Raw genomic sequence first — 115,343 nt, forward strand, 5'->3', positions numbered from 1 at the left:
AGCGAGCGCCGTCTCCCCGGCGTCAACAAGATAGTCGATCTGCGGCGTCTTCCTTGCAAAAAAGACCTTCGAGACAGGCGAGGAGAGCTCTGCCATGTGCTCGCTGAGCAGAAGATCAACGGCAACAGGGAACACGACGACACGTCGCTCGCGACGCTCGCGCCTCGCGAGCCCCCTGTCAACAAGCTCGGTTATGGCCTCACTCGCGCGGCTTGCCGAAATCCCAAGCGCACGACAAAGGTCATAGGGACGATATGACTCCTGGGCTGCTCCCCAGATTGCGGCAGCCTGCGCGTTGGGTGACATCTTGGTCGCGTGGTTGCGAAACCGGGCACCACCCCTCTCCGTGCAGGCTGTTCCCATAAATGGAAGAAAAGCCTGTCTGCCGGGGCAAACAAACGGAATCCCTTGTGCGACCAATGCTTTGCGCTGACGTGCATCGGCATCAGGAAACGAAACGACAACAGGAGTCTCCGCACGCAAGGCTAGCTGACTATAGACCCTCTTAGCCTCGGGAAGCCCGACGCCAGTAGGCAAACTTGCAAGCAAAAACGAAAAACCGTTTGCGTCAACAGCGCGGACGTCAATCGCCCGCAGATACAGCGGCAAGCGTGCGGATCCAGGCCAAGTTCTGGCCTTGGCGGAGAGGCCTAGTGCTTCTTGTAAGTAGATTAGCGCTTCGTTCATTTCCATTGTTTCGTTCGATTCCAGTTTATATTGGAATTATACATAATTTTCGGAATTAACGAGATTCCGTTCGCGCCTAAACCCATATTTGAGTTTTCAAAATGTCCCGAATCGACTGGGCGATTCGGGATACAATGTCAGTAGGAATCGACGCATCCCGCGTAAGTGTTCGAAAGCGCGGGCGGCCTAGTTTTCTGGTTTTGTTAAATGCCCGGGCCTCTAACCCCGGGCATTCTTATTTGCGCTTGTTGCGGCGCAAATGCCTTCTACCGTCCGCACCGCGCGTGCGCCTACGGACCTTAATCCGAACCTCATACGAGTCAAGAAACGCGATGACGAACGTACCCGCATCGGACGGTGGAGGCTGGCTGCGTTGTCCCAAAAGAACGGGGCAGACTCCAGCGCGGAGTCTGCCCCGAAAAGAGAATGGCAAAGCAAGAACGTGGATGAACGAGAAAAGTGTCCGCAAGTCTCATGGCCATCACATCCCACCTGCCAAAGGGATGGATGAGCGAGCGTTACTCCTGTTCGGACTCCTCGGCCTGCTTACGGCTGCGGATGAGGTGCGCCACGCCAATGACGAGCACCGCGCCACCAGCGATCCAAGTGAAGGTCACGCCGTTAAGGCCGGTCAGCGGGAGGCCGGAGCCCTTCTTGTTCTTGATGGTGACGGGGATTTTGGTCGTGGTCACATTTTCATCAGTCGTAGGAGCGGCCATGCTGGAATTGGACGTCACATTGAGCTTTTTAAGCGTGCCGTCTGTATTGTATTCAGGCGCCACCGTGATTTCGAAGTCGGCAATGGTGTTGTAGCCCGCAGGTGTCTTGCTCTCAGAAATCAGATATGTGCCTGCAACAAGTCCGGGAATAGAGACCTTGTTGCCAGCCTCCGTAGTTTCAAACGTGTAAGCGCCATTTACGTCATTACTGAAGCTGCCGTCTTTCTTCAACCATTTTTCAACGCTTTTATCGGACCCTTCCTTAATCATTTTGACCGTAAAGCCAGCATCGAGTTTCGCAGACGAGTTATCCGGGTCGATCTTAGTGACATCGAAGCCGAAGACGTAATCAGCGACCTTCTTCGATTCGGAAGTGCCGGTGCCGTTAGACATGGGATCGTTGGAGTAGACAAGCTTGACCTCGTTGGTGTTACCGGCGGCAGTGTATTCAGCCTTATCGGTCAGTTTTGCTTTATAGGTCACAACGACCTTAGAGTCGCCCCTAAGCGTCACGCCTGCAGCTGCTGCAGCATCCTTAAGATTGGAGAAGGAAATCGTCAGGTCTTGACCGCCAGTAAGGTTCCCAGAAGCGTTCTTAGTGTCCACAAGGTCTACCGTGTAGCCATTTGCAGGCTGGATAACTTGACCGTTAATTGTCACCGTAACGGAGCTCTTGATAGCCTCCAGTCCAACAGAAAGATGATCCTGGAACGTATATTCGTACTTGGTGAAGGTGTCGATGTTGCTCGCAACGGAACCAGTCAGTTTATATTCGACCTCCTCGCCAATATACGAGTCACTCACCTTTCCCCATGTCGCACCCTCACGAACTTCCTTGTTGACCGTAGGAATGCTGGTCTTCTCGGTAACCTCTACATCGCCGGCGCCCACGACGGCATAAATCGGCGAAGTGGCAGTATTCTTGCTGCCGGTCGTCGACTTATCCGAAGCCAAAGTGTCCGCGTCAGTCAGAAACAGGTAATAACCAGATTTATCGAAAGAAACCTTGGTACCCGCCCCAAACGAAGTCTCTCCAACGCCCGTCGGGTTAGTCGGATTGACATTCTTCGCAACCAGTCCAGCAAGCGTATTGAGCAAATCGGTGTCTTTGAGAACCGTCGTGTTTGTGGTCCCGGTAATGTTGGCAGTCAGCCAATTGGCAACATCCTGCGGGCTGGCATCGGTTGTCAGATCGTCTGCTTTATCTTTATTATAGTCGTTGATGGCCTTAATAATGGCTTTTTGCGTCGTGTCATTAACGCCAGTTGCCCACTTAACATTCGAAACGACCTTGTCAGTCTTGCCAGTCTTGCCGCTCTCATCCACGACATCGGCCTCGAAAATCTGGTAGGCCTTGTACTTCACATCACCATTGTTTTCATTCTTATTGATGGTGATGGTATTGGCCGTTGCAGCCGTACCCTCAGCTGCAAACGCCATGGTCACCGGTGCCATTACGCCGCCGAAGCTCAGCGCTGCTGTGAGGCCGGCGGTTACTGCCAGGCGTGCGATGTTCTTGGTTGCTTTCATGTTGGGACCTCTTTCTTGGAGGTTGCTTTAATTCTTGTCATCATCAAAAGCCAGCAGGCGTATTTCCCTGCGCGCCACTCGCTACGGAGGCAGTACGCCATTGAGCAGGGGGGGGGGACAATTATTTATCATGGCGACCTCCTCCCCGCTTGATGACGAGCGCGACGACAATAGCCACTACTCCGATGACGGCCAAAGCCGTTACCAACACCAACGTTCTATCTCCCGTCGAGGGCATAAAGCCTCGACCTATTTCCTTAGTTGGGGCGTTGAGCAACGACAACTCAACCAAACCCTTCCCGGCATCGGCGGCATCAACCCGCAGAGGGCTTTCGGCCGATACGGTCACCTTCGGCTTCGCAGCCGCCACCTGATTGACGTTCAGGCCCTCGGCCTTGACCGTCACGCAGCGCGTGCCCTCAAAGGCGGTGTAGCCCTTGGGCGCCTTGAGCTCACGGACCTCCAGCTTGCCCGAGTCCACGCCCGAGACGGTCACGCGGCCGTCCTCGCCCGTGATGACGGTGGCCTTGCCTTCCGCATCCCACGTGCCATCGGCCGCCAGCGTGCGGCCGCGGTCGTCGGCGATGCTCAGGACCGCCCCGGGCAGTGGCTTGTCGCCGTCGCTGCCGCGCTTGGTGAGTGCGAGGTCCCAGGTGTAGGCGGTCGCGTCGTCGCTCGGCGTGCGGGTGAAACCGGCGTCGCCGGACTGGTCGGCGAGGGGAGAGCGCGGGTAGCGCAGGTAGACCTCGTTGGGGTTGCCCTTGGTGGCGCCTCGATTGCAGTTGGCCCCCAACGGCGCATTGTAGACAGCAACCACGCGGGCGCCCGCGGTGAAGGCGTCGGCCCCGCCGAGCGAGGCGATCAGGTCGCCGGTGCGCACGGTGAAGGTCTTACCGTCGACCGAGACCCTGCACTGGGCCGTGATGTCGGTCCAGCCCTTCGCGGGCTCGGTGCCGACACGGTCGTCCTTACCGGCCGAGACGGCGTCGAAGCCGCCGTCCGTGCCCGCCGCCGCGTACACGCGCATGCTCGCGGCCACCTTGGAGGGGTCGAGCCCCGCGCCCATGGTGTCGACGAACTGCACCGTGTAGGTGTCGTAGGCGGTGAGCCCCGCCGGGACCGTGGCCGAGAGGCGCCAGTACAGGTCGTCGCCGACCGTGGCGTCGGCGGCCTTGCCCCAGGCGGCGGTGCTGTCCTCCAGCACGTGCTTTTGGACCTTGGGGGTCGCCGCCTTGGGCTTGACGGTGACGGCGTTGCCGCCGACCAGGGCTATGATCGGCGCGGTGCCGGCCTCGCCTTGGGCGATGGCGTCGTTCTTAGCGACGATGAGCCAGTAGCCGCAGGGCAGCTCGGCCGTCGTTCCCGCGTTAAGGGCCACGAGCTCGGCGCCAGAGCTCTGGAGGGAACGAGCGAGCTGTGCGCTCAGCGCGCTCGTAAGGTGGGAATCGGCGTTGAGCCACTCGGCAGCTTCCTGCGCTGTGGTCTGGGATTTGGGCATGCCGGCACTGTGCAGCACAGGCAGTGCGGCGTCGTGGACGTCGTCGCTTGCCCAGGCGAGGTCGGTGGCGATCTTAGCGTCGTTGTCGCCGTCGACGACGTTGGCGCTAAAGATTTGGTAGGCATCGTAGCTGCTCGCCACGGTGCCGCTCACCGTGATGGAACCGGTCGAGGTCGGCTCGGCCTGCGCGGATGCGGGGAACACAACCGCGCAGGTACCGATCAAGAAGGCAAGCAGCGCAAACAAGATCGGGAAGGAGCTAACTTTCTTATTCACGACGCTCACCTCCCTTCGCATTCGCCTTGCGACGAATGTGCATCCAGGCCGCAGCAGCGCAAAGCACCGCCGCGCCGGCAAGGTACGTCAGAGTGACGCCCGACATACCAGAAAGGGGCAAAGAGGTGGAGTAGGTGTTTATGAAGGTGGGGGTGGAGGTGTCCGTGAGGTCGTAGGTCGTGCCGTTGGTCACTAGATTGCCGTCACGATCCTGAATCTGCTTGTAGGTAGCAGTGACGTCTATATGGTGGTTAGAGTCGTCAGTCGCGTTAACCGTAATCTGATAGACCGACCGGTCGTACTTATAGTTCGTAAACGGCGTGGTTGACTGCTGTTCGCGAACGAAGTACGTGAAGGTCTTGGAAGCACCACGGCCAGTGGGGTCAGTCTCGAGTTTGTTAAGTTGATCGAGCTTGTACTCAATCGGGTTGAAGCTCAGGAGCTGAGAGTTTTTGTCGTTGGCTTTGGTCTTAACCGCCTCGGCCTTATCGAACTTGTCGTTATCCGCAAACTCGAGCGTAAACTCCTTCATCTCGCCACCCTCAACGACCTTGGTCGCCATAGGCGTCCAGGAGCCCTTCGAGTCGTACGGAGTGAACTTATTAGTGAAAGTTGCACCACTGGTAAGCGCAACGATAACAGCGTTTTCGCCTTCAGCTTCTGTGACGGCTGCTGGTTCTGTTTCTGGCGTTCTTGCGCCAGCGCCGTCATTTTTTACCTTTGTTACCGAAACGCTCTTGACTTTGTAATACGTGTATTTAATGTCAAGCACGTTGTGCGACTTGCCCTCATCCTTCACAACCTCAGGATCAATTTTGTAGATCGTTTTGTCGTAAGTCACGCCCTTGTCCTTGTCCGTGCCCGGAACCTCTACCAAGTAGTAAACAAGATCGTCATCGGCATAAACTTCACCCAGATCAAAGGTGAGATTTCCGTTCTCATCGTTTTTCACCGTATCGACCACCGAGCAGCGATTGAGCTGAAGATCACCATTGGAGTCAAAGCTCGGAATCGTATATGAGATCTCGCCTAGTTCGTTAATAATCTTGTTCTGCCTGAGAAGCTGGAAATCGAAATCATTTCCTTTAAGCTTGCCGCCCTCAAGCACCTTGGTGCCGTTGAGCTTCATCTTGGGGTAAACCTTGACCTCTCGAGTGGAACCGGCGACAACGTCTCCGTTGGTCATGATTCCGCCACCGTGGATATTGGAGCTGTTGCCCGTGATATATAACGTAGCCAGCCCTATAGCAGCATTTTGATCTTCAGCGGACGGTTTGGACTTTAGGCCAATCATGTACTTGGCTTGGGCTCCGTCATACTTACCGATGGTCGCAAGCTGACCGTCAATCGTGCCCGACCAATTTGCAGCACCACCGCCGAGCATCTGGCCCGTTACGGCTGCGATATAGTCAGCGTTATCCGACTTGCGGATAAGGAAGAGGTCCTCATGGCCACGCCTCTTGAAGTCATCAGTAATCTCACCGCCATCAACACTTGAAGGCTGGTCTTCATTCTTACCATTGGTGCCGCCTGATAGATTCTCACCGTTTGCATCGGTGTTTCCGAAAATCGCAATACCATTGGCATCTGTAATCGCCGTCTTGCCGCTCGGGCAGGCCGCGAAGCCACCACCATAGCCCTTGGCCGAGTTTTTGGTAATCAGGGCGTTGGATATCTTGAGACACGCCGAATTAACGCCTTCGGCACTGTTGCCTCCCTGGACAAACACGCCGCCGCCGCCCCAGTCATTGGGGGTATTAGTCGTATTGTTAGTTATGTAGGCTTTCTCGCCGATCACATTAAATTCGCCAACTGTAGGCGCAGCGATACGGATGCCGCCGCCCTCAGAGTTTTGCGCCACATTGCTGGCGATGCTTCCACCAGAGAACGAAAACAAGGAGAGGGCCTGATTCCAAGCGCCAGCATAAATACCGCCACCGGCCTCGGCAGAATAGTTACCGGTGATGTAGCCACCGTTAATTGTGAGACTGCCGTTATTGAAGGCAGCAATACCACCACCGCCGTGACATCCGTTGCCGATATGCTTCGTAGAGCCTTCATTGTCGTTGTAGAACTGATAGTTGTTGTTGGTAATGTAACCACCTGAAATGACTACTGTTGAACCAACGGCACAAACACCGGCGCCGTAGCCTGATCGATCTTTGAACGTACCGTTACCGGAAATCGTGCCGCCGGTCATATTAATTGTGGATCCGTTAGCGTACACGCCGCCGCCATTGGAGGCATAGTTGCCTGCAATTACGCCACCGGTCAAATTGAGGGTCGAAGCGCCGCCATTCGCGTTGGACACCATAATGCCCGCGCCCGCGCCCGCGCCCGAGCTAGAAGCGCCACACACATAGCCGCCGCTCATGTTGACGGTAGAGCCGTTTTCGGCATAGATGAGGTTGCCGACGTTGCAATTTTTCTTTTGGGTAAGTACGCCGCTATCGAGATTAAACGTACCGCCCGCATAAACGTTGATGAGCTTCATCGTGGAGCCAGCAGCGGTACCCACGATGGCACCCTTGATGCTGACCTCGTGCCTATAGAGAGTCTCGGTTGTCCCTGTACCGTTCGGCGTCGATTCGGTCACGTAATACGTCAGCTTAGTCGGAATGCCAGAACTGTCGCATCCCATCAAGGCAACTCGCCCGTTATTGTCGCCATCCGAATCCTGCTTTTGATCAGACCCTTGTTTAGAATTTTTGAGGGTAAGCGCAGCGTTATTGGCGATATTGAAGAGCGGCTTGTTTGAATTGTCGCCTGAATGCGTGATTTTGAAGCCGTTTAGGTCCAGCGTTATCATGCTGCCGTTCTCGTTAAGTGTGATTTCGCCAGCATAGTCAATATCAGCCGAAAGCTTAAAGCTGGCGGCTTTATTTTCCCCAACGCCTAGAAGCTTTCTCTGCAAATCATCGGCATTATTGATGTCCGTGGCTGTCTCTTCGCTCGCCACAGCCTCCTCGGCTGACGAACCAGCACCATCGTCGATCGCTTCATTATCTTCTGCCTGTGACTCGTCCTTGGACTGCTCCTCCGACTGAACATCGTCGTCGGCCACGGCACCATCACTATCCTGGTTTACGGCATCCTCGTTAGCAGTGTTGTCTACACCAGCAGACTCACTTGAGGAACCCCCCATCACAGTTTCCTCGGTAGAAACCGCCTCGGCATCGTTGGCAATGGCCTGCGAGATCGGAGGCATGACGAGCGACAGTACCAGGCTCAACACGGAGGCTCCGCACAAAACGCCTGCCAGTACACGGCGCGTCGCTTTATTACTCTGCTTAGATTTGTCCGAATTCGCTTTCATCGATGTCTCCTCCCCAAGAGACCGCGATCTTGCTCTTTCACTATCAAACGTATCTGCGCAATCTGTAATTGCGCTCGTTTAGTAATGCAATTATAACGATTGTTTAAACATCTGAGCAACAAAACCGACATTTTTGTAGCGAGTTCTCAATTCTCTTGACATTTGCTCAGATTTACCTTCGTTTATTCGCTATCTATTTTTTGTTTCTGCTGGTAATTTAGTTGCGTATTATTTTTTAATGGCATTAGTTTTATTTGCACAACATTTTGCTCAAGAGCGAGCATCCTGTGAACGGTCGAAAATCGACCGTGAGTGGTAGGTCATTAACCGGGATGAATATCCTACCAAATTGATGAGAATATCTAAAAACCCATCGGTGGTTAGAAGCATGATGTTCTGACGACCATATTTGAATTTGCGCGCAGATTTTAGGTATCAATTCGCCCAAATCGCCTGAGGCCACCGCAAAGGCGCCTGCCCCCTTTGTGGTAGTTCTCCCCCCGCTACAGCAGATGTTCCTCAATAAAGATCGCGATGCCGTCTTTGTCGTTGCTGGCGGTTACAAAATCGGCGGCGGCGCGGGTGGCGTCGCTGCCGTTTGCCATAGCCACGCCCACGCCGGCGTCAGCCACCATGCAGGTGTCGTTATCGGCATCGCCAAACACGCAGATGTCCTGGAGATCCATGTCGTTGAGCTCTGCCACGCGCACAAGGCCGCGCGTCTTGGACACGCGCGGATCCATGAACTCGTAGAGCCGCTGCGTGGTTTGCAGAGCCGCCGCCTTAACAGTGTTATCGGCAAACGTCGACGCCCGCTCAATCACCCGCGGCATTACCTCGGGCGCCATGGTAAACATCACCTTGGGCTGCGGCTCGCGCAAAAACTCGGCAAAATCGACCACCTGGTAGGGCACGCCGTCGACGCGTGACAGGTGCTCGACGCACGCGTTGCTCTCGGGCACGTAGAACACGCCGTCTCGGGGGCAGACGGGCGTTGCCGGAAGGTCCGCCATGTGCTTGCAGATGCGCGCGATGGTCTCGCCCGGCAGCGGATAGCTCAGTTCGTTGATGTCGTGCGCCCGGTCGATGACCTCGGCGCCACCGCAGCCCACCAGCACGTCTACCAGGCCTTCGATGCCCCAGAGCTCGTACATGGCCTCGGTCGCGTGGGCGTCGCGCCCGGTGCACAGGCCAAAGAGCACGCCGCGCTCGCGCAGGGCGCGGATCGCCGCCACGGTGCGCGGGGACACCGTGTGTTGGCTCGTGAGCAGCGTGCCGTCGATATCGCAGAACACGGCTTTGATGTGGCTGAAGGTGGTGTCCATGGGGGCCTTTCTGGGTTGTGCGGCGGTGTGGGGTGCATTCGCAAACGGCGTACATGGTATACCAAGGCGCAGGCGCGGCCCGTTAAAGCAAAAACCACCACAAAGGTGCCTGACTCCTTTGTGGTGGCAGGACTCGCAGGGTGGCCGGATCCGCAGGATGGCCTGACCCGGGGCGCAAACCATCACAACATTCGACGTTTTTCGGCAAAATCGCGGTTTTTATCGAATGTTGTGATGGTTTCTTACCGCTTTACGGCACGATCCAGATGCCGGCGTCCAAACAGCAGCAACGCCGCGGGAACTGCCGTCACGACCATGCCCGCCCCTACGAGTGTCCGTTGTACGCCAAATGTCGCCGCCAGCCACGGGGCAATCGCCAGCGGCGCCACGCCGGCGAACATATTGCCAAAGCCCATGACCGAATTGACGCGGCCGAGCTGCTCAAGCGGGGCCGTCGTTTGCACGATAGTGTTGTGGAGCGGGTTGACGACACCCCAAGCAATGCCCAGGGCGATCTGGCCGACGAGGGCCACGCCCACGTACGGCGTCCCCACATAGAGCAGGCTTCCCAGGCCCACGGACATAAGCGCCACGAGCAGGGTTTTAAGGTTGACCAGGTGCGGCGGCAAGCGGAGCGCGAGCACGGCACCCAGCACCGCGCCCACACCCGAGGCCGACGAGAGCCAGCCCATCCACTCAACGCCGACATGCAGGACATCGCGGTAGAAGAACGACTCCAGCGGATCGAAGGCTCCGTAGCCAAAGTTCGAAAGAAAAATGATGCAGAACAGCAGGGCGAGGACGCTGTTGGTGAAGACTGTTTTGATGCTGGTCGCGAAGGTGACACGGGCGGACGTGCTGGGGTTGGAGCTTTGTCCCGCACGCTCCCCTTCCTCTGCCGAATCGGCATCCGCATGCCCGACGACATGGCTGGTCTGCGACCTAAAGCCCCAGCCGGCAACGAGCGCCAGCACGGTAAAGAGCATCATGAGCACGAACACCGCGCGTGACGATGCAGCAGCCGCGACAAAGCCGCCCAGAGTGGGGCCAACGATGATACTCACGTTTGAAACCATGGCGATGGCGGAGTTGATGTCTTTGAGCTCGACAGGATCGTCGGTGAGGTAGGCCGGATAGGATGTGGCAATGGGCTGGGCGAGCCCCATCGTAAAGCCCAGAAACACCGCGCCGAGCAGGACGATGCCGGTCGCGCTGCCAAAGGCGATGATTGCCGTGCCAGTTGCGAGAGCGCCGACGATGCTCAGCAAGAAATGGCGGCGCGGACCCCAAGCGTCGAGCGCCGCGCCGCCCGCAAAGGATCCCAGGATCACGAAAACGTTCATAAACAGAACGGCCAGCGATGTCGCGACAACCGAGGCATCGTCTGCATAGGTGAGCGTTCCGATGACGCCGATAAAGTAGCTGGTCTGAAAACCGGTGTAGATGAGAAAGCGCATCGCCACCAGGCGCTTGGCCTGCACGGAAAGCGATGATTGAGGCTTTGAGAAAAGAGAGACGAGCATGGAGACTCCTTGTTTCATACGAATGTGGACGGCGGGCATTCGCCACCGTCTGTCAAATCAATCTATCCGCATGAAACATTAAGGACGCATCAAGCCCCTTTTCTCCGTTTTTCGCCCGTCATGAACTACTTGGTAGATTGTAAGGCATGTCCCACACATCTACCAAAGCAAAATCCACCACAAAGGTGCCTGGCCCCTTTGTGGTGGTTGCGACGTTTACGCTGGTTGAGACTTGGCTAGGCCAGGTCGGCGCCGTTGGTGGCGATGACCTTCTTGTACCAGAAGAAGCTGTCCTTGCGGCTGCGGGCGAGCGTGCCGTTGCCGTCGTTGTCCTTGTCGACGTAGATGAAGCCGTAGCGCTTCTTCATCTCGCCGGTCGAGGCGCTCACCAAATCGATGCAGCCCCACATGGTGTAGCCCATCAGGTCCACGCCGTCCTCGATGGCAATCTCCATCTGCTTGATATGCTCGCGCAGGTAATCGATGCGGTAGCCGTCGTGAATCGCACCGTCCGCCTCGACCTCGTCCACCGCGCCCAGGCCGTTCTCGACGATCATCAGCGGCACCTGGTAGCGGTCGTAGACCTCCTCCAGGTAGTAACGCAGGCCCTCGGGGTCGATCGCCCAACCCCAATCGCTCTTCTTGAGGTACTCGTTGCCGGCGCCACCAAAGATGTTGCCCTGCTCCAGCAGCACCGGGTCAGCCGTGGCCGTGGCGCTCATGTAGTAGCTAAAGCTGTAGAAGTCGACCTTGCCGGCGGCCAGCGTGGCGGCGTCCTCGGGCGAAACCTCCACGTGCACGCCTTCGCGGCGCCACACGCTGGGCGCCCACGAGGGATACGCACCGCGCACCTGCACGTCGCCGCAGTAGAAGTTCATCTCGCGCTGCTGCTTTTGTGCGGCCAGAACGTCTGCCGGATTGCACGTGTGCGGGTAGCAGGCGTTGCCGGCGATCATGCAGCCGATCTTGTTCTGGGGATCGATCTGATGGCCCATGGTGACGCACTTGGCGCTCGCCAGGAACTGATGGTGCAGGGCATCGAAGCGCGCCTGTGGGTCGTCCCAGTCGCAGTCGCCAAAGGCCATGGGCGTGTCGGTTGCCTCGGGCACCATGCCGCCGCCCATCACGCCGCCAAAGCCGCCCATGAGCAGGCAATTGATTTCGTTAAAGGTGAGCCAGTAGCGCACCAGGCCCTTGTACTCGGTCATGACGGTGCGGGCGTAGTTGAGGTAGAAATCGATGAGCTTGGGGTTCTTCCAGCCTCCGTAGTTTTTGGACAGACCATAAGGCAGCTCATAGTGGCTAAGGGTGACCATGGGCTCGATGCCCTGCTCCTGACAGGCTTGGAACACACGGCGGTAGAACTCGATGCCGGCCTGGTTGGGCTCGGCCTCGTCGCCGTTGGGGAAGATACGGCTCCAGTTGATGGACATGCGGTAGCACTTAAAGCCCATCTCGCCAAAAAGCTTGATGTCGTCGAGATAGTGATGGTACATGTCCACGGCCTCGTGGCTGGGATAGTGGTACTGGGGCAGAATGCCGTCGGTAATGTGGCGCGGCTCGGAGACCGTGCCGCCGGTCATGATGTCGGGAACGCCGAGGCCCTTGCCGTCCTCGTTGTATCCGCCTTCGCACTGATTGGCGGCAGTGGCACCGCCCCACAGAAATCCATCGGGAAAAGCCATGTTGGCTCCTTTCGTACGTGTTGGGATGTTGCGTGGACGCCGAAGCGGCGTCCACGAGGTAATTTGCGTCCCGATCGGAGTTCGCGTTGAGTCGGCCGCCACGAAACCGGCCCATCTACTACGTTTAGTCGTGAACCCCCGACCACGCCGCAATTGTCAAAAATAAAACCGCAGGTAGACGGCTTGGCGGTTTTCGAAAAACCACCGTGTGGTTGGCCCCTACCACTTAAACGTAGTAGATAGGCCGGTTTCGTGGCGAGGCATGTTGCGGGACGCGCGCGGACCGACCCATCGAAACTATGCCGGCTTAAGATATGCGGACGGAGCTGACGGAGACGACGTTTGCCCAGATAAAACCGACCAAAATAAACCTGTCCCTTATTGGCAGGTTCAAAACCATGCCGGTTTACGGGGCAGAACCAGTGCCCCTTGAGCATGCCAGAAACGGCAAGGACAAAACCGCAGGTAGGAGGCTTGTCAGTTTACGGAAAAACGGGGTATGGTCAGCACTCACCGTTTCAGCCCCGTAATCCGGCATGGTTTTGATTTTGGGCAGTCGCTCGGACGAGCGCATGGCATCTAGCCCCTTTGAAAAAAACCGGCGGGGCGCTCCCCCCGCCGGCTTGGTACCGAGTCTTTGTCGTTTGGGCTACTTGGCAGCCTCGGGCTTGTAGGTGGCAAACTCGATCGCAAAGCCCACGGCGGCACCCACGAAAGAGGCAACGATAGCCCAGATCATGTGGTTGATGCCGTTAACACCGGAGGGGTCGATGAAGGACAGCCAGTTGAAGACGCCCAGACCACCGGACATGTACACCACGGCGCCGGAGAGACCAATGATGAGGCCGCCCACAGCAGAACCGATGCTGGCGTTGATGAAGGCCTTCTTATCGGGCAGGGCGACACCGTAGATAGCGGGCTCGGTGACACCAAAGAAGAAGGCGGAGATCATGGCCGGCAGCGCGATACCGCGGAACTTCTCGTCCTTGTTCTTGAGATACATGGCGAAGAGCACGGCGCCCAGCGAGAAGGAGTGGGCGATAACGGAGCCCAGGATGTAGTCGTGGCCCAGAGTGGACAGGTTGACCAGCGCGATGGGCACGAGCGACCAGTGGAAGCCAAAGATGACCAGGCACATCCAGAAGGCACCGACGAGGGTGCAGCCCAGGAGGGAGCCGATCATGGGCAGGCCAAACAGCAGCGCGAAGAACTCACCAAGCAGGTTGGTGATGAGCGTGGCGATGGGGCCAATGACCAGATAGCCAAGGGTGACGGTAACGGTGACGACGATCAGCGGGGTGAAGAACATCTTCATAGAAGCGGGCATCCACTTCTTAACCCAGTGCTCGAGGGTGGAGCCAAACCAGACCATGAGCAGGATGGGGATAACGGAGCTGGTGTAACCCGAGGCAGGCATGATGAGCGGCAGGCCCAGGAACGTGGTGTACCAAGAGAAGGTGCCAGCAAAGCCGAGCTCGACGGAGCCGACAACCTCGCCCGAGGTCAGGGCAACCATGGTGGGATACACCAGGGCAAAGGCGATGGCCATGCCGTTGAACTCGCTCATCTTGAACTTCTTGGCCGCGGTAAAGCCAAGCACCACGGGCAGGAAGTAGAACATGCCGTCAGCGACGGTGCAGAGCAGCGTGTAGGCGCCGTCGTTGGCAAAGCTCGGGACCAGGAAGGTAGCGAGCGCCAGCAGGCCCTTCATGATACCGGCAGCGGCGAAGGTGCCGAGCATGGGGGCGAAGATGCCCGAGATGAGGTCGATGATCACATCGGTAACGCCCTTGGGAGCGGCATCGTCGTCATCGGCGTCGACGGCGCCGCCGTCGCTAAAACCGCCGGCCTTGAGAACGGCGTCGTAGACGTCCTCGACGATGTTGCCCACAACAACCTGGTACTGGCCGTTGGCGTGCATGACCTTGATGACGTTGGGCAGCTCGGAGATTGCCTCGTCATTGGCCTTCGACTCGTCCTTGAGCTTAAAACGAACACGGGTAATGCAGTGTGCGACGCATTTGACGTTGGACTTGCCGCCAACCAGCTCTACGATCTGGGCAGCAAGATCGTCGTATTTACCTGCCATGATCTGTCCTCTCTTTTCCAAATTTCGACAAAAATATCCCCTACCGCGAGCCGGTACCTTGCCCGCAGTTAGAAACCAAAAAGAATTGTTGCGATTGCCGCCGGGCTGGCGGCTTTACTCACTCGGTCTGCGAAGCCGATCGCAGACGGTTGATATGCATCATCAGATACAAGAGCTCCTCGTCCGAGCAGCTCTGCTTGAACTCTTTCTCGAACACGCGGTTGATGGCGTACGCACACTGGTAGGCCTCGGGAAAATCGCGGGCGGCCTGCATAAACAGTGAGGAGTTCTCGGTCTGCGTGCAGCTGCCCTTAACAAGGCGGCGAACCAAAAAGCGCAGGTGCGCAAGAAAGCGAATGTAGCAGTACGACGCCGTGTCGAGCGAGCAGCCGAGCTGCTTTTCCACGGAATGGGTTACCTCGTCAAGCACGCGGGTGCTCTTCATGATGAAGTCCATGTCCTTGGCGCGGCCCATGCCGTCGACCTCGGCGTTAACGATGTGGAGCGCGATGCTCGTGGCCTCGTTCTGACCCAGCTTGGCGCCGGTGTGCTTTTGCACGATGGCGAGCGCGGCCTGACCGATTTCGAGCTCACGCGGGTAGATGAAAGCCACCTCATGCTCGAGCGGGTTGGGAGCGCTGATCTGGTCGTCGTCGCGCTGAACGGCAAACTGCAGGTGATCTGCCAGGATAAAGGGCAGGCCACCGGACAGCTTGCAACCAAGCTGCTGGGATGCGAAGCAGGCAATGTCGCTTGCCGCGAGCAGAACGTCGTCGGGAAGTGTGCCGACCATATCCTGCAGGCTCTCGGGAACGTTATAGAATTTGCGCTGGATGAGCGACTCATCGGCAAGCTCGTAGGGCATCTCGTGAAAACCGATGCCCTTGCCAAAGACAACAACCTCTCGGCCGTCATCGCTGGCGGCGAGAGCAACGTTATTGTTGATCTTCTTTAAAATGAGCATGAAAAAACTCCTCGGACATCGGCGCTAGACGACGGGGCGATATTCCTCGTCTTCTATTATGCGCAAGTGATGCCTCCCGAGGAGTAACAAACTTGTGAGCACGTGGGCGATTGTAGGATGAAACTTGCATGCAGCGTAAGCCCCATTGGTGCGAAAGTCCGCTGAACGGTAGGAAATCGCCTGTAAACGGCAAAACCACCACAAAGGTGCCTGGCCCCTTTGTGGTGGTTTTGGCTGATGCCCTGATGTTACTCGCGCGGGGTGCCGTAGGGGTTGTACAAATCTGCAAGAGCAAATGTGCCGGTAGTAGCATCAAAGTCGAGTTCGAGCACACAGCAGTTGCCAATGCGGTGCTTCATCTTGAGCGGCTCCACGCCCACGCCGCGCATGACCTGAGCCGCTGCGGCGCCATGGCTCACGCACAACACGCTCTCATGTCCAGGGCGCTGCATGAACTCGGTGATGGTCGCCATCATACGCTCGCGAAACTCGACTTCGCCCTCGCCGTCATACTGCTTGTAAAAATCGCCGTACGGCAGGCGCGGATTCAAATCCTCGCTCGCGCCCTCAAATTTGCCAAAGTTCCACTCCTTAAGGCCCTTGACGCGCTCGTAAGGCTGACCGGGGAACGCAAGCTCAAGCGTGTCGCACGCACGCTCGGACGTCGAACTGTACGCATGGTCAAACGTAAGGCCACGCCCTCGCAGGGTCGCACCGACAGTTTGAGCCTGCTCGATTCCCAGCTCGGTGAGCGGCGAGTCACACCAGCCCTGCTTGCGACGAAGCAAGTTAAAGAGCGTTTGACCGTGACGCATAAAGTACAGTTTTGACATGAGGCCTCCGTGATCGCAATCGTTTGTCAGCGATTATGACACCTTGAGCTAACTTTAAGTCAAAGCTTTTTTGCAAAAACCACCACAAAGATGCCTGTCCCTTTTTGGCAGGTTATGGCAGCGCAGCGAGCCGGTTCCAAGTGCCCCAGGTCGCCCCGAAAGAGGAGCGACGCGTACTTTGGTACGCGAGCGACGGCTTGAGGGGCGAGATGGGGTGCTTGGGGCCGGCGCAGCGTCGAGCCTTAAAGGTGATCTTGGATCAGATCGCAGATGGCTCGGGCGTCGTTGATGTTGATGGCTCGGGTCGCAAAGCCGGCGTCGAAGGCCTGACGCGCCAGGGCCTCGTTGCAGGCAAGGGCCAGCGTGTGGCCATCGACCAGGTCGAGCGAGCTCTTGCCGCGCAGACGGTCGACACCGGAGCGCGCGACGACAATGTTGTCGAAGCCCTCAGTCTTGTAGCCCTCGATGATCACCACGTCGACATCGTTGTAGCGTGACAGTAGCTCGCGCGCGGGCATCTCGTCCTCCTCGCGCGTGTCGGCGTACTCCGCCCAGCGCGTGGCGCAGATGAGGCCCACGTGCTTGGATCCGGCTTGGTGATGGCGCCAGGTGTCCTTAGCGGGTACATCGATATCAAAGCCGTGATGCCCATGATGCTTGAGCGAACCCACGCGCAGGCCGCGGCGGGTGAGCTCGGCGATAACCTTCTCGACGAGCGTGGTCTTGCCCGAGTTTTGGTAGCCGATAAACGCGATCGCGGGGACGGCCGGTGCCGGAGCTGCAGGCGCAACGGCGACGGGTGCGCTCGCGGGCGCGGCACCGTCAGCGGCCACGGCCTCAACGGCAGCGGCCTGACGCTCTGCGCGGTCCCACACACCCGAGCGGCCACCCTCCTTGTGCAGCAGGCGCACATCGACGATCTCCATGCCGCGATCGACAGCCTTGCACATGTCGTAGATCGTTAGGCACGCAGCACTCGCGCCGGTCAGGGCCTCCATCTCGATACCCGTCTTGCCCGTCACGCCGGCCGTAACCAGTACGTGAAAGCCAACCTGCCCGTCCACGCGCGCCGGCGCCCAGCCCTCGGGCATGTCCTCGGCCGGCGTCCCCGCCGGAGCGATGGGCGCAATGTCGCACTTGCTCTTGGTAATGAGCAGCGGATGACACATGGGGATGATGTCGCTCGTGCGTTTGATGGCCATAATGCCCGCCACGCGCGCGCAGGCAAGCACGTCGCCCTTTTTGGCGCGGTCCTGCAGCACCATGGCCTGCGTCTCGGGGTGCATGAGGATGGTGCCCTCGGCGATGGCGATGCGATGGGTCTCGACCTTGTCGGACACGTCGACCATGCGAACCTCGCCCTTGGCGTCCACATGCGTCAGCTCGTCGCGACGGGCGTCGCGGGCGGGCTCGGTGACAGCGCTGGCAGTCGGCTGCGCGGGCACGGCGGCGTTGCCAGCATTCGCTGCAGCCGTGACTTTGTGGGCAGACATCGCGGCCCTGCGAGCGGCCTTGGTGGCATCGGCGTACCTGCTCTTGGCCATATGATCATCCTCCGATTTGGGACATAAATCGTTGCGTGCCCTCAATTATCGCGTGTTCCTGCGGTTTGTGGGCCACGGCATCGCGCCAAATCGAAAGTACCTGCATATCATCACCACGGCGCAGCGCTTCACGCACCGAATACTCAGCATCGCTGAACAGGCACGGACGCACGTTGCCATCGGCCGTCAGGCGCAGACGGTTGCAATTCGCGCAAAAATGGTTGGACATGGCGCTAATGAAGCCGACCGTTCCCGCCGCACCCGGAAAGTGCCAGTAGCGCGCAGGGCCCGCGCCGGCAGGAGCGTCGTTGATGTCGAGCGGCTCGAGCTCGGCCAGCCCCGTCGCGGCGACCCCGGTATTGATGCGCGCCCGCAGTTCGTCGCTCGGCACGGTATCGCTCGCGTCCCACAGCTCGGGATTGAGCGCGGGCGCATGCGGGTCCACAGCGCAATGCGAGCTCGTACGCTCGTCGCCGATGGGCATGTACTCGATAAAGCGCAGGTGGATGGGGCGGTCGACGGTCAGCCGCGTAAGAGCCGCCACATCCTGGTTGAGCCGACGCACCACAACGCAGTTGACCTTAACGGGCTCAAAGCCCCAAGCCAGCGCCGCGTCGATGCCGGCCATGGTCTGTTCGAGCCGGCCCAGGTGCGTGATCTTTCCAAAGAGCGTAGGGTCGAGCGTGTCGAGCGAGATGTTGACGCGATTAAGCCCCGCGTCTTTGAGCTGCGGCGCCAGCTTGGGCAGCAGGGCGCCGTTGGTGGTAAGCGAGATGTCCTCGATCTGCGGAATCGCGCGGATGTCGCGAATGAGCGGGATAATACGGCGGCTGACCAGCGGCTCGCCACCCGTCAGGCGTACGCGGCGAATTCCCTCCCCCGCCACCAGGCGCACAAAGCGGGCGATTTCCTCGGCACTGAGTAGCTCATCGTGCGCGCGGGGCGTCACGCCGTCTGCCGGCATGCAGTAAATGCAGCGGAAATTGCACTTGTCGGTAACGGCAATGCGCAGGTAGTTGATATCGCGACCAAAGCCGTCATGTTGCACGTGCCCGTCCACGCAGCCTCCCCTCACGCGGCGTTTTATTCTTCGGGGAATATAGTACCGCACGGGAAGAATGGGTCGACATGCGTACGACACGAAAGACCTTTGCGAGCAAGACCGGCTTCCCAAGCCCATCCTCAACACAGACCATCACAACATTCGATGCTTTTCCCGATTTTGGCAAAAAACGTCGAATGTTGTGATGGTTTGCCTGCCCACGGCACCCCGCAGAAGGGCCAAAGCGCCCCTAAAGGCCGCCGTCCCAGTGCCGAATCACGAATTCTCGCAGGTCGTTCTGCCGCTTTTGGAACGCTTCGCCTCGGTCGCACTTAAGGCCTATCGCAAGCGCGATGGCGTTCATCGCCCGGTGCAATTGCAGCTGATGGGCAAACTGAGTCCCGGTGAGGACGATCATCCTAAAGCCCAGCGCGCTCAGTACGGTCATACGCTCCGCATCCGACGCGCTGCGCTGTTTATCAAGATGGTCCGAGCCGTTGTATTCAATCCCCGTACCGCTCGCAGGCGCATATACGTCAATCTCGAAATACCCGGCCTTTGCGAGACACTTGAACTCGTTGGGAACATCGACCCTATGGTTGAGCTCGAGTTTGGCGTATCCCAGCCCGCCCTGGAAACGTTTTGCTACGACCATGATTGCGGTGGCCGTCTCCATGGGCGACCGCGCGCCATCGTGCACGCGCTTGAGCACGGCGGCCGCGCGTATGGCCCCCCGACGAGATCGGTTCTCATTGCAATAGGCAATCAAGTCGGCAACGGTATACCTCTGCCCCATCTCGATATAATCGCCTGTCGACAGATGATTCAAATGGTATCGGGCGCAGATTTCGTAGCCATATTCCAACTGCTCGGGCTCACTCATCCACGAACCCGCCTGGACAAAGCACATGGCCTCATCAACCACCAGAAGGCCCTCTGCCACCTCGATAAGATGGCCTGGAGGTACCGGTGCTCCAAACACATGGCACCTAAATCCAGCCGGCGTCGAGCGCTCAAAATCGAAGTTGACGAGCGTGTCGATATGATCGAGCTCTTCTCGTGGAATACCAAGCGAAACCAGATAGTCGGTAACGATCCCAACTGCCGTTGAAGCCCTCAGCCCCTTGGCATCGAGCCCCAATTTGGGCAGGCTCGCGGTCGGCTCCGCCTCGCCAGCAAGCGAGTCCTCATCGTATAGGCTGCTTGCTCGCGAGAGCGGCTCGAACGGGCGCGCCACGTTGTGGTACAGCCAGGCAGTCTTATGGGACAGGACGATCGGCAGGTCCATGAGCCCTCCAATGGAGTCGGATAACCAACCTTATTCCCCTGCCCACGGGTCCGCACACCTTCGTGCACAAGAAAGCGATTCCACCCGATCGAGTGGCAGAAAAACCATCACAACATTCGATGCTTTTCCCGTTTTTGGCAAAAAACGTCGAATGTTGTGATGGTTTGAGGCGAGGTGAGAGGCACGGAGGGGTCAAAGCATCGTGCTCGAACAGGTTAATCCAACTCTTTTAAGCCATGCGCCAGCTGCCAGTACTCGCCGTGCTGGGCGAGCAGCTCTTCGTGCGTGCCGCGCTCGATGATGCGGCCGTGTTCGAGGACCATGATGGCGTCGGCGTCGCGGACGGTAGACAGGCGGTGCGCGATCATAAACGTGGTGCGTCCGCGCATGATGCGGTCCATACCGCGCTCGATGAGCTTTTCGGTACGCGTGTCGATGCTCGAAGTGGCCTCGTCCAGGATCAGCACCGGCGGGTCGGCGACGGCCACGCGCGCGATGGCGAGCAGCTGGCGCTGACCCTGCGACAGGTTGGTGCCATCGGCCGTGACCGGCGTATCGTAGCCTCTAGGCAGGCGGCGGATAAACGAATCGGCGCAGGCAGCCTCGGCAGCGGCGCGCACTTCCTCGTCGGTCGCATCGAGCTTGCCAAAGCGGATGTTCTGCGCAATGGTGCCGCTAAACAGGTGCGTGTCCTGCAGCACAATGCCGAGCGACCCGCGCAGGCTGGCCTTGGCAATGTGCTTGACGTCGATGCCGTCGTACGTGATCTCGCCGTCATCGACCTCGTAAAAGCGGTTGATGAGGTTGGTGATGGTCGTCTTTCCGGCGCCCGTCGAGCCCACAAACGCGATCTTTTGCCCCGGCTTGGCAAACAGGTTGAGGTCCGTGAGCACACGGGTGCCCGGCACGTAGGAAAAGTCCACGGCATGGAAGCGCACGTCGCCGGCGAGCGGGACCAAGCCGCACGTGAGCTCGGTGCCGTCGGCAGCCACCGCACGGCCCGACTCATCAACGGCAGCCACATCATGCAGGTGCCCGTACGCGCCCACGCCCTGGCCCTCGGGAATCTTCCATGCCCACGCGGCGTCGCCCGTCTGCACCAGCTCCACGCAGCCCTCGTCCACCTCGGGCTCAAGATCCATGGCGGCAAACAGGCGCTCGGCGCCGGCCAGCGCGTTGAGCAAGAAGTTGCCCAGCTGCGTAAACTGATTGATGGGCATGGCGGCCTGACGCACAAAGACCAGGTAGCTTGCGAGCGCACCTACATCGGCCAGACCGTTGATGCAGAGCATGCCGCCTGCCACCGCAACGATGGCGTAGTTGGCATAGCCGATCACCACGGTCATGGGCACCATCGAGTTGGCGTAGGCCTGCGCGGCACCACCGGTGCGGCGCAGCTCTTGGTTGCGCGCGTCAAAACCAGCCACGTTGGCCTGTTCGTGATTAAAGACCTTGATGACCTTTTGGCCCGAGACCATCTCTTCGATATATCCGTCCAAATCGCCCAGCGACGCCTGTTGGGCGGCAAAAAAGCGCTTGGAACGCATGCCCGAGTAGCGCGCGTACAGCACAATGGCCACATCGCACACGAGCGTGATAATCGTGAGCTGCCAGTTGAGGATGATGAGCATGGCCGTGGTGCCGACCACCTGGATGCTCGCCTGAATCACGTTGGCAAAGCTGTTGTTGAGCGCCTCGGAGACGGTGTCGACGTCGTTGGTAAAGAAGCTCATGATGTCACCCGAGCGCGTGCTGTCGAAGTAGCTCAGCGGCAGCATCTGGATGTGCGCAAACAGGTCGCGGCGGATATCGGAGACCACGCGCTGGGCCGCGCGCACCATAATCTGCGAGTAGCCCAGAGCCGAGAGCACGCCCGCGGCGTAGATGGCAGCGGTAAAGATAACCTGCCTGGCGAGCAGTTCCTCGCCGCCCGTTGCCAAACCGTTGACGATGGGGCGCACCATGTAGGTACCGGCAAGGCTTGCGATGGCGGCCACAAAGGCAAGCACACCCACTGCGAGCAGCGAGAACTTGGCATGCCCCATGTAGGAGAGCAGGCGGCGAAGCGTCTGCGCCAGATTGGCGGGACGGGCCTGAGCGGATGTCTTAGGCACGATGCTCATCTCCTTTCGCAGCCTGAAGCGATCCACTGGGGCCAGAGGAAGACAGGGCATTTGCGCCATCCACGACGCCCGCATCCCCCGCAAACTCCATCTGCGAGGCATAAATCTCCTGATAAATGGCGTCGCCCGCCAGCAGCTCCTCGTGCGTGCCCACACCGTGGACACAGCCGTCGTCCAACACCACGATGCGGTCGGCATCCATAACGCTCGCAATGCGCTGCGCAATGACAATCACCGTCGTATTGGGAATCTGAGCGATATGCTCGCGGATCTTGGCGTCGGTCGCCATATCGACCGCGCTGGTGGAGTCATCAAAAATGAGCACGCGCGGATGCTTGAGCAGCGTGCGCGCGATGCACAGGCGTTGCTTCTGGCCACCCGAGACACCGGCGCCGCCTTGGCCCAGCTCTCCGTCCAGCCCGCCGATGCGATCAAGGAACTCGTCCACGCACGCCGCGCGGCAAGCCGCGAGGAGCTCATCGTCCGACGCCTGCGGATTGCCCCACTGCAGGTTCTCGCGCACGGTGCCCGTGAACAGCACATTCTTTTGCAGCACAATGCCCACGGCGTCGCGTAGGGCCGCAAGGTCGTAGTCGCGCACGTCGTGTCCGCCCACAAGCACGGTGCCCTCAGTGGCGTCGTACAGGCGCGCAATCAGCTGTACAAGCGAGCTCTTGCCCGAGCCCGTGCCGCCGAGGATGCCCACCGTTGAGCCGCTCTCGATGCGAAGGTCGATATGCTCGAGCACATCCTCGGCAGCATCCGCGCGGTACTTAAACGACACGTCGCGAAACTCGATGCTTCCGTCGGCCACCCCGTGCACGGCAGTGGCAACGTCGGGCGCCTGGATAAGCGAACGCTCGTCGAGCACCCGCGAGATGCGCTCCACGCTGGCAAGTGCGCGCGTGATCAGCAAAAACACGTTGGAAATCATCATGAGCGAGTTCATGATGAGCAGCACATAGCTCATAAAGCCCGTGAGCGAGCCCACGCCGAGCTCGCCGGCAAGAATCATGCGCCCGCCGATCCACAGAATGGAAAGCGCCGCCACGTACATCGACAGCTGAAACACCGGCAGGTTGAGCACGGCGTTGCCAAAGGTCTTCGTCGCCGTATGCGCAAGCTCGGTATTGACGGCATCGAACTTGGCCTCCTCGTGCTCGGCACGCACGTACGCCTTGACGGCGCGCACGGCGGTGAGGTCCTCCTGCACCACACCGTTGAGATGGTCCATCGAGGTCTGCAGCTGGCGGTAGAGCGGGCTGACGCGATAGGTGATAACGCCCAGTACAATCGCCAGCACTGGCAGAATAATCGCGAATACCGTAGCGAGCGGGCGCGACAGCACCAGCGCATAGACCAAGCCGACGATGAGCGTCACGGGGCCGCGCACCATGGGGCGAAAGCCGTTGCCGATGGCGTTTTGAATCACGGTGATGTCGGTGGTCATGCGAGTGACGAGCGAGCTGGCGTCGTAGTTGTCCAGATTGCCAAAGGCGAGCGTCTGGATCTTGCGATACTCGGCCTCGCGCAGGTTAGCGCCCAGCCCCGAGGCGACGCGAGCAGACGTGCGCGCATAGCCCAAGCCAAGTACCAGCGAACATGCGGCGCATACCAACATATACGTGCCCTGCAACAGCATGTAGTTGATGTCGCCCGCGGGAACGCCCACGTCGATGATATTTGCCATGATGACCGGGATAAACAGCTCGAGCGCCGTCTCGGCCGTCACAAAGAGCACGCCGAGCATGGCATCGCGGCGGTATGCCCCCAGATAGGAAAACAGAATCTTGAGATTGCGCACGCAGGTTCATCCCCCATCAAACGTTGTTCGCAAACCCACGTATTATGGCGCGCCGTGCGGCGGTGTCAAGTGTTCCGAAATCGATTTCTGCAAGGCTAGTGCAGGCACCAAGCTCGCAGGACGCGCCCCTGTATTCAATTAGAAATGAACGCGAGCGTGACTTTTTCGCCCCACTGCCAACATAAACCTTGACTCTATAATCGTTGTAGGGTTTTCACTACACTGGTACGTAAACAGACCAAGCCAGAAAGCCCCGCCCATGGAACACGACCTCACACGCGGCAATGTCCTTAAGACCATCGCGGTCTTTGCCCTGCCTTATATGCTCTCGTACTTTTTGCAGATGCTCTACGGCATGGCCGACCTGTACATGATGGGGCAGTTTAGCGGCGCCGCCGGCATCACCGCCGTGGGCAACGGCGCGCAGACGCTCTATATCATTACCGTGACGCTCGTGGGCCTGGCCATGGGAACGACGGTCATCGTCGGCCACGCTGTGGGCTCGCGCCGCTTCGACCGCGCCGAGGTTGCCATCGGCAACACCATCACGCTCTTTATGGGTGTCTCGGTGGTGCTGGCCGCCATCTTGTTTGCACTGTGCCCGCAGATCGTGGCGCTCATTGGCACGCCGGCCGAGGCAGTTGAAGGCACCGCTGCTTACCTGCGCATCTGCTTTGTCGGCATTCCCTTTATCGCCGCCTACAACATCCTCTCGGCTATCTTTCGCGGCCTAGGCGATTCGCGCTCGCCCATGTACGTGATCGGCGTGGCGTGCATCATTAACATCGCGCTCGACTTTTTGTTTATCGGCCACATGGGACTCGGCCCCGTGGGCGCGGCGCTCGGTACGGTAACCGCCCAGACGGCAAGCGTGGCCCTCGCACTCGTGTGGCTCAAGAGCCGCCGCACGCATATCCACCTCAAGCGCAGCGACCTGCGCCCCCAGCCCGAAGTGCTCGGTAGCATCCTTAAGATCGGTGTGCCCGTGGCCGTGCAGGACGGCTGCATCCAGGTGGCGTTTATGTTTATCACCGTCATCGCCAACCACCGAGGGCTCGTCGACGCCGCCGCCGTGGGCCTGGTCGAAAAGATGATCAGCTTTTTGTTCATTGTGCCGAGCTCCATGGGCGCCACCGTCAGCGCACTCACGGCGCAAAACGCCGGCGCGGGCAAGGGTGACCGCGCACGTCAGGTGCTCAAGGATGCCATGACCATCTCGGTAGTATACGGCTGCCTGATCACGGTGCTGATGTGGCTGGTGGCACCGGCGTTTATCGGCTTTTTTGCCAAGGACGCCGCGGTGGTCGCGGCCGGCACCGGCTATATGCGCAGCTACATTTTCGATGCAATCTTTGCCGGCATCCACATTTGCTTTAGCGGCTTTTTCGCTGCGTATGGCAAGAGCTACATCGGCTTTGCGCACAACGTGCTGGCCGTGGTACTCATTCGTGTGCCCGGTGCATGGTTGCTGTCGAACGCCTATTCCGACACGCTGTTCCCCATGGGCATCGCCTCGCCGTGCGGGTCGATTCTATCGGCGGTCATTTGTGTTGTCGCGTTTACCGTGCTCAACCGCCGCGGGGTTTTTGACAAGCTGGCGGCGTAGCGGGGCGACGCAAAATCGCCCTGATCGACGACATCATCAGCGACGGCCCAGCAACCTACGTGACGCAAGTCACGGTGCCGGTCTCTCTAGGCTAGACCGAGCCTCGCCTCTAACTCGGTCAACGCCTCAAAGGCATCGCGAGATGCACCCGCCGCGCGCTCGCGCTCGGCAACGCAAATTCGCATCATTAAGCGCTCTTTTGCCTGCACTTGGGAATGCCTCGCGCGCCCTTCCACCTGCGAGCAATTGCGATTCTCGATATCCATTACGCCTCCGGCACCTCACCAGTAGCTAAGATCCGCTCGAGTGCGTCCTCGTCCAGCACGGGTACGCCCAGCTGCTCGGCCTTGGTGAGCTTGGAGCCCGCTTTGGGGCCGGCGACCAGATAGCTCGTCTTCTTTGAAACACTGCCCGAGACCTTGGCGCCGAGCACCTTGAGCGCCGCGCCCGCCTCGTCGCGTGTGCGGTTGACGAGCGTGCCCGTGAGCACAAAGGTCAGACCCGCGAGCGGTTGAGCGTCGGCGAGCTCGCCGGCCACGCCTGCATCGGCCGCGGCTTGCGCGTGTGCGGCGCCCAAGTCAACCTCGAGCGACAGGCCCGCCTGGCGTAGGCGCTCCAGCACGGCAAGGTTCTCGGGCACAGCCAGGAACTGCTTGACGCTCGCCGCAATCTTGGGGCCGATGCCCTCGCACTCGGCGATGTCCTCTTCGCTCGCCAAGATGAGCTTGTCAATCGACAGGAATCGCTCGGCGATGACCTCGCCCACGCTTTTGCCCACGTGGCGGATGCCCAGGGCAAACAGCACGCGACCGAGTGGCTGGCTCTTGGACTTGTTGAGCTCGGTGATGATTTTCTCGGCCGTCTTGAGGCCCACCGGGATGGGATCGCCCTTCTTGACGCCCTTTTTGCTGTTGGAGCTGGCATAGGTGCGGCCCGTGTCCAGGCCTGCGATGTCGTCGACCGTGAGCTGGTAGAAGTCCGCGACATCGTGGATCAGGCCGGCAGCGATCATCTTGTCGACGATCTCGTCGCCCAGGCCATCGACGTCCATGCAGCCGCGGCTCACCCAGTGGAGCAAACGCTCCTTGAGCTGTGCGGGGCAGTCGATGGACACGCAGCGGTAGGCAACCTCGCCATCCTCGTGAACCACGGGGCTACCGCACACGGGGCAGACCTCGGGCATGTGCCAGTCGACCGAATCGGCCGGGCGCTTGTCGAGCACCGGGCCCACGACCTCGGGAATCACGTCGCCCGCCTTGTGCACGATGATGGTATCGCCCTCGCGCACGTTTTTGCGGCGGATCTCGTCGATGTTGTGCAGCGTGGCGCGCGCGATGGTGGAGCCGGCGACCGTCACCGGGTCGAACTCGGCGACCGGCGTGAGCACACCAGTGCGGCCCACCTGGATGCGAATCTCGCGCAGGATGGTCTGCTTTTCCTCGGGCGGGAACTTAAAGGCAATGGCCCAGCGCGGTGCGCGGGCGGTAAAGCCCAGGTCGAGCTGCTGCTGGAAGCTGTCGACCTTTACGACCACGCCGTCGATGTCGTAGTCCAAGTCGCCGCGATGCTCGAGGGCCTGGGCACAGAACTCGTGAACCTCAGCCGGCGTGGCGCAGCGGGCCACGTTGGGGTTGACGCTGAAGCCGGCGCTGCGCAGCCAGTCGAGAAATTCGCGCTGGCTGTGGACGTGCAGCGGATCGGTATCGGCAATGGCGTAGATAAAGGTGGCCAGGTCGCGGCGTGCCGTGACCTTGGGATCCTTCTGGCGCAACGATCCGGCAGCGGCGTTGCGCGGGTTGGCGAAGGGGTCGCGACCCTCGGCATCGGCCTCTTCATTCAGACGCACAAAGCTGCCCTTGGGCATATAGACCTCGCCACGTACTTCGATGGCACGCTCGCGGTCGGCGCCCATGTGGGCGAGCGCCGGCTCGGACAGGTGCATGGGCACATCCTTGATGGTACGCACGTTGAGCGACACGTCCTCGCCCGTGGTGCCGTCGCCGCGTGTGGCCGCGCGCACAAAGGTGCCGTTTTGGTAGGCAAGCGCCACGCCCAGACCGTCGATCTTAAGCTCGCAGGTATAGGTGACGCTACCGGCTCCGAGCGCATCCTCGGTGCGCTGGAGCCACGCGTCGAGCTCGTCCAGATCCATGGCATCGTCCATGGAATACATGCGTGCCATGTGCGTGACCGGCGTAAACTGCTCGCTCACGTAGCCGCCCACGCGCTGGGTATAGCTGTCGGGCGTCACCAGGTCGGGGTAGGTGGCCTCGATCTGCTGGAGCTCAACGAGCATTTTGTCGAAGGCGGCATCCGTGATCTCGGGCGCATCGAGCATGTAGTAGCGGTAGGCGTGGTAATCGAGCTCGTGGCGCAGCTCGGCCGCACGCGCCGCCGCCTGGGCACGGGCATCGGCCGGTGCAGCGGTATCCTCGCTCGCGGGCGTTTCGGTATCGATGTCCACACCGTCACCAAACAGGCTCGATTGCTCCATAGCGGCACTCCTTCGCTCGATTTCAAACGGATACAAGAGTACCACCGGTCACCATGGCGCCGAATAACCCTTTCGAACCGCACCGAATCGGCAGCCGCCAGACCGGAGTGGATCGCGCGATCAACTCATGCCCTTGCCATTTCTAAATGATCCGTTTCCCCGTCCCCAACGGATCAATAAGAAAAGAGGGGACTGTCCCGCGTCGGCGGGACAGTCCCCTCTGGCTTCGATATGTGCAATACGGTTCGTTAGAAACCCTGACCGTTGCCCTGACCCTGACCCTGCTGGCCAAGCAGCTCCTCCAGATACTGGCGCAGCTGCTCGTCGGTAATACCGCCGTTGCCGGTATCGGTCGCGCTGTCGTTCTGCTGCTGGTTCTGCAGCTCCTCGTCGGAGCCCAGCTCAACCGTGACCTTCTTCTCTTCCTTGCCGCGCATGAGCGTGATCTCGACCTTCTCGCCCACCTCGTGGCTGCGCAGCGCGATGATCAGGCCGTCGGCGCTCGAAATCTCATCGTCGCCCAGCTTGGTGATGACGTCGCCCTCCTGAATGCCGGCCTTGGCGGCAGGACCATCCTCAACGACGCTCGCCACATACGCGCCGCTATCGGTGCTCAACTTGTTGGTGCGGGCGTTAAGCGCATTGACGCTCGAAAGCGTAGCGCCCATGTACGGATGCACCGGCGTCTTACCGTCGATGATCTGGTCGGCAATGTTCTTGGCGTAGTTAACCGGAATGGCAAAACCCACGCCCGAGCTGGAGCCCGAGTAGCTCTCGATAAGCGAGTTGATACCCACAAGCTCGCCATTGTCGTTGACGAGCGCGCCGCCGGAGTTGCCCGGATTGATGGCGGCATCGGTCTGGATCATGTTGGCATAGATGGTGTTGCCGCCGGTAGAGCTCATGGCCGTGGAGCGATACAGCGCCGAGACGATACCGGTGGAGACAGACTGTTCGTTGCCGAAGGGCGAGCCGATCGCCATGACCCACTCGCCCACGTTGAGCTTGGAGGAATCACCGATCTCAATCGGCGTGAGCTTGGAGGCGTCGGCGTCCTTGAGCTTGATGACGGCCAGGTCGCTCGAAGCGTCGTTGCCCACGAACTCGGCCTCGTAGGTGGTGCCGTCGTCCATGGTCACCACGTACTGGTCATAGCCATCGACCACGTGGTTGTTGGTGAGGATATGGCCCTCGGTATCGAGCACCACGCCCGAACCGACGCTGCCCGAGTTGTCCGACTCGTCGGCAGACTGCGAAAGCGAGCCATTCTGGCTGCCGCTCGACGTGGCGGTGATGGAAACGACGGAGGGCAGGGCCTTGGCAGAAACGGCCTCGGCCAGCGTAGTGTCCTCGGAATCGATGGTGATCTTTTGCGTCGATGAACCCGAAGCACCCGCCGTCACGGCATTCTTGCCACCGCCAATGTTGAGCGTACCGCTCATAATGAGCGCAATGACCAGCAGGGCGCCACAGGCGCAGCCGGCGAGCGCCGTAATAAAGATCGGCAGCTTTTTGGTCTTGGTCTTGACCACCGTGTGCTTGTTTACAACCTGCTGGCTGCCCAGCGGCTTTCCGGTCTGCGTGTCGTAGGCCTGCACGTAGGGAATGTTGTTGCCGTCGGCAGGCGTCGACTCCACCTGCACGCGCGGCTGCTGCTGAGTCTCGCCGGCATTGCCAACATCCTGGGGACGCTGGGAATCGTTCTCGCTCATGGCTGCGATCCTTTCGTCAAATAACCAATGGCCCGCCAAACACGTGGCGGGCCATCATTGTTCACGTTGAGTTGTACCCCAATATGCGGGCGTACGTGTACGAGAACGCAATCTTTTAGGAAGGCTTAAGTTCTGCTGCAAACTCGAAGGGAACCCGCACCTGCGGCAAAACCACCACAAAGGTGCCTGTCCCCTTTGTGGTGGAAATCTAGTCCTTAAACAGATATCCCACGCCGCGGACGGTGGTGATGTGCGCCGCGATCTGCGGGCCCACCTTGGAGCGGATGCGTCGGATGTGCACGTCGACGGTGCGCGTGCCGCCGCAGTACTCAAAGCCCCATACGCGGTGCAGCAGCACCTCGCGACTGTAGGCGCGGTTGGGGTGCGTCGCCAAAAAGCTCAGCAGCGAGTACTCCATCAGCGTCAGGTCGATGGGCTCGTTATCGAGTGTCACCTGGTAGGTAGCCAGATTAATCTCGAGGTTATCGATGTTGAGCACATCATCGGCGGTGACGGTCTCCTCCTCGCCCATCAGGCGCTGCGCGCGAGCCTTGAGCTCGTTGGGCGTCGCCGTGGGGCACACAAAGTCGGCATGCGCGTGATTCGGCAGGCGCAGGGTACCGAGCGCCTCGTCGTCAACGATCACCAACATGGGGACGCCACCACGATCGTCAAGCCACTTGGCAATCTGATCGATGCGGTCGCTGCGGATGCCATCTGAATCGAGAATCAGCAGGTCAAAGTCGTGCGCCGCAGTCGGCGAATCGGGGGTTGCCAGGCTCACCTCGACACCCAGGGTGGTCGTCAGGCTGCGGGCAAACTCGTGGAAGCGCGTCGTGCGCGCCATGAACAGGGCACTCTTTTCGGACATATCGGCCTCCAAAGAAATGAGCTCAATCGTACTGGAACAAGCCAGCGCGATTAGGAGTTCGCCAGATAGTGCTTGATCTCCCACTCGGTGATCGTAGACTCAAACTTATGCCACTCGTCGCGCTTCTTTTTGAGGAAGAAGCTGTGGATGTGCTCGCCGAGGGCATCCTTCATAAACTGCGAGTCCTCAAACACGTCGAGCGCCTCTTTGAGCGAGCGCGGCAGCGGCGTGTAGCCGGCCTCGACCATCTGACGGTCGGTAAGCTTGAGCGTCTCGGCCGTGGCCTCGGGCGGGAGCTCCAGCTTGCGCTCGATGCCGTCCAGACCAGCCGCCAGCGTGACGGCGTTGACCAGGTACGGGTTGGCCATGGGGTCGGGGCTGCGCAACTCGATACGCGTGGACAGCTGCTTGCCGGGCTTGTAGACCGGGATGCGGACCATACTCGCGCGGTTGCGCAGGCCCCACGTGGCGTACTGCGGCACGGAGTCGCCGCCCGTGGTGATGCGCTTGTACGAGTTGACCGTGGGGTTGGTGATGGCGCTGATCTCGCGCGCGTGCGCCAAGATGCCGGCCATGTAGTGCTTGGCGATTTCGGAGAGGTGGTACTTCTCGTCGTCCTCGCCCCAAAAGACGTTGTTGCCGTCGTGGTCGAACAGCGACTGATGCAAAAACATGGCGCTGCCGTCCTCGCCCGCCAACGGCTTGGGCATAAAGGAAGCGTGGCAACCGCTCTCGTAGGCCTGCTGCTTAATGATGAGCTTGGCCGTGGTGACGGCGTCGGACATGCTCAGGGCCTCGGCGTGACGCAGGCTCATGCCGTGCTGCGAGCGGCCGGCGGCGTGGAAGGTGTACTCCACGGGCACGGACATCTTCTCGAGCGTGAGGACCGTGTTGCGACGCAGGTCGCGGGCGGCATCGCTCACCGAAAGATCGAAGTAGCCCACGTTGTCAAGCGGCTCGGGGGTATGCTCGTCGGGGAAGTAGTAATACTCCAGCTCGGCGCCCACGTTGAGCAGATAGCCGGCCTTCTCGGCCTTGCGGAACATGCGACGCAGGGCATCGCGCGGGTCGCCGGCAAACGGCTTGCGATCGGGAGTGCACACGTCGCAGAACACGCGGGCGACGCCATTGTGGCTCGGGCGCCACGGCAAAATCTGGAAGGTCGAAGCATCGGGAAACGCCAGCATGTCGGCTTCCTCGGGCGTGGCAAAACCCTCGATGGCGGAGCCGTCAAAGCCAATACCCTCCTCAAAAGCGACCTCGAGGTCCTCGGGGCTAATGGCAAAGTTCTTGAGGCGGCCGAGAATGTCGACAAACCACAGACGCACAAAGCGGATGTCACGCTGCTCTACGGAGCGGAGTACGTAATCGATGTTCTGCTGGTTCATGTCGCTCCCCTTTCTTTCGGGCGGGTTTCGACTGGTCTATATCGCAGATACTATCGCAGAAAAATGTTTCCGCAGGGTTAAAGCGTATCAAGCGCCCAAAAAACGTGTGCGAACAGGCCGTGAGGCCAAGAGACTAGCGCGAGGTCGAAGCGCGGTGTTCGATGTGGCCGGGGATCTCGATGCGCTTGGGGGCGAGCTTTGCGGCGTCGCCCACCGTAGTGGTAACGACGTCGATGCGCTCGGACAGGCGCTCGACTACGCGCTCGGCGATGGCGAGGGTGTCTTGCGCGGCCGTGGTCACACCGCCAAAGAGCACGTGGTTCCAGGGGTAATCGTCAAACGTCGCGATCTTGAGGCCAGCCGGCAGCGAGGGACCCAACTGTGCCAGCGCCTCGGTCAGGCGCAGGAAGACCAGACCGTTGACGGCAATGAGGCCGAGCTTTTTACCCGCATAGCCGCGGATGGTCTCGTCCAGGCGACTGACACCCGTGGCGCCACCATCGGCCAGGGTGACGACCTCACCCGCAAGGCCGCGTCGCGAAAGCTCGTCGGCAAAGGCCTCGGCACGCTCGCGACGCACAGGGCTGTCGTCGCTTGCCTCGGTGAGCAGGCACAGGCGCTCGCTGCCCGCAGAGGCCAAGGCGTCTACCAGGCCGGCGACCAGCTCACGGTTGTTGGAGGTCACCAGATCGACGCCGCCATTGGCAACATCGCGGTCGAGCAGCACGACGGGCAGGCGTCCCGCAGCCTCGGCGATCGCCTTGTCGTTGCCTCCGCAGGTATTGACGACCAGGCCGTCCACGCCGGCATCGATAAGTCTGGTGAGCGACTCTGCCTCCTTGGCGGGGTCGTTGCCGCTAATGGCCGTCATGAGCGAGCAGCCGCGCGCGGCGGCGCTGGCGGAAAGCCCTTCGAGCATGGCGCTGGAGAACGGGTTAGCAATGTCGGCCAGAATCACGCCGATGAGGTTGGTGCGTGAGCTGCGCAGATTGCGCGCGGCGGCGCGAGGGCGATAGCCGGTGCGCTCGATAACCGCCGCGATGCGAGCACGGGTTTCCTCGGTCATTTGCCCGGGGCGGTTGTTGAGATAGCGCGAGACCGTGGCCGGGCTCACGCCCGCCTCGGCAGCAATGTCCTTAATCCTCATCTGCGCCATAGCGCACCCCGTTTCCTAATTGTCGGCAGTCTGGGCCATTTTAGGCATTTATGCGAACTGCCTACGCCACCAGACCCGCAGAGCGATCTTAATTTCACCGCAGCTAATAAAGGGCGCGAGTTAGATAGCCGAGTCTTTGGGCAGCTCGAAATAGTCGGGATGCAAGGCGATAACCGGGCCCTGCTCCTCGGGCATCAGATGCAAGTGCGTCTCTGCCAAATAGCTCGCCGTGTCGGTGTCGCCCTTCTTAATGGCCTCGAGAATCCGGCGATGCTGCCGACGAATCGGTTCCCAATCCAGATCCTGCGACACCATACGCAACCAGTTGTATCGCTCAAAATGCGTGTTGACGCTCTTCATCCAATCCCACAACATATGGCGGCCGGCAATCTCAAAACACGTCTCATGAAACAGGTTATCCAAGTCGAAAAAGCGACGCGTTTCGCGATGGTCGAGCGATTCGGACTCGGCAAGAATCTGCTCAAGCCGCTGCTTTTGCTCGGGCGTGGCGGCCGAACAGCATTTAATAAGCACGCTTCTCTCGAGTTTCTCGCGCAAGAAGCAGGCGTTCTCGGCGTGCTCCATGCTGATTTTTGAGACATAGGTGCCGCTTTTGGGACGCGTTTCCACCAGCTCCTGCTCGCGCAGGCGCACAAAAGACTCGCGAATGGGCGTGCGCCCGATTCCTGTCTCCTTTTCCAGACCAATCGCCGAAAGGCGCGTGCCGGGTTTGAGCTCAGCATAGATAATCTTGGAGCGCAATGCGTTATATGCCTGATCTTGCAGGCTCTGATAATGCTGGTGTTGTTCCATAAAGCCCTCGTATGAAGCTCACGGTTTGTCGAATTCCACCACGTAATACTATCGCATCGACACGCCCCAGCTCCCAATCAGTCTTTTTGGGACGGGGCTCTTTTAGCTACCCTGGCCCGCAGATCGGCCCCCTTGCCACAAAAGTGGCCCATCTACTACGTTAACACGGATAGCCTCGGCCATACCGAAAACCGTGAAAACAAAACCGCAGGTAGACAGCTTGTCGATTTTCGTAAAAGCCAACTATGGTTGGCCCCTGCGGCTTAAACGTAGTAGATAGGCCCTTTTCGTGACGCAGCACTACCGCACCCCAAATTGGCACCCCGAGCCTGTTATAAGTTGCTGTGAAATACGGACGGTTGATAATCAAGGGTTGATAATCAAGGCGCGCTATACGGCTTGCCATATTTCACTATACTTTGCTGTACGTCGCTATACTTTGCTATAACTTGACAATAATCGGCCCGTTACCATCCGGGATATAACGGACCCCAAGCCAACGCTGGCTTGGGGTCCGTCTTGTACCATGGCTCTTTTGGACTATGAGCGCTCGTATTTCGTGGCCCGCCCGGTTCCCTGCCTTACGATTGCATTCCGTTCAAGCAGAGATTCGAGTGCCGCCAACGTCCGCATGCGGCTCAGCCCCGTCTGTTTTTCAATCTCGCTTCGCGACATAATTCGCCCGCCCGACAAGGCATTGAGAACCCGAATCTCTTCCTCGGACCCTTCAAAGGCATCGGTAGCGGGCAATGTGACGGCCACCATGCCGCCGCGAACATCAAAAATTGGTTGATTGATCGAATCGCGATAGGCACGTCTAATGCGCGCGATTCCCGTGCCAAATTTCTCGATGTAATCCAGCTTTAAAAAGACCTCGGCGACAATTGGGTTTCTGAGCACGGATATCTGCCCATACAGGTATTGTTCCGTCGTCAAACCGGCAGGCAGTGATCCGGGCGAAGTCACAACAACACGATCGTCGTACAAGGCAATTTGAACATTCGCTCGAACGTCCCACGTCCGATGCACCAAAGCGTTTGCAACAGCTTCGCGGAATGCCTCAAGAGAAATTCGATCGGTTTGGACGCGCTCCATCCCTTCGATACGCTCAAAACGGTAGTAGCGTGCAAACATAGCCACCGCCCTGTCCACCTGCTCAATTGCGGATACATTTGTCGCCGTCTCACGGTCCAAGATCACATCCTCGGTTTCGCCAAAACGGACGCAGTCGATGCCCGGAAAATCATTCTTATCCGCCAAAATCGCCGCAGCGTTGGTATAGCCATCTTTGCCGAGCAAGCGAAGCGTGCGCATAATATCCGGCGTTAGCTCGGAAATGCCGAGATGTTCAACACACTTATGCTCGAGCGTGTGAAAACTCAAGTCCTGGCGAGCCGACGTGAGCGCGTCGAACGTTACGTTGCTGCCTTCGAGCGTCAGCCTGCCATACTCAAACCGGTCGACCTCCACCGTTGCCGAATCGTTTCGCCTGTAGGCCTTTCCCTTGCTTCGATAGGGTTTGTCCTGGCCCTCATAAACCGTAAGGATTACGGTCCCGTGTTTCTCATCGCGCTCGAGCGTGTAACGGGGAGCGGGATCCAAGCTGTCATTAATCATGTTCTCGATGCGGAGACACTCTGCGACCGGATCTGCAAGGCCGACAGCCACGCCCTCGTCATCAACGCCAAACTCAATCTTGCCCGTCCCGTAGTTTGCATAGGCGCTCACCGTTTTAAGAAACGTCGGCGTAACGCTTTCCTTGTATTCGACTGTAGGGTTCTCTCTAACAACCATATGCACAACCCTCTCGTTTCGTACCATTCATAACCGTATTATAAGACGAAAACCGTTTGCGTACTGATTTATCAAAGACGCAAACGGTTTTCGTCTTTATTTGCGTACGGAATTAAGACGCATAATTTCGCTTTCGTATGGCTCAATACCGGACACAGGCTGTTTTCGTCTGTCAATACGCCTGCAATCCAAACGAAAAGAGCCCCGAGCTCGTATGAACTCGGGGCTCTTCGTGCCGCACATCTATGAGAGGAGAAATTCGATGCGTACGGGCGCTACTCCATGAAGCCGCAATGGTGCAATGGGGCCAGATTTACATGCACCAAGTTGGTGCAAAGTAACCTGCCCCCACGCAACAAGGGGTTGACTAGAGCTCGCAGGCAACCTTGTAGCCATCGCCGATGGCATCGCGGATGTTACCGCACTTGTTGGCATCGCCCAGCACGTGGGTGGCAATACCGGCAGCGGCAAGGTCGTCGGCCAACTTGGTATTGGGACGATAGCCCATGGCGAGCACCAGCGTATCGGCATCGGCGATGGTGTGGGCCTCGCCGTCCTTCTCGTAGCTGATGGTGTCCTCGGTAATCTCGGTCACCTTGGCCTCGGTCAGCACGTGAACGCCCTTGGAGAGCATGCGCGTGATGAGGACCGCGCGACCGGCACCACCCTCGTTGGCGGCGAGCGTCTTGGTCATCTCGATAACGGTGACGTCGCGGTTTGCCGGCGACAGATCGTTGACCAACGGGGCCAGGTAATCGGCCGTCTCGCAGCCGACGGTGCCGCCGCCCACGATGACAATCTTCTTGCCCGGGAAAGCCTTGCCGCCCAGCAGGTCATCAGCCGTCATGACCTGCTTAAAGCCCTGCATAAAGGCCGGGGCGATGGGTTCGGCGCCATAGGCCAGGACGACCTCGTAGCCCGCGTAGTCACGCTGAATGTCCTCGGCCGAGAGCTCGGTGCCAAAGACGCATGTGACGCCGGCCTCGGCCAGGCGACGGTACTGATACTTGATCACACGGGTGAGTTCCTGCTTTGCCGGCGGAACGGCCGCGATGCGCATCTCGCCGCCCGGCTCGTCCTGCTTATCCACGAGTACCACGTTGTGACCGCGCTTGGCGGCAATGTAGGCTGCCTCCATGCCCGCAGGACCGGCGCCCACAACCAGTACGTTCTTGGCCTCGGCGGCAAGCTCGTAGCCAGCCTCATCGCGCTCCACGTCCGGGTTGACGGTGCAGGAGATGCGCTTGCCAAACATAATGCCGTTCAGGCAGCGCAGGCAGCCGATGCAGGGACGGATCTCGTCGGCGTTGCCGGCAGCCGCTTTGTTGCAGAACTCGGCATCGCACAGATTGGCACGGCCCATCATGCAGATGTCGGCAGCACCGTCCTCGATCAGCTCCTCGGCAATCCATGCCTCGTTGATGCGGCCGACCGTGGCAACGGGAATATTCACATGCTTTTTGATCTCGCGCGAGCAGGCGGCGTGCGAGGCCTGCTGCGTACCGGCGGCGGGAATGGCGGAGCCGCGCTTGATGGTAGTGCCGCCCGACACGTGGATCATGTCGACGCCGGCCTTCTCCAAGCGGCGCGAGACGTAGATCATGTCGTTGAGGGTCAGGCCGCCATCGGTGTACTCGTCACCCGAGATACGGACGTCGATGATAAAGTCCTTGCCGCAGCGCTCGCGAATCTCGGCGATGACCTCGAGCAAGAAGCGCATGCGGGCGTCGAGCGAGCCGCCGTACTCGTCGGTACGCTTGTTGTAGAGCGGGGTCAAAAAGCCGCCGAGCATGCCATGGGCGTGCGCCGCATGAACCTCGACGCCATCGACGCCGGCCTTCTGCATACGCACGGCAGCGTCGCCGAACTGATGCGTGAGCTCGTGGATCTCGTCGATGGTGATGGGACGCGGAGCCTCGCGGGCATAGGACGGGCCCACAAAGGACGGAGCGATGAGGCGCGGGGTGCCCGGAATGTTAAAGGCCATGTAGGCGGGGTGGAAGAGCTGCGGCATGATCTTGCAGCCATACTCGTGGACGGCGGCGGCGAGCTTTTCCCAGCCAGGGATAAACGTGTCGTCGTAGCAGCACATGTCACCCGGCAGATAGGTATAGGTAGGCTCGACCGTCACGACCTCAGTGATGATCAGGCCCACGCCGCCCTTGGCGCGGGCACGGTAATGATCGACCAAGTCGTCGGTCACATAGCCGTGATCGGCCAGGTTGGTAGACACCGGCGGCATAAAGACGCGGTTCTTGACCTCGGTCGTACCGACCTTGATCGGACTAAAGAGCATCGGGTAGGCGGATGACTCCATGCAGGCTTCCTTTCGTTTGAGCCGCTCGGCGGCAAATTACTGACCTATCTATCGTAGCAGCAACCGAGCGGTGCCCGAGCGCACGTGTTCCCCCGGCTTCTGCTCGGTTCACAAAACTCCAGTATACCGCCGATACTGGCACCCCTGAACACCGAACTTGTGTGCTTTTGCCCAGGTGGGTCATGTCCCGACGTACATTTTTGGGAATATTCAGCATCGGAGTGCGCCGCGCAGCGTCCTCGACGCCCCATTTGGTGCGCATTTTGCGCCCGATCGGCATAAATAAGTGCCTCCGATGGCGAATTACGCCATCGGAGGCACTTAAAACAGCCGTTCTGCCCCTCTATCGGGACATACGTTTGCTGAATATTCCCAAAAATGTACGCCGCAAGAGGGGGCACCCTCCCTAACGACTCAAATGCGGACGGCCGGCGGCATCGAGTCCAATCGCCGCGCTCGCCCCCGAATGCACAAAGCGCCCCCGTGAACGGATGCTCGCGGGGCGCTTTGATGCCTGAGTCCTATTTGATCCCGCGGCCCAAGTCTTCGGCAATTTTGTCTACGCCCTTAAGTGCGGCGCAGGTCTTTTTGTTGGAGCAATGTCCCGTGCAAACGCCACCCTGAGCGCAATCGGCGCAGGTGCCTTTGCGGTAGATGCGCACGCACACGGCGACAAACGCAATGCCGATAACAGCCAACACAACAATATCGATAGGTGCCATAGCAAGCCTCCTCTAGTTAACCACCATTTACTTTACCCCATCTTCCACCTGCCAAAAAGGGGCAGGTTTATTTTGGTCGGTTTTATCTGCGGAAACGTCACATCTTAACTTCTGGAACAAAGCAATCTCTCCCCCATTGCACCAAAAAGCCCGAGTGTCGCTGGGACACCCGGGCTCGTGAAAAGGGGCTAATCCTTATTCGGACTTAGGCGGAAACCGTGGCAGAAGCGGTGTTGGTCTCGTCCTCGTCGGTCCATGCATGCTTGGGCATGGGACGGAAGATCTGGAAGAGCATCGCAGCCAGCAGCACGATGGCCACAACCGTCCAGATACCAAACTGCCCAAGAACAAGCAGGTTATAGAACTGGTTGATGAACAGGCCGATGACCCAAGCAAAGGCACACTCGTAGCCGATGGCAATCGCGGTCCACTTACCGGAGTTCATCTGGTTACGGATGGTGCCGATAGCGGCAAAGCACGGAGCGCACAGCAGGTTGAAGGCACCAAAGGCGACGCAAGCGCCCATGGTCGGGAACATAGCCGCAAACGCGGTCCACAGGCTCGGGTCGGTCTCGCCGGCGTCGGCAACGGACAGCAGCGAGCCGGCGGTGGCGACAACGTTCTCCTTGGCGACGAGGCCAGAGACGGTCAGTGCGGTGGCCTGCCAGGTGCTAAAGCCGAGCGGGGCGAAGATCCAAGCGACCAGGTTGCCGAACATGGCAAGCACGGAGTAATCCATGAACTCCTCGGGGATGCCCTCCATGGAAGGCAGGTAGCCAAAGGCGCCGTTGTAGCTACCAAAGTTGGAGAGGAACCAAACGACGACGGTGGACGCAAAGATGACCGTGCCGGCCTTCTTGATAAAGGCGAAGCAGCGCTCCCACACGTGCAGCGCCCAAGAGCGGATCGCCGGGAAGTGGTAGGCAGGAAGCTCCATAACAAACGGCGTCGGGCGGCCGGCGAAGAGCTTGGTCTTCTTGAGCATGAGGCCCGAGGCAATGACGGCAAAGACGCCCAGGAAGTAGAAGAGCGGGCTGATCCACGCAGCGGTGGTAGAAGAGTCGCCAATGATGGAACCCATAAGCAGGGCGATGATCGGCAGCTTGGCGCCGCAAGGGATGAACGTGGTGGTCATGACCGTCATGCGGCGGTCCTTCTCGTTCTCGATGGTCTTGGTAGCCATGACGCCGGGGACGCCGCAGCCCGAGGACACGAGCATGGGGATAAAGGACTTACCGGACAGGCCAAAGCGGCGGAACACGCGGTCCATGATGAAGGCGACGCGGGCCATGTAACCGCAGTCCTCCAAGAAAGACAGCATCACAAAGAGCAGGAACATCTGCGGGACGAAGCCCATGATGGCGCCGATGCCAGCCACGATGCCGTCGCAGACCAGCGAATCGACCAGACCACCGTCCTCGGTACCGCCCGCCACGAGAGCGTCATGCACCGCGGTGGTGATACCCGGGACATAGGGGCCGTACTGCGCCGGGTCGACCGAGTCGGCGTTGTCGCCCGCAGCCTCAACAGCTGCGTCATAGGCGTCGCGACCCTGACCGAGCACGTACCAGCCGTCGGTGCCGAAGAGCTGGTCGTTGGTGAAGTCGGTCACCGTGCCGCCCAGGGTGGAAACGGCGATGTAGTACACGCAGAACATGATGACCACAAAGATCGGCAGGCCCAGGATACGGTTGGTAACCACGCGGTCGATCTTCTCGGAGGTGCTCATCTTGGCCGGAGCCTTGGTCATGCACTCGTCGATAATGTGGGCAATCACGCCATAGCGCTCGCCGGTGATGATGGACTCGGCGTCGTCGTCGCAATCCTGCTCGCACTGGGCGACCAGCTGCTCGACGCGAGCGGCCTTCTCCTTGGTGAGGTTGATGAGCTTGCAGGCGTCCGCATCGCGCTCAAACAGCTTGACAGCGTAGTAGCGACGCTTGTTGGCGGGAACGCTCGCCGGCAGGTTGTTCTCGATATGGTCCAGAACGTCCTCGATAGAGGAATCGAACTTGTGCTCCGGCACCTGGCCCTTGGAAGCAGCGGACTTCTTGACCTGCTCAAAGAGCTCGGTAATGCCCTTGTTCTTAAGAGCCGAGATCATCATGACCGGGCAGCCGAGCTTCTTGGAAAGCTTGTCCGTGTCAATCTTGTCGCCGTTCTTCTCGACCAGGTCGGCCATGTTGAGGGCGACGACCACGGGCAGGCCGGTCTCGATGACCTGAAGTGCCAGGTACAGATTGCGCTCAAGGTTGGTCGCGTCGACCACCTGGACAACGACATCGGGCTCGCCGCTCATGAGGTAGTCGCGCGAGCACTGCTCCTCGGGGCTGTAGGGGGAAAGCGAGTAGATGCCGGGGAGGTCCGTAATCGTGACGTTCTTGTCACTCAGGAGCTTGGCTTCCTTTTTCTCAACCGTGACGCCGGGCCAGTTGCCAACGTAGCCGTTGGCGCCGGTGATCAGGTTGAAAAGCGTGGTCTTGCCGCAGTTGGGGTTACCCGCCAGCGCGACATGGATCTGAGAATCCGCCATTCAATCCTTCTTCCTTGTGTGCCCGCGCTGCTTTCTCCGCACGGGCTGGATAATGTGCTTCAACATTGCAAATTTAAGTTAGAAAAACCTAACTTTATCTGCATAAATAGTTGCCGCGGGCCCTTACTGGACCTCGACGACGGCAGCCTCCTCCTTGCGGATGGAAAGCTCGTAGCCGCGCACGTTGATCTCGACCGGATCTCCGAGCGGTGCAACCTTAACGACCTTGAACGAAGTGCCCTTGATGAGGCCCAGGTCCATAAGGTGACGGCGAAGCGCGCCCTCGCCGTGAAGCTTGACGATGGTAGAGCTCTCGCCCACCTTAACGTCACCCAACGTCTTCATATTCTTTTCCCCCTTTCAGCTTTTATGAAATGCTGCGAACTAACCGACGGTCATGATGTGCATGGCGACCTTGGTGTCGATACCAAAGCGTGCGCCCAGCACGGTGACGATGATATTGGCGCCACTCGAGCTCACCACGTGAACCTCACTGCCCTCGACAAAGCCGAGGTCCTTGAGGTGGTGCTTCATGTCCTCATTGCCCTTTACACGAGACACGTGCACGGTTTCGCCCGCTTTCACCATCGAAAGCGGCATGGCCGGCATCTGCGGTCCGCAAGACATGAGTGTGCTCCTAACGTCAGTTCGTCCTCAACATCGACGCAGCAAAAGTTAACCACGTCTATGTTCGCTACAGTAAACTAGCACGTGGTTAACTTTTTGGAAAGGGTCCCTATTCAGTTTTCGAAAAAGTTTCCCATATGAAACAGGTGTGACAAGGGGACAGCCCCTTTGTCACATTGTTGCGTTTAGAGGGAGAGGTTTCTGATCGACGTGACACACGAGGCCTCGTCTACGCCCGAAATGCGGAAGATGATGTCCTCGCCGCACTCGCCGTAGAGAGCCATGAGCCCCATTACATCGCGGCCGTCGGTATGGCGATCGCCGATGCTGACCGATACGTTGCTACGATGCTTGGCAATTATGTCATAGAGCAGCGCAACCGGGCGGGCATGCAGTCCCAACGGATCTTTAATCGTCTTTGTAAACTCGACCATGTCCCCTCCCACGGCATCGCACATTCGGCCGGCAAACCCAGCCACGTGGTAGTTATTGTAGCGTTAGATGCTTGTCGAGAGCTCCTCTGAACACCTCGTGGGCAAAAAGTGGCAAATATGAGTACTGTCACCAATTTAGTAGCAGCAAAATCGAGAGCAAATTGCCTCCTTTGAGCGATTCGAAGAGGTTGAAAGCCGTCAAACGCCCTTTAAAGGGGGTTATATAAATTGATTTTGAGCCCGTTTTTGCTCAGAACAGGCCGAATAATATGACACCTCTTTTGCAACAGTACTCATATTTGGCATTTTTTGACCACGGGGTCCAAAACCATGCCCCAAAACACAAGGGGGGCCTCGTAAGGCCCCTCCTTAGGAAAGGGAATCGATTTATTCCACAGCCGTAGATTAATCCTAGCCGCTACTCCATCATGTCGAGGACGGAGGGGCGCAGCTCGCTCTCGGCGGCCTCGGGATCGGTCTCGCGCAGGCGGTTGATATAGCGGTTGTACCACATCACGGCAAGGCCCAGGAAGACAACCACACCGCCAACGTTGTAGACCAGCGTCAGCCACAGCGGCTGATCGAGCGGGATGGTGCCGCAGACAAGCACAAAGCAGAAGACCACAAGCAGGAATGCGGCAACGACCAGACCAAAGCTGCGCGAGCCCATGCGGAAGTCACGGGGAGCGGCGTCGAAGTTCTTGCGCAGCATAAAGTAGGCAAGCAGGATCAGCAGCGGCGGGAGCAGAGCAGTGGCAGCCGTCATGTTGGTGACGATCATGAGCAGGTCGTCGAGGTTGCCGGAGCCCAGGGCCGGGATGATCAGGATGGGGACGACGATGGCGAACTGCAGCCAAGCGGCGCGGGCGGGAATGCCGTGCTCGTTGAGCTCGACGATCTTGCTACCAAAGACGCCCTTGGGGATCTCGGTGAAGAAGACCTTGATGGGAGCAGAGGTCCACATCATGAGGGAGCCCAGCGTGGCAGCGAGAAGGATCAGGCCAATGACGCGCGTGGACACTTCCATGGGAATGCCAAAGTGGGCAAAGACAGCGCCGAATACGTCGAAGATACCGGTGGAGATGGCAACACCGCCCTCGGGAATGAACAGGTTGACCAGCAGCGAAGCACCTGCGTACAGAAGGCCGATGGTCAGGCCGGCGATAACGACGGTGCGCACGAAGGCCTTGACGCCGCCCTTAAGGTCGTTAAGGAACACGCCGACAGACTCAGCGCCGCCAACGCCCTGGATGATCCAGGCAAGCGTACCGAAGAAGCCCCACATAGTTGCGAAGTTGCTCATGTCGGGAGCCATGTTAGCGGGGGTAGGAGCCGTAGCGAACTCGACGCCGCCAAAGGCAGCAGCCAGGGACAGCAAGATGAACACGGCAGTCAGGCCGAGAGCCGCGGTCGAGCCGAAGGAGGAAATGGAGCCGATCCACTTAGCGCCCTTGGTCGAAACCCACGTGGCGATAGCAAAGACGACGATCTCGATAATGGTGATCCACAGCTGCGAGAGCTCGGCATTGGCACCAAAGAACACGTAGCTCGCGTAAATGATGACGTTGGGCAGGACGGACGCAAAGTAGAACAGGTTAACGAACCAGTAGCTAAATGCCGTCAGGAACGCCCAGCGACCACCCATCGAGGTCTTAACCCATGCGTACACGCCAGACTCGGAGTCCCTGTTGAGGCCGACGAACTCAGCGGTAACCAGGGTATAGGGGACAAAGTACAAAAGCGTGGCGAAGAAGAACGACGGCGCAGCTGCCAAGCCGATGGCCGCGTTGTTGTTGATGATGTTCTTGATACCGAACACGGCGGCGACCGTCATGCCCAGCAGAGCGAACGAACCGATCGTTCCTCGTTTTTCAGAGCTCATAAGCCCTCCCAATCATCCGTTATATCTCATCTAAAACCGTCCGGACTGCAAGCGCAATCGTGGACGACGCACCTGCTAAGGGGAATGGGGAAAAGGGAGTCAACAAAGCCATCCCCCTTAACGGCGCGAAGCAAACGTCCAAACGGACGAATACTACTTGTTGGGGAAGGAATAACCTTCAACCGTCACGTGCAGTACCACGACGCGGGGATCCGCGGCATCGGCCACGACACGGTAGGCCTCGTCGATCTCGACGACGGCAACGCCGCCGGCGGGAATCGTCACGGTCTCCCCCGTACCCTCAAAGCGCTCGCGATCGTCGATATCGCTGTAGGCGCGCGTGCAGGTAAGATCCGTCTTGGAAGCCACCTCGACGGTCAGGTCGCCGTCGAGCGGGGCGAGCACGGCATGGTAGCGACGGTGACCGACCAGATCGGCGGTAGCTGCCTCGTGGGCGTTCACCCACCAGTACACCAACGAGTCGCCGATGGAGTACGCCACGTCGTGCTGCAGGTCGGCAACACCATCGAGCGCCTGGCCGGTGCGCATCCACTTCTTGACGGACTTCATCTGAGCGTCGAAATCGGCGCGCGAGTTAAAGACATGCATGACTTATGCCTCCTTAATGGGTGCCAGCGCCTGAGCCAGATCGGCAGACGTCAGCGGTCGCAGGGACACCTCAAAGCTGAAGCTCTCAAAACGGGTGCGGTAGGAATCGAGTACCTCGGAACCCCAAGAGTTCGAGCCAAGGCCGAGCAGCTGGTCGTTGATGTTGACCGTGACCGTATCGCCCTTGACAAGGTCATAGACGTGCTTGGCGTTATCGATTGCCTCGCAGCTATAGGGCCATGCCGAGAACGAGAACGGGTTGGAGGCGGCATCAGCCGGACGAGTCACCAACACGCCGTCACCGTGACTGGAGCGCAGGGCAACCCAGCGGGTACCCTCACGGTTGGCGCAGTCCTGAGGCATAACGTAGGGCGTGAACATGTCGTCGACCGTAGTGCGGTAATGACCGACCGGGTTGGCGCGCAGCGAGTCCGGATAGTTCTCGCCCGGGCCGTGGCCACACCACTCGACGGCACGATTGCAACCGGGGACCTCGAAGGAGATGCCGATGCGCGGGATGATATCCGAGTAATCGCCGTAGGGCTCGCCGGAAACCTTGAGGTCGACGCGACCGCTCGGAAGCACGGTGTAGACGAGCTCGACGCGCATGCCGAACGCGCGGACGGGAGGAGCGATACGCTGGCTCACGGTAACGACGACCGCATTGCCGTCCTGCTTCCAAGAAACCTTGCGGGTAGACGTCTGCATCACATCGATGAAGTTGTCCTTCCACAGGGAGTCATACTCCTGAGCGTGGTTGTCGACGAGCGGATGCCAAAAACCAACCTGGGGACCAGAGGCCATTACGTCGCGGCCGGATGCCTTCCACTCGCTCACGGTACCGTTGACTTTGCTGAAGGTCAGCTCACCGTTGAGGGAGTGAATGCGGATCTCTTGCTCGGTCTCCTCGACCGTAAGCTCAGGACGAGCGGGGGCGGCGATGGCCGGCGCCGGATGGTTTGCGATGGCAAACTGGCTTGCGCCCAGCTGGAACATCGGCTCGCACCAGGCGTGAGCCGCCATGGTGTAGGCGCGCACGGTCAGCAGGGTCTCGCCTACCGCGGCCTCGCGAATCACCAGTGGCAGCTGGACGGATTCGCCGGGAGCCACCGCGCCGGGCATAAGCGTCTTGCGGCACACTACATCGCCGTCTACCAGGGTCTCCGCCGACAGGCAGACATCCTCGAGGGTAGTAAACCAGCGCTTGTTCGTGACGGTCAGCTCGCCTGCCTCGGCATCGTAGGCCATGCGAACCGGGCAGATGACCTGGCCATACTCAGTGAGGCCCGGGCTCGGCTGCTGCCAAGGGAACACCATGCCATCGATGCAGAAGTTGCTGTTGTTGGGGTAATCGCCGTTGTCGCCACCATACATATCGTAAGCAACGCCGTCCTCGGTCACAGCAGCCAAACCGTGGTCGCACCATTCCCAGATAAACTGGCCTTGGATGCAATCCCAGCGATCGAAGACCTCCTGGTACTCGGACAGGCCTCCGGGGCCATTGCCCATGGAGTGGCCGTACTCGCAGTTGATGCGCGGCTTGGGGAACGGATGCTCACCAAAGTCGTTCATCTGCGACACACGGGAGTACATCGTGGAAATGACGTCGACGGTATCGGCGTTGCGGTCCTCCTCGTAATGGACCGGACGATCATCGAGCTCGTGAGCCTTGGCGTACATCGCGCGGATGTTGCAGCCATAGCCGCTCTCGTTGCCCATCGACCACATAATGATGCAGGCGTGGTTGCGCTCCTGCATCACCAGGCGCTCAATGCGGTCGACGTAGGCCGGCTCCCATGCCGGGTCGTCGGTGACCAGGGCGATATTGCCGATATTCTCGAAGCCGTGACTCTCCATATCGGTCTCGGCGACCAGCATGATGCCATACTCATCGCACAGCTCGTAGAAGCGCGGGTCATTGGCATAGTGAGAGGTGCGCACCGCGTTGATGTTGTGTCGCTTCATGAGCTCCAGGTCACGGCGCATGCGATCGAGGCCCACGGCGCGGCCCTTGTGATCGTCGTGATCGTGGCGGTTGACGCCATGCATCTTAAAGTAGGTGCCGTTGAGGTAGATATGATTGCCCTCGACCGTCACCTCGGCAAGGCCCTGGCGATGCGGAACGTACTCGCTGACCTCGTCACCGTCGTAGACCTCAAACGTAAGGTCATAGAGGAAGGGGTCCTCGGGGTTCCAGAAGTGGGCATCGGCAACGCTGCACTCGGCATGGCCGTCGACACACTCGCCCGTAGCGACCACGTTCTCGCCATCGCCGAGCGTAAACACGACGCGGGTAGCGCCCTCGGCCACCGTATCGAGTGTGATCAGAGCGGCATCGCCCTCGCGGTGCGTGCGGAACCTAAAGTCGACCAGGTGCGCGGCGGGACGCTGCATAAGGTACACATCGCGGAAGATGCCCGAAGCCCACCACATGTCCTGATCCTCGATATAGCTGCCATCGCTGTACTGCAGGACCTTGACCGCAAACAGGTTGTCGCCCTCGACGAGCGCGTCGGTCACGTCGAACTCGGCGGACAGACGCGAGCCCTTGGTCATGCCGATAAACTGGCCGTTGACGTACAGCTCGCCATAGCTCTCGATGCCGTCGAAGCGAATGATCTCGCGGGCGCCGGCAGGAACGGCGGGAAGGTTGACGATGCGCTGGTAGACGCCCGTGGGGTCGTCGGAGGGAACGAACGGCTGATCCACCGGAAACGGGAAACCCTCGTCGGTATAGGCAAGGTTGCCATAGCCGTCTACCTGCCACAGGTGCGGAACCTCCACGTGATCCCACTCGGACTTGTACGTGGAGAGCTCCTCGTTGGAGACGGCAGCAGGCCCCTCAAAGAGGCGGAACTACCACGAGCCAGACAGCTGAACAAACCCGCGCGACAGCTCGCGGCTGTACGTAGCAGCGAGATCGGCGGTCTCATAACCCATAAAGTACGCATGGGGTGCCAGGCGGTTCCTGTGGGTGAGCGCTTGGTTTTCCCAATCGTTAATGGCGTCCATGGTGATGCTCCTTCGTCATCGTAGTGATTCTTGTGCAACCGGTTGTCCTTATCTTACGGGCGATGTAAAAACCTGTGCAACCGGTTGTCCGCTGAACGGTCGATTTGGCCGGATTAACGGTGCAACCGGTTGTACAACCGCAACACTTATGTCACCCTGAATATCGAAACTCAACGCAAAACATCGTTCTTAAGCTCGTAGGCAACCGCCACGCCCGCTGATATCTCACCCACACGAGACGTATTCGATTGCGGCTTGGTTGCAAAACGACACCTGTCACCGGATATCATGAACGCTGTTCAGGTGCACTATAGTAAGCTGTATCCGCACCAGCCCGTATCAGTGACAACATCGACCGCATTTTCCAGGAGACGCCATGACCCAGCCAGTTCGCACCGCACCTACGCTTGCCGAGGTTGCCGCAGCTGCCGGCGTGTCGCGCTCCACGGCATCGCGCGCCCTCAACGATTCGCCCCGCATTAGCGAGGAAACCAAAAAGCGCGTCCGTGCGGCGGCCAAGAAAGTCAATTTTGTCCCCAACGCTCGCGGCCGAGCGCTCGCTGTCGGGCGCACGGAAATCATCGCCGTGCTCGTGACCGAGCCCCTGAGTGAGCTCTTCAGCGACCCCACCTATAGCGAATTTTTGAGCGGCATTACCGAGGAACTGTCGGAGTCGTCCTATCTGCCCGTTATCTTGCAGGCGTCTTCTACGCATGAGCGCAACCGCGCACGCGAGCACTTTGAGCGCCGCTCGTTCGACGCCGTGATCGACGTCTCCCCTTACAAGGGCAGCGAGCTGCTCGAGGTGCTGCGCGAGCTGGGCGTACCCACCGTGTTGTGCGGCCAGCTCGAGGGCCACCCCTATCGCGATGTGTTCTCGACAGTCTACTCTGACGACGAAGAGGGTGGACGCTTTGCGGCACTCGCTATGAAAGAGCGCGGGCGCAAAGATATCGTCGCCGTGTTGGGGCCGCAAGACAACCCCGCTGTTGTCGACCGCCTTCGCGGCTACCGCACCGTCCTGGGCGAAGACCTCCCAGGCGCAAACGTTATCTATACCGGCTGGAACAGCGGAGACGGCTATCAGGCCATGCACCAGATCCTCGCGCGCGAGATTGCTTTCGATGGCGTGCTCTGCGGATCGGACCGTATCGCGGCTGGCGTCATCACCGCACTCAACGAGGCAGGCCTATCCGTTCCGGCGGACGTTTCTGTCGTCGGCTTCGACGATCACGAGATTGCGGCGCGCTGCGTCCCCGCACTCACGACCGTCCGCCAGCCCCTGCGCGAAGAAGGCCACATGGCCGCCAACATTGCGCTCGACATGATCAAGGGTGCCGAGCCCACCACCTCCGTGATGCACATGCAGCTCGTTCAGAGAGACTCGCTGTAGGAAACTGGGCCGGGCTTTTCGCCAGACAGTTGTTGCGGAAAGCCTGCCCCGTTTTGAGCGCTCATTCTGGGGCACAGTTTCCGTTAGACCGCTCAAGCGGAAACTGTGTCCCATTATTTTGCCGAATTCTGGGTCGCGCTTTCCCAGAGGACCCCCTTTGGGAAAGCGCGACCCGTTCTGGACGCAGATTCCGGGACGCACTTTCCGCAACGCCCGGTCATCCCATGCCCTCACAATCTCGGCGTATAAAAAACGAGGGAAGGCACGTGTCCTTCCCTCGTTACGGGCAATATGTAGCCGCTTGCCTACATCAGGCGCAGGCTGACGTCCTTGAGCTGGGCGCCGCTAACGGCACTCGGGGCGCCCGACATGAGGTCGGAGCCGCTGGCCGTCTTGGGGAACGCCATGACGTCGCGGATGGAGTCGGAACCGGTGAGCAGCATGCACACGCGGTCCAGGCCCAGAGCGAAACCGCCCATCGGGGGCGCACCAAACTTGAGCGCCTCCATGAGAAAGCCAAACTGAGACTCGGCGCGCTCTTCGGTAAAGCCCAGGAGCTTGAGCATGGACATCTGCATCTCGGCGTTGTGGATACGCATACCGCCGCCACCGGCCTCAAAGCCGTCCATGACAAAGTCGTAGGTGCAAGAACCGGCTGCCAACGGATTGGCCTCGATCTTGGCGATGTCGGTCTCGGTCGGCAGGGTGAAGGGCTGGTGCTCGGCAGCGTAAGCCTTGCGGTCCTCGTCCCAGTGGAACAGCGGGAAGTTGACGACCCACAGGAAGTCGTGGCCCTCGCGCTTGATCTCGAGCGCGTTAGCCATGTGGGAACGCATGCCGCCCAGGATCTCGTCGGAGAGCAGGCGCGGGCCGGCGGCGAACATCACAAGGTCGCCGGGCTCGACGTCCATGCGCTCGCGCAGGGCGGCCATCTCCTCGTCCGAGAAGAACTTGACGATGGGGCTGTTGATGGAGCCGTCCTCGCGGAATGCGATCCAGGCCAGGCCCTTTGCGCCAAACGTGGAAGCCACGCCGGCAAGCTTATCGATCTTGGCGCGAGCCCAGGCACCGGCGCCCTTGGCGTTGATGGCCTTGACGACAGAGCCCTCCTCGTTCGCGGCAGTCGCAAAGACCTTGAACTTGGAGTTGGCGAAGATGTCGGTCAGGTCGACCAAGTGCATGCCATAGCGGGTATCGGGCTTGTCGGAGCCATAGGTGTCCATGGCCTCCCAGTAGTTCATGCGACGCAGCGGCGTGGGCATCTCGACACCCATGCGGCCGAAGGCATCGGCAAGAACCTCTTCGAGCGCGCTCATGACATCGTTCTGGTCCACGAAGGACATCTCGATATCGACCTGAGTGAACTCGGGCTGACGATCGGCACGCAGGTCCTCGTCGCGGAAGCACTTGGCAACCTGGTAGTAGCGCTCGACGCCACCGACCATGAGCAGCTGCTTCAGGAGCTGCGGGGACTGCGGCAGGGCGTAGAAGTTACCCGGCTGGATGCGGCTGGGGACGATGAAGTCGCGGGCACCCTCGGGCGTGGACTTGAACAGGGAGGGCGTCTCGACCTCCATGAACTCACGGTTGTGCAGCGCCTCGCGAATGGCAAAGGTAAAGTCGGAGCGCAGCTTGAGGTTGGCCATCATCTCGGGACGACGGAGGTCCAGATAGCGATAGCGCAGGCGGGTGTCCTCGCTGGTCTCGATGCCGTCCTCGATCTGGAACGGCGGGGGAACGGAAGTGTTGAGCACCTCGGCATGGTCGGTCAGGACCTCGATCTCGCCGGTCGCGAGCTTGGTGTTGGTGGTCTCCTCGCCACGAGCGCGCACGACGCCGTGGATCTTGATGGGCCACTCGGGACGCATGGTCTCGGCGATCTTAAAGGCATCGCCATCGGAGTGCTCGGGGTCGAAGGTGAGCTGCGTGATGCCCTCGCGGTCGCGAAGGTCGCAAAAAATAAGGCCGCCGTGGTCGCGGCGACGGCTCACCCAACCGGTGAGGGTGACCTCTTCGCCCACGTTCTCGCGGCGAAGCTCGCCGCAAGTACGGGTGTGCATGGAATGCTCGTCGATGGGACGGGTCTGGCTCATACCAGTGATCCTCCTTTATGGATCTGTGCCGCCCCGTGTCGTTCCGGGCGGCGTCGTACAGATTTGCCCAGCCTGCGTAAACCGCGCAGCCAGACATGGCGTTCTATCTTATCGCACCTGTGTCGATGTGCCGCGAAAAAGTAGCTCCTGCCCAAAGACTTGACGGAGACGAAACAATTGACGCACCGTGGCCGTCGCACAGGCGTGCGGCGTGCGACAATGTGCCCCAATACAACTGCACTTGGAAAGGCCCGCCATGACTGTACGCCTCATCGTTATGGATATCGACTCCACCCTCATCAACCAGGAGGTCATCGACCTGTTGGGCGAGGAGGCCGGCGCGGGCGAGCAGGTGGCACAGATCACCGAACGCGCCATGCGCGGTGAGCTTGACTTTAAGCAGGCGCTCGAGGAGCGCGTGGGGCTGCTCGCCGGCCTGGGCGAGAGCGTGTTCGAACGCACCTTTGAGCGCGTGACGTTTACCCCCGGCGCGTTGGAGCTTGTGCGCTCGGCGCACAGCAAGGGCTGGAAGGTCGGCGTGGTGAGCGGCGGCTTCCACGAGGTCGCCGATAAGATCGTGGCTGCCGCGGGTATCGACTTTTGCCTGGCCAATCGTCTGGAAGTCGTGGACGGCAAGCTCACCGGTAAGTTGGCTGCCGACATTGTGACCAAGGAGTCCAAGCTCATCCAGCTGCTGGACTGGGCAGTTGAGTGCGGCGTCGACATGGCGCACACGGTCGCTATTGGCGACGGCGCCAACGACATCCCCATGATTCAGGCCGCGGGCACGGGCATCGCGTTTTGTGCCAAGCCCAAGACGCGCGAGGCCGCCCCGTTTGCCATCGACGAGCGCAATCTGATGCTCGCCATGGACATCATCCTGCGCGACTAGCCAATCCGTCTAGCAATTGAATCAGTCTGTCCTATAGTTTCCGAACAATTCTGTCTTAGTGTTCGGAAACATACCCTTTGAGTGCTAAACTTTGCGCCGTCGAAGGGAACATATATGGATAAGCGAGATCTAGAGCAGCTGCTGAGCGATGTTGCCGGCGGAGCAGTCACCCCTGCCGACGCCCTCACGCGCATCCAGACGGCTCCGACCGCCGATTTGGGCTTTGCGCAGCTCGACCTTTCGCGCGGGGTGCGCCAGGGAGCCGGCGAAGTTGTCTACGGCGCCGGTAAAACCGCCGAGCAAATTGCCGCCATTATCAAAGCATTACTCGATGCCGGCCAGGAGAGCATCCTGGTCACGCGCCTGGACGACGAAAAGGCAGCCCGCACCTCGGAGCTCCTCGGCAACGGCATCGACCTGGGATATGTCCCGGACGCCCAGCTCGCCCTGGTGGGTGGCAAGCCCTCCCCCAACGGCAACGGACGCATCGTCGTCGCCTGCGCCGGCACGAGCGACCTGCCCGTTGCCGAGGAAGCCGCGTTGACGGCCGAGTTCTACGGCAACGAGGTCGATCGCCTCTACGACGTGGGTGTCGCCGGCCTGCACCGCCTGCTTGCGCATGCCGAGGAACTTGCCCAGGCACAGGTGGTCATCGCCATCGCCGGCATGGAGGGCGCCCTGGCGAGCGTCATCGGAGGCCTGGTGAGTTGCCCAGTCATCGCCGTCCCCACCAGCGTGGGCTATGGCGCGAACTTTGGCGGCATGGCCGCACTGCTCGCCATGCTCAACTCCTGCGCCAGCGGCGTTTCGGTCGTCAATATCGACAACGGCTTTGGTGCCGCCTACCAGGCAAGTCTTATCAATCATCTGAGCGCCGGCACGTCCTGCGCCCGCTAAGGAGCATTTCATGTCCAACCATCAGCACACGCTTATCATCGACGGCACCTCGGGCATCAGCGGCGATATGACCGTCGCGGCCCTGCTCGACCTGGGCGCCAGCGAGGAGCATCTGCGCGAGCAGCTCGCCACGCTGCCGGTCGACGGCTTTGAGATTGCCGTTACACGCGCAAACAAGCATGGCATCGACGCCTGCGACTTTGACGTTCAGCTGGCAGAGAAGCTCGAGAACCACGATCACGATATGGCCTGGCTCTACGGCAACGAAGCAGCTGCCGAGCACACGCACGAGCATGAGCACCACCATCATGATCATGGCGAGCACGAACACGAGCACTGCCACGAGCATGACCACGACCACGAGGGCCACCATCACGCCCACCACCATCACCACCGTTCTTTGGCGGACGTCACCGCCATCATCGATGGCTCGCAGCTAAGCGATGGCGCCAAGCGTCGCGCGCTCGCCATTTTTACCGCGCTCGCCGCCGCCGAGGCCAAGGCCCACGGCAAAACGCCCGAGACCGTCATGTTCCACGAGGTGGGCGCCGTCGACTCCATCATCGACGTCTGCTCTGTTGCCATCTGCCTCGATGACCTGGGTATTGAGGACATCGTGGTCGAGTCGCTCTCCGAGGGTCACGGTACCATCCGCTGTGCCCACGGCCTTATGCCCATTCCCGTCCCCGCTGTCGTCAACCTGTGCCAGGCGGGCAATATCGTCCTCACGCCCGCACCAGTCGCCGGCGAGCTTGTGACGCCCACGGGCGCCGCCATCGTCGCCGCACTGCGCACGTCCGAGCACCTGCCGGCCCGCTACCGCATCGAGGCCGTCGGCTACGGCGCCGGTAAGCGCCCCTACGAGGGCTGCTCCGGCACGCTCCGCTGTCTGCTCGTTCACGCGGACGCATAGCCATGGATGCCCGCAAGGAAAAAAGCCGCGCCGCCATCGTTGCAGCATTCTCCGAGCTCCTTCGCGAGGAGGACTACGGCAAGATCACCGTCGGCGACATCATCGCTCGCGCCCATGTGGGTCGGGCCACGTTCTACGGCCTCTTCAAGAGCAAAGATGACCTACTGTCCGAACTCGTGAGCGACATCTGCACCCACGCCCTCGACGACGATGGCACACCGCTCGATAATCCGCTCGTACAAGTCGAGCATATCCTCAACAACCTCTGGGAACGCCGCCAGGGCGTACGAGCCCTCGTAGCCGGCGCCGGCTCACGCGTCTTCGCCGGCTGCCTACGCAAGACCATCATGTCACGAGCAGCCGAAACCGTCCCCACCGACCCAAACGGCCCCGCCGCCACCATGGACCGAAGCTTCCTACTACACCACATAGCCTCAAGCTTCGTAGGAATGGTCCAATGGTGGGCCTGGCACAACTTCCAAGCCCCAAAAGAGGACGTAGCCAAAGACTACCTATCAGCCATTAAGCCCCTCTTCAACTAAGTAAGAAGCTCATCCCAAAGCATCGCCCCACCCCAAGGCGCCACGCATCCCAAAGTGTCACTCGCACCTCAAAGCGCCTAACAACAAAGTGCCCACCACATCCAAATTCAGATATATATGTTGGTTGCTTGTTCGAACGCAACTGGATTCCCGCAGGGTCCGGCATAGGTTAACTTTCCGCCGCACTCCGCAGGACGCAAGAAGCTCCCGCCGCACGAAGTGCGCAGCGAGAGCTTCTTGCATGTCCGAGGACGCGGCGGAAAGATAACCTATGCCGGACCCGGGCGTTATATCAATTGTCTTGGACTAGAACATGCCCAAGAAACCGTGCACAAACAGTGCGGCCAGAGCGGCACCGACAAACGGAGCGATGCCAGGAACAAGCAGGCCGTACTTCCAGTTGTTGTCGGCCTTGTTCTTGATCGGCAGCACCTGATAGGCCATGCGAGGACCAAGGTCACGGGCCTGGTTCATGGCGAAGCCAGTGATGCCGCCCATGCCCATGCCAACGGCCCAAACGATCAGGCCGACGCAGATTGCGAGCATCAGAACGTTCTCGCCGGCGCGGCTAGCGGCAGCAAGGATGGCGCTGATGAACACGAAGGTGCAGATAGCCTCGCAGAAGAAGTTACGAGCATAGTTCGTGCCCTCGGTGGTGGGGTTGGTCGAGAAGATGTTGCGCTGGGCAATGGGGTCGACGACGTCCTCGGAAGCCTTGAACTCATCGGCATACATAAACCAAGCGATCACGGCACCCACAAAGCCGCCGAGCATATCGGCAAGCATGAAGGGGATGCAGTTGCCCCACGGCACCAGGCCGACGATGCACTGGGCAAGCACCATGGCGGGGTTCATGCACACAGCGCCACCAAAGACAAACAGGCAGACCGAGATGCCAAAGGACCAGGTGGTGATGGCAAACATATGGCCGGAGCCCTGATACTTGGTGCCCTTGAGCACGGTATCGCAGTGAACACCCACGCCAAAGACGATCATGAGGGCCGTTGCGCCGAATTCGCAGAGGAGTTTGGTAAGCATAAAACCTTATCTTTCTTGTCGGTTATAAACGATTCGTTTAAGCCGCGCACTAGTGCTGTGCGACAACAACACCCAGGCCATCGGGGATGACGGCGACCTTGGCATCGGCACCCTTCATCTCAAAGGCGAGCTTGAGCGCTTCCTCGATAGTGTTGACCGGCGTCATGTGCATATCCTTGAGCATCTGGTGATCGCACAGGTCGGTGACCATGATCACAGGGTGATGCGCCAGGATGCGGGCAAAGATCTGGCTCGTCCACTGATCGGGCAGGGTCTCGTCCTTAGGACGATCGATGCAGGCGCGCTCAAACTCTGCCGGATCGTTGTCGGCGATGTTGTGATAGAAGCCCTCGCCGCCGTGACCGTCGGCACAACCGGCGACGTCGATGATCACGCCGCCCTCGGGAAGCGTGGCCTCGGCAGCGCACATGCCCTTCACAGCCTGATAGATGTTCTGATCGAGGGGGTAGCCGCCGTTAGTGGTAATGGCGATCTCGCACTCGACGGGCTCAACGCCGGCAAGGCTCTTCACGAACTCGCAGCCAGCCTCGTGCGCCTTGTGGATGTCGCCGGCAAAGGAGCCAATGACCTCGTGCTTGCCGTTGAGCACCACGTTGAGCACAAAGGCAAGGTGAGCCATCTCGGCGGCGGCAAACATGTCCTCGCTCACGTGGTTGTGGCACAGGTTGCCGGCACGCGAGTGGGAATCGTTCACAAACTGACCGTTGTGGTTGTACATGATGGTCTTGTAGCTGGCGATGCCAGGCAGGACGGACTTGCGGCTACCAGAGAAACCGGCAAAGAAGTGCGGCTCAATAAAGCCCTCGGCAAGCAGCAGATCGCAATCGGCCGCAATCTTGTTGATGATGCACTCGCCACCAGAAGGCAGGGTGCCGATCTTTTTCATCATGCTGTCGTCAGTCGCGACGTGCATAACGATTTCTTCGTTGGCAACGATCTCCTCGCCGTACTTGTTGACGAGCTCCTCGTGCGTCGACGGACGATGCATACCCGTAGCAACCAGAATGCGAACGCGCGCCTCAGGCGCAGCGGAGTGGATGTGATGCAGCAGAATAGGCATCGTCACACGCGAGGGAACGGGACGCGTATGATCTGAGCTAATGATGACAATATCCTTCTTGCCAGCACAAAGCTCCTCGAGCGAAGGCGAGCCGTAAGGGTTGGAAAGCGACTCCTCCACCAGCTCTTCCTGCGATTTCGTGGTCTTAAACTCGTTTTGATGACCTTCCATCACACCCGCGAAGTTCTTATCCTCGAGCTCCAGATGCAACGTCTTGTGGTCAAACGGCAGTTCACATTCAAACAATGACGAGCGCCCTCTTCCTTTCAACTGACACACTAGATAAACCGTTGGAAGGATACGCCGCTCACCGAAAAACACCACCGTCCACCGACTCATTAACACAACGTTCATATTTGACCCACAACAAAACAACCGCGATCCCAAACGGGACCGCGGCCGCCACAGTCGTAAGGCGAGAAGCGCCAAATGCGCCACCAGGATAGACCCCCTCCAAAACGCGCGAAGCGCGCCATTCTTCTCCTCAACTCTAATCCTTGAAGACCGAGGACGAAGGGACCCGATGGGTTTCCCTCTGAATGCATTCCGCAGCACGAAGCCCCCTTATCCGCAACTCCGAAGGAGCAGGATAAGGGGGCTTCAAGTGCGAGGACGCATTCAGAGGGAATCCCATCGGGTCCCGGTGAGAGCCACAGGGCTATCGATTACCCCGTGTTTTGCAAACCTGCCGAGACGCCGGTCACAGTCGAAAGAATCAGGCTCATGTACTCGGCCTTCTTCTCCTCCGCCATCTCGTCCTGGTTCATACGCACCTCGCGAAGGGCGCGAACCTGGGCGATGGATAGGGCGTCAACATAGGGGTTACGCACGCGGACGGCGCAGCCGAGCACGCGGCGACGCTGCAGCGGCCACTCGTCACCGACGATGGCAAGGACCCACTTACGGGTGAGCTGCATCTCGGTGAAGACCTTCTCGGACAGATCCTGGCGATCGCCCAGGTGCAGGTACATCTTGGCGATGCGCTGATCGGTCTTAGCGATCGACATCTCGATGTTGTCGATGAACGTGCGGAAGAACGGCCACTCCTGGTAGGCAGCCTTGAGCTGGTCAAGGTCGCCCAACTGCTCGCAGGCGGTGCCCAGGCCGTACCAAGCGGCCAGATTGATGCGTGCCTGGCTCCAGCTAAAGATCCACGGAATGGTACGCAGGTCGTCGAGCGACTTGGCGCCCAGGCCGCGCTTGGCGGGACGCGAGCCGATTGGCAGCAGACCGACCTCGGTCAACGGCGTCACGGTCGAGAACCACGGTGTAAAGTCCTCGGTGTTCAGCAGGTCCAGATAGCGCTCATGGCTTACTGCGTTGAGCTTCTCCGCCATATCCCAGAACTTCTGCGTGGTCTCGGTGTTGGTCTTCTCGACGCTCGGGGCCGACTGCAAAAGCGTTGCGGCGGCAACGGACTCAACATGGCGCTGAGCCAGCGTGCGGTTGCCGTAACGGGCAAAGATGACCTCGCCCTGCTCGGTGAGCTTAAAGAAGCAGTTGACCGAACCCTTGGGCTGCGCCAGCACGGCCTTGTTGGCCGGACCGCCGCCACGGCCCACGGCACCGCCGCGACCGTGCATGAGCACCAGGTCGATATCGTTCTTCTCGGCCCACTTGGCAATGCGCTCCTGCGCGGAGTGCAGCGCGAGCATGGCCGTGGTAGGACCGGCATCCTTGGAGGAGTCGGAATAGCCCAGCATGACCTCCATGCGGCGGTTGGTCTGGGCAAGGCGCTTTTGCACCACGGGCAGCGTAAGCATCTGGTCGAGCACGTCGACGCAGCCCTCGAGGTCCTCGAGCTGCTCGAACAGCGGGATCACGTCGAGCTCGGGGACATCCTCCTCGTGTGCAAAGGACAGGTGGGCCAGCTCAAAGACGTCGGCCACATGCTGGGCGCTCTTGGTGAACGAGATGATGTAGCGGTGCGCCATCTTCTTGCCGTAGCGCTTTTGGATGGAACCGATGGCACGGAAGGTGTCGATAACCTCGCGCGTCATGGGCTGCAGGTCGCCATGGATACCGTTCTCGTGAATATCCTTGAGGGCGCGGGCGTGCACCACGGAGTGCTGACGGAACTCCATCTCGACCATATGGAAGCCGAAGGACTCGACCTGCCAGATGATGGTCTGGACCGGGCCGTAGGCAGCACGGACGGCACCGCAGGCGGCCAGGGAGCGCTGAACGACGCGCAGGTCATCCAAGAACTCGTCTGCGCTGTGGTACATGGTGTCGGTGATGCGACGCACGGTGGCGTTCAGACGGTCGGCCATGACGAGCATGACGGCGCGATGCGGCTCGTGCTCGGAGATCAGCTCGGCGCGTGCGGTGTACTGGGTGCTCATCTCGACCTGATGGTTCCACAGGTTGATGAGCTCGGCAGACGGCTTGCTGTAGGTGGCCTCGAGCGTGAGGTTGCGGCCGATGCGGCGGCACTTGTCCTCGAGCTTGAGCACCATGTGGGTGAAGTACTTGGCGGCGACCTCACGGCTCACCTTGGCGGTGACGTTGGGGTTACCGTCGCGGTCGGAACCGATCCAGCTGCCGGGATGGAAGAACGCCGGGCACAGCGGCGGCACGGTACCCGCCTTGTCGCCCAGCACCCAGTCGTCAAAACGACGATAGATAACGGGAATGACGTCGAACAGCGTGTTATCGAAGATGTCGATGATGGTATCGGCTTCCTCGACCGGCGTGGGCTTCTTGAGCGCGATGGGGCTCGTACGCACCAGGGCGTCGATTTCCTGCAGCATATGGCGCTCGTTCTCCACTAGGTCGGAGCCGCCCAGGCGCGGACGCTCCTCCAGCAGGTTGGAAATACGGCGAATCTTGCCCTCGACGGCCTTACGACGGGCCTCGGTGGGATGTGCGGTAAAGACAGGGTGGAACTCCAGCTTGTCGAGCAGCTCGTTGGCGCCCTCGACACCCATCTCGTTTACCAACTGGTGATAGGCGACGGTGAGCTCGTTGGCGGGATCGACCTCGGTATCGGTCGATGCGCCGGCCTCGCGCTCGCGCAGCTGCGCCACGCGGTAGTTCTCCTCCGACAGGTTTGCCAGATGGAAGAAGCTCGTAAAGGCGCGGACGATAACCTGCTGCTTATCGAGCGGCAGACTGTCGATCAGATCAACGACCTCGCGAAACGCCACGGCGGTGGGCTCGTCGGCAGTGGGCACGCCCTGCTCGTCGACGGACTCGTCGGCAGCACGGGTGCCGGGGTTTCCGGCGTTGGCCACAATCTCGGCTGTCAAAATCTTGTCGAACAGGTCCGCGATCTCGGGATCATACTCGCTAAGCACACGGCGCTCCAGGCGCAAGAACAGCGCCAGATTGTCGCGCAGCTCCTCGGGGATCTCGATCTCGGCGAGACGCTCCTTGGATTCGGCATTCGAGCCGATTCGGTTAACGAGGCGGTTGACCACGGCAGCGACGCGCGCCGCGGCTTCGGGTACAGACTGGTTGCTTAGGTTCTCAGCCACGTTTCCTCCCATTCCTCCTTCTATGCACGTAACATGCGGTATTCATTATAGGCGCTTGAGAAATACTTTCGACACTGATTGCGCTTTACCACACAAAAGTATTTTCTGCATTGCAAGGGTTTTTGCCCTAAATGGTCGTATTTCTCGGTGGGCGGCATACGTAAATGGGGGCATTCCGCATAAAAGCGAAACACCCCCGTAACAATCGCTCGCAATGAGCTGGGCACCTCAGCGGCACTACAGCTCAAAAATCATGCGCTACAGGCGCTCGCGAACCGCCTCGACCACGTTGGCCAGATCGACGAGGGCCTCGTCATGGCTCTCCATGTCGCGCACCTTGACCTTGCCGGCGGCAAGCTCGTCGCCACCCAGGACCAAAATGAGCTTGGCGCCAACCTTGTCGGCCTGCTTAAACTGAGCTTTGAGCGAACGACCCTGGTAGTCGGCCTCGGTCACGATGCCAGCGGCACGAAGCTCCTGCGTGATGGCAAAGACGTTCTGGCGCAGCTCCTTGCCGGCATTGGCGACGTAGACGCACGGGGCCTCCTCGGCACCCAGGTCGCTGCCAAAGGCCTGCAGGGCCAGCAGCGCACGCTCAAAACCGACGGCGAAGCCGACGCCGGCCGTGGGCTTGCCGCCCTCGAGCTCGACCAGGCCATCGTAGCGGCCGCCGCCACCGATGGAGCCGACGCCGGCGCCAGGGGCCTCGACCTCAAAGACGGTACGGGTGTAGTAGTCCAGGCCGCGCACCAGGGTGGGATCCTCGACGTACTCGATACCGGCGACGTCCAGATAGCGCTTGACCTGCTCGTAGTGCTCGCGGCACTCATCGCACAGGTTGTCGCCCATCAGCGGGGCGTCGGCCATGATCTCGCGGCAGTGGTCGTTCTTGCAGTCGAAGGCGCGCAGCGGGTTAAGCTCGGCGCGCTCGCGGCACTCGTCGCACATCTCATCGGCGTGGTCGAGAATGAACTGCTTAACCTGCTCGCGATAGGCCGGACGGCATTGGGCATCGCCCATCGAGTTAATGAGCAGACGGAGCTTGGACAGATCGAAGCCCAGGCGCTTGTAAAACTCCATGAGCATAATGATGCACTCGGCGTCTGCCGCCGGATCGGGAGCGCCGAGCCACTCGATGCCCACCTGATGGAACTGGCGCAGGCGGCCCTTCTGGGGACGCTCGCCACGGAACATGGCCTCGGCGTAGTAAGCCTTAAACGGCGTGGAGCCCTGGGGCACCAAGTTGTTCTCCACGACGGCGCGCACCACGCCAGCCGTGCCCTCGGGACGAAGCGCCAGGCGCTGCTTGGGCTTGAGCTTGGTATCGGTGCCCTCGGTAAAGACGCGCTCCAGGTTGGCGCCGCTAAACACGCGGAACATCTCCTTGCGCACGACGTCGGTCGACTGGCCGATGCCGTGGACAAACACGTCCACCTGCTCGATGGCGGGCGTCTCGATGGGCTTAAAGCCAAACGGCTCGAACACGCCAGCAGCGATCTGCTGCATCTTTTGCCAGGCGCGCATCTCAGCGCCGATAAGGTCGCGGGTTCCCTCCGCCTTCTGTGCCTGCATGGGCAAACACCTTTCTTTTGTATCGCGTCATAGGTAGTGGTCATTATACGGCACAAACACAAACAGCGGCGGTGCATCTGACCGAACGAGGGTATGGGGACTCGTTCGGCCAGATGCACCGCCGCGGTGTGCAATCTGCAATCCTTCCGCCTCTTCGGATCACAAAATCCGTTGGACGGAAAGACTTCGGGTCATCTCTTGAGCCCGTGGCTGCATGGGAAACCGAATGACGGTACGAGCATCCATTCGGCTTCCAAGGCAGCCACGGACAAAACGGGGCAAAGAGCTACGAGCGACGTCGTCCCTACTCCCCCGCCACGCTCGCGCGCAGCTTAGCCGCGATGGGCTCAGACGCCAGCAGGAACACCAGCATTGCCACCGAGCACGCCAGGCACACGATCCATGTGCTCGTAAAGGAGCCCGTGGCATCGAACAGTATTCCCGAGACGATGGCGCCCACCGTGCCGCCAACCATCTCGAGCGAGGTGATGGTGCCCGTTACCTTGCCCAGGTCGGCCATGCCAAACTGCTTGGACGCGGCAATGGTAGGCGTGATGGTGCCCATGCACGTTCCGATTCCAAAGCTAATGGCAGCCACAATGGGGCCAAGGTCGGTTGCGGGAAAGCACAGGGCGGCGCAGGCGATGATGCACGCGACAGAACCCAGCACATTGCCAAAGCGCAGGCCAAAACGGTCGTAAATGGCGCCGAGCGAAATCTTGGCGATAACGACGGTGACCATGTAGGCCGAAAGAACCGTACCGGCCCACATGGGGTCGTGGCCACCCGTGACGATCTTGGCACCGTTGACGGTAACGCTCGTCATGTTGGTGACCTGGTTGGGCAAAATGGCGCCGTTAACGAGGCCCATAAAGAGAAAGGCGACGACGAGCAGCCAAAACGCCGGGCTCTTCTTGATGCGAGACCAGCCAACGTTAACCTCGGGCGCCGTGCGCTCGTCCTTGTCGCCAGCCGTCGAGACGGACGGATCGCCCGGGTTCTCGCCGAGCGGCTTCAGGCCAATCTCGGAAGGTTTGGTGCGGAAGGAATAGTCATGCAGTTAACGAAAATGGTGTAGCACGTGGCCATGATGACAAAGCCGGAGGCCACCACGAACCAGCCAGGGAAAAATTTACGTTGCTGGGACATGGATTACTCCTTGTGGTCCGCAATGTATCCGAGAGCGACGGCGGCATAAGCCGCGGCGCCGAGGGGAAGCTCGGCATCGTTAAAGCGCGCCTTGGGATGATGCTGGGCAAAATGCTCGTCCGTATCGGTCACGGCCGCGCCCACCGTAAAGTACGCACTTGGGATCTCGCTCGAGATAAGTGCGAAATCCTCGCTCGCCATGGCGTGGAATAGCGGCAGGAAGGCAGCCTTGGGCAGCACCGCGCCCACGTAGCCAAGCGAGGCCTGGGTCATATCGCTGTCGAGCACGAGCGGCGGAACGTCCGAAAGCGTCTCGATGGTTGCCGGCGTACGATATGTTGCGGCAACGCCGTTGACGACCTCGGCGATACGCTCCTTGAGATGAGCCATGAGCTCGACATCGAAGCCGCGCAGCGTTCCCTCGAGCACGCAGGTGTCGGGAATGACGTTGGCAGCCTGACCGCCGGCAAACTTACCAACGGTAAGTGCAACTTCCTTGGCCGCCGGCACCTCGCGGGAGATAAGCTCCTGGAGCGCTAGGTGCACATGCACGCCCGCCGTAATGGGGTCGATGCAAATCTCGGGGCTCGAGCCATGGCCACCCTTGCCCTGCAGCGTGATGCGGAAACCGTACACGCCCGAGAGCGCCGGACTCCCATAGAGCACTAGGCCGAGCGGCGACTGGCTGTTGACGTGCATGGCAAAAGTTACCTGAGGACGCGGGTTCTCGAGCAAGCCGTCGGCGATGGCAGCGCGTGCCCCCTCAAAGGTCTCCTCACCCGGCTGGAACAGCAGTTTGACGGTGGCATTGGCGTCGACAAGCTCGGCCTCGCGGGCCTTGAGCAAACGGGCCGCGCCGAGCAGCGCCGTCGCATGCATATCGTGGCCACAAGCGTGCATGCAGCCGTTGGTGGATGCAAAGGGCTCGCCCGATTCCTCGGCAACGGGCAGGGCATCCATGTCGCCGCGAAGCATGATAACCGTACCGGCTTGTTCGTCCGTGCAGACGCCATTGCCCTGGGCCGCGGCGGCACCGGCGCCGACAAGGCCCACAACGCAGGAACCATCGACGAGCGTGACAAACGGGATGTCCATCTCGGTCAAGCGCGCTTGGATATACGCAGAGGTCTGTGGGAGGCTATTACCCAGCTCGGGCATCTGGTGTAGATCGTGTCGCCATGCGGCAAGCTCACCGGCAAATGCCTGGGCTTCTTTGACTAGGCCATCGCCGATAGCGGTCTGCGCCGCTGTGGTAGCCTGCGGCGCTGGTTGCGGTTGAAGATCGGACAGAGCTGGTGCCATAGATGCCCTCCAGTAACGTTTTTGCAGCACGCACTTTGACAGCGTAAAGTGCAAGGCACAACTGTAAGGGCATGACATAAAAAACGCCGCCCTGGGAGGGCGGCGCAACAAGTTGTTTACAATTGCGGGCGAGATTTTCGGCGCAAGAAATCGAAATGCGTCTCGCTCAAGATAATCGACAAAAAGATGAGCGCAAAGCCGGCAAGCAGGCGCGAGGTGAGCGCCTCCCCCATCAACAACACCGAGAACAGCACACCCGAGGGCGACTCCATCGAAAGAAGCAACGAGCCCGTCGAGGCCGGGACGTGCGCCAGACCGACGTTTTGGACGAGCAGTGCCACGCACGTGCAGCCCACCGAGAGGAAGACCATCACGCCGATAAAACTCGGCGTCCACACGGACAGAGGCGCCTGAGTCTCGAATAGTAGCGACGTGATTAAGCTCAAAACGCCATTGCCCACAAACATCCAAAACGTGATGACGTTGATATCCATCTTGCGGCCATACTTGGCGGTCACCGCCATCTGGATAGCAAAGAAGACCGCGCCGCCCAGCGTGATGGCATCTCCAGCATTGAACTCGACGCTATCGAGTGCCACCAGGCCAATGCCCGCCAGGCACAGCAATGCAGCGCCCAAGTTGTAACGGGTAAGCCTTTCTCCGCTCAGGACATAGCTCGCAAACGGCACGAGGATGCAATAGGTACCCGTCAAAAACGCGCTCTTGCCCGCCGTGGTCTGTGCCAGGCCAATCGTCTGCAAACCGTACGCGCCCCACATAAGTGCGCCCATACCAAGCCCGACGATAAGGTTGCGAACATTAAAGTGTGCGATGATGCGTTTGCGGAAGATGGCGAACATAACCAGCGAAGCCGGGAGAAAGCGAACGTAGACCAGCTCGAACACCGGAATGGTGTCGAGTGCGTCCTTCATAGTGGTAAAGGAGTAGCCCCAGATAATCGCCACCGAAAGCAGTAGAACTTTCCAGAACAACGGCGAGCGTGCGCCGGCACCCCGGGGAATACCACCCGCGCCCAAATCCTCACGGGCTACAGGGCTATCGGGCATGTTTTCGATTTCGTTGGCAGCGTATTGGGCCATGGAACATCCTCGCACTCAATCTGGGCGTGGTGTCCGCACGCGTATGGCTGCGTGCCGCCTCATGGTCAAATAAAAACGGGACGCGCCGGACCCCCGGCACGCCCCGCTACTGTAGCAACAACCAAGCAGCTCATGCAATTCACTCAACTAAAGCGTCGAGCCGGAAGGCCTCGATGTTCCGTCAACGCCACATTGTCGCGCTAAATCAATTTGGTCGACTCCAGCTTTTCGATAATCCAGTCGTTGGCTTTGATGACCGGGCGGCGGAAGACGACGCCCAGTGCCAGCGACGGAATCAGATAGCTCGCCAGAATGCCAAGTTCAACCCAGTACTCCATATGGTAGGCGCCAGCCATGGCGGCATGCATGGCGTTGATGCCGTGAGTGAACGGCAGGAACGGATAGATCGCCTGGAACACAGGGCCGGTCATCTCGATGGGGAACGTGCCGCCCGAACCGCCGACCTGCATGACCAACAGCACGACAGCGAGCGCCTTGCCGATATCGCCAAACGAAACCGTAAGCGTGTAGACGATATTGGAGAACACGAGACTCGCGACCCAGCCCGCCAGCACAAACTGCAGCGGGTTGTCGCACTGAATGCCAAAGAACAGAATGTCGCCCGCGCACACGAGCGTTGCCTGCAGCAGGGCCAAACCGCCAAAGAACAGGTAACGGCCCAGATAGATCTCGTGCAGGCGTACGGGGATGAGCTCGTTGATGAGCTCGTCGTCGACCGAGACCTTCATCATGGCCGCCAGTACGATCGAGCCGACCCAGAGCGACAGAATCGTATAGAACGGCGCCATGGCCGAACCGTAGTTGCGGATCGGATAGACCGGCTTGCGGTCGAGCGCAACGGGGCCGGAAAGCGACACGGCCAGGCCCTCGGGGTCGTTGCCGATCATCGTCTTGATCGTCGCCAGGTCACCCGACATCAGGGCGCCGTCGAGCTCGTCCTTGAACGCGCTGATCTTGTCCGACGCCTCGCCCAGCTGATCGGAAGCCTTGTTGACCAGCTTTGCGGCCTTGGAGAGACCCTTTGCCAGCGAACCGGATGCGTCGGTCAGGCCGGCAACAGCGCTATCCAGGTCGCCCGAGATGCCGTCGAGCGAATCCAGAACGCCCGAAATAGTTTTCTTGAGCTCCTTGGCCTTGACCGAGAACGTGGAATCGTAGTCGGACTTAGCGCCCGAGATGCCCGCCTTGGCATCGGCGATGGCCTGGTCGACCTCGGCACGCGTGCTGTTGACCTCTGCCATGCTGTCGGAAAGGGACTTTGCGGTTGCCCTCAGGTCGTTGGCATTGTTACGATACTCCGTCGCGATCCTGCCCAGCGATGTAGCCACAGACTTGAGGCTGTCCTGGAGCTTTTCGTCACTCACCTGATCGGCAAAGCTGCGGAGCTGGTCGGCCGTGTCGTCGATTTCCTTGGCGCGCGATTCGAGTGCCGACGCGGCTTCGTTGAGCTGGGTCACCGTAACGTTGACATGCTGGTTTGCGGCGTCGAAAGCCTTCGCGAGCTCGGCGGACACGTTGTCAAACGAGCCCGCACTTCCGTCAATCGCGGCGTTGATGGCGTCGTTGGCGGCCTTGAGTGCTTCCTTGGAATCACTAATGCCGCTCTCGGCGTGCTCCATCAACTGCTTGGTAGATTCATCGACCTTACCCGTCTGCTGGAGCATACCGCTCGCCGACGTCAACGAATCGGAGGTCGAGCTCAAAATGCCCGCCAGCGAAGTCGCGTTGGCTTGAACGTCCTGCAGGTCCTCGACCGAATCGCCCAGTGTCGAGGACAGGTTGGCGATAAAGCTGCTGACCTGATCGGTGCTCATGTAATCGAGCAGGCTGGACACGGTCTTAAGGCCGATGGTCGTGATGGTCTTGGTAAAGGTCTCATTCACCTGGCTCTGGACGGCGCTCGAACCCTTTTCGGTCACGATCTGGGCGATGGCGTTAGCCTTCTGGTTTTCGTAGAACTCGATGTCGGCGTGCTTCACGTTGGTCGAGAAAAGCGTCATCATGTCGGCGCTAAACGTCTTGGGGATAACGACGGCGGCATAGTATGTGCCCGACTTAACGCCCTCAATCGCCTTATCGCGGTCGTTGAGCACAACCCAGTCAAAGTTCTCGTTACCGCGCAGGGTCGCCGTCACGTTTTCGCCCACGTTGATCTCGACGGGAATCAGGTCGCTCTCGTAGCCCTCATCGGTGTTGACCACGGCAATCTTAAGATTACCGGTGTTGCCGTACGGGTCCCAGCTGCCGGCGATGTTAAACCACGCGTACAGGCACGGCACGATGATGAGGCCCATCACGACGATCATGCCGATCACGGAGCGAGACACGTTTTGGACATCGCGCTTAAACAGATGCAGGATATTCTTCATTTATGCCTCACCTCCTTTGGAGTGCTTACCGAGCGGGGCGGCATCTCCGTCATTTGCAGCCGTGTTGTCAGCGCCCTGAGTTTTTTGGTGCGAATCCGTATGCGGTAAGCGACCCGTGGGTTGGTCGCCGTCCTTAGCGCCGCGCTCGTTGGCGTTGAGACCAAACATGCGGCGGGCGGCAGGAATAGCAGCCGTGTGTTCGCGCATCTCGCGGCGCAGGTCCTCATCCGAGAGCGCCGAGATGCGCATCTGGGTATTGAGGCTCGCGCGGATATATTCGATATTGATAAGCCAGCCGCAGATGGCAATAACCGAGATGATCCAAATGACCAGCAGGATGATCTTGCCGTTATTGTCGATATCGAGAACCGTCGACAGGACAAAGAGCAGGACCTGAACGCCCACCACGGCGGCAAAACCGCCCTTGATGTAGTACGGGTAGCGATGCTCAAAGGCGACCGCATGATCGAGCAGTTCGCGACGGTACGAATCGGAATCGAGCATGACACGCATGGCCGTGCGCAGCGAGTAGCGCTGGCGCGGCAGGTCATTGGACTCGCAGATCATCAGACCCGTCGTGGAAAGCTGCTTATCAAAGAGCAGATTGAGGTTGAGCAGCAGCGGACGCAGCTGCAGACCGATAAAGAGCGCCACGATCAAGAACACGCCCAGAATGCACAGGTTAAACAGATAGTTGAACGAGTACATGCCGCCGACCGTCTCGCGCAGCAGATTGATGCCGTAGGTAAAGGGCAGCAGCGGGTGCAGCCACTGGAAGAAGCCGGGCATCATCTCGATGGGATACATGCCCGACGAACCCGGAATCTGCACGATGACGAGAATGACACCGATTGCCTTACCGATATGCTTAAACGTGGTGGACAGCGCATAGATGATATTGACGTAGGTGAACGAGATGGCGATGCCGCCCAACACGAACAGCAGCGGGTTAACACACTGTACGCCAATGACCAGATCACCCACCGTAACGATGATGGCCTGCAACGCACCCAGGATCACCAGGAGCAACCAGCGGCCAAAGTAGCCTTGGCGCGCCGTAAAGCTGCCAACGCCCTCACGGTCGACCTCGAGCTTGTAGATGGCGATGAGCACATAGCCGCCCACCCACAGCGCCAGGTTGGTGTAGAAAGGAGCAATGCCCGAGCCGAAGCTCTTGACCGGATAGATCGACTTGGACTTGAGCTCAACCGGAGATGCCATGAAATCTGCGACGTCATTGACGTCGACGCCCACCAGATCAGCCAGCTCGCCCATGGACTCGGAAGTCTGCAGGGCCGCGATGTCGTTGGCGGCGGTTGCGAGCTTGTCCTGGACCTTGGCAAGCGAGGAATCGGTCTGGGACAGCGTGGTCTTGGCCTGGCCGAGTGTAGCGTTAAGCTGCGAAAGCGTACCGCGCGCGCTTGCAATCGTGGGCGTAAGGCCAGATACGATTCCCGTCAGATCACCCGAGACGGCGGAAAATGAATCAAGCGCGCTCGAGGCCTTCGGCAGCGCGTTTTGACCCAGATTCGTCTGGGCCTGGCCAAGGTTGGTCGCACCGGTCTGAATTGCGTTATTGATAGCATCGCTGGCACCCGAGATAGCCGCGGCGTCATTCGCCATGGCGCTCGACTGCGCAGACAGACCGTCCTTGATGCTCTGAAGCTTTTGGTTCTGTTCACGAAGCGCATTAATGGTCGACGCGATGAGCGCATCAACGTCCTCGGAGCCCGTCGATGTATCGTTGGCAAGAATTTGCAGGCGCTCGATAACTGCGGTGTTGTGATCAATCGTTGCCTGGAGAGACTCGAGCGAGTTGTCGATGCGGGTGGTCGTAGATGTGACCGTACCCGTCAGCTTGCCGATGGCAGCATTCGCCGAGGCCGACGTCTTGGTGAGCGCTACGCTGCCTTCCGAGAGCGCCTTGGAGAGCGAAGTGATGGAGTTACCCGCCGTGGTGCGAGCCTCTCCCAGTAGGTCGTTGCCCTGGGAAATCGCCTGCGTCAGCGACGGCGTCTGACCCTGCAGGCCGGCAAGCGCCGCATCGGCCGAGGCGATAGCACCGCTCGTCTTATCGATGGCGGCATTCATGTCGCCAATCGAATCGCGCACTTCGCCCAACGTGTCGGAAGCCTCTGATACCGAACCGGCCAACGAATCCTGAGTCTGGGCTGCCTTGTCCTTTAAATCGACTCCGGCATCTTTGGCAATACTGGCAACGGTTTCGCCCACCGTGGAGACAAATTCCGAGTTGATCTGCTCCTCGATGGTGCTTGCACCGGTGTCGGTAACCTTGGGCGCAATGGCGCTCTTCTTCTCATTGACGTAGTACGTAAGCTTGGGCTGATGGTAGTTGCCGTCGAGCATCGAAACCAGATTGTCCGAGAAGTTCTTGGGGATTACGATGGCCGCATAGTACTCACCGCTCTCGACGCCCTCCTTGGCATCGGCCGCCGAATCGACGAAGGTCCAGCCCAACTGATCGTTCTCCTTGAGCTGATCGACAACCTTGTCGCCCGCGTTGAGCTCACCCACCAGTTCGTTTTGGGTGCCCTGATCGTTGTTGGCGATGGCAATCTTGATACCCTGGGTGTTTCCGTACGGATCCCAGTTGGCCACGATGTTGTACCAGGCATACAGCGAGGGAATAACGCACACGCCGAGGGTAACCACCAGGGCGACGGGGTTCACAAGCAGTCGCTTAATGTCGCGCTTAAATATCGCAAAGGAGACCTTTGCATCGGATAGTTTGCTGCCGAGACTCACGCTTGGACCATCCATCCTGTCGTTGAATCAAATCGTACTATCGACAACCATTGTACGTAGGCGCTTTAGCGTCTCGGCGCACAATGGTATCGAGTTTTGCGGGTAGCAATATACTACGAAGATGAGTTAGCGTACAGTTGTACAGTATCTTTAATTTCAGCAGGTCGCAAAACCACAACCCCGACAAATAATTGATCCCTTGGGGACGGAGGAAAACGGATCACCGAGGGGGTCGGCCTGATCTGGTGATCCGCTTTCCTCCGTCCCCAAGGGATCATTCAAAAGGAAACGAGAGTGGAAAATCTCCCACTTCAAGCCCGCATTCGAGCCAAAAGTGGGAGATTATCCACTCTCGTTCTAATCTAGTTACGGTGCCGTATCCCCGAACTACATCAGGTTGCAGACAGCCGCCGCGAAGGCAACGGGGTCCTCGGGGAGAATGCCCTCGACCAGCAGAGCCTGGTCATAGAGCAGACCGGAGTACTGCTTGATCTTGTCGGCGTCGCCTGCCTTCTGGGCAGCGACAAGCTTGTCGAAGACCGGGTGCTTGGCGTTGAGCTCGAGCACGCGCTGGCTCTTGGGCATGCCGTCGGGCGCGCCCTCGGGTCCCTTCTGGAGCACCTTCTCCATCTCAAGCGAAAGCGGGCCCTCGGTGGTGATGCAAGCGGGGGCATCGGTCAGGCGCGCGGAGACGGCAACTTTCTCGACCTTGTCACCGAGCGCCTCCTTCATAGCGCTAAAGAGGTCCTCGTTCTCCTTGGTGGCGTCCTCGGCCTCCTTCTTCTCGTCCTCGGTCGCCAGGTCAAGATCGCCGGTCGCAACGTTCTTGAGCTCCAGATGACGATCCTCGACCTCGGGCTCGGCACCGTCGGCAACGGCCTTCTCGGCAGCCTCGCGGGCGGCGTCGTCCTCGTAGATCTTAGGCATATCGGCGGCAACGTACTCACGCATAGCCTGGAACGTGAACTCATCCACATCCTGCGTCAGCAACAGCACGTCATAGCCGCGCTCGAGCACGCCCTTTACCACGGGCATCTTGGCCAAGCGCTCACGCGAGTCGCCGGCGGCGTAGTAGATGGCCTTCTGATCCTCGGGCATGCCCTTGGCATACTCGGCCAGGGTGATCATCTTCTGCTCCTTGGCAGACCAGAACAGCAGCAGGTCGGCGAGCTCGTCGGCCTTCATACCGTAGCTCGAGTAGATGCCGTACTTCAGACCGCGACCAAAGTTCTCAAAGAACTTCTCGTATGCCTCGCGGTCGTTGTCGCGCATGTCCTCAAGATCGGCAGTGATCTTCTTTTCGACACGCTTGGCAATGGCCTTGAGCTGACGGTTCTGTTGCAGCGTCTCACGCGAGATGTTGAGCGTCACGTCGGCAGAGTCCACGACACCGCGCACAAAGTTGTAGTAGTCGGGCAGCAGGTCGTCGCACTTCTCCATAATCAGCACGTTGGAACTGTAGAGCGCCAGGCCCTTCTCGTAGTCCTTGCTGTACAGATCGAACGGGGCGCGACCCGGCACAAACAGCAGCGCATCGTACTCAAGCGTACCCTCGGCATGGAAGCTGATAGTGCGCGCGGGATCGTCAAAGTCGTGGAACGTGGACTTGTAGAACTCGTTGTAATCCTTCTGCTCAACGTCGGAGCTGCGCTTTTTCCAGATCGGCGTCATGGAGTTGATGGTCTCGAGCTCCTGGTAGTCCTCGTACTCGGGCTTGTAGTCGTCGCCGGCGTCCTCGGGCTTGGGTTTCTGGCGGCTCTTGCTCACCATCATCTGAATCGGGTAGCGCACATAGTTGCTGTACTGCTGAATCAGGCTCTTGAGGCCCCACTCGGTCAGGAAGCGATCGTAGGTCTCGGCCTCGCCGTCGGCGTCGAGCTTCTCGTTCTCGCGCAGCGTCAGGATGACATCGGTACCGTGCTCAGCACGCTCGCCATCCTCGATGGTGTAGCCCTCAAGACCGTCGGACTCCCAAACGTGGGCGGTGTCCTCGCCATAGGCGCGGCTGACAACCTTTACGTGGCTGGCAACCATAAAGGCAGAGTAGAAGCCCACGCCAAACTGACCGATGATGTCGACATCGGAACCCTGCTGCTCGGCGTTCTCAGTCTTAAACTCCTCGGAGCCGGAATGGGCGATGGTGCCCAGATTGCGCTCGAGCTCCTCGGCGGTCATGCCAATGCCGTTATCCGAGATGGTAATGGTGCGGGCGTCTTTATCAAAAGAGACGCGAATAGCCAGGTCGCCCTGGTCGAGCTTGACACTCGGGTCCTGCAGGCTCTTAAAGTTGAGCTTGTCGACGGCGTCGCTCGCGTTGGAGATAAGCTCGCGCAGGAAGATTTCCTTATTGGTGTAGATGGAGTTGATCATGAGGTCGAGCAGTTTTTTGCTCTCGGTCTTAAATTGACGCATGTGCAGTCCTTTCGCGCTACCCCCGTCCGCAAAAACGGCCCGGTTGCCCGAGCCGCATCGCAGACCTGCTATGTCCAGACTTAGATTTTATAACCCATTAGCGCGCATATATACATACGGAATCGAAAAACTGTATGTCCAAACGCTCTGATGCGCCAATTGCCAAGGAGTGTCCCCGACTGCCGGCAGGAAAGGAACGTCCCTATCTGCCATCTACGCGCTTGGCCATCCAAACATGGGGCTGGCCCTCGTCTTCGTAGTCCACCGGGGCAATCTGCGTGTAACCCGCCTTGGCATAGAGCGGCAGCACGTATTCCTGCGCGTGCAGCTTAATGAGCTTGGCGCCGGCATCACGCGCGCACGTATCACTGGCCTCGACAATCTTGCTCGCCAAACCGCGACGGCGCATGCTCGGCAGCACGGCCACGCGCCCCATAATGTAGGTCTCCCCCGCCGCGACGCCTTCGTCCAAGTCGCACGCCGGCGACACCGGAGCCTCTGCGTCAGCTGCGCGCTCGAGTTCTTCGGGAAACACGCGCGAGCAACCGGCAAGCTCACCGTCTACATAGAGCGTCACATGGATGCAGTTCGGATCCTCGTCGATAGCGTCAAACTCATTCTCGTAGCCCTGCTCGTCCATAAAAACGACGCGGCGCACCAACGCCGCGTCATCAAAGCATCCCGTCTTAAGTTGGATATCCATAGCTGCCCTTTCATTCAACGCGAACGTTAGGGACAGATTTTAGCGAAAATGAGCTCCGCGCACGCTAAACTTCGCGCGAGCCTTCGCCAGACAGTCGTAATGACCCACGTTATGGGCATCGCTCGCGATGAAGCTGTACAGGTTCTGATCGAACAGGCGCTGTGCCGGCTTTTTCTCGCGACCAAAGCGACCGCCGGCAATAAAGTCCGCCGAAGCCTGCAGCTTGCAGCCCATATCGACCAGGCGCTCCGCCACGCTTACATCCTTTTGAACCGCACGATAGCGCTCAGGATGAGCGATGATCACCTGATAGCCACGGCACTGCAAATCGTAAATCGTGTTCTCGTACTCTCTAAACGCATACGCATCGGCATGCGTCGAAAGCTCGAGCAGAAACTCGTTGGTCCCATCGAAATGCAAGTGATCCGCGGCATCGATACCAAGCTCAACGAGCTTTCGATGGTTGACCTCGAAGCCCATCTGGAGCGGAAAACCGTCAGCGTTATCGCGCAGCAGCTCAAAGGCATCCCACATCTTGTCGTAATCAAAATAGGGATCACGGCAGTGAGGAGTGCAAACGATTCTGGTTACACCGGCCCGCTTGGCAGCCTCGAGCATCGCCAAGCTCTCTTCGAGATCGGCGGCGCCGTCGTCTACACCCGGCAAGATATGGCAATGAATGTCACGCATAGGTCAGCCTTAATCAACTAAACGTTTGCTCGGTTGGTGAAGATGCCCTTTTTGGAAGTGCCCTGATCGTCGGAGCCCTTCTTAACCTTCTTACCGTCCTTGGTGTAGTAAGAATAATAGTACTCGCTGGTCTCGGTCTCACAGTAATTCATGACGGTACCGATGAGCTTGACCTTCTCGGACTTCTTAAGCTGGGCGATAGCGTTGAGCGCCTCTTCGCGCTTGGTAAAGTCCTCGCGCACCACGAACAGCGCGCCGTCGGTCAGGCTGGCAATCTCGGCAGCATCGATGAAGGTGCCGACCGGAGGAGCATCGAAGATGACGTACTGGAACTTAGCAGACAGTGCCTTGACCAGCTTGGCAAAGCGATGGGAGACGATGATGTCGGCAGGATTGGGAATATGCGGCTCAGCATCGAGGAAGTAGAAATTCTTCTGACCTGTCTCGACAATCGCCTGGTCGATAGAAACCTGCTCGGACAGGACTGCATAGAGTCCGCCGCGGGAGCGGACGCCGAGCATATCGGCAAGGGACCTGCGACGCATATCAGCCTCGACCAGCAGGACACTCTTGCCGCTCGTGGCGATTGCCTGAGCAAGATTAATGGAAACCGTAGACTTGCCCTCGTTGGGAATCGAGGAGGTAACGGTGATGGTGCGAATGGGGTCGTCCACGCTCGCAAAGCGGATGTTGGCCAGAAGGGTCTTGGCGGCATTCTGCACAACGAGCTTATCGGTGTTCTTTGCCTTAGCCATGCCTATTTACCACCTTTCATAGCCGGAATTCGGCCAACAACGGGAATACCCAGGAGCTCTTCTGCCTCTTCGGCACCGCGGATGCGGGTATTGAGCATGTCTGCCAAAACGACATAGGCAACTGCGATAAAGATACCGGCGAGGAACGCGACGGCAATATACAGCGTGCGCTTGGGGCCGCTGGGGGCTTCGGGGGTCTTAGCCTCGTCGATAACGTTGATGCTCTGGGCAGCGCCGACGTTCTGAGCGACCGTACTCACCGAGCTGGCAATGGCCTTTGCGACCTCAGCCGTCTCCTTGGCATCGGTGCCGGTAACCGAAAGCGTAATGACACGCGTGGTGGTCTCGGAGGAAACAGACACCTTGTAGTCATCCAAATCGGTGAGACCCAGTTCTTTGGCGGCGCCGCTCTTAACGCTATCGCTATCCAGCAGCGTGGCGATATCGTTGGAAAGCATCTGGCTCGCCGAGAGATCGTTGTAGCTCATCTGACCGCTATCGTCGGTCTTGGCGAGAATGTACATGCTCGTCGTCGCGGTATAGGTGTTGTCCATCGCAACGAAGGACACGATGCCCATGGCGATCGCGCAGACCACCGGAAGGGTGATGACCAGCTTGAGGTGCTTCTTCAGCAGCTGGAACAGTTCGAGAAGGGTCATGCAGCTTGCCTTTCATTTCCCCAGTTCGGATTGACAAAACTGTCCGTATGTTATCGCATCTTTTTACCGAGACCAAACTCTATACATAAGAAACAGGCTCTCCTGTAAAAATGTCGGAAGCAATCGTAAAATTGCACAACAACGCCGCACCCGAAAGTCAAATGCGGCGTCTACATCAATATCTGTGTTGTATCGCTATGCGAATGGCTCGTCCTGCTGTATGGGAAACGTCACCGTAATGGTGGTTCCCACGCCCAACTCGCTCGACAGATCAAGCGTGGCGTGATGATACAGGGCCGCATGCTTGACAATGGCAAGCCCCAGGCCGGTTCCGCCGCGTGCCTTGGACCTACTCTTGTCCACGCGATAGAACCGCTCAAATACCTTGCCCTGTTCTTCAGGCGCGATACCGATTCCCGTGTCGGCGACAGCGAGGAACGGATGGCCTTCGTCGTTGGTGCCGCACTGCAGCGTAACCGTACCGCCGGGCCGATTGTAGCGGATGGCGTTGCTTGCCAGATTATAGATGAGCTCGTCGACCAAGCGCGACACGCCTTCGATGACCACAGGCTTGGTCTCATGACTTATCGTCACATTCGCCTGACGGGCAACCTGTTCAAGACGCTGCTCAACCGCGTAGATCGCACGCGAGAGCTCAATAGGCTCCGTGGACCCAATGGGCACTGCCTCGCCTTCAGTTGCACGTTCGGCCTCGTCCAAGTTAGACAGCGTAAGGATGTCGTTGACAAGCGCTGCCAAGCGGCCCGCCTCACGATAGATGCGACCGCCAAAGTTGCGCAGGTCGTCCTCGCCCTCGACCATGCCATTTGCGATGAGCTCGGCATAGCCCGAAATCGCCGTAAGCGGCGTCTTGAGCTCATGGGTGATATTCGCCGTGAACTCGCGGCGCATACGGTCGTTGTCCGCTAGCACCGCCATTTGGCGCTTGAGTTCCTGGCGCTGCGACTCGATGCGCTCAAGCATGGGGACCATCTCGGCATAGGCGTGCTCATAGCTACGGCGTGGGTGATCCAAATCCACCTCTTGCAACGGCGCGATGATGGCACGGGACTCACGGCGCGCCATAAAAAACGAGAGTACTGCACCCGCTGCTGCGATAAGCAGCATCGGCGCCAGCATCGACAGCAAAATCGCCGCAACGCCAGGCTGGGCCTGCGCCAAGCGAACGACCTGGCCGTTATCAAGGGTGACGGCGCGATACAGCATAATCTCGTCGAGTGTAGAGCTTGCGCGCTCCGCGGAACCCGAACCACTCTCAAAGGCCTCGATGACCTCGGGGCGATCGCCATGGTTGGGCAGTGTGGAAGGCGACGCCTCGTTGTCGTAGGCAACAGATCCGTCCTTATTGATCAGCGTGATACGAAGATCCTCGCGATCGAGGCTTCGCAAGAACGGAATGGGCTCCTGCTGCTCGTCGAGGGCGGCAGCAATGAGCTCGGTTTCCTGCGCCAGATTGGCACTCGTGGCATCCGCCAAAGTGTTTTGCACAAAGAACGCACCCAGCACCGTAAACGCCACGATAACCGCCATGGCGCAGACAAAGATCGTCACAAAAACGCGGTGCGACAGCGTATGTTTTCCCTGGGGGGCGAAGACCACGGGTTACTCCTCCGATGCGGTGGCCGCGGTGTCGTCGCCTTCGGCACCATCACCGGCAGAAGGCTCGGCCAGGCGATAACCCACGCCGCGCACGGTCTCGATGGCGCTGGCATGCTCGCCCAGTTTTTGGCGAAGCGTCTGCACGTGCACGTCAACGGTGCGCGAACCGCCGTCGAAGTCCCAGCCCCACACGCTCTGCAGCAACGACTCGCGGGTAAAGACCACGCCGGGCTTGCGCATGAGGTACTCGAGCAGGTCGAACTCGCGCAGGGTGAGCTTAAGCGGCTCGCCGGCAACGGTCACCTCGCGATGGCTAGGCGAAAGCACGATGTCGCCCACGCTGAGCACATCGCTCGCCTGCTTGACCATGCCGCCGCGACGCAGCAGTGCGCGGCAGCGGCTCGCAAGCTCCATGAGCGAAAACGGCTTAGTCAGGTAATCGTCGGCACCGCCATCGAGCGCCATCACCTTGTCGAGTTCGGTGTCCTTGGCGGTAAGCATCATGATGGGCACCGTCGCCGTCAGGCGATCGGCACGCAGGCGACGCATAATCGCCAAGCCATCGGTGTCGGGCAGCATGATATCGAGCAGCACAGCATCGGGCACCCGTCGCGCCACGGCAGCTTTAAACTCGCCATCACACGAAAAGCCCTCGGCCTCGATTCCCTGCTTGCGCAGCGCGTAGACTGTCAAATCCCTGATGTTGTCATCGTCCTCGACGTAATAGATCATGTTGAACCCCTTTGCGGCCGATATGACCGCATCTTAACCCTAAAGGCACCTGTAAAAGACAGCGTCAGCCAAAACGCCCCGTCAAATAATCCGCGGTGCGCGGATCGGACGGATTCTTAAAGAGTTGCGCGGTGGGCGCGTGCTCCACCAGCTCACCCAGCAAAAAGAACGCAACCGAATCGGAAATACGCGCGGCCTGCTGCATGTTGTGCGTCACGACCACCAGCGTGCAGGTCTCCTTGAGCTCGCAGGCCAGCTGCTCCACCACCAACGTCGACACAGGGTCGAGTGCCGAGGTCGGCTCGTCCATCAGCAGAATGTCGGGCTGCACGGCAAGTGCGCGGGCGATGCACAGGCGCTGCTGCTGTCCACCCGAAAGACCCAGGCCCGACTCTTTGAGCTTGTCCTTGACCTCGTCCCACAGGGCAGCGCGACGCAGGGAGTCCTCGACCAGCTCATCGAGCACGGCGCGGTCGCGCACACCCATACCGCGAGGACCGTAGGCGACGTTGTCGTAGATGCTCATGGGAAATGGGTTGGGGCGTTGGAACACCATGCCCACGCGCTGGCGCAAACGGCAGATGTCGCAATCGCCCAGGATATCTTGACCATCGAGCGCAATCTTGCCCTCGATGCGGCAATCCTTGATGCCGTCGTTCATGCGGTTAAAGCAGCGCAGCAACGTGGACTTTCCGCAGCCCGAAGGCCCGATGAACGAGGTGATCTGCTTGTCGCGGATCTTGATATTCACGTCCTTGAGCGCATGGTGGTCGCCATAAAACAGGTCGAGGCCCTCGACGTCGATGCGCGTCGGCGAGGCGGCAAGATCCTCTGCCGTGGGGCGAGTCGCATCCCCAACCTCGCGCTCATGCGCGGCCTCGGCCTGCGCTTCCATGAGTTCTTCAAGCTTCGTGGGCTCCACAGCCGCAGCAGCCGTCATACCGCACACCTCCATATCGATATCAATTCAGCAGTATCGATAGTAGGAATCGCGGCTCATACGCACGTGAGCACATTGTCAAGTGTTTGTAAGGGCACGCTAGCTATGCGGCGGGCAGCTCGATGGTGAATATCGTGTGTTCGGGCGTCGATTCACATGCAACGGTACCGCCGTGTGCCGCGATGATCTCCTTGGCAATAGCAAGGCCCAAACCGGCACCACCGCGATTGGTCGCACGCGCCGCATCCAGGCGATAGAACTTCTCAAAGATCACCTTGAGCTTAGCCGCAGGGATAGGATCGCCCTGATTGATAAAGCGCACGCGCACGCCGCCATCGTCTTGGCGCCTGGCCTCAATCGTGATAGTCGAACCCTCATAGCTATAGGCGACGGCGTTTTTCATGATGTTGTTGAACACGCGGGCCATCTTGTCGCCATCCACGAGCACCGTCAGGTCCTCGCGAATATCAACTTGGGCTTCCTTATGCTGCTCGTTGAGGATGGGATAGAACTCGTCAGCCACCTGAGCCAGCAGCAACCCCAGATCAACATAGCCGCGCGTGAGCACGATATCGTGGAAGTCAAAGCGCGTGATATCGAAGAACTCTTCGATGAGCGCATCGAGCCGGTGCGCCTTGTCGAGCGCCACGCCCGTAAAGTGCGCACGTTGCTCAACCGGCAGCTCAGGAGCCTCTTGCAGCAGCGAAAGATAGCCCACCACACTGGCAAGCGGGGTGCGTAGGTCATGTGCCAAGTACGTGACCAGATCGTCCTTGCGATGAGACTCGTCACGCAAGGCCTGTTGCACCTTGCGCTCGCGATCACGCACACGGTTGAGTGCGCCCTCGACCTCCAGGAAGTCGCCGTCGATGTTATCCCAGGTGTCGGGGTGATCGATCAGGCGATCTTGAATACGAGCGGCCAGCACACAATCGGCATGCTGCTCGCCCTGCTCGTAGCCCTGGTAGTACAGGGCGCGGCCGCAAAAGAACAGCACGCACACGGCAAGCGCCAGCACAAAGCCAAGCATGTTGAATACAAAGACGGCATCGAACAGCACCGGCCCTTCGATGCCGCCGAGCGCCATGGCGCCAATCGCCAACGTCATGGCCCACGCGGCACCGCCAATCACCACGCAGCGGCGCACGACTTCAAATCGATCGATCAGCAAAAAGCCGACAAGCAGCACCGCCAAGATTCCAGCGATGCTATCGATGCCAATCAGCAGCAGGCTCAGCAAAAAGAGCAGCACCGTTGCAAGCGCGCGGTTGTCGACGACCGACCTCACGTATTCAAAGAGTCGATCGGGCACCTCGAATGCCTGCCTATCGTCTTTTGTCATATCCACTTCCCCACCATCAAAGGCCTTATTCGATTATGTAGCCGACGCCCCAGACGTTTTTGATAAAGCGCGGCTTTTGAGCGTCGTCACCGATCTTTTCGCGCAGGTGGCGAATGTGCACCATCACCGTATTGTTGGAGCCGGGCATAAAATCCTCGTTCCATACCGCGCGGAACAGATCCTCCACGGCCACCACACTGCCGCGATGCTCGACCAGATACAGCAAGATGGAATACTCGATGGGCGTGAGGCGAACCGGCGCACCGTCCACCGTTACGGAACGGGCATCGCGGTTGATCTCTAGGCCGTCGAGCTGGATGGTCGGCGACTCGGCCGCCTGCGCACGGCTACCGTAGCTGGTGTAGCGACGAAGCTGAGCGTGCACGCGCGCGATGAGCTCCAGCGGGCGGAACGGCTTAACCACGTAATCGTCCGCGCCAAGCGAAAGGCCCTCGATCTTGTCTTGCTGGGCATCGCGCGCCGTCAGCATGATCACGGGATAGGTATGGCTGGAACGGATCGTACGCAGCAACTCAAGCCCATCGATATCGGGCAGCATGACATCCAGCAGCGCAAGATCGAACTCCTGCTCCAAGATTGCCTTGGCAGCATCGGCCCCGCTATAGGCGACCTGTACGTCAAAGCCTTCTTTTGTAAGGTAGATACCAACCAAGTCGGCGATGGCCTTTTCGTCATCAACTACCAAAATGCGCTCGTTCATGCGTGCTCCTCTCGCGCTCCATTATGCCCGAGGGGGCGCACGCCACACACAACAAGCGTGGGTGATTAAGTCGGCCTTAAGCACCCTTGTGCCCGTTCGGGCGCGGATGTGGGCCACGCGCGCACGCGATGATCGCCGACACCGGTAAACGATATACTCTAGTTCCAGAAGAGACCGTCCCGTCGAAAGCGAAATCTGTGAAGTCCCTCACCTCTTTTGCAAAGCGCTCAGCCCAGCTTGCCGCCGGCTTTGTCTGCGCTATCGCCCTTGCCGCTGGCGTGCCCACCGTCGCCGGCGCCCAAGTGCTCACGACCGACAATGTCTGCGGCAAAACCGCCGATGCGCGCGGCATCACGGCAGAAAACCTGCCCGATATCGATGCGACCAATGCCCTCGTCATGGGCAAAGACGGCACCGTCTACTATGCCCGCGGCGCCGATGAGCAGGTCAAAATCGCCTCGATCACCAAGGTCATGACCGCAATCCTAACCGTCGAGAATTGCAAGATGGACGAGAAGGTCACGGTGAGCAACGCCGCAGCCACCGTGGGTAATTCGACCGCCGGCTTGCTCGAAGGTGACGAGCTTACCGTGGAGCAGGCACTGCGCGGCCTGATGATTCCCTCGGGCAACGACGCCGCCATCGTGCTCGCCGAATATGTGGGCAAGAAGATCGACCCTAAGACCAAAGACGCCGAGGCAACCTTTGTGAAGGCCATGAACGAGCGCGCTAAGAAGCTCGGCTGCACCGGTACGCTTTTTGAAAACCCGCATGGTCTGGACTTTGATGAGTGGGCTGGCGATATGCACTCAACCGCACATGACGTGGCACTGATGATGCAGGAGGCCATGAAAAACGATACGATCCGCGAGGTCGTAGCGAGCGAGGATTCCTGGATCGAGGTCACGGGCGCCGACGGCACCGACCATTCGCATTCCATGGACACGCATAACTATTTGCTGGGCCAAGATGGCAACATTGGCGGCAAGACCGGCACCACCGACGACGCGGGCTACTGCTTCACGAGCGCCTACAACCGCGACGGCGACGAGATCTACACCGTCGTTTTGAACTCCACCACCACCGACCAGCGCTTTACCGATACCGCCACCCTTGCCAACTGGTACTACGGTCACAAGGTGACGGTCGCAATCGCCAACACGCAGGAAAAGACCGCCAACGGCAACCCGCTTATGGCGCGCATTGGTCAAACCGACTGGACGGATAAGACGATCGACGCCACACTCGCCGATCCCACGGCGCAAGCGACCGTGTTTTCCCTTGCCGGCGAAGTGACCGAAAAGGTTAGCTACGACGATCTTTCGGGCACGGTGCATGTGGGCGACAAGGTGGGCAGCGTCACGCTCAAGCAGGACGGCACCAAGATCGCCGTCATGGACCTAGTTGCCGACGAGGAAGGCGCAGGGCCGAATCCCATTGAATGGCTACTCGTGAAGCTCGATCGCTTGGGCCGTCGCATCGACAACCGCCCACTCACGGCAGAAAGCGAGACCGTCGCCAAGGCGCCCGAGGTGTAGGGCGCAAGAATAATAAGTCCACTGAAAGGAGGCGTCCGAAAGGATGCCTCCTTTTTTGAGGTTCGAATCCCCAGCCGCCATTCTTGATAATAAAAAGGGCCCCAAATGGGACCCTTCTTCAAGTTCATACTGGCGGAGAGCTGGGGATGTCCGGGCATGCTGCGCATGCCCTCCGGCTTCAAAGCCTGGCGGCTTTTCGCCCACGGGCTACAAACGCTTTCGCGTTTGCTTAACGCCCGTGCCCTCTCGGGTTCGAATCCCCAGCCTCCTTTCTCCGCACAAAAAAGGGCCCCAAATGGGACCCTTCTTTCAAGTCATACTGGCGGAGAGCTGGGGATTCGAACCCCAGATGCCCTTTTGGGGCATACTCGCTTAGCAGGCGAGCACCTTCGGCCTCTCGGTCAGCTCTCCGTAACAGCCGTTCTATAGTAACCAAACAGCCAAGGATGGGCAAGAGGAAATTTTCTAATTGCCTAGCAGCCTTTCCTTCTTGAAAGCTTCGCCTACCCCAGCGAGCGGTTGAGGGAGCCGAGCTCGTCGTTGCCCATGGTGCGCCACATTTGGAAGATACAACCGCGCGCCAGGAAAAAGAAACCGTTGTCGACCAGTTGCACAGCGGCATCTGCCAGCTGATTCGTCACGGCGGACACTGGCGGCAATTCGAGTCCAGCCCTGCGGATGGTCTCGACCGCTTCCTCGAACGTCGGAGGCTCGCTGACACCCATCTCGTTCATAAGGCCCTGCATTTCTTCCAGCGCGCTGCTGCCCGACTCCTCGCCGCGCGGCACCAGACGGTAACAAGCCAGCGCCAGGTCGAGCTGATCGCAATTCCAATAGGCAAACGCCAAGCGATAGAACAGGTAGCCGATTGCAGAACGATCGCTGGCAATACGTAGGCCGTGGCGCGCCACCTCGATAATCTCGTCAAAGCGCTCCAGACGCGCAAGCACGTTGATGAGCGCAAAGTGCGATTGCATGGACGAGCGCGCCAGATCGTAAAGATGGCGCACCTCGGGCAGCGCTCGTTCAAAGTCCTCTTGCTCGGCGTAAAAGCTGCAGATCTCGTGCTGGGCAAAGTACAGCGCATCGGGCGCACGAAGGATTCGCACAGAGCGGTCTTCTTCCAACACCGGTAGCACCATGCGCACCAGCTGGTTATCGCAAAACTGCGTTTGAACCGGACCTGCCGCCAAAAGCTCGGCGACGGCGCACTTAGCCTCTAACTCCTCGACAAGACGGGAAAAGCCTTCAAAGGCACCTGTACGGTCGACTTTTGCCTGCTCGCGCAATTCAACAACACGGGCCACGTATGGGTCGTCGTCCTCTTCCATGACCTCCAACTCATCAGCCGTATCGGCAAGCAGCAGATCGCGCAGCGCCGGCGGCAGCGTGCGATGGTCATCACGCGGACGAGCATGAACCTCCGCAGGCTCAATCGTCTCCGGAGCGGTTGACTCATACGCCTCAAGCACACGCTTGCACGGCATATCGTCCATGTCCATGCTCTCAAGATCCTTGGCGACAGACACGCAATCGGCCAGATAGGCCGCGCGCCCAAAGAAATATGTTGCGACAACGCGCTCGCCCTGCCCACTGTCGGGAGCAGCAATCTGCACATAGCAGCGCGTGATGCAGGTGCCCGCGGCAAAACACGCTGCTGCAAGCGTGAGTGCCACGCGCGCATCGTGCTCCGCGGCCCAGATCGTGCGCGCGTCCTCGTCCAACTCGCGCCAGGCGTCATCTTGAGCGTCGTATTCACGTTGTGGCATAGCATCAACGACAGACTGCCCAAACCGAACGAGCATGATCCCCTCGGCAACGTTTGCCCGATAGGTATAGTCGAGCCGCGTGACCACGTTAAGTGCCTCGACAATACGCGCGAAGCGGGTACGCACATCCCACTCACCGCCCGGCTGGCAAGCCGCCGTACCCGGATTGCCCCACGGGTTATCGCTCGAGGCCGTATCGAGCAGTCGGGGAACATCGTTGGTCGTCTTGGCGATATGCCACGCATCAAAGAGCGCGCAGCCCTCAAGGCTCGGCGAGGATGCCGCAGGGACCAATCCGGCCCCGATGTGCTCAAGGATGCCGGAGAGACGGTTAAGACGGCACTCGATGGCAAGCAGCATGTCAATCTCGTCCTGGTCCAGCAGGCTGCGATCAAAATTGAGATAGAAAAGCTTTGAGCGATCGATGCGAGCCAGGCTCATCTCGGACTTAGCGGCGATGGTGCGCAAGCGAGGCAAGTCAATTTCACTCATAAGGGCGGCGGCATAGCGCTCGATACCGCTCGGATTCTCGGCATGGTCAACGCGGTAGAGCAGCGTCTCGATAGCGTCAGGTAGCGGTGTCGCGTTAAAGCCCAAAAACACCTCGACCGGCTCGGGCAACTTTACGAGCTTGATCTTGTCGACAACGTTTTGCATACCCTCGTCGAGTCCGTCGGCGTCCGCCGTGCTCGCAATGGTATTTTCGGAGTCAGCGAATATCACGTAACGCAGGAACATCGATGCCATGAACTCACCGTAAGGAAGGGAGCGGGTCGAATTCCATGTCTCGTGATCGGACTGTTCGCGCATGAGACCTTCGGGAGAGCCGACGGTTCGCGCGCACGCGCGCATCGTGCCGTTTGCTCCCCTCACCATAATCTCACCAATACCGGAGTCCGACTCGTCAAGGACCAGTTCCATGTCGGGATCGTTGGGCAGCGGAGCCTCGCTGACGGGGCGGTCCACCTTGTACACCTCACCCGAAACGCTTACGTAGCCCAAAAGCGACACATGGCTTTTGCCAACGAATTCGACGACATAACAAGATTCATGCTGATCCTCGCCAAAGAGTTTCCAGACCACGCCATATGAGCGTCCCGCAGGCTGCTCGGGCATCGCCGGAAAGCGCTTCTTGGGATCGAGAAACCTGAGCTTGTATGTCGGACGCTCTGCCACGGAATATCACCCTGATCGGTCGCTTGAAGAAGGAGTGGTCGCGAATAAGTCGCGACATCTACTCGGAATCTTACACGAGTCGACAGGAAATCGTCCCTTTGGACGAAAGCACTCAAGCTGGCGCAAAAGAAAAGCCCCCGTTGCCGGGAGCTTTAATCTCAAATGGTGCGGCGTATAGGATTCCGCGCATCCGCTGCGCGGATCCGCACCGGCTTCGCCCGCCTGCCGGCGCGCTCGCCCGCGGGCTAAAAACGCTCCGCGTTTTCTTTACGCCCGCGCCTCGACCGAGGTTCGAATCAATGCGGTGTTTACGTAAAAGAAAAGCCTCCGTTACCGGAAGCTTTAAAGTTCAGTTGGTGCGGCGTATAGGATTCGAACCTATGACGTTCTGATTCGTAGTCAGACCCTCTATCCAGCTGAGGTAACGCCGCGACTTGTTGATTATTATGCACAGAGACTGAATAATGGTCAAGCATTTTTTCAAAAAAAGTTATCGAATTTGATTTTTAATCATTTGGAGGGCTTGGCGCGATCTTCGACGCATCGCGATATAAGAAAAGCCCCCGTTGCACGGAGGCTTCAAGTTCGATTGGTGCGGCGTATAGGATTCGAACCTATGACGTTCTGATTCGTAGTCAGACCCTCTATCCAGCTGAGGTAACGCCGCAACGCACGGATTATTATGCACGCGAGCCCCCGATGGGTCAAGCGACAATTAGAAAAAATTTTACGGAGTGATAATTAAGTTGTTCGTGCCTCGACCGTGGTTCGAATCCATGCAGTGCCGGCGTAAAAGAAAAGCCCCCGTTGCCGGAGGCTTTCAATTTCAATTGGTGCGGCGTATAGGATTCGAACCTATGACGTTCTGATTCGTAGTCAGACCCTCTATCCAGCTGAGGTAACGCCGCAGCGCAAAACATATAAAACCACTTTAGCTTATTGGAGTCAAGCACAATCTCAAACTTTTTTGTGGAACGCAGTTTTGTCATGCTGCTCCGCATATACCGTCGTTCCCCGTACGATCGATTGGCTTTTCGATCACGTCAAACTTAGCATCAAGTTCCCTCAGGAGCGATCTCACCCGCTGGGCACAATCATAATCGGCAAACGAGATACTCAACATGCGAGCAACCTGGTTAGATGTCCGGACCCCATAGAAATGCTCCAGGGCCACAAGCCCCTCGTGCGCCACAAACGTCTCAACCACATGCGGCGACTCCTCGTAGCACCATTGGGTCAACGGACCCTCGCTCGTCTGTCGAACCACCAGGCCACCCATGCCAGACGGCTCACACGTCACAAGCAGGTACTCCCCGCCCTCGTCGCTCTCAAACAAAACCACCCGATCATCAAACAGCTCCATCGCGTCCCCTTTCTCTCGCTCTTATTTAGCAAAAGCATAGCAGGTAGATGGCTGTATACAGAACAGTTGTTCGTGTGTTTTCTATTGAGCTGTCCGCACAGCATGGTATGGCCGCACACAAAAAGGGCACCCCAAAAAGGAGTGCCCTAGCAAATCGCTTATGCAGCCAATCTACGCGACCGGCTCGATCTTCTCGAGGCCGCCCATGTAGGGACGCAGAACCTCGGGGATCGTGATGGTGCCGTCAGCGTTCTGGTAGTTCTCCAGAATGGCTGCCATGGTACGGCCAGCCGGCAGACCGGAACCGTTGAGGGTGTGCAGATAGCGCGAACCCTTGAAGTTCTCGGGGTCGCGATACTTGATGTTGGCGCGACGGGCCTGGAAGTCACCGCAGTTGGAGCAGGAGCTGATCTCCTTGTAGGCGTTGTAGCTCGGCAGCCAGACCTCGACGTCGTAGGTCTGACGGGCAGAGAAGCCCAGGTCGCCGGTGCACAGGCTAATCACGCGATACGGAAGACCCAGCTGCTGCAGCAGGAACTCGGCCTCGGCGGTCATGCTCTCGAGCTCCTTGTCGGACTCCTCCGGCTTGGCAAACTTGACCATCTCGACCTTGTCGAACTCGTGCTGGCGAATGATGCCGCGGGTATCGCGACCAGCGGAGCCGGCCTCCTCGCGGAAGCAGGGGGTGAAGGCGGTGTAGCGGCGCGGCAGGGTATCGGCGTCGAGGACCTCACCGGCGTGCAGGTTGGTGAGCACGACCTCGGCGGTGGGGATCAGGAAGTTGTCGCCCGAGACGTGATAGGCGTCGTCCTCGAACTTGGGCAGCTGGCCCGTGCCGAACATGGTCTGACGCTTGACGACGATGGGCGGCCACCACTCCTTAAAACCACGGCTGGTGTGCGTATCGAGGAAGAAGTTGATGAGGGCGCGCTCAAGACGGGCGCCGGCGCCACCGAGAACGGTGAAGCGGCTGCCGGAGAGCTTGTTGCCGCGCTCGAAGTCAAGGATGTCGAGGTCGATGCCCAGATCCCAGTGCGGCTTAAAGTCGAAGTCGAACTCGCGCGGGGTGCCCCAACGACGGCGCTCGATGTTCTCGTCCTCGTCCTTGCCGTACGGCGTGGCCTCGCAAGGAATGTTGGGCAGGTGAGCCATGAAGTCGTACTGCTCCTGCTCGAGGGCGGTGCGGCGCTCGGCCAGACCGTCAATCTTCTCGTTGACGGCGCGCACGGCCTCTTTGGCGGCCTCGGCCTCGTCCTTCTTGCCCTCCTTCATCAGGGCGCCGATCTTCTTGGACTCGGCATTGCGCGTGGCTTGAAGTTCCTCGACCTCGGTGATGACGGCACGACGCTCGTCGTCGAGCTCAAAGAACTTCTCGCGATCCCAAGACGTCTGGCGGTTAGCCATGGCGACATCGATGGCATCGGGGTTCTCGCGAACAAACTTGATATCAAGCATTAGATCCTCCGGCGATATACATTCCATTTAGGTTGCAACCTTGTACATGTATGGGCAAGTATATACTTATGAGCGTTTACGACCCAACTCAACTACGCAAGAAGGCACCCAATGGACGCAGTTTTTTCCTTTTTGTTTGGCACCCGCACCGGTTTTGCCATCCTTTTCGCCGGCGGCATCCTGCTGTTTGCGATTATTGCCTTTGTAATGGAGAAGCGCACCCATAAGATGTATGTCGACCGCGGCCCCAAGTCCGAGGACGAAGAAGACAGCTTCTGGGACTAACCTGCCAAAAAGGGACAGGTTTATTTTGGTCGGTTTTATCTGGGCAAACGCAAGTGCCCCGCAACTGGAATTGAGCCAGTTGCGGGGCACTTTTCGCTAAAAGGACAAAACCGCAGGAAAAACCTGCCAACATAAACCTGTCCCTTTTTTGGTCGGTTTTACTGGAGGGTTGCGTCGATTGCCTTGACCAGGGCGCTGCGCATGCCGGCGTCCTCGAGCGCAACGACGCCCTTGATGGTGGCACCACCGGGCGAGCATACGGCATCCTTCATCGCCGCAGGATGCTGGCCAGTTGCAAGCTGCAGCTTTGCCGTACCCAGCACCATCTGGCTCACAATGCGATAAGCATCCGCACGCGGGATACCGTGCTTGACCGCCGCATCGCCCAGGGCCTCGATTGCCATGGCGACAAACGCCGGAGCGCAACCACCCACCGTGCCGCCCACAAACAGCAGGCTTGTGTCGAGCTCGACGACAGCGCCAAGCTTACCGAGCAGGTCGAGCACCACAGCACGCTGCTCGTCGTTAAGCGTCGAAGCCTTCTCGCAAGCGATGACGCCCTCGCCCACCGAAACCGGCGTGTTGGGCACCGTCGAGATATGCGCGACGCCCGGCAGGACCTGCTCCCACTTGGCACTGTCCCAGGTCCAGGCAACCGACAGAACGACCTTTTTGGCAAGAGCATCCTTGAGCGGGGCGAATACCTTCTCGATCATGTACGGCTTGACCGCAGCGACCACGATATCGGATGCGGCGACAACCTCGGCGGCATCGTGGCAAGCGGCCATCCCGCGCGCCTCACAGCGCTCAACCAGTGCGTCGTAGCGACCCGCGCAGGCGCACATGTCGCTCGCAGCTACACCGGCAGCGATCCAGCCATCGGCCATAGCGCTCGCCATATTGCCAAAACCGACAAATCCAATCTTCATATCGCATAGTCCTTTCAGACACATTCCTCAAAGCGAAAGGTATTGTCCCACGCCATTGTTTCGTATTGCCGACCTATTTGTGATACGGCTCGCCACGGCTGATCTTGCAGGCACGGTAAATCTGCTCCAGCAGCACCACACGCGCCAGGTTATGCGGCAAGGTAATGCGTCCAAAGCTGAGCATCTCGTCGGCTCGTGCGCGCACGTCATCACTCACGCCGTCCGAACCGCCGATTACAAAGGCAATGTCGCTGCTGCCTCGCAGCATAAGATCGTCGAGCCTCGCCGAAAACTCCTCGCTCGAGCGCTCCTTGCCCTCGATAGCCAGCAGGATCACATGCGCTCGAGATGGCAAGGCGGCAAGAATCGCCGCCCCCTCCTTGTCGCGCGCGGCATCCACACCGCCCGCCTTGGCCGGGTCGATATCGGCCACCTCGCGCATATCCACCTTGGCATAGGCACCTAGGCGCTTGGTGTACTCAGCGCACGCGTCCTTCCAAAAGCGCTCCTTGAGCTTACCGACGCAAACGACGGTGTATTTCACGCGCGTCTACTCCTTCGAATCGTTTTGAACTTTGCCGGCGGCCAGCATCTGCTCGAACATCGAGGCCGACTGCGAAAAGTCGCTCGGCAGCACGACCGTCGAGGTTTTACCCGTGCGAGCGAACTCCGTCATCATCTCGGACCACTGCGTAAACATGAACAGTTGGTTGGCCTCGTCATTGCCGACACCCGTCTCCTGGATGATCTCGAGCGAATCTTTGATACCCAGCGCGATGGCCTTGCGCTGGTTGGCGATGCCCTCGCCCGCCTTTTCCATAGCCTCGGCCTCGGCGGTCGCCTCGGTGACGCGCTTGATGCGGTCGGCCTCGGCGAGCTCCTGCGCAGCAGCGCGCTTGCGCTGGGCAGCGTTGATGTCGTTCATGGAGTTCTCAACCTCGGTCGGCAGTGCGATTTTGGTGATGAGCGTCGACACGAGGGTGAAGCCGTAGGCGGCCATCTGCTCGGAAACGGTAGCGTTGACATCCTTGGCGATGTCATCCTTCTTGGCAAAGACCTCATCGAGTGTGTAGACGGGGATGGAGGAGCGCAGGGCGTCGGTGATGAAGTCGCGCATCTGGTCGACGGGCTCCTGCAGCATATAGTAGCTCTTGTAGATGCCCGAATCTGCCGGGCCGGCGCCCATGTCATAGCTCACGTGGTACTGAGCGGAGACCTCAAGGCCAATGGTCACGTTGTCCTGGGTCTTAACGTCGATGCCAAAACCATTTTTCATGGTGCGCAGACTCACCGTGGCGGCCTTGCGGTCAATCACGGGCACCTTCACGTGGAAGCCCGCGTTGACGATACGGTTGAACTTACCCAAGCGCTCGATGATCACAGCGTGCTGCTGCTCAACGACGTAGCAGGCGTTGGGGAGCAGCAACAACAGGATGATGATGGGAATCAAAAGGCTGGTAAGGGCGGCGATGATACCGGAAAACAGCATGGTCTCTCCTCTGATAGGCACACGTTGGCATTAGGATACCCGTCCAAGGAGATCGTGCATAACAAAAAAGCTCCCATTGCTGGGAGCTCTTTCAATCCATGGTGCGGGCGAAAGGACGTCCGCGTATCCGCTTCGCGGATCCGCACCGGCATCGGCCGCCTGCCGGCGTCCTCGCCAGCTCGCTAAAAACGCTCCGCGTTTTCTTTACGCTCGCTCCTTCACAGGTTCAAGTCCCTGCGACGGGCCCATAACAAAAAAGCTCCCATTGCTGGGAGCTCTTTCAATCAATGGTGCGGGCGAAAGGACTTGAACCTTCATGGGGTTGCCCCCATACGGACCTGAACCGTACGCGTCTGCCAATTCCGCCACGCCCGCGTGCAGGAATTAGAATAACGGAGCGCCACCGCGAACGCAAGAACTATTTTTGAAAAAGTTTGCAGGCATTTTCCCAAGCGGCATGCGCGATTGTTTCGGCGTCCTCACCAGTGCGATCGACACGGTCGTTAACCAGCGCGTTTGCCGTAATGGAGATCATTGCTGGCTCGCATTCAAGACCGCGAATGGGCTCCGGCGCCATATACGGGCAATCCGTCTCGAACAAAATGCGGTCGAGCGGGGTCGCCGCAAATGCCTCGCGCACGTCGTCGTTGCGCTTAAAGGTGGCCGCACCACCATAGGCGATATAGCAGCCCAGCTCCACAAAGCGCTCCATCGTGGCGCGGTCCTCGCCAAAGCAGTGCAGCACGCAACCGGCCTGAGGCACACCCACCTCGCGCAGCACGTTGTAGGCGTCCACGTGCGAGGTACGCTCCTGGTCCATGTCCTCGTGACGCAGATGCAGCTCCACCGGCACGTTACGACGCACGGCAAGCTCGAGCTGGCGCGCCATGCAGTCAATCTGCACGTTATGGGGTGCCGGCGCGATATCGTCGTCATAGTCCATGTGGTAGTCCAGACCGATTTCGCCAATACCGGCGCACAAAGGGTCATCAAGCGCAGCAACGACCTGTGCGTGAACGTCGTCGGTATAGTCCGGCGCGCCATACGGATGCACGCCGGCAAGATACTTGATCTGCGGGATATCCTGCATCGGCAGAATCTCGCGCGTCAGCCAGTCGCTATAGTCCGTCACGCTGCGCTTATCGGCAATGGGATCGAAGACCGTCACCAACAGGTCGATGCCCGCGGCTTTGGCGCGCACGAGTGTCTCGGGCACTTCTTTGCCCCAAAACGAAAGCAGATGCGCATGCGTGTCAGCAAGCGGTGCCAAGGGCACGGGACAAGCAACCGTCTTCTTTTTCTTGGTAAACGTCACGCGTTCGGCATTAGGCATCATGGATGAGCTCCTGGGCCAGACGGACAAAGTCGGCAACATCAAGCGTCTCGGCGCGCGTGGTGGGTGCGATACCGCAAGCCTCAAAGGCGGCATCGAGCACGTCCTTGGCAAAACCGTTGGCGCTCATGGAATTGCGGATGGTCTTGCGACGCTGAGCAAATGCAGCGTCAATCACGCGGGCCACAAATTCGCGATCGAGTTCTTCGGGCACCACACCGTCAACACGGTCGATACGCACGACGGCCGAGTCCACGTGCGGCGCCGGCATAAAGCAACGCGGCGGCACCTCAAAGCGACCCGTCACCTGCGCATACAGGCCGAGCTTTGCCGCATAGCCGCCATAGGTCTTGTTGCCCGGCACTGCGGCAATGCGATCGGCAACCTCCTTTTGCACCATGACGACAGCGCGCTTAAGCGCGGGCATCGTCTGGAAGAACTGAAGAATGATCGTCGCCGCCACGTTATAGGGCAGATTCGCGACAAATACCGTCGGCTCACCACCGGCGGCCTGCTCAATCTGCTCCGGCGTCACCTTGAGCGCATCGCCCATGATAAAGCGGAAGTTGGCATAGTCGGCGGCGTGGGCATCGAGCACCGGCTCAAGCTCGGGATCGGCCTCAATGGACGTAACGCACGCCGCTTCCTGCAGTAACGCAAGTGTCAACGTTCCACAACCCGGACCCACCTCGAGTACGCGCTCGTCACCTGCAAGCTCGGCAAGCTCGCAGATACGCTCGATCACATGATTGTCGATTAGAAAGTTCTGGCCCAGGCGATGCTTGGTCGCAAGGCCAAACTCCTCCAGCAGCTCCCTGGTGGCCGTGGGGTTTGCCAAAGGCGAAGTTGTCATGGTTGCCTCCTTAGCATGATGGCGGCGTCTTGAAACAAAAGGGCATGGACCGTGGCGGCCATGCCCTTACAGCTAAACAGCAAATTGCCGATATGGCGCTCGCGCGGTCTCTACGCCAGACGCGGGAACAGCGGATCGCCCTTCTCGACGGGCTGACCACCAGCAAGCAGGCCCCAAGTGCAAATGCCCTTGAGGTCGTCGCTCGCGGCCTCGCCCTCACAGGACAGGCGGCGCAGGGCCTCAGCAGAGGTCTGAGGCATGAGCGGCATCAGCAGGTGAGCGGCGATGCGGATGGCCTCGAGCAGGTTGTAAATCACAAATGCCAGCTCGTCAGCCTTGGCCTCGTCCTTGGCAAGCGCCCAGGGCTCGGAGTCCTCGATGTAGTGGTTGGCGGCATGGATGAGCTCCATGACCTCATCCTTGGCTCCGCCGTAATCGAGCATGTCCATCTTGGCCATGTAGCGCTCGACCAAACCGTCGGCAATCTTTGCCAGCGGGTTATCGAACGCGTCGGCAGACGCCGGTTTAGCCGGGGCGCAGCCGTCAAAGTACTTTGCGCTCATGTTGAGCGAGCGCGAAATGAGGTTGCCCCAGCTGTTGGCCAGATCGGCGTTGTAGACCTGCTCCATGCGATCGAAGCTGATGGCGCCGTCGGTGCCGGGGACCACGTCGGTCATAAAGTAATAGCGATAGCCCTCGACGCCCAGCATGTCGATAACGTCCTGCGGAGCGATGGCGTTGCCGCGGCTCTTGGACATCTTCTCGGCCTTACCGGTCTCGGCATTGCGCACGGTCAGGAAGCCGTGGGCAAAGACGTGCTCGGGCAGGGCCTCGCCGATGGCCATGAGCATCGCGGGCCAAATGACGCAGTGGAAGCGGATGATGTCCTTACCCACGATGTGGAACTGCGCGGGCCAGCGATAGGCCAGCTCGGCACGGGCCTCGTCGGTGTCGACACCGTAGCCGACGGCCGTCATATAGTTGAGCAACGCATCGAACCACACGTAGGTCACGTGACCCTCGTCAAACGGGACCTGAATGCCCCAGTCAAAGCTCGTACGGCTCACGGAAAGGTCGTTAAGGCCGCCCTCGACAAAGCTGCGTACCTCGTTCATACGGAACGCAGGCTCGACAAAGTCGGGGTGCTCGTCATAGAGCTTGAGAAGCTTGTCCTGGAAGGCGGAAAGCTTAAAGAAGTAGGACTCCTCCTGCACGCGCTCAAGCGGACGGTGGCAGTCGGGGCACAGGTGCTGGCCAACGCTGCCGTACTCCTCGTCGCCCTTCTGGACCTGCGTATCGGTGAAGTAGGTCTCGTCAGGCACGCAATACCAACCGTCGTAGCTGCCCTTATACAGATAGCCGGACTCCTTCATGCGCTCCCACAGGTACTGCACGGCATGATGCTGGCGCGGCTCGGTGGTGCGGATGAAGTCGTCGTTGGAGATCTCGAGCTTGCTCCAAAGCTCCTTGAAGTGCGGAGCCTGGCTGTCGGTCCACTCCTGCGGCGTCATGCCATGCTTGGCTGCGGCCTCGGCGACCTTCTCGCCATGCTCGTCCATGCCGGTCAGGAACTTGACGTTATAGCCGGCGGAACGGCGATAGCGAGCCTGAACGTCGGCGATGATGGTGGAATAAGCCGTGCCCAGGTGCGGATCGGCGTTGACGTAGTAGATGGGCGTCGTGATAAAGAACGAAGGCTTGCTTTGATCCATGGGGTTTGTCCTCCAGAAAAACGTTGCATACAGAGGATGATTCTAGCGCAAGGGCTGGATATCCTCCATCTATTGCATATCGAGCACTATGGCATAGACATCGCGCTTGCGGCGCGAATACTTCTGAGACAGGCGCTTGGCCACCGCAGACGCGGGCTCCCCCTCCTCGAGCGCGGCGCGGATATCCTCGCGCAGGGCCTCGTCGGGATCCGCTGCCGCGGCGCCAACCGGCACGATACCGGCCTCCTCATCCTCGCTCGGCGGCGCGATGACCAGCGCAATCTCGCCCCTTACCTCGCCGCGAGCACGCAGCTCCTCGGCAAGCTGGTCAGCGGGCCCGCGCAAGACCTCCTCGTGCAGCTTGGTGAGCTCGCGGCAGACGGCAACCTCACGCTGGGGAAAGACCTCCGCCACGGCCTCGAGCGTCGCCACGATGCGATGTGGAGACTCGTAGAAGATGAGTGCGCCGGGCACCACGGCAAGGCGCTGCAAACGGCGCACACGGTCGCCGTGCTTTCGGCCCAAAAAGCCCTCGAAGAAAAAATGCTCGCAGGGAATGCCGGACGAAACAAGCGCCGTGACGCAAGCAGAGGGCCCAGGAATAACTTCGACGGGCACATCGGCCTCACGCGCCGCCTCGATCAGCGCCTGGCCGGGATCGGACACGCTCGGCATGCCGGCGTCCGAGGCAAAGGCGAGGGTCTCCCCCGCCAGCAGACGGTCGACCAGGCCGGCAGCGCGGCTAGCGATCACATTCTCGTCGCAACGGACAAGCGGCTTGGAAATGCCCAGGTGCATCAGCAGCTTTGACGTCACACGCGTGTCTTCGCAGCAGATGACATCGGCAGCGGCAAAGGCCTCGCCAACGCGCGGGGACAGGTCACCCAGGTTGCCGATGGGCGTGCCGACCACATAGAGTTTGCCCGTATGGGCGCTGTTTTGCGTCATATCAACCTATTCAATCATGCCGCGCTCGAGCGTACCGAGCGCCGCGCGGGCGTCCCATGCTGCAATGCGCTTCTCGGTCTTCCACGTTTGGAAGAACCAACCGGCAGCCGGCGCAAACGAAGCCAGCTGGTTGGCGATAAACACGCGCTCGTAGGCATTGCGGCCCTCGGGCGTAACCGACGAGTTGGCAAAGATCGCCGCGCCCGACCATTCGCCCACCAGCACGGGGAACCCAGTCGAAATCGCTTCTTTAAGCTCGCGCTTGTTACGCGAAATCGCCGTCGTCAGCCCGCGAGGGCTCGTGATGTCGAGCGCATACTCGTCGCGGTAATGGTACAGGTGAAGGTCCATGTAGACGTTCTTGTACTTGGCGCCGCGCATAAAATGCTTCCACTCGCTGGGATGCCCCGACGACGAGAAGACGACGATCTTATCCTCGGGCATATACGAACGGACGAGCTCGTAGGCATCGCGATAGAAATTGCGCAGGTAGTGAGCAGGAATGCCATCCGTCATGGTGAAGAGGCTCTTGCGAACGCTCATCTGCGGCGTGTCCAGCAGCTCAATGCCCAGCAGGCTCTCGGCCTCGCCATAGCGATCGGCCAAGCGCTCGAGCACGTCGAGTGCGACATGACGGCCGTTGGTGGACGAATGCCACTCGGCAACAGCCTCCGGCGTGGTGGGCGAATCGTTGGAATCGCCCTGGCCACCGGGCACGGTTGCCAGATCGAGCAGCACGCGGATGTCGTACTTGGCAGCCCACTCAATTGCGCGGTCGATGTAATCGACAACCGATATGTAGGAGGCATCGGACTCCTGTGAGCCAAAGGCATACCAGGGCACCGGCAGACGCACGGCATTGAGACCGATCTGCGCCATGCGGCGAAAATCGTCCTCGCTCACAAACGTCTCGTAATGGCGGCGCATGCGCTCGTTATAGGCGGCGGTACCCATGGCCTCCTGTAGCTCAGCCGCGTTGGATGCACCGGTCGCCGCGTACAGCGACGGGGTCACCCAAGGCTCGGGAATAAACCAGCCAGAGAGATTAACGCCGAGTATCCTCTCCATCACTGCCCCCTTCGGATCATGCAGGTCGAACCCGCATCGTATTGCGTAGGATAAGTATCGTTTTGAGTATACCCGCGTGTGCGGACAGGCGACCGAACGGTCTGCAAAGTGACGCGAAAGTGGGAGGAATGTCTGGGAGCAGACGGACTCGGAATGGTGCGACGAGGTGTGTACGCGCGCCGGAGGCAGGCACCGGAAAGTGTGTCCCGTTCTGAGCCCTTATTCTGGGACGCAGTTTCCGCAGAACCCTACATAAAAGAAAAGGACCCCTTTGCAGAGGTCCTAGTCAATTCAAGGTGGCGGGGAAGGGAATCGCGTCCGCGCGCTGCGCGGACGGACCGCTGCGGCGCTTACGCGCCTTGCGAGCTGCGCTGGCAAACGCTTACGCGTTTACTCAGCTCCGCGCCCTCACGGGGTTCGATTCCGTGCGAGGGCTACATAAAAGAAAAGGACCCCTTTGCAGAGGTCCTAGTCAATTCAAGGTGGCGGGGAAGGGAATCGAACCCCTGACACGAGGATTTTCAGTCCTCTGCTCTACCAACTGAGCTACCCAGCCATTTGAGGTGTGCCTTGTTTCAAGGCTTGATTAGTATAACCAAGGACGCGTTCCGGTCAACCGAGAATTTCAAAAAAGTTTTTGAGCACAGCCTCGGTTCTTTAAATCGGCACGTCAGAGGCATCAGCCGGCAGCAAGAAGTTTTTCGCTCAGAGCCGCACGGGCAAACTCACTTGGCGTCATCCCCTCGGCAGCCGCCCGTCGACGAATGGCCTCCTTCATTCCCAGAGGAATCTTGACCGACAGCGTTGCCGTCCCCTCACCTGAGAGTGGGGGCCGTCCATGCACGATCCCACCAACGGTGTGTTCGCCATCCGGAAACTCTCCGCGCTCGTACGACTCGCACCACGCGTCAATCATTTCATCCGTTACAACCTGACCATTAGCGGCCGTATACGTCTTGCCCATCATCGACCCCTTTGCCGAGCCTGTTCAATCTCCTGCCAAAATTTCTTCTGGACTGGAGACAAGGCATGAATGATAAGCCACCCACGGACAAGCTCGACCGCGACAAGCTCCACGCTTCGTCCGTCTGGGAGCCATCCAATCGCAAGCCATCTCGGCGGCTCGTCCTTCGACTCGCGACGAATGCACTCAGTAACCGCAAGCCAAGCGCTTAGCACCTGCTTTTCTGTCAGGTGCTTTTTAGCGTTGGGATGGATCTCAACATCCATGCATCTTCTCCTCCATCTTACCCAATTTCGTATGACGAAAGTCCGCTGTCGCCAATTCTTAAGCCGGCACGCGTTGGAGAGCAGGGGTCGAAACAATGATTGAAGAGCGCTCTAGTGCGGCCCAGGCGCCGGGGCAGGAGCACATACGCCAGGGACATACGTTTTCGTAGCGCGCGAGGATATTGCCGTCGCGATCGATGAAGGCGATGTCGATGGGATAGGCCATAAAACACGTATGGACCGAAGAGCAGCGTGGAAACGCCATGACGAGCGGCAAGCCGTTGGCGGCAACCGGACGCCGTCCCAGCATGCCGCGCAGGCGCACGACAAACGACTCCGCCACCGCAAACTCGGCCGGCGTCCAACCCAGCCTGTTGAGTGCCCGCGCGTAGGCGATGTAGGACGAGACCGCGGTCACATGACCACCCCCGGACGCCATGGATCGACCGTCACCGCGCGCTCGTGCGACAACGTTGTCGGCGCCCCCAGCGGAACGCCAGCGATGCTGAGAGAAGTCGGCCACGGCTCATAGTGCATGGTGCAGGTGTAGGTCCTAAACGTACCGGATAGGGAGAGCAGACCACCATCCGATGCCTCCGCGCCTTGCTCGCTCGACACTTCGATCTGCAAGTCATAGCCTTCCATGGCATTCAGAATTTGAGTCTGGACCGTCGCCGAGGCATCGACAGAGCTTTCGTCGCCCTCCCCCTCCGACGCCACGGCGTGCGCCAACACGATGTCGGGCACCACGCGGTCGAAGCGCGCGACAGCACTGGCAAAGATCATGACGTTGTACACGATGAGTGCCAGCACCAGCAAAACGGGCGTAACCACTGCCATCTCCACCGTCGCTTGGGCGTGCTCCTCGCGCAGACGCATGCGGATACTCATTACGACCCACCGCCCAGAGCGCCAACCAGCGTGGCGACATCGACGGTGAGCGGGATGGAGCCGCCGCCGGGCAGAGGAATCTCCGCAAGCGTGAACACCGTACCGCTAATGGTGCGTTCGACTTGATATTCCAACGCCTCGCAAAGCGCCTTGGGATCGGTCACGCCCAACGGAATACTTCGCAGTTTGTCTTGCGCTTGAGAGAGGCCAGCAATGTCAGACCCCGGGCTCTTAATGACGTTGGCGGAATCAGTCAGCACCGGCTTTCGCAGGCGCAAGTCGCACGGTTCCAAACCCAGCGCCGCCACGGACGCCGAAACGGTATCGCCGAGCCACGATGCAATGGAGCCCAACGCGCCGCTGCCCCCTCCTAGGCCTTTAATCATCTCGTCCATAAGTTCGTCGGCCGAACCTTGGATGTCTCCGTATCCCACAAGCAGCCGTCCCCAGACATCCATGACGCCGTCGAGCACGCCGGCAACGCCGCCCGAGCGTTCCTTCAATGTCGAGAAAAATCGCGAAAGCACGTTGTTTTGCGCCGTCGCCCCATCGGGCGCCAGCACCGCGGCAGAGATGGCACCGCGATCGCCAAGTCTGACTGCCGTGTTAAACGAAGAGTTGAGTTCATCGGAGCTCGAGATGGCACCCGAAACCGCAAAGGCAACCACGCCGTTGCGACCGGGCGGAGCGATACGCGGGCGCTCACCGGAAAGTTCTTTGATGGCGGTATCGAACGCATTGCCCGCACGGTCGGCTTCGTCCTCGGTCTGACGCTCGAGCTCGAGCTCCTTGTTGCGACAGTCGACGTAGTCCTCCAGGGCGTCTTTAAACTTGTCAAAGTGATACTCGAAGCCGTTTTCGATAGAGGTTGAAGGCGCCGCAACAGCACCAAGCGACAAAACGCCAAAATGGCATTTGCTGCATTTATCCTGTCCATCGTAATCGGCAACCGAAGCAAATCCGCTCGGCGTCCCTTTCTTATAGTTAGGGCAGGTCGTCCCGTAATGCAGATACGCCTTGTCATCGTTCACGCTAGTCGGCCACACCGCATCGGTATAGAGTTCCGTCGCCCGAACCTCATCAGAGTTGCGCGGCAGCAGCGGAATATAGGAGGAAACCCTGTCTCCGTTCTCGGTTATATATGCCCGATCGACCTCCGCGTTCGCATAGGTATAAAACGCCTTACGCGCCGCAGACTCTGCCTTCATCTCGACACTCGAGCCCTGGGGCTTCTCATTTGTCAGACGCCAATGGTAGTAGTCCTTCGCGCGATCAAGGGCAACTTGAGGCTCCCACGTAACGCTCGATGAGTAATGCGGATTTTGAACACCGGAGAGATCCGTTAGGCTTTTCGCGCGCTCCCACATGCAAGAACAGCTGCCGACCGAGCCCTTGTCAGACCCACCACAATCCGCCAGCCAAGCACGCTCTTTAGCCTTCGCCGTGTCCTCAGAAGCCTTCCGCAGCTCCTCGGCCGCACGCTCTAAATCATCTGATGTGTCTTTAATGGTATCGGTCGAGATCTCTGACCCTTTGATCGCAGCGAAGTCCGACTCGGATGTCCTGGGCACGGCAAGCGCCGTACCGGTATAGGTCACACTATCGGTATCCTGCGCCGACACCGCCTGCGTGGCACGCGCGGCGATCAGATACGGCAGAGCCGTCTCGATTTTCTGTAAGCCTTCCGATGCGCTTTTGGCAAACTTGTTGCGCGTTTTAATGATCTCGATCCCGGTGTCGACCATATTGCCGGCAACCGGCTCGGCACCCGGGATGAGGATGGCGACCAGGCCCGTCCCGATCGTGGCAAACCCCGCCAGCCCCAGACTCAAGATACTCGCATCAACCACCGTGGCAGCCGTGTGATAGGACGACACCACGTTGGCACCCGCCAGCGCGCCGCTATCAGCCGCCACCTGGGTGTCCCCGGCACGCGACATGCTCCATATCGCCGCGGTCGACGAAAACAACAATGTGAGCACCACTAGGATGACCACGGCAGAAGAAAGCGTGGTATAGGCACCGTCTTCGATAAACAGATCGACACCGGCTCGACCCATAAAGCCACCTCGCTTGCAATGGCAACTCGGACGGCGCGTCAAAACGCGTCTAGACCAGAAACGCTTAATCCCATGTAGCAATCCACGAATCATAATCTCCCTCCAGCCATTCGGGACGCGATTGATACGAGACATCGACCTTGAGCTCAACGTAGCCGCCCTCGGCGGTACCACCCATAGCCTGCGCAAACGCACCGATCACGGGCAACGGCTTGACCTCGCCGGAAACGGACACGGACGAGACGCCACCCGCACCGGCCCGGCCAAGCTCGATATCCCACGACAGCGGCCCGCCGGCATGAAAAATCGAAACGTTGGGCACTGCGGCAAGCCGGCGGCGGGTGAACTCCTTAAGATCGTCGTCCTCCGCCGTCGTCGTGGTCATGAGCCGCGCGGTCTCGGCGGCGGCAGACTCCATGACCGCGCGCGTATAGAGCAGGCACACCGGTTGCAGTGCGAGAAGGATGAGCGTCAGAAACGTCGGCAGCAAAAAAGCGGCCTCGACCGTAGACTGCGCCCGGTCCTCGCGCGCGATATCAATACAGCGCGATGTCCTTAGCACCCGCAGCAGCGTCGACAACCGATGTCGAGGTGACGCCGTGAGACGCCGCCCGCTCGACCAGCGCCGCCAAGCGCCCATCGGTGCCAGCACGCCAAAGTCCCGCAATCGCCAGCACGATCGATAACAGCGCCACCGTGACGATGGCGTATTCCACAGTCGCTTGGGCAACCTCCTCACGCAGAACGCCATGCATTTCACGACCCCTCCTTTGAGCTTATTGTTTGCGGGACCAGGCGCACGGCGCGCAGACGACACGAAGCATCGCCAGTATCCGCAGCAACCGTCACCATATCGACCCAGCCGCGTCCGTCACGCACGATGGCGCCCCACACGTTTCCCTTGATGTCGAGATAGCCGCTCAGAGCAAGTTGCGCCGTGGGTACCTCGCGATAGGAACGCAGCATATCCGCCGCCGCTTCGGTCATCGGTCGGTCCTCGGACCATGCAAGCCGGACCACAATCGCGTTGCCCCCAGGCGAATCCGTCGCAGTGCCAGACCGCTTGTCGAGCGTCCGCAGAAAGGTTTGCGCCGTGACAGCGACATCCGAATCGTCCGCATCTCGCATCTCATCTTTTTGAGACGCCACCGCCGAATCTGAGCCCAAATCGGAGGCGGTCCCAGGACGCTGCTGCCGCGCGGCGTTAAGCCCCCAAAGCACCGCCGCTATCGCCACGGTCAGGCAAGCAAACACCAGCAGCACCCCGACGGGGCGCTCGCCCTCTACAGGCTGTTGATGCCCTCGCTGATAGCGTTCCATAGATCTTGGACCTTGCCCTTAAATGCGACGATGGCGATAATCGCGATCACCACGAGCACGCCGACCAAGATGGCATACTCGGTGGTACCCTGCGCACTCTCCTCCTGCAATAGTTCCTTGGCGCGCTGACGAACATGTGCCGCCCGGCAAAACGCCCAGCCCTGCACCTTGCCAGCAGTGTCAGTCATCGTGTTCATGTATTCCTCCCTACATCATCCCGCCTGCTCCCAGCAGCGGGCCCAATATGGACAGAAGCAACGCCGGCAAGATGAGCGTGCCGGTGGGAATCAGCAGCTTGACGGGCGCACGCTCGATCTCGCGCTCGACCGCGGCGCGATGAGCCGCACGGATCTCGCGACTTTGAGCGGCCAGCGTCTCGGCAAGTGGGGCACCCAGGGCGAGCGCCTGCCCCACCGTGATGGCAAAGGTCTCGAGCGCTCGCACGTCCAGGTCGCGCGCGGCGGCCAACAACTCGTCCTCACGCGTGCCCACGCCCACCTGCCACGCCATGCAGGCGCGCTCAAGGCGAAGAGCCAGCACTGACCGGCGGTTGGCGCAGAAAATCTCAAGCGCCGCATCAAACGAAAGACCGGCCGAAAGACCCAAGCGCACAACATCGATCATCTCGGACACTTCGCCGAGCGACACTCGCGCCGGGCCGCCCGCTCCAACCGCGCCCTTCACTCGCGCGGTCAGAGCATCGACCACCGAGCGACCCGCGGCAGCGACCAGCACCGCCTCGCGCTTGCAGGCCCCTGCGATCTTGCGTGCATCCGCCCGATCCAAACCCGTCGCGACAAATACACTCAGGGCGCACAGGCAAGCCGCAACTGCAACCGGGGCGCTCATAGCTCCACCCGCATAATGCGCCGGATAACCACCAGGGCAACGGCGTTGAGGGCAAGACCCAGCACCACAGCGCCCGCGCCGGCAGGCGTCGCAAGACCGCGACGAAAATCTGCCGAAAGCAGCGCCAACACCGCGCACATGCCCGCCGGCATCGCCGCGACCATATGCGCAGACATGCGAGCCTGCGACGTCTTAACATCCAGGCGGCGCTTGAGCTCAATGCGCTCCCCCACCATGCTCGACGCCTCGGACAGTAAGTCGGCAAGCGGAGCGCCGGTGCGCTGAGACACCTTAAGCGCCAAGGTCACAAGCGAAAGACCGGGGGCGTCGATACGCACGAGCAAGTCATCGAGCGCGTCGGTCGCCGAGATGCCGCAATCGATCGCCGCCGCCACCCGCAAAAACTCGGTATGCACTGGCTCTTGCGCATGAGCGCCCACAAAGCGCATGCCCTGGGCCAGCGAATGTCCCGAGGCAAGCGACATGGAAAGTGCGGTAAACGCCTCGGGCATTGCCTCTTCTGCATCGTGTTGCTCGCGCCGGCTCTCAAAGCCATCCCGAGCGGCACCAACGGCAAACGGAGCAACAAGTCCCAAGGCAAATCCGAGGGGCGATAACGACACCATCGTTAGTAAAACGCAGCAGACACCGCTCGATAGCAGCAGAAACGCCAAACGTCCCGAAGCATCTTCGATCACGAGGCCAAGGCGATGCGCCGGAGCCAGCGATGCCCACGAACGGGCGATCTTTTTCAGCAGATCGTTTTCCACCAGCTCACGCGGCAGCTTCTCTGCCACCGTTTCGAGCGCCTGACGTGCCAGCTCCGCCGGCGGTACCTGCGGCACACGAGGTTCCGCCCCGCACGCCGTCGCGACAGAAAGCCCTGCCAAGCCCCCTACGACGAGGGGCACAGCGATCTCCATTCGTCCACCTCCTCTTGTGTGAGCGTCCCCGACCGCAGGCCTTCTGCGATAAACGGCGGCTCGCGGTCAAGCGTCCAGGTGCGCTCGGCGGCATCGAACGTCACATAGCGCTCGAGCTCTACGCCGCCCGATGCGGCGCGTCGCACCCCCGAATACGAGGAGACGAAGCGCCTGCCATCGGCGTGGCGCTCGGACATCACGATACCGTCGAGTGCCATGGCAATCTGCTCCTCGATGAGCTCGCTCGGCAGATCGATGCCATAACGTGCAAGCAACGTCAGACGCACCACGGTCTCCTGTTCTGAACCCGCATGAAGCGTGGTGAGCGACCCGTCGTGGCCCGTGTTCATGGCCTGCAACATGTCGCAGCACTCGGCACCGCGCACCTCGCCCACCACGATGCGGTCGGGGCGCATGCGCAGGGCATTAGTCACCAGGTCGCGGATCGTCACCGCGCCCTCGCCTTCAATTGAAGCCTCGCGCGCCTCTAGGCGCACCACGTGCGGATGATGCGCAAACTTGAGCTCGGCAGAGTCCTCGATCGTCACGATGCGCTCGCCGGTGGAAATCTCACATGACAACGCGTTGAGCAGGGTGGTCTTACCAGATCCCGTGCCTCCCGCAACCGCCAGGTCCTGTCGCAGCGACACCGCACACGACAGCAGCTGCGCATACCAAAGCGGCAGCGATCCCAACCCCACGAGCTCGTCCAGCGAGCAGATACGGTCCGAGAACTTTCGGATGGTGAGAATCGGTCCGTCAATCGCCACAGGCGGAATCACCGCGTTGACGCGATAGCCCGTTTTGAGGCGGGCGTTGACGATGGGGCTGCGCTCGTCGATACGGCGGCCAAGTGGCGAGATAATGCGGTCGATAAGCACACGGATCTGCTCATCATCCTCAAACGCATGCTCGATGGGGTACAAGACGCCGCCGCGTTCAAAGAAAGCCGAGCGGCAGCCGTTGATCATGATCTCGGTAACGGTGTCGTCCTCGATGAGCGGCTGCAACGGCCCCAAGCCCACCACGTCATCCAAAATCTCGTCGATGATGGTTTCGCGCTCGGGCGTCGCGAGATCGGTCGGCTCCTCAACATTGAGCGCCGCCTCCACCGCAGGACGCAATTCCGAGCGGGCAAGTGCCGGGTCGATATAGGCGCTGATACGCGCCACTTCGTCGTAACCCATGCGGTCCATCACGGCGCGCTTGGTGCGTCGTTTCACCGCGCGGCGACGCCCCGCATCTACAGGCGCTGCCGCCGCTGCAGCGCCGGCAGCCTTAATCCTCGTTTGCAGGCTCATCGCTGATCACCCTCGCGCAACCAGGGAAGGCGGATACGCGGGCGTTCGGTACGCGTTGCACGGTCGGCGACCATATCGCTCCAAGGGCCGACGGCGCACCCCAGTTCCACGAGCATCTCGCGCGTGGCCTCGCGCACGCTAGTCGCAAAAGCGCTGGTCTGCCCCACTGCCTCGTCAGCGCGCCCAAACGCCATGAGCGCGGCGAGATCCTGCCCGCCATCGGCGATACGAATCTTGGAGCTTAACGCACAGGCAATCTCAAAGCGCATGGCGACGTCCTCGTCTGCCCCGCGCGCACCGAACCGGTTGAACACGGCGCTCATGCGCGTGCGCGGCACACCTACTCGACCTGCCAGTTCAATGACGCGCGATGCCGATGCCGCGGACGACACCGCCGCATCGCCAACGACCAGGCAACGGTCGCTCGCCGCCACCGCAGCCGCCACGGCATCGCCCCAAAAGACCGAGGTATCGATAAAGACCACGTCGGATTCGCGACGCAGAACATCAAGCAGTAGCTCCACCGGACGTGCCATGAGCTCGGCTTGCTCGGGCGCCGCGACGGGACCCCAGAGCGTAACGCCCGGCGCCACGCGCATCGAAGCGGCTACGATATCCGGCTCGGTGAGCATGCCCGCCGCCGACGGCTCGATAAGTGCCGCCATATCGCGCGGAGCATCGACGCCTAACAAGTCGTAAAGGTTTCCAAACATCAGGTCCAGGTCGAGCACGGCGGCACGCAAGCCCAACAGCGACGATGTGTGTGCCATGGTGGCAACGATCGTCGACTTGCCGCAACCGCCCGAACCCGAAATAGCGCAGATGACTGGAGCTCGATGCGGCGGAGCGGTAGCGTCTGCCGGCGGCATCGGAGGCGGCGGGGCGGGCGTCGGTGACAGCGTCCCCGTCTCCCCCGCCGCAACCACGTGCTGCGTCCAAGCCGGCATGGCTGCTTGTTCGGTCTGCGAGGCAGGCTCGTTCTGCGCAATCTGCTCATGCTGCATCAGCGACAACTCGCCGCACCCGGCAAGGCCCTCAACTTCGTCGAGTTCATCCGCCAGATTCACGCCGTGCACGTATCCCATATCTACTGCCGGGGAGTCGCCAGCATGCTGCGCCGGCCCTCCAGCGTCATCGTATACAAGGGGGTTCCGGGGGCGCCGACCATGCTCGGCTTCCGCTTTTCCATAATCATCAACACGCGGGCCTCTTGTAGCGCGAGGCGCCCCGGGTTCCCTATCAACAAAAGCATCGGGCTCAATCGTCATGCGCCGATCGGAATCAACCGCTCCCTCGCCCGCGCGCCCGTTGCCGCATATACTGTGTGCAGCGATGACCTCGGTCGCCCCCGCGCGAAACAGCCCCTCGATATCCGACGGATCGAGCGCTTCTATCAACACGACCACGCGACTCACGCGGCCTTCGGCCGTCAGGCGCGCAACAGTCTTGCGCACATCTTCGGTATCAAACAGAGACGCCGCGATGATGGCAGCCCCGCGGCGCGACGGAAACGCCCGCGCCATGGAAACCAGCCCGTCCAGGTCACCCACGCGAAGCACCTGTGCACCCGCATCACGGCCCTCGACTTCCCGCTGCAACAGCCCGTAATCGCCGCACGCGCAGCACGCAAGCCAGATCGCCTTCATCACTCGTCGCCTCCGCTCTTTTTGCCGCGCGCCGTGGCGGGAATCGTCAAGCTGACCGTTCCCTTGCCCGAGGCTCCCAGCAGTTCCTTGACGTCTTCGGGGTCAGCCGCCAGCGTCACCCATTCGATCTTGCCCTCGCGCGTGGCACCGGAATCCTCACTGGTATCGATCACGTACGCGCCGCACAGCCGATCGGTTACGCCGTCTTTTTGCACATACACATCCACGTAGCTGCCCACGCCCGTAGCACCGCCGACCGAGTGCTCGGCATCGACCGCCACCGAAACGGCGACCTTGCCCTTAGGCACCTCGAGCTTGCGGCTCTCGGCCTTGGTGTAGACATTGCAGATCACGGCGTTTTTGGGAATACGCGAAGTCGTCACGTCGCCGCGCACCTGGCGCAGCTCGGTCGCCGCGTCACGCGGCAGCAGGCTCGTCAGCCATTCCTGGGTTATGACATTGGTCTCATCGAGGGTCTCGCCCACATCGATATCGCGCGCCGCGACGCATACCTCGACGCGATCGCCACCGTACTTGGCCAAGGTCTCAGCCTGGACCTGTTCGACTTGTGAGCGGATCGATGAGCCGTAAACCATGCAGAGCAGAGCAGCGAGCACGCCCGCGACCAGACTGATGGCGATGCGCTTGCTCTTGTTCACGGCCGCTCCTCTCATGGCAGTGCCGGGCGAATGCCCGTACCACCATTGTCTGGGCGGTCAGAGTGCAAAGCGGCGCAATCGCAATCTTGGTTTTCGATGTCAAACCAATCGCTGACCAAAAGCTGACCAGCCCGTCAAGCTCGTGGCAAGGTTTTGGTCAGCACGTCAGCAAACTGCATGTTTCGAGGCTTTTCCGCAGCAAAAAGCCGTCTCCCGAACAGTTGGGAAACGGCTGTCATAGGAAAAATCAATTACAGATGGACATCGGGATCGAGCATTTGAGCACTCACGCGCATGGATAACGCCAGGTTTTGGAACGTTTCCAGACGCAGGCTATCGATCTGCCCGGCGTCCTCGGCCTCGCGAACGGCGCAACCCGGCTCATGGGTATGCGTGCAATCGCCAAACCGGCACGCGCGCGATGCCTCGACAATCTCGGGAAACGCGCGTGCCAAGCCCCGCTCATGCCCCACGAGCGGCAAACTGCGCAGGCCCGGCGCGTCGGCAATAACGCCGGCTTCGCCCGGCAGCGCCACCATCACGCGCGCGACCGTGGTGTGGCGACCCTGGTCATCGCGCTCACGCACGCCGCCGGTAGCCAACGTATCGTGGCCCAACAGCGCGTTGAGCAGCGTCGACTTGCCAGCACCCGATTCGCCCAAGATCATGGCGCAGCTCCCGGCGGGCACGCAGGCGCGTACCTCATCCAAACCACGGCCCTCGGCAGAAGATGTCACGATTACGCGCACGTCCGGACCCACCAGGCGGCGCACACGGTCCAGATCGCGCTCGAGCTCCTCAGCATCGCAACGGTCAGCTTTGGTGAGTACCACCACCGGTTCGGCATCGCAGTCGAGCGCCAACACCAGCGAGCGCGCCACGCGGTCGAGCAGCACCTCGCCGGCACCGAGCGCCTGCACGATTAGCACGCTATCCACGTTGGAGCAGAGCACCTGGCGCTCTCCGCGGGCACGGCCGCGCCAACGCTCAAAGCTCGTACGGCGCGGCAGCACGCACTCAATCACGCCCATATCGTGCCCGGGAGCGCGGCGCACCGCCACACGATCGCCCACGGCAGGCAGCAGGACCTCGTCCTCGCCGCGTGACTTGGCAAACCCCACAGCATGCTCGGCACGAAACGTGTCATCGGCAGTCGCCACCAGTGGAAACCCGCGATCCAAGCGCACCACGGCGCCAAGCTGCATCTGCTCGGGCTCCTCGGCCTGGGCACAAAAATCATCGAAGGCAGCCTGCTGAGCCCCATCGACCGGCAGGTCATCGAACGCCGGAACGTCCTGCAGCGCGTCGAGTCCCGGCACGCTTGCCAGCAGCTCCTCAGCAGGTGCGGGAGCCTCGGTCGCGAGCTTCCGACGACGATCGCGCTTAGCCCGCGCCCCCGTCGTCTTTTTCTTCGCCTTAGCCCTAGCCTTGCCCACAAGCGCCTCCCAGCACCAAAAATCAAAACTGAGCAGGTATTTTCCCACAAAAAGAGCCGGTCGAGCAAACGCTCGACCGGCTCACACACTTTCCCCCAGCCTTTATCATCCGCGCGAGGAAAGCCAGCAGAGTCACCGCAGGGCCCGCCCCGGAAGCCCTTTCTCCCGAACGATCCCGCAGCGCAAAGCGCGAGGACCAGTGAGGGAGAAAGGGCGTGGGGCGGGCCCGGACAGGTTAATCTACTCCTTCTCCACAGCGCGCATGATCGCCTTGTAGATCTCCATCAGCGGGATGATCAGGAAGGCCAGCCCCAGCGCGGCAAGAACACCCTTGAGCTCAAGCGTCACAGGTCCAAAGAACATCTCGGCAAGCGTCGGCTGTACGGTTACGATCACCGTCAGCACCAGCGCCAGCGCAGCAGATGCCCACAGCCACTTGTTCTGCTTCTTCATGCTAAACAGCGACGCACGACGGCTGCGCATATTGAAGCAGTGGAAAATCTCGACCATGTTGAGCGTGATGAACGCCATCATCACGCCTTCCTCGTCGGCATTGCCGGCGATCATATCGGCGATGTGGATGTAGCCCATGTCAAAGTACACGCCCACAAAGAAGCTCGCCAGCACCAGCACGGTGATGATCAGGCCCTGGACCACGCAGTCCAGACCCATGTTGCCGGCAAAGACGCCGTCCTTGGCGTTGCGCGGCTTGCGTTTCATGATATCGCCCTCGGCATCCTCCATGCCCAACGCGAGCGCGGGAAAGCAGTCGGTGACCAGGTTCACCCACAGCAGCTGCACCGGCTGGAAGATAGTAAAGCCGATGAGCGTGGCGATAAACACCGAGAACACCTCGGCAAGGTTGGCCGAAAGCAGGAACTGGATGACCTTGCGGATGTTGTCATAGATGCGACGACCCTCTTCGCAGGCACCGATGATGGTGGCGAAGTTGTCGTCGGCGAGCACCATGTCGGCAACGTTCTTGGTGACGTCGGTGCCGGTGATGCCCATACCCACGCCGATGTCGGCGCGTTTGATTGACGGGGCGTCGTTGACGCCGTCGCCCGTCATGGCCACGATCTGGTCGCGCGACTTCCAAGCCTCGACGATGCGGGTCTTGTGCTCGGGCTGGACGCGGGCGTACACGCCGTAGTCCTCGATATGCGCGTCGAGTTCCTCGTCGCTCATGCGATCGAGGTCGGCACCGGTGATGGCATGGCTGCGATCGGTGACGATGCCCAGCTGCTTGGCGATGGCCACGGCGGTGTCGATGTGGTCGCCCGTGATCATGACGGTGCGGATACCGGCGTCGTGCGCCTCGTGGATAGCGTCGGCCACCTCGGGACGGACCGGGTCGATCATGCCGGACAGGCCACAGAAGACCAGGTCATGCTCGAGCGCAGCGGGGCTGCAGTCGTCGGGAACCTCGGTGTAGGTGCGGCTTGCCAGCGCCAGTACGCGCAGGGCCTCGTCGGCCATGGCCTTGTTGGCCGCCACGAGCTCGGCGCGGCGTTCCTCGGTCAGGGGGACGACCTTATCGCCCTCGTAGATATGGGTGCACAGGCCGATCACCACGTCGGGCGCACCCTTGGTGTACTGCTCGTACTCGCCATCCAGGGTCTCGACGACCACGGACATCATCTTGCGGCCCGAGTCAAACGGGGCCTCGCCCACGCGCGGATGCTCGGCAGTCAGGCCAGTGAGGCCCGCCTTGCCGGCGTCGTTGACGAGCGCGCACTCAGTCGGCTCGCCCACGGCCTCGCCCAGCTCCTCGTCCCACTGAGCATCGGAGCACAGCGCCATGCCGGCCAGGAACTTCTCCTTGGGCGCAGCGAGCTCGTGCTTGACGACGGTCATCTTGTTTTGGGTAAGGGTACCGGTCTTGTCGGAGCAGATGGTCTGCGTGCAGCCGAGAGTCTCGACGGCAGAGAGCTTGCGGATGATTGCCTGGCGCTTAGCCATCTTGGTCACGCCAAGCGATAGCACGATGGTCACGACGGCGACCAGGCCCTCGGGGATGGCAGCGACGGCGAGCGAGACGGCGACCATAAAGGTATCGAGCAGGGCGGTCGGGTCGGTAAGAACGTTGCCCACGCCGTGGCGGATGATATCAACGCCAAAGATGACGACGCAGATGACGATAACCATAATGGTAAGGATGCGGCTGAGCTCGGCGAGCTTCACTTGCAACGGCGTGAGCTCTTCCTTGGCCTCGGCCAGGGCGCCGGCGATCTTGCCCATCTCGGTGTTCATGCCGGTGCCGACCACGACGGCGCGACCACGGCCGTACACGACGGTGGAGCCCATATAGCACATGTTCTTACGGTCGCCGAGCGGCACGTCATCGGTGCCCGCAGCGAGCTCGATCACGTTGGCGTGCTTCTCTACGGGCACGGACTCGCCGGTGAGCGCGGCCTCTTCGATCTTCATCGTGGCGCTCTCGAGCACGCGGCAGTCGGCCGGGACGGAGTCGCCCGCCTCGAGCATGATCACGTCGCCGGGCACGAGCTCGGCGCTCGGCAGGTGCACGAGCTTGCCGTCGCGCAGCACCTTGGACTGCGCCGCACTCATCTCCTGCAGGGCCTCGAGGGCCTCCTCGCTCTTGGCTTCCTGGACCACGCCCAGCACCGAGTTGACGATAACGACGAACATGATGATGGCAACATCGGCAAAGTCGGGCTCGCCCTTGACCATGCCCGTGAGCGCACTGATGACGGCGGCAACGATCAGCATGATGACCATGGGGTCGGCCATCTGCTCAAAGAAACGCTTCCACAGCGGTGTCTTCTCGGCTTCCTCGAGCTTGTTAGGGCCTGTCTTGGCGAGGCGCGAAGACGCCTCGTCGTTGCTCAGGCCGAGGTTCTCATCGACACCTTGGTCGCTGAGCACCTCCGCCGCGGCGGACAGGTATTCCTTTTGCATATAGAGTCCCCTCCTGGGATTCGGGCCACTCAGCAGATTGATGCCCGATCATAATTCCCAGGAGAAGGGCAAGGGCTCATCAAGGCTGCCGTGCTGAGCGGCAGTTGATAGTGGAGCTATGGTACCCCAAAGCGACGCGTCTAGCCAAAACAATCGGTTTGGAAATATGGTCCGCACGCAACGGTGCAGACCGTGTGATGCTCAACATTGGTAAAACGTTTTTTCTTCGGCACATCGCCAAACTGACATATCTCCCAGATAGCAGCGGTTGGAGTGGTTGGTAAAGATTTTTCATATACCGTTTTTCCCGCAAAAAATGAACTTCCATTTCGGCATACGGTCGATTTTTTGGGGTATTCGGTCGGCATTTCGTTATAATCATCTCGGTTTTATTTCTTATGGTTTATCTATCAGCGCAAGACGATGTCAGATGGAGGTCTGAATGTACAAGCGCACTAAGATTGTATGCACCATGGGTCCCGCCTGCGATAGCGACGAGACCATCCGCGAGATGATCAAGGCGGGCATGAACGTCGCCCGTTTTAACTTCTCGCACGGCTCCTACGACGAGCACCACGGTCGCATCGAGCGCGTCCGCCGTATTTCCAAGGAGCTCGGTCTGCCTGTCGGCATCCTGCTCGACACCAAGGGCCCCGAGGTCCGCACCGGCCTTCTGGTCGACGGCAAGAAGGTTGCCGTCAAGACCGGCGATAAGATCGTCGTCACCGCTCAGCCCACGTCCGAGGATTTCCACGGCACCGCTGAGCACATCTCCCTCGACTACCTGGCTCTGCCTTCCGAGGTCGAGAAGGGCTCCCTCATCCTGATCGATGACGGCCTGGTTGCCCTCGAGGTCGAGTCCGTCAGCGGCCAGGACATGACCTGCGTCGTTAAGAACGACGGCCTGATCGGCGAGCGCAAGGGCGTCAACATGCCCAACGTCAACATCTCGCTGCCCGCCATCACCGAGCGCGATCGTCAGGACATCCTCTTTGGCCTGACCGAGAACATCGACTACATCGCCGCTTCCTTCATCCGTGACGGCGAGTCCGTCCGCGGCATCCGCAAGCTTTGCCGCGAGAACGGTGGCGAGCACGTGACGATCTTCCCGAAGATCGAGTGCGCCCTGGGCGTCGAGAACTTCGACGAGATCCTCGAGGCTTCCGACGGCATCATGGTCGCCCGTGGCGACCTGGGTATCGAGATCAAGCCCGAGCTCGTTCCGCACATCCAGAAGGAGATCATCGCCAAGTGCAACGCGGCCTACAAGCCCGTTATCACCGCTACGCAGATGCTCGACTCCATGCAGCAGAACCCGCGCCCGACGCGCGCCGAGGTTGCCGACGTTGCTAACGCCATCTACGACGGCACCGACGCCGTTATGCTCTCTGGCGAGTCCGCTGCCGGTAAGTACCCGGTCGAGGCCGTTAAGATGCAGGCCAGCATTGCTCTCGAGACCGAGAAGTACCTCCCGGCCCACGCTCCGCTCGAGGTTCCGGCCGACGCTCACGGCACCCGCGTCGTCAACAACGTTGTGGGTATGTCCGCTGTGAACATGGCCACCACCGTTGGCGCCAAGTGCATCACCGTGCCGACGACCACCGGTCGTACCGCACGCCTGATCTCGCACTTCCGTCCCAACATGCCGATCTGCGCGTTCTCCCGCCACGAGTGGGCCGTCCAGCAGATGATCATGTACTGGGGCGTTATCCCGCACCAGGCCGAGATTACCCAGGGCACCGTCAACGGCACGATCGTCAAGGCGATCGAGACCGCTAAGGAGCTCGGCTACGTCGAGGCCGGCGATCTGACCGTCGCTACCGCCGGCGATCCCCGCATGAGTGTTCAGCTCGAGGACAAGGTCTCCTCGACCAACGTCGCTTACGTCGCTCAGGTGCGCTAAATCGCACTTGCAAGCATTCTTGCATTGCAAAGGGCCCGGAAGGCTTCGCCTTCCGGGCCCTTTTTCTGTGCCAATGTCGGCGCACGGCAAAACACGCACTCATTTCTTTACCAAAAGCGCGAAATCCACCCTTCGAGGCCCAAAAAATAAAGTCCCAAGCGCTAAAAGTGTTCGCCCGGTGGCAAACCCACACCTTAACCGACGCTGATAAATCGTTTTAGCAAGAGCCAGATCGACCTAGTTTTCGGAAGTATGCGGCAAATTCTGAGACCTTCGAACACACCCCGTTTTTTTACAACAAAATGCCTGATAAACTAGCCTCAAAAGCCAGGTCTGCTCACAGGGTTCAGATTTTGCCGCATACTTCCGAATTGACGCTGGCATCGCACGGTCCAAAAGCACATTTCGATCTGGAGGACGTCATGGACCTGACGCTCTGCGGTCAATCCGCTTTTTACTATTACCGTATCCCGCCGCAGGTATTAGGCCTTTACCCCGCCATTAGCCTTGGCAATATAGATCGCAGATGTTGCGGCCTCGGAAGTCATGCAGTTGTAAAAGACCTGCTTCACGCACCGCTTCACAGGCTTGTATTCACTCGGGCACAATCGGGGTCGCGAAGCCTCTTTAAATCGCACCTCCTGACCCAAGAGCCGCCTCCTGGGTCGTTTAGGCAGACTGAACATGGATTTGATGTCACTTCACCGGAATTCACGCTGCTCAGCCTTGCTACGCAGGTCTCCCGCAACCAGCTACTCATGGCTTGCTACGAGATGTGCAGCTCATTTGCAGTGTTTACGCCCTGCGAACGTACGCAACAGCAACTTGATGAGGCAATATCTCTTAAGTTCATTCCGCCCGACTGTGGTTGGAAGCGTATTGTCGACA

At 59.8% G+C, this 115,343-nt stretch carries 89 protein-coding genes, 6 tRNA genes and 1 pseudogene (2 of these 96 cut by a window edge); 10 read left to right on the top strand and 86 right to left on the bottom strand.

Going from position 1 to position 115,343, the window contains the following annotated elements; all coding sequences use genetic code 11:
- The 15 genes from DXB86_RS03640 to DXB86_RS03710 form a co-directional block, all read right to left on the bottom strand.
- Positions 1 to 687 carry the 5' portion of a hypothetical protein gene (locus DXB86_RS03640; RefSeq protein WP_147330816.1) on the bottom strand. Its footprint begins 276 nt before the window's first position, so the window shows 687 of its 963 coding nt (coding positions 1-687); the start codon lies at positions 685 to 687; the stop codon falls past the left edge of the window.
- A gap of 518 nt (positions 688 to 1,205) precedes the next feature.
- A complete protein-coding gene (locus tag DXB86_RS03645; RefSeq protein ID WP_117736179.1) occupies positions 1,206 to 2,936 on the bottom strand; it encodes a SpaA isopeptide-forming pilin-related protein in 1,731 nt (576 codons plus the stop codon).
- 121 nt (positions 2,937 to 3,057) lie between these two features.
- The gene (locus DXB86_RS03650) at positions 3,058 to 4,710 is read right to left on the bottom strand and encodes an isopeptide-forming domain-containing fimbrial protein (protein ID WP_158555273.1); all 1,653 of its coding nucleotides are present in this window, start codon (positions 4,708 to 4,710) and stop codon (positions 3,058 to 3,060) included.
- Entirely contained in the window at positions 4,703 to 8,026 is a 3,324-nt protein-coding gene (locus tag DXB86_RS03655; protein ID WP_117736181.1) for a Spy0128 family protein, read from the bottom strand. Before DXB86_RS03655 ends, DXB86_RS03650 begins: the two co-directional genes overlap by 8 nt.
- 503 nt (positions 8,027 to 8,529) lie before the next feature.
- Positions 8,530 to 9,351 (bottom strand): HAD family hydrolase, encoded by an 822-nt coding sequence (locus DXB86_RS03660; protein ID WP_117736182.1) that lies wholly within the window; start codon positions 9,349 to 9,351, stop codon positions 8,530 to 8,532.
- 242 nt (positions 9,352 to 9,593) lie between these two features.
- Positions 9,594 to 10,874, bottom strand: a complete 1,281-nt coding sequence (locus tag DXB86_RS03665) for an MFS transporter (RefSeq protein WP_158555274.1) — start codon at positions 10,872 to 10,874, stop codon at positions 9,594 to 9,596.
- A gap of 236 nt (positions 10,875 to 11,110) precedes the next feature.
- Positions 11,111 to 12,559 carry a glycoside hydrolase family 1 protein gene (locus tag DXB86_RS03670; RefSeq protein WP_117563637.1) on the bottom strand — a complete coding sequence of 483 codons (1,449 nt, stop codon included), beginning with the start codon at positions 12,557 to 12,559 and terminating at the stop codon, positions 11,111 to 11,113.
- 649 nt (positions 12,560 to 13,208) lie between these two features.
- Positions 13,209 to 14,648: a PTS transporter subunit EIIC gene (locus tag DXB86_RS03675; protein WP_117736184.1), complete on the bottom strand. Its 1,440-nt coding sequence runs from the start codon at positions 14,646 to 14,648 to the stop codon at positions 13,209 to 13,211.
- 118 nt (positions 14,649 to 14,766) lie between these two features.
- The gene (locus DXB86_RS03680; protein ID WP_117563639.1) at positions 14,767 to 15,612 is read right to left on the bottom strand and encodes a PRD domain-containing protein; all 846 of its coding nucleotides are present in this window, start codon (positions 15,610 to 15,612) and stop codon (positions 14,767 to 14,769) included.
- A 248-nt stretch (positions 15,613 to 15,860) separates the two neighbouring features.
- Positions 15,861 to 16,445, bottom strand: coding sequence for a histidine phosphatase family protein (locus DXB86_RS03685; RefSeq protein WP_117736185.1), 585 nt, complete (start codon positions 16,443 to 16,445; stop codon positions 15,861 to 15,863).
- 242 nt (positions 16,446 to 16,687) lie between these two features.
- A complete protein-coding gene (gene mobB, locus DXB86_RS10165) occupies positions 16,688 to 17,989 on the bottom strand; it encodes a molybdopterin-guanine dinucleotide biosynthesis protein B (RefSeq protein ID WP_117736186.1) in 1,302 nt (433 codons plus the stop codon).
- Positions 17,990 to 17,993: 4 nt separating this feature from the next.
- On the bottom strand, positions 17,994 to 19,049 hold the full coding sequence (gene moaA, locus DXB86_RS03695) for a GTP 3',8-cyclase MoaA (protein WP_233504134.1): 1,056 nt from the start codon (positions 19,047 to 19,049) through the stop codon (positions 17,994 to 17,996).
- Positions 19,050 to 19,281: 232 nt separating this feature from the next.
- Positions 19,282 to 20,319 (bottom strand): hypothetical protein, encoded by a 1,038-nt coding sequence (locus DXB86_RS03700; RefSeq protein WP_117736187.1) that lies wholly within the window; start codon positions 20,317 to 20,319, stop codon positions 19,282 to 19,284.
- Positions 20,320 to 20,534: 215 nt separating this feature from the next.
- Positions 20,535 to 22,442 (bottom strand): ABC transporter ATP-binding protein, encoded by a 1,908-nt coding sequence (locus tag DXB86_RS03705; protein ID WP_199410980.1) that lies wholly within the window; start codon positions 22,440 to 22,442, stop codon positions 20,535 to 20,537.
- The gene (locus DXB86_RS03710) at positions 22,426 to 24,246 is read right to left on the bottom strand and encodes an ABC transporter ATP-binding protein (protein WP_369831476.1); all 1,821 of its coding nucleotides are present in this window, start codon (positions 24,244 to 24,246) and stop codon (positions 22,426 to 22,428) included. Before DXB86_RS03710 ends, DXB86_RS03705 begins: the two co-directional genes overlap by 17 nt.
- Positions 24,247 to 24,505: 259 nt before the next feature.
- On the opposite strand from DXB86_RS03710, the gene DXB86_RS03715 reads away from it, so the two are divergent.
- Positions 24,506 to 25,852 (top strand): MATE family efflux transporter, encoded by a 1,347-nt coding sequence (locus tag DXB86_RS03715; RefSeq protein WP_117736188.1) that lies wholly within the window; start codon positions 24,506 to 24,508, stop codon positions 25,850 to 25,852.
- 86 nt (positions 25,853 to 25,938) lie between these two features.
- Here the strand turns inward: DXB86_RS03715 and DXB86_RS09890 are convergent, their stop codons facing one another.
- From DXB86_RS09890 to DXB86_RS10045, 19 genes and pseudogenes are all read right to left on the bottom strand, one after another.
- A complete protein-coding gene (locus DXB86_RS09890; protein ID WP_147330817.1) occupies positions 25,939 to 26,118 on the bottom strand; it encodes a hypothetical protein in 180 nt (59 codons plus the stop codon).
- Positions 26,118 to 28,346 (bottom strand): NAD-dependent DNA ligase LigA, encoded by a 2,229-nt coding sequence (gene ligA / locus DXB86_RS03720; RefSeq protein WP_117736189.1) that lies wholly within the window; start codon positions 28,344 to 28,346, stop codon positions 26,118 to 26,120. Before ligA ends, DXB86_RS09890 begins: the two co-directional genes overlap by 1 nt.
- Positions 28,347 to 28,594: 248 nt before the next feature.
- Positions 28,595 to 30,058: a S1C family serine protease gene (locus DXB86_RS03725; RefSeq protein ID WP_117736190.1), complete on the bottom strand. Its 1,464-nt coding sequence runs from the start codon at positions 30,056 to 30,058 to the stop codon at positions 28,595 to 28,597.
- 208 nt (positions 30,059 to 30,266) lie between these two features.
- Complete coding sequence (locus tag DXB86_RS03730; protein ID WP_006234733.1) at positions 30,267 to 30,929, bottom strand: response regulator transcription factor; 663 nt, start codon at positions 30,927 to 30,929, stop codon at positions 30,267 to 30,269.
- 50 nt (positions 30,930 to 30,979) lie between these two features.
- A complete protein-coding gene (locus tag DXB86_RS03735) occupies positions 30,980 to 32,317 on the bottom strand; it encodes a glutamine synthetase family protein (RefSeq protein WP_117736191.1) in 1,338 nt (445 codons plus the stop codon).
- Positions 32,318 to 32,450: 133 nt separating this feature from the next.
- On the bottom strand, positions 32,451 to 33,473 hold the full coding sequence (locus DXB86_RS03740) for a LacI family DNA-binding transcriptional regulator (RefSeq protein ID WP_117736192.1): 1,023 nt from the start codon (positions 33,471 to 33,473) through the stop codon (positions 32,451 to 32,453).
- Between the two features lie 120 nt (positions 33,474 to 33,593).
- Positions 33,594 to 34,286, bottom strand: a complete 693-nt coding sequence (locus DXB86_RS03745) for a GntR family transcriptional regulator (protein ID WP_117736193.1) — start codon at positions 34,284 to 34,286, stop codon at positions 33,594 to 33,596.
- 540 nt (positions 34,287 to 34,826) lie between these two features.
- Entirely contained in the window at positions 34,827 to 36,080 is a 1,254-nt protein-coding gene (locus tag DXB86_RS03750) for an ATP-binding protein (RefSeq protein WP_158555275.1), read from the bottom strand.
- A 367-nt stretch (positions 36,081 to 36,447) separates the two neighbouring features.
- Complete coding sequence (locus DXB86_RS03755; RefSeq protein ID WP_117736195.1) at positions 36,448 to 38,397, bottom strand: NAD(P)/FAD-dependent oxidoreductase; 1,950 nt, start codon at positions 38,395 to 38,397, stop codon at positions 36,448 to 36,450.
- Between the two features lie 521 nt (positions 38,398 to 38,918).
- Positions 38,919 to 39,119, bottom strand: coding sequence for a hypothetical protein (locus DXB86_RS03760; RefSeq protein ID WP_035136858.1), 201 nt, complete (start codon positions 39,117 to 39,119; stop codon positions 38,919 to 38,921).
- Positions 39,120 to 39,324: 205 nt separating this feature from the next.
- The gene (locus DXB86_RS03765) at positions 39,325 to 41,652 is read right to left on the bottom strand and encodes a ferrous iron transporter B (RefSeq protein WP_117736196.1); all 2,328 of its coding nucleotides are present in this window, start codon (positions 41,650 to 41,652) and stop codon (positions 39,325 to 39,327) included.
- Positions 41,653 to 41,775: 123 nt separating this feature from the next.
- Positions 41,776 to 41,997, bottom strand: a complete 222-nt coding sequence (locus DXB86_RS03770; RefSeq protein WP_006234774.1) for a FeoA family protein — start codon at positions 41,995 to 41,997, stop codon at positions 41,776 to 41,778.
- A gap of 39 nt (positions 41,998 to 42,036) precedes the next feature.
- Positions 42,037 to 42,279 carry a FeoA family protein gene (locus DXB86_RS03775; RefSeq protein WP_231500839.1) on the bottom strand — a complete coding sequence of 81 codons (243 nt, stop codon included), beginning with the start codon at positions 42,277 to 42,279 and terminating at the stop codon, positions 42,037 to 42,039.
- A 185-nt stretch (positions 42,280 to 42,464) separates the two neighbouring features.
- Positions 42,465 to 42,713, bottom strand: a complete 249-nt coding sequence (locus DXB86_RS03780) for an HPr family phosphocarrier protein (RefSeq protein ID WP_117634215.1) — start codon at positions 42,711 to 42,713, stop codon at positions 42,465 to 42,467.
- A 418-nt stretch (positions 42,714 to 43,131) separates the two neighbouring features.
- Positions 43,132 to 44,595 (bottom strand): amino acid permease, encoded by a 1,464-nt coding sequence (locus DXB86_RS03785; protein WP_117736197.1) that lies wholly within the window; start codon positions 44,593 to 44,595, stop codon positions 43,132 to 43,134.
- Positions 44,596 to 44,748: 153 nt separating this feature from the next.
- Positions 44,749 to 45,204, bottom strand: a complete 456-nt coding sequence (locus DXB86_RS03790; RefSeq protein WP_117736198.1) for a hypothetical protein — start codon at positions 45,202 to 45,204, stop codon at positions 44,749 to 44,751.
- A 3-nt stretch (positions 45,205 to 45,207) separates the two neighbouring features.
- The gene (locus DXB86_RS03795) at positions 45,208 to 47,598 is read right to left on the bottom strand and encodes a glycoside hydrolase family 2 TIM barrel-domain containing protein (RefSeq protein ID WP_233504144.1); all 2,391 of its coding nucleotides are present in this window, start codon (positions 47,596 to 47,598) and stop codon (positions 45,208 to 45,210) included.
- Positions 47,599 to 48,048 (bottom strand): annotated as a pseudogene (locus DXB86_RS10105) (sugar-binding domain-containing protein); the annotation flags it as partial. It lies immediately after the preceding gene.
- Between the two features lie 12 nt (positions 48,049 to 48,060).
- Complete coding sequence (locus DXB86_RS10045) at positions 48,061 to 48,216, bottom strand: hypothetical protein (protein ID WP_199410982.1); 156 nt, start codon at positions 48,214 to 48,216, stop codon at positions 48,061 to 48,063.
- Positions 48,217 to 48,592: 376 nt separating this feature from the next.
- On the opposite strand from DXB86_RS10045, the gene DXB86_RS03800 reads away from it, so the two are divergent.
- Positions 48,593 to 49,609 carry a LacI family DNA-binding transcriptional regulator gene (locus tag DXB86_RS03800; protein ID WP_117736199.1) on the top strand — a complete coding sequence of 339 codons (1,017 nt, stop codon included), beginning with the start codon at positions 48,593 to 48,595 and terminating at the stop codon, positions 49,607 to 49,609.
- Between the two features lie 305 nt (positions 49,610 to 49,914).
- On the opposite strand, the gene aspS is transcribed toward DXB86_RS03800, so the two are convergent.
- Positions 49,915 to 51,702, bottom strand: a complete 1,788-nt coding sequence (gene aspS / locus DXB86_RS03805) for an aspartate--tRNA ligase (RefSeq protein ID WP_117736200.1) — start codon at positions 51,700 to 51,702, stop codon at positions 49,915 to 49,917.
- A 256-nt stretch (positions 51,703 to 51,958) separates the two neighbouring features.
- Here aspS and serB point away from each other — a divergent pair, with 256 nt between their 5' ends.
- The 4 genes from serB (at position 51,959) to DXB86_RS03825 (ending at position 54,946) form a co-directional block, all read left to right on the top strand.
- Positions 51,959 to 52,594, top strand: a complete 636-nt coding sequence (serB, locus tag DXB86_RS03810; RefSeq protein ID WP_117736201.1) for a phosphoserine phosphatase SerB — start codon at positions 51,959 to 51,961, stop codon at positions 52,592 to 52,594.
- 114 nt (positions 52,595 to 52,708) lie between these two features.
- Positions 52,709 to 53,491, top strand: a complete 783-nt coding sequence (gene larB, locus DXB86_RS03815; protein WP_117736202.1) for a nickel pincer cofactor biosynthesis protein LarB — start codon at positions 52,709 to 52,711, stop codon at positions 53,489 to 53,491.
- Between the two features lie 10 nt (positions 53,492 to 53,501).
- Complete coding sequence (locus DXB86_RS03820) at positions 53,502 to 54,404, top strand: LarC family nickel insertion protein (protein ID WP_117736203.1); 903 nt, start codon at positions 53,502 to 53,504, stop codon at positions 54,402 to 54,404.
- A 2-nt stretch (positions 54,405 to 54,406) separates the two neighbouring features.
- Entirely contained in the window at positions 54,407 to 54,946 is a 540-nt protein-coding gene (locus tag DXB86_RS03825; RefSeq protein ID WP_117736204.1) for a TetR/AcrR family transcriptional regulator, read from the top strand.
- 306 nt (positions 54,947 to 55,252) lie between these two features.
- Here the strand turns inward: DXB86_RS03825 and larD are convergent, their stop codons facing one another.
- The 19 genes from larD to DXB86_RS03920 all read right to left on the bottom strand — a co-directional run bounded on the left by larD (position 55,253) and on the right by DXB86_RS03920 (position 81,397).
- Positions 55,253 to 55,984: a D/L-lactic acid transporter LarD gene (gene larD / locus DXB86_RS03830; protein ID WP_117736205.1), complete on the bottom strand. Its 732-nt coding sequence runs from the start codon at positions 55,982 to 55,984 to the stop codon at positions 55,253 to 55,255.
- A gap of 49 nt (positions 55,985 to 56,033) precedes the next feature.
- Positions 56,034 to 57,311, bottom strand: coding sequence for a nickel-dependent lactate racemase (gene larA, locus DXB86_RS03835; protein WP_233504135.1), 1,278 nt, complete (start codon positions 57,309 to 57,311; stop codon positions 56,034 to 56,036).
- Positions 57,312 to 57,730: 419 nt separating this feature from the next.
- The gene (locus DXB86_RS03840) at positions 57,731 to 60,544 is read right to left on the bottom strand and encodes a phosphoenolpyruvate carboxylase (protein ID WP_369831477.1); all 2,814 of its coding nucleotides are present in this window, start codon (positions 60,542 to 60,544) and stop codon (positions 57,731 to 57,733) included.
- Positions 60,545 to 60,802: 258 nt separating this feature from the next.
- Positions 60,803 to 62,116 carry a histidine--tRNA ligase gene (gene hisS / locus DXB86_RS03845; protein ID WP_117736208.1) on the bottom strand — a complete coding sequence of 438 codons (1,314 nt, stop codon included), beginning with the start codon at positions 62,114 to 62,116 and terminating at the stop codon, positions 60,803 to 60,805.
- Positions 62,117 to 62,420: 304 nt separating this feature from the next.
- On the bottom strand, positions 62,421 to 63,176 hold the full coding sequence (locus DXB86_RS03850; RefSeq protein ID WP_117736209.1) for an MFS transporter: 756 nt from the start codon (positions 63,174 to 63,176) through the stop codon (positions 62,421 to 62,423).
- 92 nt (positions 63,177 to 63,268) lie between these two features.
- On the bottom strand, positions 63,269 to 64,567 hold the full coding sequence (locus tag DXB86_RS03855) for a M20 family metallopeptidase (protein WP_117736210.1): 1,299 nt from the start codon (positions 64,565 to 64,567) through the stop codon (positions 63,269 to 63,271).
- 116 nt (positions 64,568 to 64,683) lie between these two features.
- Positions 64,684 to 65,667, bottom strand: a complete 984-nt coding sequence (locus tag DXB86_RS03860) for a DMT family transporter (RefSeq protein ID WP_117736211.1) — start codon at positions 65,665 to 65,667, stop codon at positions 64,684 to 64,686.
- Between the two features lie 200 nt (positions 65,668 to 65,867).
- Entirely contained in the window at positions 65,868 to 68,057 is a 2,190-nt protein-coding gene (locus DXB86_RS03865; protein ID WP_117736212.1) for a YhgE/Pip domain-containing protein, read from the bottom strand.
- Positions 68,058 to 70,823, bottom strand: coding sequence for a YhgE/Pip domain-containing protein (locus DXB86_RS03870; RefSeq protein WP_233504136.1), 2,766 nt, complete (start codon positions 70,821 to 70,823; stop codon positions 68,058 to 68,060).
- 387 nt (positions 70,824 to 71,210) lie between these two features.
- Positions 71,211 to 73,235 carry a molecular chaperone HtpG gene (htpG, locus tag DXB86_RS03875; RefSeq protein WP_055250494.1) on the bottom strand — a complete coding sequence of 675 codons (2,025 nt, stop codon included), beginning with the start codon at positions 73,233 to 73,235 and terminating at the stop codon, positions 71,211 to 71,213.
- Between the two features lie 202 nt (positions 73,236 to 73,437).
- Complete coding sequence (locus DXB86_RS03880) at positions 73,438 to 73,938, bottom strand: GNAT family N-acetyltransferase (protein WP_055250496.1); 501 nt, start codon at positions 73,936 to 73,938, stop codon at positions 73,438 to 73,440.
- A 39-nt stretch (positions 73,939 to 73,977) separates the two neighbouring features.
- Positions 73,978 to 74,628, bottom strand: coding sequence for a tyrosine-protein phosphatase (locus DXB86_RS03885; protein ID WP_055250497.1), 651 nt, complete (start codon positions 74,626 to 74,628; stop codon positions 73,978 to 73,980).
- 17 nt (positions 74,629 to 74,645) lie between these two features.
- A complete protein-coding gene (locus DXB86_RS03890; protein ID WP_117736214.1) occupies positions 74,646 to 75,383 on the bottom strand; it encodes a CpsD/CapB family tyrosine-protein kinase in 738 nt (245 codons plus the stop codon).
- 2 nt (positions 75,384 to 75,385) lie between these two features.
- Entirely contained in the window at positions 75,386 to 76,042 is a 657-nt protein-coding gene (locus DXB86_RS03895; protein WP_055250503.1) for a YveK family protein, read from the bottom strand.
- A 195-nt stretch (positions 76,043 to 76,237) separates the two neighbouring features.
- A complete protein-coding gene (locus DXB86_RS03900; RefSeq protein WP_117634258.1) occupies positions 76,238 to 77,662 on the bottom strand; it encodes a cell wall metabolism sensor histidine kinase WalK in 1,425 nt (474 codons plus the stop codon).
- Between the two features lie 3 nt (positions 77,663 to 77,665).
- A complete protein-coding gene (locus tag DXB86_RS03905) occupies positions 77,666 to 78,394 on the bottom strand; it encodes a response regulator transcription factor (protein ID WP_089572665.1) in 729 nt (242 codons plus the stop codon).
- Between the two features lie 64 nt (positions 78,395 to 78,458).
- Positions 78,459 to 79,334, bottom strand: coding sequence for a phosphate ABC transporter ATP-binding protein PstB (pstB, locus tag DXB86_RS03910; protein WP_199410983.1), 876 nt, complete (start codon positions 79,332 to 79,334; stop codon positions 78,459 to 78,461).
- A 103-nt stretch (positions 79,335 to 79,437) separates the two neighbouring features.
- Positions 79,438 to 80,676, bottom strand: coding sequence for a sensor histidine kinase KdpD (locus DXB86_RS03915; protein WP_117736215.1), 1,239 nt, complete (start codon positions 80,674 to 80,676; stop codon positions 79,438 to 79,440).
- 25 nt (positions 80,677 to 80,701) lie between these two features.
- On the bottom strand, positions 80,702 to 81,397 hold the full coding sequence (locus tag DXB86_RS03920) for a response regulator transcription factor (RefSeq protein WP_117736216.1): 696 nt from the start codon (positions 81,395 to 81,397) through the stop codon (positions 80,702 to 80,704).
- A 197-nt stretch (positions 81,398 to 81,594) separates the two neighbouring features.
- Here DXB86_RS03920 and DXB86_RS03925 point away from each other — a divergent pair, with 197 nt between their 5' ends.
- Positions 81,595 to 82,935 (top strand): D-alanyl-D-alanine carboxypeptidase family protein, encoded by a 1,341-nt coding sequence (locus DXB86_RS03925; protein WP_157758021.1) that lies wholly within the window; start codon positions 81,595 to 81,597, stop codon positions 82,933 to 82,935.
- A 320-nt stretch (positions 82,936 to 83,255) separates the two neighbouring features.
- Here the strand turns inward: DXB86_RS03925 and DXB86_RS03930 are convergent.
- From DXB86_RS03930 to serS, 7 genes are all read right to left on the bottom strand, one after another.
- Positions 83,256 to 83,346, bottom strand: a tRNA-Ser gene (locus DXB86_RS03930).
- A 92-nt stretch (positions 83,347 to 83,438) separates the two neighbouring features.
- Entirely contained in the window at positions 83,439 to 85,880 is a 2,442-nt protein-coding gene (locus DXB86_RS03935) for a lipopolysaccharide assembly protein LapB (protein WP_117736218.1), read from the bottom strand.
- A gap of 354 nt (positions 85,881 to 86,234) precedes the next feature.
- Positions 86,235 to 86,311, bottom strand: a tRNA-Arg gene (locus tag DXB86_RS03940).
- Positions 86,312 to 86,470: 159 nt separating this feature from the next.
- Positions 86,471 to 86,547 (bottom strand) — tRNA-Arg (locus DXB86_RS03945).
- Between the two features lie 164 nt (positions 86,548 to 86,711).
- A tRNA-Arg gene (locus DXB86_RS03950) sits at positions 86,712 to 86,788 on the bottom strand.
- 77 nt (positions 86,789 to 86,865) lie between these two features.
- Complete coding sequence (locus DXB86_RS03955) at positions 86,866 to 87,243, bottom strand: hypothetical protein (protein WP_117583806.1); 378 nt, start codon at positions 87,241 to 87,243, stop codon at positions 86,866 to 86,868.
- A 171-nt stretch (positions 87,244 to 87,414) separates the two neighbouring features.
- A complete protein-coding gene (serS, locus tag DXB86_RS03960) occupies positions 87,415 to 88,698 on the bottom strand; it encodes a serine--tRNA ligase (RefSeq protein ID WP_117736219.1) in 1,284 nt (427 codons plus the stop codon).
- A gap of 111 nt (positions 88,699 to 88,809) precedes the next feature.
- On the opposite strand from serS, the gene DXB86_RS10050 reads away from it, so the two are divergent.
- Positions 88,810 to 88,983: a DUF6724 family protein gene (locus DXB86_RS10050; protein WP_168170424.1), complete on the top strand. Its 174-nt coding sequence runs from the start codon at positions 88,810 to 88,812 to the stop codon at positions 88,981 to 88,983.
- Between the two features lie 158 nt (positions 88,984 to 89,141).
- On the opposite strand, the gene proC is transcribed toward DXB86_RS10050, so the two are convergent.
- The 25 genes from proC to DXB86_RS04085 all read right to left on the bottom strand — a co-directional run bounded on the left by proC (position 89,142) and on the right by DXB86_RS04085 (position 112,552).
- Positions 89,142 to 89,912, bottom strand: a complete 771-nt coding sequence (proC, locus tag DXB86_RS03965) for a pyrroline-5-carboxylate reductase (protein ID WP_117736220.1) — start codon at positions 89,910 to 89,912, stop codon at positions 89,142 to 89,144.
- 73 nt (positions 89,913 to 89,985) lie between these two features.
- A complete protein-coding gene (gene rlmH, locus DXB86_RS03970; RefSeq protein WP_117736221.1) occupies positions 89,986 to 90,456 on the bottom strand; it encodes a 23S rRNA (pseudouridine(1915)-N(3))-methyltransferase RlmH in 471 nt (156 codons plus the stop codon).
- Positions 90,457 to 90,462: 6 nt separating this feature from the next.
- Positions 90,463 to 91,401 carry an SPFH domain-containing protein gene (locus DXB86_RS03975; protein ID WP_055250521.1) on the bottom strand — a complete coding sequence of 313 codons (939 nt, stop codon included), beginning with the start codon at positions 91,399 to 91,401 and terminating at the stop codon, positions 90,463 to 90,465.
- A gap of 288 nt (positions 91,402 to 91,689) precedes the next feature.
- Positions 91,690 to 91,776: transfer RNA gene (locus tag DXB86_RS03980), tRNA-Leu, on the bottom strand.
- 43 nt (positions 91,777 to 91,819) lie between these two features.
- A complete protein-coding gene (locus tag DXB86_RS03985) occupies positions 91,820 to 92,737 on the bottom strand; it encodes a TatD family hydrolase (RefSeq protein ID WP_117736222.1) in 918 nt (305 codons plus the stop codon).
- A complete protein-coding gene (gene rsmA, locus DXB86_RS03990; RefSeq protein ID WP_117736223.1) occupies positions 92,727 to 93,587 on the bottom strand; it encodes a 16S rRNA (adenine(1518)-N(6)/adenine(1519)-N(6))-dimethyltransferase RsmA in 861 nt (286 codons plus the stop codon). Before rsmA ends, DXB86_RS03985 begins: the two co-directional genes overlap by 11 nt.
- Positions 93,588 to 93,697: 110 nt before the next feature.
- On the bottom strand, positions 93,698 to 95,299 hold the full coding sequence (gene metG / locus DXB86_RS03995; RefSeq protein ID WP_117736224.1) for a methionine--tRNA ligase: 1,602 nt from the start codon (positions 95,297 to 95,299) through the stop codon (positions 93,698 to 93,700).
- Between the two features lie 69 nt (positions 95,300 to 95,368).
- Complete coding sequence (rsmI, locus tag DXB86_RS04000) at positions 95,369 to 96,247, bottom strand: 16S rRNA (cytidine(1402)-2'-O)-methyltransferase (protein ID WP_117736225.1); 879 nt, start codon at positions 96,245 to 96,247, stop codon at positions 95,369 to 95,371.
- A 6-nt stretch (positions 96,248 to 96,253) separates the two neighbouring features.
- Complete coding sequence (locus DXB86_RS04005) at positions 96,254 to 97,315, bottom strand: glycoside hydrolase family 5 protein (RefSeq protein ID WP_055309641.1); 1,062 nt, start codon at positions 97,313 to 97,315, stop codon at positions 96,254 to 96,256.
- Positions 97,316 to 97,798: 483 nt separating this feature from the next.
- Positions 97,799 to 97,871, bottom strand: a tRNA-Phe gene (locus tag DXB86_RS04010).
- A 123-nt stretch (positions 97,872 to 97,994) separates the two neighbouring features.
- Positions 97,995 to 98,279: a ribbon-helix-helix domain-containing protein gene (locus tag DXB86_RS04015; RefSeq protein ID WP_035137167.1), complete on the bottom strand. Its 285-nt coding sequence runs from the start codon at positions 98,277 to 98,279 to the stop codon at positions 97,995 to 97,997.
- 324 nt (positions 98,280 to 98,603) lie between these two features.
- Complete coding sequence (locus DXB86_RS04025; RefSeq protein WP_233504137.1) at positions 98,604 to 98,963, bottom strand: DUF192 domain-containing protein; 360 nt, start codon at positions 98,961 to 98,963, stop codon at positions 98,604 to 98,606.
- Positions 98,960 to 99,436, bottom strand: coding sequence for a hypothetical protein (locus DXB86_RS04030; RefSeq protein WP_117736228.1), 477 nt, complete (start codon positions 99,434 to 99,436; stop codon positions 98,960 to 98,962). Before DXB86_RS04030 ends, DXB86_RS04025 begins: the two co-directional genes overlap by 4 nt.
- Complete coding sequence (locus DXB86_RS04035; RefSeq protein WP_117736229.1) at positions 99,436 to 101,496, bottom strand: hypothetical protein; 2,061 nt, start codon at positions 101,494 to 101,496, stop codon at positions 99,436 to 99,438. The genes DXB86_RS04030 and DXB86_RS04035 overlap by 1 nt, the downstream gene beginning before the upstream one ends.
- A 64-nt stretch (positions 101,497 to 101,560) precedes the next feature.
- Complete coding sequence (locus DXB86_RS04040; protein ID WP_233504138.1) at positions 101,561 to 102,058, bottom strand: TadE/TadG family type IV pilus assembly protein; 498 nt, start codon at positions 102,056 to 102,058, stop codon at positions 101,561 to 101,563.
- Positions 102,033 to 102,251 (bottom strand): hypothetical protein, encoded by a 219-nt coding sequence (locus DXB86_RS09960; RefSeq protein ID WP_158555276.1) that lies wholly within the window; start codon positions 102,249 to 102,251, stop codon positions 102,033 to 102,035. Before DXB86_RS09960 ends, DXB86_RS04040 begins: the two co-directional genes overlap by 26 nt.
- A 1-nt stretch (position 102,252) precedes the next feature.
- Positions 102,253 to 102,816 (bottom strand): hypothetical protein, encoded by a 564-nt coding sequence (locus DXB86_RS09895; RefSeq protein WP_147326459.1) that lies wholly within the window; start codon positions 102,814 to 102,816, stop codon positions 102,253 to 102,255.
- Positions 102,780 to 103,013, bottom strand: coding sequence for a hypothetical protein (locus tag DXB86_RS04050; RefSeq protein WP_117628991.1), 234 nt, complete (start codon positions 103,011 to 103,013; stop codon positions 102,780 to 102,782). Before DXB86_RS04050 ends, DXB86_RS09895 begins: the two co-directional genes overlap by 37 nt.
- 10 nt (positions 103,014 to 103,023) lie before the next feature.
- Positions 103,024 to 103,665 carry a type II secretion system F family protein gene (locus DXB86_RS04055; protein WP_055250542.1) on the bottom strand — a complete coding sequence of 214 codons (642 nt, stop codon included), beginning with the start codon at positions 103,663 to 103,665 and terminating at the stop codon, positions 103,024 to 103,026.
- The gene (locus tag DXB86_RS04060) at positions 103,662 to 104,588 is read right to left on the bottom strand and encodes a type II secretion system F family protein (RefSeq protein WP_117736231.1); all 927 of its coding nucleotides are present in this window, start codon (positions 104,586 to 104,588) and stop codon (positions 103,662 to 103,664) included. Before DXB86_RS04060 ends, DXB86_RS04055 begins: the two co-directional genes overlap by 4 nt.
- A complete protein-coding gene (locus DXB86_RS04065) occupies positions 104,561 to 105,889 on the bottom strand; it encodes a CpaF family protein (protein WP_006235095.1) in 1,329 nt (442 codons plus the stop codon). The genes DXB86_RS04060 and DXB86_RS04065 overlap by 28 nt, the downstream gene beginning before the upstream one ends.
- Complete coding sequence (locus DXB86_RS04070; RefSeq protein ID WP_117736232.1) at positions 105,886 to 107,535, bottom strand: P-loop NTPase; 1,650 nt, start codon at positions 107,533 to 107,535, stop codon at positions 105,886 to 105,888. The genes DXB86_RS04065 and DXB86_RS04070 overlap by 4 nt, the downstream gene beginning before the upstream one ends.
- Positions 107,535 to 108,194, bottom strand: a complete 660-nt coding sequence (gene cpaB, locus DXB86_RS04075) for a Flp pilus assembly protein CpaB (RefSeq protein ID WP_233504139.1) — start codon at positions 108,192 to 108,194, stop codon at positions 107,535 to 107,537. Before cpaB ends, DXB86_RS04070 begins: the two co-directional genes overlap by 1 nt.
- Positions 108,195 to 108,445: 251 nt before the next feature.
- Positions 108,446 to 109,399, bottom strand: a complete 954-nt coding sequence (rsgA, locus tag DXB86_RS04080) for a ribosome small subunit-dependent GTPase A (protein WP_199410985.1) — start codon at positions 109,397 to 109,399, stop codon at positions 108,446 to 108,448.
- A gap of 471 nt (positions 109,400 to 109,870) precedes the next feature.
- Positions 109,871 to 112,552 carry a cation-translocating P-type ATPase gene (locus DXB86_RS04085; RefSeq protein ID WP_117736234.1) on the bottom strand — a complete coding sequence of 894 codons (2,682 nt, stop codon included), beginning with the start codon at positions 112,550 to 112,552 and terminating at the stop codon, positions 109,871 to 109,873.
- A gap of 442 nt (positions 112,553 to 112,994) precedes the next feature.
- On the opposite strand from DXB86_RS04085, the gene pyk reads away from it, so the two are divergent.
- Together pyk and DXB86_RS04095 are read left to right on the top strand one after the other, a co-directional pair.
- Positions 112,995 to 114,455, top strand: a complete 1,461-nt coding sequence (pyk, locus tag DXB86_RS04090) for a pyruvate kinase (protein ID WP_117637393.1) — start codon at positions 112,995 to 112,997, stop codon at positions 114,453 to 114,455.
- Positions 114,456 to 114,877: 422 nt separating this feature from the next.
- A protein-coding gene (locus tag DXB86_RS04095; RefSeq protein ID WP_147330818.1) for a hypothetical protein crosses the window boundary here: on the top strand, positions 114,878 to 115,343 show its start. Its footprint extends 608 nt past the window's final position; 466 of the gene's 1,074 nt are visible here — the first part of the coding sequence; its start codon is at positions 114,878 to 114,880; its stop codon lies off the right edge, out of view.

The sequence above is a fragment of the Collinsella sp. OM06-18AC genome (assembly GCF_003438785.1).
GTDB lineage: Bacteria > Actinomycetota > Coriobacteriia > Coriobacteriales > Coriobacteriaceae > Collinsella.

Excerpts from the sequence above, each read along its gene's own strand:
- DXB86_RS10045 (WP_199410982.1), bottom strand. The coding sequence starts at position 48,216 with ATGGACGCCATTAACGATTGGGAAAACCAAGCGCTCACCCACAGGAAC.
- htpG (WP_055250494.1), bottom strand. The coding sequence starts at position 73,235 with ATGCGTCAATTTAAGACCGAGAGCAAAAAACTGCTCGACCTCATGATC.
- DXB86_RS03705 (WP_199410980.1), bottom strand. The coding sequence starts at position 22,442 with ATGAGCATCGTGCCTAAGACATCCGCTCAGGCCCGTCCCGCCAATCTG.
- DXB86_RS03775 (WP_231500839.1), bottom strand. The coding sequence starts at position 42,279 with ATGTCTTGCGGACCGCAGATGCCGGCCATGCCGCTTTCGATGGTGAAA.
- DXB86_RS09960 (WP_158555276.1), bottom strand. The coding sequence starts at position 102,251 with ATGCATGGCGTTCTGCGTGAGGAGGTTGCCCAAGCGACTGTGGAATAC.
- DXB86_RS03770 (WP_006234774.1), bottom strand. The coding sequence starts at position 41,997 with ATGAAGACGTTGGGTGACGTTAAGGTGGGCGAGAGCTCTACCATCGTC.
- larD (WP_117736205.1), bottom strand. The coding sequence starts at position 55,984 with ATGCTTACCAAACTCCTCTGCGAATTCGGCGCAACGGCCCTCATGATC.
- DXB86_RS03920 (WP_117736216.1), bottom strand. The coding sequence starts at position 81,397 with ATGAACGAGCGCATTTTGGTAGTTGATGACGAAAAGGCCATCGCCGAC.
- hisS (WP_117736208.1), bottom strand. The coding sequence starts at position 62,116 with ATGCAGGCACAGAAGGCGGAGGGAACCCGCGACCTTATCGGCGCTGAG.
- rsgA (WP_199410985.1), bottom strand. The coding sequence starts at position 109,399 with ATGCAGCTTGGCGCCGTGGTGCGCTTGGATCGCGGGTTTCCACTGGTG.
- larB (WP_117736202.1), top strand. The coding sequence starts at position 52,709 with ATGGATAAGCGAGATCTAGAGCAGCTGCTGAGCGATGTTGCCGGCGGA.
- DXB86_RS04060 (WP_117736231.1), bottom strand. The coding sequence starts at position 104,588 with ATGGAGATCGCTGTGCCCCTCGTCGTAGGGGGCTTGGCAGGGCTTTCT.
- DXB86_RS03975 (WP_055250521.1), bottom strand. The coding sequence starts at position 91,401 with ATGCTGTTTTCCGGTATCATCGCCGCCCTTACCAGCCTTTTGATTCCC.
- DXB86_RS03675 (WP_117736184.1), bottom strand. The coding sequence starts at position 14,648 with ATGGCAGGTAAATACGACGATCTTGCTGCCCAGATCGTAGAGCTGGTT.
- DXB86_RS09890 (WP_147330817.1), bottom strand. The coding sequence starts at position 26,118 with ATGGATATCGAGAATCGCAATTGCTCGCAGGTGGAAGGGCGCGCGAGG.
- DXB86_RS03680 (WP_117563639.1), bottom strand. The coding sequence starts at position 15,612 with ATGCTCATTTTAAAGAAGATCAACAATAACGTTGCTCTCGCCGCCAGC.
- DXB86_RS03735 (WP_117736191.1), bottom strand. The coding sequence starts at position 32,317 with ATGAACCAGCAGAACATCGATTACGTACTCCGCTCCGTAGAGCAGCGT.
- DXB86_RS03820 (WP_117736203.1), top strand. The coding sequence starts at position 53,502 with ATGTCCAACCATCAGCACACGCTTATCATCGACGGCACCTCGGGCATC.
- DXB86_RS03890 (WP_117736214.1), bottom strand. The coding sequence starts at position 75,383 with ATGGCTAAGGCAAAGAACACCGATAAGCTCGTTGTGCAGAATGCCGCC.
- metG (WP_117736224.1), bottom strand. The coding sequence starts at position 95,299 with ATGGATCAAAGCAAGCCTTCGTTCTTTATCACGACGCCCATCTACTAC.
- DXB86_RS03750 (WP_158555275.1), bottom strand. The coding sequence starts at position 36,080 with ATGGTTGTTAGAGAGAACCCTACAGTCGAATACAAGGAAAGCGTTACG.
- DXB86_RS04015 (WP_035137167.1), bottom strand. The coding sequence starts at position 98,279 with ATGGGCAAGACGTATACGGCCGCTAATGGTCAGGTTGTAACGGATGAA.
- DXB86_RS03800 (WP_117736199.1), top strand. The coding sequence starts at position 48,593 with ATGACCCAGCCAGTTCGCACCGCACCTACGCTTGCCGAGGTTGCCGCA.
- DXB86_RS03725 (WP_117736190.1), bottom strand. The coding sequence starts at position 30,058 with ATGAGCGAGAACGATTCCCAGCGTCCCCAGGATGTTGGCAATGCCGGC.
- DXB86_RS10050 (WP_168170424.1), top strand. The coding sequence starts at position 88,810 with ATGGACGCAGTTTTTTCCTTTTTGTTTGGCACCCGCACCGGTTTTGCC.
- rsmA (WP_117736223.1), bottom strand. The coding sequence starts at position 93,587 with ATGACAACTTCGCCTTTGGCAAACCCCACGGCCACCAGGGAGCTGCTG.
- DXB86_RS03865 (WP_117736212.1), bottom strand. The coding sequence starts at position 68,057 with ATGAAGAATATCCTGCATCTGTTTAAGCGCGATGTCCAAAACGTGTCT.
- pyk (WP_117637393.1), top strand. The coding sequence starts at position 112,995 with ATGTACAAGCGCACTAAGATTGTATGCACCATGGGTCCCGCCTGCGAT.
- DXB86_RS03685 (WP_117736185.1), bottom strand. The coding sequence starts at position 16,445 with ATGTCAAAACTGTACTTTATGCGTCACGGTCAAACGCTCTTTAACTTG.
- DXB86_RS03885 (WP_055250497.1), bottom strand. The coding sequence starts at position 74,628 with ATGCGTGACATTCATTGCCATATCTTGCCGGGTGTAGACGACGGCGCC.
- DXB86_RS03700 (WP_117736187.1), bottom strand. The coding sequence starts at position 20,319 with ATGGACCTGCCGATCGTCCTGTCCCATAAGACTGCCTGGCTGTACCAC.
- DXB86_RS04055 (WP_055250542.1), bottom strand. The coding sequence starts at position 103,665 with ATGAGCGCCCCGGTTGCAGTTGCGGCTTGCCTGTGCGCCCTGAGTGTA.
- aspS (WP_117736200.1), bottom strand. The coding sequence starts at position 51,702 with ATGAGCCAGACCCGTCCCATCGACGAGCATTCCATGCACACCCGTACT.
- DXB86_RS03715 (WP_117736188.1), top strand. The coding sequence starts at position 24,506 with ATGGAACACGACCTCACACGCGGCAATGTCCTTAAGACCATCGCGGTC.
- DXB86_RS03755 (WP_117736195.1), bottom strand. The coding sequence starts at position 38,397 with ATGGAGTCATCCGCCTACCCGATGCTCTTTAGTCCGATCAAGGTCGGT.
- DXB86_RS03860 (WP_117736211.1), bottom strand. The coding sequence starts at position 65,667 with ATGGCCCAATACGCTGCCAACGAAATCGAAAACATGCCCGATAGCCCT.
- DXB86_RS03955 (WP_117583806.1), bottom strand. The coding sequence starts at position 87,243 with ATGGAGCTGTTTGATGATCGGGTGGTTTTGTTTGAGAGCGACGAGGGC.
- DXB86_RS03785 (WP_117736197.1), bottom strand. The coding sequence starts at position 44,595 with ATGAGCTCTGAAAAACGAGGAACGATCGGTTCGTTCGCTCTGCTGGGC.
- DXB86_RS04030 (WP_117736228.1), bottom strand. The coding sequence starts at position 99,436 with ATGAGTATCCGCATGCGTCTGCGCGAGGAGCACGCCCAAGCGACGGTG.
- DXB86_RS03660 (WP_117736182.1), bottom strand. The coding sequence starts at position 9,351 with ATGGACACCACCTTCAGCCACATCAAAGCCGTGTTCTGCGATATCGAC.
- DXB86_RS03740 (WP_117736192.1), bottom strand. The coding sequence starts at position 33,473 with ATGGCGCAGATGAGGATTAAGGACATTGCTGCCGAGGCGGGCGTGAGC.
- pstB (WP_199410983.1), bottom strand. The coding sequence starts at position 79,334 with ATGACGGCTGCTGCGGCTGTGGAGCCCACGAAGCTTGAAGAACTCATG.
- DXB86_RS03780 (WP_117634215.1), bottom strand. The coding sequence starts at position 42,713 with ATGGTCGAGTTTACAAAGACGATTAAAGATCCGTTGGGACTGCATGCC.
- DXB86_RS03795 (WP_233504144.1), bottom strand. The coding sequence starts at position 47,598 with ATGCAGCGTCCCGCCGCGCACCTGGTCGACTTTAGGTTCCGCACGCAC.
- DXB86_RS03745 (WP_117736193.1), bottom strand. The coding sequence starts at position 34,286 with ATGGAACAACACCAGCATTATCAGAGCCTGCAAGATCAGGCATATAAC.
- DXB86_RS03915 (WP_117736215.1), bottom strand. The coding sequence starts at position 80,676 with ATGACAAAAGACGATAGGCAGGCATTCGAGGTGCCCGATCGACTCTTT.
- DXB86_RS03895 (WP_055250503.1), bottom strand. The coding sequence starts at position 76,042 with ATGACCCTTCTCGAACTGTTCCAGCTGCTGAAGAAGCACCTCAAGCTG.
- DXB86_RS04035 (WP_117736229.1), bottom strand. The coding sequence starts at position 101,496 with ATGGGTCGAGCCGGTGTCGATCTGTTTATCGAAGACGGTGCCTATACC.
- DXB86_RS03825 (WP_117736204.1), top strand. The coding sequence starts at position 54,407 with ATGGATGCCCGCAAGGAAAAAAGCCGCGCCGCCATCGTTGCAGCATTC.
- DXB86_RS03645 (WP_117736179.1), bottom strand. The coding sequence starts at position 2,936 with ATGAAAGCAACCAAGAACATCGCACGCCTGGCAGTAACCGCCGGCCTC.
- DXB86_RS04085 (WP_117736234.1), bottom strand. The coding sequence starts at position 112,552 with ATGCAAAAGGAATACCTGTCCGCCGCGGCGGAGGTGCTCAGCGACCAA.
- DXB86_RS03855 (WP_117736210.1), bottom strand. The coding sequence starts at position 64,567 with ATGGCACCAGCTCTGTCCGATCTTCAACCGCAACCAGCGCCGCAGGCT.
- DXB86_RS03985 (WP_117736222.1), bottom strand. The coding sequence starts at position 92,737 with ATGATGCCTAATGCCGAACGCGTGACGTTTACCAAGAAAAAGAAGACG.
- mobB (WP_117736186.1), bottom strand. The coding sequence starts at position 17,989 with ATGGCCAAGAGCAGGTACGCCGATGCCACCAAGGCCGCTCGCAGGGCC.
- DXB86_RS03730 (WP_006234733.1), bottom strand. The coding sequence starts at position 30,929 with ATGTCCGAAAAGAGTGCCCTGTTCATGGCGCGCACGACGCGCTTCCAC.
- DXB86_RS09895 (WP_147326459.1), bottom strand. The coding sequence starts at position 102,816 with ATGGAACGCTATCAGCGAGGGCATCAACAGCCTGTAGAGGGCGAGCGC.
- DXB86_RS03765 (WP_117736196.1), bottom strand. The coding sequence starts at position 41,652 with ATGGCGGATTCTCAGATCCATGTCGCGCTGGCGGGTAACCCCAACTGC.
- rsmI (WP_117736225.1), bottom strand. The coding sequence starts at position 96,247 with ATGACGCAAAACAGCGCCCATACGGGCAAACTCTATGTGGTCGGCACG.
- DXB86_RS03880 (WP_055250496.1), bottom strand. The coding sequence starts at position 73,938 with ATGGATATCCAACTTAAGACGGGATGCTTTGATGACGCGGCGTTGGTG.
- serS (WP_117736219.1), bottom strand. The coding sequence starts at position 88,698 with ATGCTTGATATCAAGTTTGTTCGCGAGAACCCCGATGCCATCGATGTC.
- DXB86_RS03905 (WP_089572665.1), bottom strand. The coding sequence starts at position 78,394 with ATGATCTATTACGTCGAGGACGATGACAACATCAGGGATTTGACAGTC.
- ligA (WP_117736189.1), bottom strand. The coding sequence starts at position 28,346 with ATGGAGCAATCGAGCCTGTTTGGTGACGGTGTGGACATCGATACCGAA.
- serB (WP_117736201.1), top strand. The coding sequence starts at position 51,959 with ATGACTGTACGCCTCATCGTTATGGATATCGACTCCACCCTCATCAAC.
- DXB86_RS04070 (WP_117736232.1), bottom strand. The coding sequence starts at position 107,535 with ATGAAGGCGATCTGGCTTGCGTGCTGCGCGTGCGGCGATTACGGGCTG.
- DXB86_RS04050 (WP_117628991.1), bottom strand. The coding sequence starts at position 103,013 with ATGAACACGATGACTGACACTGCTGGCAAGGTGCAGGGCTGGGCGTTT.
- DXB86_RS03655 (WP_117736181.1), bottom strand. The coding sequence starts at position 8,026 with ATGAAAGCGAATTCGGACAAATCTAAGCAGAGTAATAAAGCGACGCGC.
- DXB86_RS03670 (WP_117563637.1), bottom strand. The coding sequence starts at position 12,559 with ATGGCTTTTCCCGATGGATTTCTGTGGGGCGGTGCCACTGCCGCCAAT.
- DXB86_RS03665 (WP_158555274.1), bottom strand. The coding sequence starts at position 10,874 with ATGCTCGTCTCTCTTTTCTCAAAGCCTCAATCATCGCTTTCCGTGCAG.
- DXB86_RS04065 (WP_006235095.1), bottom strand. The coding sequence starts at position 105,889 with ATGAGCCTGCAAACGAGGATTAAGGCTGCCGGCGCTGCAGCGGCGGCA.
- DXB86_RS03790 (WP_117736198.1), bottom strand. The coding sequence starts at position 45,204 with ATGCATGTCTTTAACTCGCGCGCCGATTTCGACGCTCAGATGAAGTCC.
- DXB86_RS03760 (WP_035136858.1), bottom strand. The coding sequence starts at position 39,119 with ATGGCACCTATCGATATTGTTGTGTTGGCTGTTATCGGCATTGCGTTT.
- DXB86_RS04005 (WP_055309641.1), bottom strand. The coding sequence starts at position 97,315 with ATGGAGAGGATACTCGGCGTTAATCTCTCTGGCTGGTTTATTCCCGAG.
- proC (WP_117736220.1), bottom strand. The coding sequence starts at position 89,912 with ATGAAGATTGGATTTGTCGGTTTTGGCAATATGGCGAGCGCTATGGCC.